Annotated in this window: 119 protein-coding genes, 4 tRNA genes and 1 pseudogene; 54 read left to right on the top strand and 70 right to left on the bottom strand. The window is 63.4% G+C overall.

Features of this window, described 5'->3' with window-relative positions; all coding sequences use genetic code 11:
* Positions 1-78: pseudogene (locus EOD29_RS13920) on the bottom strand (elongation factor Tu); the annotation flags it as partial.
* A 282-nt stretch (positions 79-360) separates the two neighbouring features.
* Between EOD29_RS13920 and EOD29_RS13915 the strand changes: the two are divergent.
* Positions 361-1248: a DMT family transporter gene (locus EOD29_RS13915; RefSeq protein ID WP_127246977.1), complete on the top strand. Its 888-nt coding sequence runs from the start codon at positions 361-363 to the stop codon at positions 1246-1248.
* 26 nt (positions 1249-1274) lie between these two features.
* Here EOD29_RS13915 and EOD29_RS13910 read toward each other — a convergent pair whose 3' ends face one another.
* Positions 1275-2081 carry a sulfotransferase family 2 domain-containing protein gene (locus tag EOD29_RS13910; RefSeq protein ID WP_164763756.1) on the bottom strand — a complete coding sequence of 269 codons (807 nt, stop codon included), beginning with the start codon at positions 2079-2081 and terminating at the stop codon, positions 1275-1277.
* Between the two features lie 121 nt (positions 2082-2202).
* On the bottom strand, positions 2203-2460 hold the full coding sequence (locus EOD29_RS13905) for a GlsB/YeaQ/YmgE family stress response membrane protein (protein ID WP_066989559.1): 258 nt from the start codon (positions 2458-2460) through the stop codon (positions 2203-2205).
* A gap of 126 nt (positions 2461-2586) precedes the next feature.
* Between EOD29_RS13905 and EOD29_RS13900 the strand changes: the two genes are divergently transcribed.
* The gene (locus tag EOD29_RS13900) at positions 2587-3039 is read left to right on the top strand and encodes a YidB family protein (RefSeq protein ID WP_127246975.1); all 453 of its coding nucleotides are present in this window, start codon (positions 2587-2589) and stop codon (positions 3037-3039) included.
* Between the two features lie 73 nt (positions 3040-3112).
* Here EOD29_RS13900 and EOD29_RS13895 read toward each other — a convergent pair.
* Together EOD29_RS13895 and EOD29_RS13890 are read right to left on the bottom strand one after the other, a co-directional pair.
* Positions 3113-3186, bottom strand: a tRNA-Gly gene (locus EOD29_RS13895).
* 68 nt (positions 3187-3254) lie between these two features.
* Positions 3255-3339, bottom strand: a tRNA-Tyr gene (locus tag EOD29_RS13890).
* Between the two features lie 200 nt (positions 3340-3539).
* On the opposite strand from EOD29_RS13890, the gene EOD29_RS13885 reads away from it, so the two are divergent.
* Positions 3540-4403: an RNA methyltransferase gene (locus EOD29_RS13885; protein WP_127246974.1), complete on the top strand. Its 864-nt coding sequence runs from the start codon at positions 3540-3542 to the stop codon at positions 4401-4403.
* Between the two features lie 85 nt (positions 4404-4488).
* Here EOD29_RS13885 and EOD29_RS13880 read toward each other — a convergent pair whose 3' ends face one another.
* The 3 genes from EOD29_RS13880 to gcl form a co-directional block, all read right to left on the bottom strand.
* On the bottom strand, positions 4489-5373 hold the full coding sequence (locus tag EOD29_RS13880) for a 2-hydroxy-3-oxopropionate reductase (protein WP_127246973.1): 885 nt from the start codon (positions 5371-5373) through the stop codon (positions 4489-4491).
* A gap of 195 nt (positions 5374-5568) precedes the next feature.
* Positions 5569-6366, bottom strand: coding sequence for a 2-oxo-tetronate isomerase (otnI, locus tag EOD29_RS13875; RefSeq protein WP_095801328.1), 798 nt, complete (start codon positions 6364-6366; stop codon positions 5569-5571).
* 28 nt (positions 6367-6394) lie between these two features.
* A complete protein-coding gene (gene gcl, locus EOD29_RS13870) occupies positions 6395-8176 on the bottom strand; it encodes a glyoxylate carboligase (protein WP_095801327.1) in 1782 nt (593 codons plus the stop codon).
* 202 nt (positions 8177-8378) lie between these two features.
* Here gcl and bhcR point away from each other — a divergent pair, with 202 nt between their 5' ends.
* The gene (gene bhcR, locus EOD29_RS13865) at positions 8379-9200 is read left to right on the top strand and encodes an HTH-type transcriptional regulator BhcR (RefSeq protein ID WP_066989549.1); all 822 of its coding nucleotides are present in this window, start codon (positions 8379-8381) and stop codon (positions 9198-9200) included.
* Between the two features lie 164 nt (positions 9201-9364).
* Positions 9365-9787, top strand: coding sequence for a hypothetical protein (locus tag EOD29_RS13860; RefSeq protein ID WP_127246972.1), 423 nt, complete (start codon positions 9365-9367; stop codon positions 9785-9787).
* 115 nt (positions 9788-9902) lie between these two features.
* On the opposite strand, the gene EOD29_RS13855 is transcribed toward EOD29_RS13860, so the two are convergent.
* A complete protein-coding gene (locus tag EOD29_RS13855) occupies positions 9903-10214 on the bottom strand; it encodes a BA14K family protein (RefSeq protein WP_066989901.1) in 312 nt (103 codons plus the stop codon).
* A gap of 203 nt (positions 10215-10417) precedes the next feature.
* Entirely contained in the window at positions 10418-10585 is a 168-nt protein-coding gene (locus EOD29_RS13850) for a hypothetical protein (protein WP_082953745.1), read from the bottom strand.
* Between the two features lie 151 nt (positions 10586-10736).
* Here EOD29_RS13850 and EOD29_RS13845 point away from each other — a divergent pair.
* A tRNA-Thr gene (locus EOD29_RS13845) sits at positions 10737-10812 on the top strand.
* Positions 10813-10881: 69 nt separating this feature from the next.
* Positions 10882-11085, top strand: coding sequence for a DUF2905 domain-containing protein (locus tag EOD29_RS13840; protein WP_095828506.1), 204 nt, complete (start codon positions 10882-10884; stop codon positions 11083-11085).
* Positions 11086-11140: 55 nt separating this feature from the next.
* Here the strand turns inward: EOD29_RS13840 and EOD29_RS13835 are convergent, their stop codons facing one another.
* Complete coding sequence (locus EOD29_RS13835; RefSeq protein WP_095801323.1) at positions 11141-11755, bottom strand: TetR/AcrR family transcriptional regulator; 615 nt, start codon at positions 11753-11755, stop codon at positions 11141-11143.
* Positions 11756-11847: 92 nt separating this feature from the next.
* Here EOD29_RS13835 and EOD29_RS13830 point away from each other — a divergent pair, with 92 nt between their 5' ends.
* The 7 genes from EOD29_RS13830 to EOD29_RS13795 all read left to right on the top strand — a co-directional run bounded on the left by EOD29_RS13830 (position 11848) and on the right by EOD29_RS13795 (position 19339).
* On the top strand, positions 11848-12927 hold the full coding sequence (locus EOD29_RS13830) for a spermidine/putrescine ABC transporter substrate-binding protein (protein ID WP_127246971.1): 1080 nt from the start codon (positions 11848-11850) through the stop codon (positions 12925-12927).
* Between the two features lie 7 nt (positions 12928-12934).
* Entirely contained in the window at positions 12935-13780 is an 846-nt protein-coding gene (locus EOD29_RS13825) for an ABC transporter permease (RefSeq protein ID WP_127246970.1), read from the top strand.
* Between the two features lie 2 nt (positions 13781-13782).
* Positions 13783-14565, top strand: a complete 783-nt coding sequence (locus EOD29_RS13820) for an ABC transporter permease (protein WP_095783289.1) — start codon at positions 13783-13785, stop codon at positions 14563-14565.
* The gene (locus EOD29_RS13815; RefSeq protein WP_127246969.1) at positions 14562-15626 is read left to right on the top strand and encodes an ABC transporter ATP-binding protein; all 1065 of its coding nucleotides are present in this window, start codon (positions 14562-14564) and stop codon (positions 15624-15626) included. The genes EOD29_RS13820 and EOD29_RS13815 overlap by 4 nt, the downstream gene beginning before the upstream one ends.
* Positions 15627-15630: 4 nt before the next feature.
* Entirely contained in the window at positions 15631-16392 is a 762-nt protein-coding gene (locus EOD29_RS13810) for an MBL fold metallo-hydrolase (RefSeq protein ID WP_127246968.1), read from the top strand.
* A gap of 422 nt (positions 16393-16814) precedes the next feature.
* Positions 16815-17588 (top strand): NAD kinase, encoded by a 774-nt coding sequence (locus EOD29_RS13800; RefSeq protein WP_067321550.1) that lies wholly within the window; start codon positions 16815-16817, stop codon positions 17586-17588.
* A 191-nt stretch (positions 17589-17779) separates the two neighbouring features.
* Positions 17780-19339, top strand: a complete 1560-nt coding sequence (locus EOD29_RS13795) for a DEAD/DEAH box helicase (protein WP_067321553.1) — start codon at positions 17780-17782, stop codon at positions 19337-19339.
* 104 nt (positions 19340-19443) lie between these two features.
* On the opposite strand, the gene EOD29_RS13790 is transcribed toward EOD29_RS13795, so the two are convergent.
* From EOD29_RS13790 to EOD29_RS13750, 9 genes are all read right to left on the bottom strand, one after another.
* Positions 19444-20052 (bottom strand): hypothetical protein, encoded by a 609-nt coding sequence (locus tag EOD29_RS13790; RefSeq protein ID WP_066989524.1) that lies wholly within the window; start codon positions 20050-20052, stop codon positions 19444-19446.
* Positions 20053-20297: 245 nt separating this feature from the next.
* Positions 20298-20948 carry an OmpA family protein gene (locus EOD29_RS13785; protein ID WP_095783284.1) on the bottom strand — a complete coding sequence of 217 codons (651 nt, stop codon included), beginning with the start codon at positions 20946-20948 and terminating at the stop codon, positions 20298-20300.
* A 100-nt stretch (positions 20949-21048) separates the two neighbouring features.
* Positions 21049-21417 (bottom strand): GFA family protein, encoded by a 369-nt coding sequence (locus tag EOD29_RS13780; RefSeq protein WP_127240099.1) that lies wholly within the window; start codon positions 21415-21417, stop codon positions 21049-21051.
* A gap of 168 nt (positions 21418-21585) precedes the next feature.
* Entirely contained in the window at positions 21586-21963 is a 378-nt protein-coding gene (locus EOD29_RS13775; RefSeq protein ID WP_066989898.1) for a hypothetical protein, read from the bottom strand.
* Positions 21964-22262: 299 nt separating this feature from the next.
* The gene (locus tag EOD29_RS13770) at positions 22263-22688 is read right to left on the bottom strand and encodes a GFA family protein (protein WP_127246967.1); all 426 of its coding nucleotides are present in this window, start codon (positions 22686-22688) and stop codon (positions 22263-22265) included.
* Positions 22689-22736: 48 nt separating this feature from the next.
* Positions 22737-23868, bottom strand: a protein-coding gene (gene prfB, locus EOD29_RS13765) for a peptide chain release factor 2 (protein WP_127246966.1) whose coding sequence is annotated in 2 segments (ribosomal slippage) — positions 22737-23801 and positions 23803-23868 — 1131 coding nt in all. Because the reading frame shifts where the segments join, the coding sequence is not laid out codon by codon here.
* Positions 23869-23995: 127 nt separating this feature from the next.
* Positions 23996-26452, bottom strand: a complete 2457-nt coding sequence (locus tag EOD29_RS13760; RefSeq protein WP_066989516.1) for a penicillin-binding protein 1A — start codon at positions 26450-26452, stop codon at positions 23996-23998.
* 230 nt (positions 26453-26682) lie between these two features.
* Positions 26683-27939, bottom strand: coding sequence for an N-acetylmuramoyl-L-alanine amidase (locus EOD29_RS13755; protein WP_127246965.1), 1257 nt, complete (start codon positions 27937-27939; stop codon positions 26683-26685).
* Between the two features lie 289 nt (positions 27940-28228).
* On the bottom strand, positions 28229-28483 hold the full coding sequence (locus EOD29_RS13750; protein WP_066989511.1) for a hypothetical protein: 255 nt from the start codon (positions 28481-28483) through the stop codon (positions 28229-28231).
* Between the two features lie 92 nt (positions 28484-28575).
* Between EOD29_RS13750 and EOD29_RS13745 the strand changes: the two genes are divergently transcribed.
* A complete protein-coding gene (locus EOD29_RS13745) occupies positions 28576-31530 on the top strand; it encodes an Rne/Rng family ribonuclease (RefSeq protein ID WP_127246964.1) in 2955 nt (984 codons plus the stop codon).
* A 102-nt stretch (positions 31531-31632) separates the two neighbouring features.
* Here the strand turns inward: EOD29_RS13745 and EOD29_RS13740 are convergent, their stop codons facing one another.
* Together EOD29_RS13740 and EOD29_RS13735 are read right to left on the bottom strand one after the other, a co-directional pair.
* Positions 31633-32562: a glutaminase gene (locus EOD29_RS13740; RefSeq protein WP_164763755.1), complete on the bottom strand. Its 930-nt coding sequence runs from the start codon at positions 32560-32562 to the stop codon at positions 31633-31635.
* A gap of 5 nt (positions 32563-32567) precedes the next feature.
* Complete coding sequence (locus tag EOD29_RS13735) at positions 32568-33716, bottom strand: aminotransferase class I/II-fold pyridoxal phosphate-dependent enzyme (protein WP_127246962.1); 1149 nt, start codon at positions 33714-33716, stop codon at positions 32568-32570.
* A gap of 207 nt (positions 33717-33923) precedes the next feature.
* Here EOD29_RS13735 and EOD29_RS13730 point away from each other — a divergent pair, with 207 nt between their 5' ends.
* The 6 genes from EOD29_RS13730 (at position 33924) to aat (ending at position 39309) form a co-directional block, all read left to right on the top strand.
* The gene (locus EOD29_RS13730) at positions 33924-35315 is read left to right on the top strand and encodes a M48 family metalloprotease (protein ID WP_127246961.1); all 1392 of its coding nucleotides are present in this window, start codon (positions 33924-33926) and stop codon (positions 35313-35315) included.
* 57 nt (positions 35316-35372) lie between these two features.
* A complete protein-coding gene (locus tag EOD29_RS13725) occupies positions 35373-36176 on the top strand; it encodes a DsbA family protein (protein ID WP_067321649.1) in 804 nt (267 codons plus the stop codon).
* 200 nt (positions 36177-36376) lie between these two features.
* Entirely contained in the window at positions 36377-36811 is a 435-nt protein-coding gene (gene aroQ / locus EOD29_RS13720) for a type II 3-dehydroquinate dehydratase (RefSeq protein ID WP_066989889.1), read from the top strand.
* Positions 36812-36837: 26 nt separating this feature from the next.
* On the top strand, positions 36838-37305 hold the full coding sequence (gene accB, locus EOD29_RS13715) for an acetyl-CoA carboxylase biotin carboxyl carrier protein (protein ID WP_067321651.1): 468 nt from the start codon (positions 36838-36840) through the stop codon (positions 37303-37305).
* Positions 37306-37324: 19 nt separating this feature from the next.
* Positions 37325-38668 carry an acetyl-CoA carboxylase biotin carboxylase subunit gene (gene accC, locus EOD29_RS13710; RefSeq protein ID WP_066989500.1) on the top strand — a complete coding sequence of 448 codons (1344 nt, stop codon included), beginning with the start codon at positions 37325-37327 and terminating at the stop codon, positions 38666-38668.
* A 23-nt stretch (positions 38669-38691) separates the two neighbouring features.
* Complete coding sequence (gene aat, locus EOD29_RS13705; protein ID WP_066989498.1) at positions 38692-39309, top strand: leucyl/phenylalanyl-tRNA--protein transferase; 618 nt, start codon at positions 38692-38694, stop codon at positions 39307-39309.
* 9 nt (positions 39310-39318) lie between these two features.
* On the opposite strand, the gene EOD29_RS13700 is transcribed toward aat, so the two are convergent.
* From EOD29_RS13700 to EOD29_RS13690, 3 genes are all read right to left on the bottom strand, one after another.
* A complete protein-coding gene (locus tag EOD29_RS13700) occupies positions 39319-39702 on the bottom strand; it encodes a hypothetical protein (RefSeq protein ID WP_066989496.1) in 384 nt (127 codons plus the stop codon).
* Positions 39703-39771: 69 nt separating this feature from the next.
* A complete protein-coding gene (locus EOD29_RS13695; RefSeq protein WP_067321586.1) occupies positions 39772-40353 on the bottom strand; it encodes a DUF2155 domain-containing protein in 582 nt (193 codons plus the stop codon).
* Between the two features lie 116 nt (positions 40354-40469).
* On the bottom strand, positions 40470-40868 hold the full coding sequence (locus tag EOD29_RS13690) for an NADH:ubiquinone oxidoreductase subunit NDUFA12 (protein WP_067321589.1): 399 nt from the start codon (positions 40866-40868) through the stop codon (positions 40470-40472).
* A gap of 225 nt (positions 40869-41093) precedes the next feature.
* Here EOD29_RS13690 and panB point away from each other — a divergent pair, with 225 nt between their 5' ends.
* Together panB and panC are read left to right on the top strand one after the other, a co-directional pair.
* Positions 41094-41933, top strand: coding sequence for a 3-methyl-2-oxobutanoate hydroxymethyltransferase (gene panB, locus EOD29_RS13685; RefSeq protein ID WP_127246960.1), 840 nt, complete (start codon positions 41094-41096; stop codon positions 41931-41933).
* Complete coding sequence (gene panC, locus EOD29_RS13680; protein WP_127246959.1) at positions 41930-42793, top strand: pantoate--beta-alanine ligase; 864 nt, start codon at positions 41930-41932, stop codon at positions 42791-42793. The genes panB and panC overlap by 4 nt, the downstream gene beginning before the upstream one ends.
* On the opposite strand, the gene EOD29_RS13675 is transcribed toward panC, so the two are convergent.
* From EOD29_RS13675 to EOD29_RS13660, 4 genes are all read right to left on the bottom strand, one after another.
* The gene (locus EOD29_RS13675; RefSeq protein ID WP_127246958.1) at positions 42790-43278 is read right to left on the bottom strand and encodes a GNAT family N-acetyltransferase; all 489 of its coding nucleotides are present in this window, start codon (positions 43276-43278) and stop codon (positions 42790-42792) included. The two genes, panC and EOD29_RS13675, sit on opposite strands and share 4 nt — an antisense overlap.
* A gap of 4 nt (positions 43279-43282) precedes the next feature.
* On the bottom strand, positions 43283-44782 hold the full coding sequence (gatB, locus tag EOD29_RS13670) for an Asp-tRNA(Asn)/Glu-tRNA(Gln) amidotransferase subunit GatB (protein ID WP_127246957.1): 1500 nt from the start codon (positions 44780-44782) through the stop codon (positions 43283-43285).
* Between the two features lie 175 nt (positions 44783-44957).
* Positions 44958-45389, bottom strand: coding sequence for a CBS domain-containing protein (locus EOD29_RS13665; protein WP_066989480.1), 432 nt, complete (start codon positions 45387-45389; stop codon positions 44958-44960).
* 104 nt (positions 45390-45493) lie between these two features.
* Positions 45494-46231 carry a rhomboid family intramembrane serine protease gene (locus EOD29_RS13660; RefSeq protein WP_127246956.1) on the bottom strand — a complete coding sequence of 246 codons (738 nt, stop codon included), beginning with the start codon at positions 46229-46231 and terminating at the stop codon, positions 45494-45496.
* A gap of 421 nt (positions 46232-46652) precedes the next feature.
* Here EOD29_RS13660 and EOD29_RS13655 point away from each other — a divergent pair, with 421 nt between their 5' ends.
* From EOD29_RS13655 to EOD29_RS13640, 4 genes are all read left to right on the top strand, one after another.
* A complete protein-coding gene (locus EOD29_RS13655; protein WP_127246955.1) occupies positions 46653-47291 on the top strand; it encodes a PAS domain-containing protein in 639 nt (212 codons plus the stop codon).
* A 171-nt stretch (positions 47292-47462) separates the two neighbouring features.
* Positions 47463-48077 carry a PilZ domain-containing protein gene (locus EOD29_RS13650; protein WP_067321610.1) on the top strand — a complete coding sequence of 205 codons (615 nt, stop codon included), beginning with the start codon at positions 47463-47465 and terminating at the stop codon, positions 48075-48077.
* Positions 48078-48344: 267 nt separating this feature from the next.
* Complete coding sequence (locus EOD29_RS13645; protein WP_127246954.1) at positions 48345-48950, top strand: transglutaminase-like cysteine peptidase; 606 nt, start codon at positions 48345-48347, stop codon at positions 48948-48950.
* A gap of 249 nt (positions 48951-49199) precedes the next feature.
* Complete coding sequence (locus EOD29_RS13640) at positions 49200-49751, top strand: ankyrin repeat domain-containing protein (RefSeq protein ID WP_127246953.1); 552 nt, start codon at positions 49200-49202, stop codon at positions 49749-49751.
* 32 nt (positions 49752-49783) lie between these two features.
* On the opposite strand, the gene EOD29_RS13635 is transcribed toward EOD29_RS13640, so the two are convergent.
* Positions 49784-50311 (bottom strand): gamma carbonic anhydrase family protein, encoded by a 528-nt coding sequence (locus tag EOD29_RS13635; RefSeq protein WP_095801300.1) that lies wholly within the window; start codon positions 50309-50311, stop codon positions 49784-49786.
* Between the two features lie 17 nt (positions 50312-50328).
* Entirely contained in the window at positions 50329-50673 is a 345-nt protein-coding gene (locus EOD29_RS13630; RefSeq protein WP_095801299.1) for a hypothetical protein, read from the bottom strand.
* Between the two features lie 109 nt (positions 50674-50782).
* On the opposite strand from EOD29_RS13630, the gene EOD29_RS13625 reads away from it, so the two are divergent.
* The 3 genes from EOD29_RS13625 to EOD29_RS13615 all read left to right on the top strand — a co-directional run bounded on the left by EOD29_RS13625 (position 50783) and on the right by EOD29_RS13615 (position 53610).
* Positions 50783-51505, top strand: coding sequence for a hypothetical protein (locus EOD29_RS13625; protein ID WP_127246952.1), 723 nt, complete (start codon positions 50783-50785; stop codon positions 51503-51505).
* Between the two features lie 132 nt (positions 51506-51637).
* Positions 51638-52876 (top strand): cytochrome P450, encoded by a 1239-nt coding sequence (locus tag EOD29_RS13620; protein ID WP_127246951.1) that lies wholly within the window; start codon positions 51638-51640, stop codon positions 52874-52876.
* A 26-nt stretch (positions 52877-52902) separates the two neighbouring features.
* Complete coding sequence (locus EOD29_RS13615; protein ID WP_082954116.1) at positions 52903-53610, top strand: transporter substrate-binding domain-containing protein; 708 nt, start codon at positions 52903-52905, stop codon at positions 53608-53610.
* Positions 53611-53627: 17 nt separating this feature from the next.
* Here EOD29_RS13615 and EOD29_RS13610 read toward each other — a convergent pair whose 3' ends face one another.
* The 5 genes from EOD29_RS13610 to EOD29_RS13590 form a co-directional block, all read right to left on the bottom strand.
* On the bottom strand, positions 53628-53972 hold the full coding sequence (locus tag EOD29_RS13610; RefSeq protein WP_067330127.1) for a cupin domain-containing protein: 345 nt from the start codon (positions 53970-53972) through the stop codon (positions 53628-53630).
* Between the two features lie 5 nt (positions 53973-53977).
* The gene (locus tag EOD29_RS13605) at positions 53978-55258 is read right to left on the bottom strand and encodes an O-acetylhomoserine aminocarboxypropyltransferase (RefSeq protein WP_066989881.1); all 1281 of its coding nucleotides are present in this window, start codon (positions 55256-55258) and stop codon (positions 53978-53980) included.
* 158 nt (positions 55259-55416) lie between these two features.
* A complete protein-coding gene (locus EOD29_RS13600; RefSeq protein WP_095801296.1) occupies positions 55417-55938 on the bottom strand; it encodes a CoA-binding protein in 522 nt (173 codons plus the stop codon).
* Complete coding sequence (locus tag EOD29_RS13595) at positions 55935-56711, bottom strand: AAA family ATPase (RefSeq protein ID WP_127215762.1); 777 nt, start codon at positions 56709-56711, stop codon at positions 55935-55937. The genes EOD29_RS13600 and EOD29_RS13595 overlap by 4 nt, the downstream gene beginning before the upstream one ends.
* Positions 56712-56756: 45 nt before the next feature.
* Positions 56757-57578 (bottom strand): enoyl-CoA hydratase, encoded by an 822-nt coding sequence (locus EOD29_RS13590; protein WP_127215763.1) that lies wholly within the window; start codon positions 57576-57578, stop codon positions 56757-56759.
* A 148-nt stretch (positions 57579-57726) separates the two neighbouring features.
* Here EOD29_RS13590 and EOD29_RS13585 point away from each other — a divergent pair, with 148 nt between their 5' ends.
* The 3 genes from EOD29_RS13585 to rpsI all read left to right on the top strand — a co-directional run bounded on the left by EOD29_RS13585 (position 57727) and on the right by rpsI (position 59353).
* Entirely contained in the window at positions 57727-58188 is a 462-nt protein-coding gene (locus EOD29_RS13585) for a PaaI family thioesterase (RefSeq protein WP_127215764.1), read from the top strand.
* A gap of 224 nt (positions 58189-58412) precedes the next feature.
* On the top strand, positions 58413-58877 hold the full coding sequence (rplM, locus tag EOD29_RS13580; RefSeq protein ID WP_127215765.1) for a 50S ribosomal protein L13: 465 nt from the start codon (positions 58413-58415) through the stop codon (positions 58875-58877).
* Positions 58877-59353, top strand: coding sequence for a 30S ribosomal protein S9 (gene rpsI, locus EOD29_RS13575; protein WP_127246950.1), 477 nt, complete (start codon positions 58877-58879; stop codon positions 59351-59353). Before rplM ends, rpsI begins: the two co-directional genes overlap by 1 nt.
* 57 nt (positions 59354-59410) lie before the next feature.
* Here rpsI and EOD29_RS13570 read toward each other — a convergent pair whose 3' ends face one another.
* The gene (locus EOD29_RS13570) at positions 59411-60319 is read right to left on the bottom strand and encodes a LysR family transcriptional regulator (RefSeq protein WP_127215766.1); all 909 of its coding nucleotides are present in this window, start codon (positions 60317-60319) and stop codon (positions 59411-59413) included.
* Positions 60320-60413: 94 nt separating this feature from the next.
* Here EOD29_RS13570 and EOD29_RS13565 point away from each other — a divergent pair, with 94 nt between their 5' ends.
* On the top strand, positions 60414-61286 hold the full coding sequence (locus EOD29_RS13565; protein WP_127246949.1) for an aldo/keto reductase family oxidoreductase: 873 nt from the start codon (positions 60414-60416) through the stop codon (positions 61284-61286).
* Positions 61287-61495: 209 nt separating this feature from the next.
* On the opposite strand, the gene EOD29_RS13560 is transcribed toward EOD29_RS13565, so the two are convergent.
* Positions 61496-62554 (bottom strand): glycerophosphodiester phosphodiesterase family protein, encoded by a 1059-nt coding sequence (locus tag EOD29_RS13560; RefSeq protein WP_127246948.1) that lies wholly within the window; start codon positions 62552-62554, stop codon positions 61496-61498.
* 232 nt (positions 62555-62786) lie between these two features.
* On the opposite strand from EOD29_RS13560, the gene speB reads away from it, so the two are divergent.
* The gene (gene speB / locus EOD29_RS13555) at positions 62787-63788 is read left to right on the top strand and encodes an agmatinase (RefSeq protein WP_067000830.1); all 1002 of its coding nucleotides are present in this window, start codon (positions 62787-62789) and stop codon (positions 63786-63788) included.
* 29 nt (positions 63789-63817) lie between these two features.
* Positions 63818-64750 carry an N-acetyl-gamma-glutamyl-phosphate reductase gene (gene argC, locus EOD29_RS13550; RefSeq protein ID WP_095824727.1) on the top strand — a complete coding sequence of 311 codons (933 nt, stop codon included), beginning with the start codon at positions 63818-63820 and terminating at the stop codon, positions 64748-64750.
* Positions 64751-64772: 22 nt separating this feature from the next.
* Here the strand turns inward: argC and EOD29_RS13545 are convergent, their stop codons facing one another.
* A complete protein-coding gene (locus tag EOD29_RS13545; protein WP_095801288.1) occupies positions 64773-65864 on the bottom strand; it encodes a COX15/CtaA family protein in 1092 nt (363 codons plus the stop codon).
* A gap of 152 nt (positions 65865-66016) precedes the next feature.
* Between EOD29_RS13545 and EOD29_RS13540 the strand changes: the two genes are divergently transcribed.
* Together EOD29_RS13540 and EOD29_RS13535 are read left to right on the top strand one after the other, a co-directional pair.
* Positions 66017-66232, top strand: coding sequence for a DUF2842 domain-containing protein (locus EOD29_RS13540; RefSeq protein ID WP_095801287.1), 216 nt, complete (start codon positions 66017-66019; stop codon positions 66230-66232).
* A 117-nt stretch (positions 66233-66349) separates the two neighbouring features.
* On the top strand, positions 66350-66751 hold the full coding sequence (locus EOD29_RS13535) for a hypothetical protein (protein WP_245466653.1): 402 nt from the start codon (positions 66350-66352) through the stop codon (positions 66749-66751).
* Here the strand turns inward: EOD29_RS13535 and EOD29_RS13530 are convergent.
* Positions 66741-67799, bottom strand: a complete 1059-nt coding sequence (locus EOD29_RS13530) for a polysaccharide deacetylase family protein (RefSeq protein WP_127246947.1) — start codon at positions 67797-67799, stop codon at positions 66741-66743. The genes EOD29_RS13535 and EOD29_RS13530 overlap by 11 nt on opposite strands.
* 81 nt (positions 67800-67880) lie before the next feature.
* On the opposite strand from EOD29_RS13530, the gene EOD29_RS13525 reads away from it, so the two are divergent.
* Complete coding sequence (locus EOD29_RS13525; protein ID WP_127246946.1) at positions 67881-69110, top strand: GNAT family N-acetyltransferase; 1230 nt, start codon at positions 67881-67883, stop codon at positions 69108-69110.
* A gap of 54 nt (positions 69111-69164) precedes the next feature.
* Here EOD29_RS13525 and EOD29_RS13520 read toward each other — a convergent pair whose 3' ends face one another.
* Positions 69165-71369 (bottom strand): exopolysaccharide transport family protein, encoded by a 2205-nt coding sequence (locus EOD29_RS13520; protein WP_127246945.1) that lies wholly within the window; start codon positions 71367-71369, stop codon positions 69165-69167.
* Between the two features lie 262 nt (positions 71370-71631).
* On the opposite strand from EOD29_RS13520, the gene EOD29_RS13515 reads away from it, so the two are divergent.
* From EOD29_RS13515 to EOD29_RS13495, 5 genes are all read left to right on the top strand, one after another.
* Complete coding sequence (locus EOD29_RS13515) at positions 71632-72195, top strand: polysaccharide biosynthesis/export family protein (protein ID WP_067000804.1); 564 nt, start codon at positions 71632-71634, stop codon at positions 72193-72195.
* A gap of 8 nt (positions 72196-72203) precedes the next feature.
* Positions 72204-73334 carry a glycosyltransferase family 4 protein gene (locus EOD29_RS13510; protein WP_127246944.1) on the top strand — a complete coding sequence of 377 codons (1131 nt, stop codon included), beginning with the start codon at positions 72204-72206 and terminating at the stop codon, positions 73332-73334.
* 138 nt (positions 73335-73472) lie between these two features.
* Positions 73473-75005, top strand: a complete 1533-nt coding sequence (locus tag EOD29_RS13505; protein WP_127246943.1) for an undecaprenyl-phosphate glucose phosphotransferase — start codon at positions 73473-73475, stop codon at positions 75003-75005.
* A 65-nt stretch (positions 75006-75070) separates the two neighbouring features.
* A complete protein-coding gene (locus EOD29_RS13500) occupies positions 75071-76318 on the top strand; it encodes an O-antigen ligase family protein (protein WP_127247011.1) in 1248 nt (415 codons plus the stop codon).
* A 54-nt stretch (positions 76319-76372) separates the two neighbouring features.
* Positions 76373-76449 (top strand) — tRNA-Pro (locus EOD29_RS13495).
* A gap of 44 nt (positions 76450-76493) precedes the next feature.
* Here the strand turns inward: EOD29_RS13495 and EOD29_RS13490 are convergent.
* Together EOD29_RS13490 and EOD29_RS13485 are read right to left on the bottom strand one after the other, a co-directional pair.
* Positions 76494-76952 (bottom strand): YbaK/EbsC family protein, encoded by a 459-nt coding sequence (locus EOD29_RS13490; RefSeq protein WP_095778701.1) that lies wholly within the window; start codon positions 76950-76952, stop codon positions 76494-76496.
* 176 nt (positions 76953-77128) lie between these two features.
* A complete protein-coding gene (locus EOD29_RS13485; RefSeq protein ID WP_067330074.1) occupies positions 77129-77395 on the bottom strand; it encodes a helix-turn-helix transcriptional regulator in 267 nt (88 codons plus the stop codon).
* Between the two features lie 303 nt (positions 77396-77698).
* Between EOD29_RS13485 and EOD29_RS13480 the strand changes: the two genes are divergently transcribed.
* The 3 genes from EOD29_RS13480 to EOD29_RS13470 all read left to right on the top strand — a co-directional run bounded on the left by EOD29_RS13480 (position 77699) and on the right by EOD29_RS13470 (position 79387).
* The gene (locus EOD29_RS13480) at positions 77699-78298 is read left to right on the top strand and encodes a hypothetical protein (protein WP_127246942.1); all 600 of its coding nucleotides are present in this window, start codon (positions 77699-77701) and stop codon (positions 78296-78298) included.
* A 228-nt stretch (positions 78299-78526) separates the two neighbouring features.
* Positions 78527-78721: a hypothetical protein gene (locus tag EOD29_RS13475; RefSeq protein ID WP_127246941.1), complete on the top strand. Its 195-nt coding sequence runs from the start codon at positions 78527-78529 to the stop codon at positions 78719-78721.
* 405 nt (positions 78722-79126) lie between these two features.
* Complete coding sequence (locus EOD29_RS13470; protein ID WP_127246940.1) at positions 79127-79387, top strand: hypothetical protein; 261 nt, start codon at positions 79127-79129, stop codon at positions 79385-79387.
* A 105-nt stretch (positions 79388-79492) separates the two neighbouring features.
* On the opposite strand, the gene EOD29_RS13465 is transcribed toward EOD29_RS13470, so the two are convergent.
* The 7 genes from EOD29_RS13465 to EOD29_RS13435 all read right to left on the bottom strand — a co-directional run bounded on the left by EOD29_RS13465 (position 79493) and on the right by EOD29_RS13435 (position 84276).
* Positions 79493-79795 carry a DUF883 family protein gene (locus EOD29_RS13465; protein ID WP_095778647.1) on the bottom strand — a complete coding sequence of 101 codons (303 nt, stop codon included), beginning with the start codon at positions 79793-79795 and terminating at the stop codon, positions 79493-79495.
* A 105-nt stretch (positions 79796-79900) separates the two neighbouring features.
* The gene (locus EOD29_RS13460) at positions 79901-80440 is read right to left on the bottom strand and encodes a MerR family transcriptional regulator (protein WP_067000781.1); all 540 of its coding nucleotides are present in this window, start codon (positions 80438-80440) and stop codon (positions 79901-79903) included.
* Between the two features lie 125 nt (positions 80441-80565).
* Complete coding sequence (locus EOD29_RS13455) at positions 80566-80889, bottom strand: integration host factor subunit alpha (protein ID WP_067000778.1); 324 nt, start codon at positions 80887-80889, stop codon at positions 80566-80568.
* A 102-nt stretch (positions 80890-80991) separates the two neighbouring features.
* Positions 80992-81963, bottom strand: coding sequence for a beta-ketoacyl-ACP synthase III (locus tag EOD29_RS13450; protein ID WP_095778646.1), 972 nt, complete (start codon positions 81961-81963; stop codon positions 80992-80994).
* A 9-nt stretch (positions 81964-81972) separates the two neighbouring features.
* Positions 81973-83043 carry a phosphate acyltransferase PlsX gene (gene plsX, locus EOD29_RS13445; protein ID WP_067000757.1) on the bottom strand — a complete coding sequence of 357 codons (1071 nt, stop codon included), beginning with the start codon at positions 83041-83043 and terminating at the stop codon, positions 81973-81975.
* 130 nt (positions 83044-83173) lie between these two features.
* The gene (locus EOD29_RS13440; RefSeq protein WP_067000755.1) at positions 83174-83722 is read right to left on the bottom strand and encodes a DUF177 domain-containing protein; all 549 of its coding nucleotides are present in this window, start codon (positions 83720-83722) and stop codon (positions 83174-83176) included.
* Between the two features lie 11 nt (positions 83723-83733).
* Complete coding sequence (locus EOD29_RS13435) at positions 83734-84276, bottom strand: ubiquinol-cytochrome C chaperone family protein (protein WP_127246939.1); 543 nt, start codon at positions 84274-84276, stop codon at positions 83734-83736.
* A 117-nt stretch (positions 84277-84393) separates the two neighbouring features.
* On the opposite strand from EOD29_RS13435, the gene EOD29_RS13430 reads away from it, so the two are divergent.
* Positions 84394-84909 (top strand): outer membrane protein assembly factor BamE, encoded by a 516-nt coding sequence (locus EOD29_RS13430; RefSeq protein WP_127246938.1) that lies wholly within the window; start codon positions 84394-84396, stop codon positions 84907-84909.
* Between the two features lie 139 nt (positions 84910-85048).
* Here the strand turns inward: EOD29_RS13430 and EOD29_RS13425 are convergent, their stop codons facing one another.
* The 16 genes from EOD29_RS13425 to EOD29_RS13350 all read right to left on the bottom strand — a co-directional run bounded on the left by EOD29_RS13425 (position 85049) and on the right by EOD29_RS13350 (position 100991).
* The gene (locus EOD29_RS13425) at positions 85049-87190 is read right to left on the bottom strand and encodes a sodium-translocating pyrophosphatase (RefSeq protein ID WP_067330052.1); all 2142 of its coding nucleotides are present in this window, start codon (positions 87188-87190) and stop codon (positions 85049-85051) included.
* 235 nt (positions 87191-87425) lie between these two features.
* The gene (locus EOD29_RS13420) at positions 87426-88646 is read right to left on the bottom strand and encodes an MFS transporter (protein WP_127241758.1); all 1221 of its coding nucleotides are present in this window, start codon (positions 88644-88646) and stop codon (positions 87426-87428) included.
* Complete coding sequence (gene nusB / locus EOD29_RS13415) at positions 88643-89137, bottom strand: transcription antitermination factor NusB (protein WP_095824739.1); 495 nt, start codon at positions 89135-89137, stop codon at positions 88643-88645. The genes EOD29_RS13420 and nusB overlap by 4 nt, the downstream gene beginning before the upstream one ends.
* Positions 89134-89628, bottom strand: a complete 495-nt coding sequence (gene ribH / locus EOD29_RS13410; RefSeq protein ID WP_067000738.1) for a 6,7-dimethyl-8-ribityllumazine synthase — start codon at positions 89626-89628, stop codon at positions 89134-89136. The genes nusB and ribH overlap by 4 nt, the downstream gene beginning before the upstream one ends.
* Positions 89629-89818: 190 nt before the next feature.
* Positions 89819-90055 (bottom strand): methyltransferase, encoded by a 237-nt coding sequence (locus tag EOD29_RS13405; RefSeq protein ID WP_245475334.1) that lies wholly within the window; start codon positions 90053-90055, stop codon positions 89819-89821.
* Positions 90056-90171: 116 nt separating this feature from the next.
* Positions 90172-90789, bottom strand: coding sequence for a riboflavin synthase (locus tag EOD29_RS13400; protein WP_067330046.1), 618 nt, complete (start codon positions 90787-90789; stop codon positions 90172-90174).
* Positions 90790-90850: 61 nt separating this feature from the next.
* Complete coding sequence (ribD, locus tag EOD29_RS13395) at positions 90851-91978, bottom strand: bifunctional diaminohydroxyphosphoribosylaminopyrimidine deaminase/5-amino-6-(5-phosphoribosylamino)uracil reductase RibD (protein WP_164763754.1); 1128 nt, start codon at positions 91976-91978, stop codon at positions 90851-90853.
* A 2-nt stretch (positions 91979-91980) separates the two neighbouring features.
* Positions 91981-92460 carry a transcriptional regulator NrdR gene (gene nrdR, locus EOD29_RS13390; RefSeq protein WP_059184872.1) on the bottom strand — a complete coding sequence of 160 codons (480 nt, stop codon included), beginning with the start codon at positions 92458-92460 and terminating at the stop codon, positions 91981-91983.
* A gap of 217 nt (positions 92461-92677) precedes the next feature.
* The gene (locus tag EOD29_RS13385) at positions 92678-93256 is read right to left on the bottom strand and encodes a hypothetical protein (RefSeq protein ID WP_067330212.1); all 579 of its coding nucleotides are present in this window, start codon (positions 93254-93256) and stop codon (positions 92678-92680) included.
* 79 nt (positions 93257-93335) lie between these two features.
* The gene (glyA, locus tag EOD29_RS13380; protein WP_067330041.1) at positions 93336-94649 is read right to left on the bottom strand and encodes a serine hydroxymethyltransferase; all 1314 of its coding nucleotides are present in this window, start codon (positions 94647-94649) and stop codon (positions 93336-93338) included.
* 126 nt (positions 94650-94775) lie between these two features.
* Positions 94776-96416, bottom strand: coding sequence for a Na+/H+ antiporter (locus tag EOD29_RS13375; protein ID WP_127241353.1), 1641 nt, complete (start codon positions 96414-96416; stop codon positions 94776-94778).
* Positions 96417-96555: 139 nt separating this feature from the next.
* Positions 96556-97809, bottom strand: coding sequence for a L,D-transpeptidase family protein (locus EOD29_RS13370; RefSeq protein ID WP_067000724.1), 1254 nt, complete (start codon positions 97807-97809; stop codon positions 96556-96558).
* Between the two features lie 335 nt (positions 97810-98144).
* Positions 98145-98597, bottom strand: coding sequence for a hypothetical protein (locus tag EOD29_RS13365; RefSeq protein ID WP_127241354.1), 453 nt, complete (start codon positions 98595-98597; stop codon positions 98145-98147).
* Between the two features lie 176 nt (positions 98598-98773).
* Positions 98774-99289 carry a winged helix DNA-binding protein gene (locus EOD29_RS13360; protein ID WP_067001002.1) on the bottom strand — a complete coding sequence of 172 codons (516 nt, stop codon included), beginning with the start codon at positions 99287-99289 and terminating at the stop codon, positions 98774-98776.
* A 239-nt stretch (positions 99290-99528) separates the two neighbouring features.
* On the bottom strand, positions 99529-99951 hold the full coding sequence (locus EOD29_RS13355; RefSeq protein ID WP_067000719.1) for a DUF6163 family protein: 423 nt from the start codon (positions 99949-99951) through the stop codon (positions 99529-99531).
* Positions 99948-100991 (bottom strand): enoyl-CoA hydratase/isomerase family protein, encoded by a 1044-nt coding sequence (locus EOD29_RS13350; RefSeq protein ID WP_067330035.1) that lies wholly within the window; start codon positions 100989-100991, stop codon positions 99948-99950. The genes EOD29_RS13355 and EOD29_RS13350 overlap by 4 nt, the downstream gene beginning before the upstream one ends.
* A gap of 167 nt (positions 100992-101158) precedes the next feature.
* Between EOD29_RS13350 and EOD29_RS13345 the strand changes: the two genes are divergently transcribed.
* The 3 genes from EOD29_RS13345 (at position 101159) to EOD29_RS13335 (ending at position 103979) form a co-directional block, all read left to right on the top strand.
* A complete protein-coding gene (locus EOD29_RS13345; RefSeq protein WP_127246937.1) occupies positions 101159-101974 on the top strand; it encodes a DUF2066 domain-containing protein in 816 nt (271 codons plus the stop codon).
* A gap of 179 nt (positions 101975-102153) precedes the next feature.
* The gene (hemB, locus tag EOD29_RS13340; RefSeq protein WP_067330030.1) at positions 102154-103185 is read left to right on the top strand and encodes a porphobilinogen synthase; all 1032 of its coding nucleotides are present in this window, start codon (positions 102154-102156) and stop codon (positions 103183-103185) included.
* Between the two features lie 146 nt (positions 103186-103331).
* The gene (locus EOD29_RS13335; RefSeq protein ID WP_067330027.1) at positions 103332-103979 is read left to right on the top strand and encodes a dihydrofolate reductase family protein; all 648 of its coding nucleotides are present in this window, start codon (positions 103332-103334) and stop codon (positions 103977-103979) included.
* A gap of 41 nt (positions 103980-104020) precedes the next feature.
* Here the strand turns inward: EOD29_RS13335 and ppk2 are convergent, their stop codons facing one another.
* Positions 104021-104941 (bottom strand): polyphosphate kinase 2, encoded by a 921-nt coding sequence (ppk2, locus tag EOD29_RS13330; RefSeq protein WP_095801266.1) that lies wholly within the window; start codon positions 104939-104941, stop codon positions 104021-104023.
* Positions 104942-105206: 265 nt separating this feature from the next.
* On the opposite strand from ppk2, the gene EOD29_RS13325 reads away from it, so the two are divergent.
* On the top strand, positions 105207-106250 hold the full coding sequence (locus tag EOD29_RS13325) for an aldo/keto reductase (protein WP_067330020.1): 1044 nt from the start codon (positions 105207-105209) through the stop codon (positions 106248-106250).
* A 39-nt stretch (positions 106251-106289) separates the two neighbouring features.
* Here the strand turns inward: EOD29_RS13325 and EOD29_RS13320 are convergent, their stop codons facing one another.
* Both EOD29_RS13320 and EOD29_RS13315 read right to left on the bottom strand, forming a co-directional pair.
* Complete coding sequence (locus EOD29_RS13320; RefSeq protein ID WP_067330017.1) at positions 106290-107261, bottom strand: glycosyl transferase family 90; 972 nt, start codon at positions 107259-107261, stop codon at positions 106290-106292.
* 114 nt (positions 107262-107375) lie between these two features.
* Positions 107376-108041 (bottom strand): GntR family transcriptional regulator, encoded by a 666-nt coding sequence (locus tag EOD29_RS13315; protein WP_067330206.1) that lies wholly within the window; start codon positions 108039-108041, stop codon positions 107376-107378.
* A gap of 118 nt (positions 108042-108159) precedes the next feature.
* Between EOD29_RS13315 and EOD29_RS13310 the strand changes: the two genes are divergently transcribed.
* Positions 108160-109404, top strand: coding sequence for a multidrug efflux MFS transporter (locus tag EOD29_RS13310; RefSeq protein ID WP_127246936.1), 1245 nt, complete (start codon positions 108160-108162; stop codon positions 109402-109404).
* Positions 109405-109434: 30 nt separating this feature from the next.
* Positions 109435-109809, top strand: coding sequence for a DUF423 domain-containing protein (locus tag EOD29_RS13305; protein ID WP_127246935.1), 375 nt, complete (start codon positions 109435-109437; stop codon positions 109807-109809).
* Positions 109810-109853: 44 nt separating this feature from the next.
* Here the strand turns inward: EOD29_RS13305 and EOD29_RS35955 are convergent, their stop codons facing one another.
* On the bottom strand, positions 109854-109991 hold the full coding sequence (locus EOD29_RS35955; RefSeq protein ID WP_095801262.1) for a hypothetical protein: 138 nt from the start codon (positions 109989-109991) through the stop codon (positions 109854-109856).
* Between the last annotated feature and the right edge of the window lie 3 nt (positions 109992-109994).

The following is a 109994-nucleotide window of genomic DNA, read 5'->3' as shown; positions in this document are numbered from 1 at the left end:
CGTCTTGCCATGATCGACGTGGCCGATCGTGCCAATGTTCACATGCGGCTTGGTGCGCTCGAATTTACCTTTTGCCATAGTCTCTTTCCTTGGGCGGCCTTGACCTTCAGTTCAGTCGAATGCGGGGCGATTAGCGACAACGGCCGCAAAACACAAGTGCCTTGTGGTTGAGCGTTGTCTCGCTCGAGCCGAACCAATGATCTGATTTCAGGGTATGGCGCGGATATAGGATCGCGACAGGCGAATTCAAATCCGCGCGTCTTGCCTCGGCTAGCTCATCGACAGTTTCGCACGGGTAGACGCCCGATCGGCCGGAACTGGCCCATTGCCGCCCCGATCCGCCTCTGATTTCTTCAGCCAATGCAATTCCTTCCGGCAAATATCCGCGGCCCGCTGTTCATGATCGTCTCGACGGGATCCTACCTCGTCAATGACACGATGATGAAGCTCGCGACCGCAGGGCTGCCGCCTTATGAGGTGCTGCTGCTGCGTGGCGCGGCCGCCACACTGTGGGGCATGCCGCTTCTGCTGATGCTCGGCTATGGCAGGCAGATCCCGCTGCTGTTCGAACGCAAGGTGCTGCGCCGGAACCTTTGCGAGCTGGCGGCGATCCTTTGCTACGTCGTGGCGTTGGCCAACATGCCGATCGCCGATTCGACGGCGCTCGGGCAGATCACGCCGCTCATCGTGCTGGTCGGGTCCTCGCTCCTTTTCGGCGAGAAGATCGGCGCCGTGCGAATGGCGCTGATTAGCCTAGGCTTTGTCGGCGCCGTCATGGTGGCGCAACCGACGATGCAGGGCATTTCCATCTATGCCTTGCTGGCGCTGGGCAACGCGGCCCTGGCCGCGGCGCGCGACCTCGCCGGACGTAAGGTGGGCGCCGAGGTGCCCGGCATGATCGTCGCCATCTCCGCCGTGGTTGTCGTGCTGCTCGGCTCAGGTGTCGCACACCTTGTCTCGGAACAGTGGGTGATGCCGGAGGGCCGTCATCTCCTTTTGCTTGCCGGCGCCGGCCTGTTCCTGATCTTCGGTCACTTCTTCATCTTCATGGCCTATCGCGTCGGACCGACAAGCGCGGTGGCGCCCTTCTACTATTGCTTCACCGTCTGGGCGGTGATTTCCGGCCTTTTGGTGTTCGGGCAGCTCCCCAACGCGCTCGCCGTCTGCGGCATTCTCCTGGTGATCGGCAGCGGCCTCGCCATCGTCTCGCTCGACGAGCGAAGGAGGCGCTTGAGCGTTGTGGCCTGAGGTCGTCCGGACTGAAAAGCTGAACGCTACAGCCCCACCCTTTTCTTCAACGGACGTTTGGTAAGGAATCCGACGAGGTTGCGCAGCGTGCGCGGATAGACCAGGCGGCCGTTGCGAAAAGCGGTCAGATCGCCGGCGACATGCAGCGAGGACGTCTCATCGGGATCGCCTTGGGGGATGCCTCCCCATCGTTCCGGATCGTAGTAGTCGACAAGGAAACCGTAGTCGTAGCGGCAGAAGCGCATCGCCTTTCTGAACGCCGCGGGGGACAGATCCGAGGGACTGACCTTGCCCCGGGCTGCCTGCAGCCGCGGCATAGAGACTGTCTTGCCGCTGACCGTGGACAGGAAGGCGCCGACCTTGTCCATGTCCTCGAATTTGAAGACGTGCTCGAACAGGAACAGGCTGGAACCGATGAAGCGGCGTGGCGAGGCGACGTGAAAGTGGATGTCCCCTGAGCACGCGCAGTATTTTTCGATGTTGAGGATGAAGGTATCGGGATCCGGGTTGGTCGGCAGCCCAAAGCTCTCGAGCAACTCGAGGTTGGGCGAGCGTGACCGTAGGACATCGGTGTCCAATATCCTGCTGGAATAAGCCGAGAGCAGCCGCTCCAGCGGATCACGAACGATCGTGAATTTACCGCTGAGGCCGTCATAGACCGGCTCGAACGGATCGGCCCAATTGGTTGCAATTTGACTGTGGACGTCGTTGTCCGGGTCAAGCAGAGTGGCTTCCTTGCCGCCGAGCGCCATCAGCGCATATTTGACGCTGCTGGTGCCGCTTTTCGGGATTGGATAATAGGTGACCGGAAGGCCTTGAATCTGGACCGCCATCGCCGTTCCGCCCCACGCCATCCAATGCCAATACGCAGCGCGGTCGCGTTCGACGACCAGCGCTCGGCTGACGATCCCACCACGGCGATCGAGCCGTGGTTTCGCCGATCGTTCGACCGTTCTACAGCGTGCGCCTGCCGGAGAACTGGTGATAAGCCCAGAGCACGACGACCGAGCCGATGACGGCGACAATCAGGCTCCAGATGTTGAGGCCGGTGACGCCCGATGCGCCGAAGGCGCTGAAGATCACGCCACCGACGATAGCGCCGACGATGCCGAGCACGATGTCCATGATCAAGCCCTGACCGGTCTTGTTGACGATCTTGCTGCCGATGAAGCCGGCGATCGCGCCGAGAATGATCCAGCTGATGATGCCCATTTCTTCCCTCCAATCCCCTCGCCGCCAATCATTTTCATATGATCGTCAAAAGCTCAAGACAGCTTGAAAATCCCCCCGGTTGAGCCATTCTGGCGCCGGGTGGACTTGGTTGATAGGAGATCCATGATGGGCCTTTTTGACAACGCCGTTCCCGGCGGCAACATCACCAAACCCCTGATGATCGCGCTCGGCGCGCTGCTGGTCGGCAAGATGCTGAGCGGCAGAAGCGAGGAACAGCCGGCCGAAGCTCAGGCCCCCGCCCCAACTCCCGCCGGAACCTCCGCCGATGGCGGCCTGCTCGGCGGACTGGGCGGGCTGCTCGACAGACTGCGAGACGCCGGCCACGGCGGCGTAGCCGATTCCTGGGTCGGCACCGGCCAGAACCGGCCGATCAACGCCAACGATCTCGGCTCGGCGCTGGGGCCGGCGGTGATCCGCGAGATCGTGCAACGGACCGGCATGAACGAGCAGGAGCTGCTGCAGCAATTGTCCACGGCGCTGCCCGGCGTTGTCGACAAGCTGACGCCGAACGGCCAAGTCCCGCCACAACATCAGGTGACATCGGCTTTCAACAGCTAAGCACAAGACAGATCGAACACGCCGCGCGCCACGGGTGCTCGGCGTTCATTTGAGGCATACGACGAAGAAAATCTGGAGCGGGTAGCGGGAATCGAACCCGCATATTCAGCTTGGAAGGCTGCTGCTCTACCACTGAGCTATACCCGCCTGCGCTAGCATCGGAAAACAGTGGCACACTTCCGGTGCTTGTCGTTTCAGGGCTTCCGGGCCGGCAGTGGTGGAGAGGGTTGGATTCGAACCAACGTAGGCTAAGCCAACGGATTTACAGTCCGTCCCCTTTAACCACTCGGGCACCTCTCCAGTCTGCCGCCGGAGCCATGCAACGAGGCATTTCAGCCGACCCGGAGCCCGAGTAAGGATCTTCTCCGAAATCAGCGATGCGCCTTATGGCGGCAAGGCCGGTGGGTGTCAACCGGCGCGGCCAGGGTTTTTCAAGGATGTTCGGCATTCGTCGCCGCAGCCCGTATCCTTAGCCGGCCGGGACGGTTATAGAGGCCGGCATGAGCGACAACAAAAGCAGCAAACCGGGCACCCCGAAGGATACCCACTACGCCAAGCTGAGGCGCGCGCATCGCGACCAGAAGGCGGGCGGCGCGCCGGCATTCCGGCCGCGCCAACCGGTGCCGCCAGGCGAAGGCCCCGCCGACGGACTGGTGCGGCTTTACGGCCTGCACACGGTGCGGGCCGCACTCGACAATCCGCGACGCAAGATCAAAAGAATGCTGGTGACCCGCAACGCCGCCGAGCGTCTGGCGATCGGCGATCTTGCCGCCCTGCCCTTCAAGGCCGAGTTGGTCGAGCCGAAAGATATCGACAAAATCACCGGCTCGGACGCCGTGCATCAGGGCGTGCTGATCGAGGCGGAACCGCTTAAACCCAATCGCCTTGACACGCTCGGCGACACAAAGCTGGTGCTGGTGCTCGACCAGGTCACCGACCCGCACAATGTCGGCGCTATTCTGCGCTCGGCGGTGGCTTTCGGCGCCGGCGCGCTGATCACGACGGCCCGCCACAGCCCGCAAGAATCGGGCGTGCTGGCGAAATCGGCCTCGGGCGCGCTGGAGCACATCGACCAGATCGAGGTGAAAAACCTCGCCGACGCGCTGGGTCAACTGCACGATGCCGGCTTCCAGACGATCGGGCTCGATTCCGAGGGATCGGCGGAGCTGGAAAAGAGCTTCGCCGGAGGAAAAATTGCGCTGGTTATGGGCGCCGAGGGCAAGGGCTTGCGCCAGAAGACGCGCGAGACGGTGACGGCGCTTGCCCGCCTGGACATGCCCGGCGCCATCCGCTCGCTCAACGTGTCCAACGCAGCGGCGGTGAGCCTTTATGCGGCCAGGAAATTCATAGCGAATAGCGAATAGCGAATAGCGAATAGCGAATAGCCGAAACACGGCGGCCCGTCGGCCTGCAAATCCCTATTCGCTACTCCCTATTCGCTATTCGCTTCTAGGCCACTTCGTGGCCCGCCATCCGCTCCAGCGCCCTGACCAGCGCCGAGTGATCCTCCTTCGCCCCACCATTGGCGGCGCAGGACTTGAACAGTTGCTGCGTCGTCGAGGTGTTGGGGAGCGCAACGCCGAGCGCCTTGGCGCCTTCCAGCGCGAGGTTGAGGTCCTTCTGGTGCAGTTCGATGCGGAAACCGGGCGCGAAGGTGCGCTTGATCATGCGCTCGCCATGCACTTCGAGGATGCGCGAGGCGGCGAGACCGCCCATCAGGGCTTGGCGAACCCTTGCAGGATCGGCGCCGGCCTTCGAGGCGAAAACCAGGGCTTCGCCGATCGCCTCGATGGTGAGCGCCACGACGATCTGGTTGGCGACCTTGGTGGTCTGGCCGACGCCGTTCGGCCCGACCAGCGTGATGTTCTTGCCCATCTTCTCGAACACCGGCCTGGCGCGCTCGAACGCCTCTTCCTCGCCGCCAACCATGATGGTAAGCGAGGCTGCCTTGGCGCCGACCTCGCCGCCGGATACCGGCGCGTCGAGATAGTCGCAGCCGAGATCGTTGATCTTCTTGGCGAAGTCCTTGGTGGCGATCGGCGAGATCGAGCTCATGTCGATGACGAGCTTGCCTTTCGACAGAGCTGAAGCGACGCCGTTTTCGCCGAACAGCACATCCGCCACCTGCGGCGTGTCGGGCACCATGGTGATGATGATGCCGGCGGCGCTGGCCACCGCATCATGGCCGGTGACGGTCTTCAGCCCCTTGGCCGCGAGAGCGGCCGGCGGCTTCGAGCGATGGTCGCTGGCGATGACCGGGTAGCCGGCGTCGAGCAGATGCCCCGCCATCGGCGCGCCCATGATGCCGAGGCCAATGAAGCCGATGGTTTCCATTTTGCGGTCTCCTGAAGATCTTTGTCCGAATGGATCGAAGGCTGGCGCCGCCCCTCATCCGCCTGCCGGCACCTTCTCCCCGTGAAGGATGGGGAGACGGGGGACAAGCTCCAGCGCTGGCGACCCCCCTCTCCCCCGTTTTTCACGGGGAGAGGGTAAGGGTGAGGGGCAGCGCCGAGGCTGGTTGAGAAGCGCCTAAGCCGCCGCACTCCCCTGCCCGGCGAACTGCCGGAACCAGCCGAGTCCCACCTCCGTGCCGGCCTTCGGTTTGTATTCGGCGCCGATCCAGCCGGAATAGCCGAGCCGGTCGATATGGTCGTAGAGGAAGGGATAATTGATCTCGCCCGTCCCCGGCTCGTGACGGCCGGGATTGTCCGCAAGCTGGATATGCGCGATGCGGCCAAGGTTTGCCTCGATGGTACGGGCGAGATCCCCCTCCATGATCTGCATGTGATAAATGTCGTATTGCAGGAACAGGTTCTTCGAGCCGATGCGGTCGATCAGCGCCAGCGCCTGATCGGTGTAATTCAGGAAGAAGCCCGGAATGTCGCGAGTGTTGATCGGCTCGATCAGCAGCTTGATGCTGGCCTGCTCCAGCTTTTCGGCCGCGAAAGCGAGATTTTCGGCAAAGACGTTTTCCAAAGTAGTGCGATCGGCACCCTGCGGCGCGATGCCGGCGAGGCAGTTGACCTGCTCGCACCCAACCGCGTGCGCATAAGTGATCGCCTTGGCGACGCCCTGGCGAAATTCAGGCACGCGGTCGGGCAGCACGGCAATGCCGCGCTCGCCCTTTGCCCAGTCGCCGGCCGGCAGGTTGAAGAGAACCTGCGTCAGGCCGTTCTTCTTGAGGCGAGCGGCAACAACGTCCGGCGCATGGTCGTACGGCCCGATATATTCGACGCCCTTGAAGCCGGCGCGGGCAGCGGCATCGAAACGATCTAGGAATTCGTGCTCCCCGAAGAGCATCGAAAGATTGGCTGAAAAACGCGGCATTCTTTTTGCTCCTTCTTTCCGCCGGACCTCAATCGAGCATCACGATCGCCGTCGGCGCATCCTCGTGGCTTTCGGCAAGCTCCTCGAATTCGGTGATCTTGTCGATTTCGGTGCCCATGGAAATGTTGGTGACACGTTCAAGGATGAATTCGAGAACGACCGGGACCTGGTGGTCCTTCATCAGCCGCTCAGCCTCTTTGAAGGCGCCGGCGAACTCTTCCGGCTTGCGCACGCGAACCGCCTTGCAGCCCATCGCCTCGGCGACCGCGACATGGTCGACGCCGTAGCCGGCCTCGGGATCGTTTGCCCGGTTGACGTTCTCGAAGGCGAGGCTCACCTCGTAGTCCATCGAGAAGCCGCGCTGCGCCTGGCGGATCAGCCCGAGATAGGCGTTGTTCACGACGACGTGGATGTAAGGCAGGTTGTGCTGCGCGCCGACCGCCAGCTCCTCGATCATGAACTGGAAGTCGTAGTCGCCGGAGAGCGCGACGATGGCGCGATCGGGATCCGCGGCGCGCACGCCGAGCGCGGCCGGCAGCGTCCAGCCGAGCGGGCCGGCCTGGCCGCAGTTGATCCAGTTGCGCGGCTTGTAGACATGCAGGAATTGCGCGCCGGCGATCTGCGACAGGCCGATCGTGGTCACGTAAGTCGTGTCCCGGGCAAACGCCTTGTTCATCTCCTCGTAGACGCGCTGCGGCTTCAGCGGCACCTGCTCGAAATGCGTCTTGCGCTTCATGGTCTTCTTGCGCTGCTGGCATTCCTTCGCCCAGCCCGACCAGTCGCGCAGCTTGCCGGCCGTGCGCCACTCGGTGGCGACGTCGAGCAGCATCTTCAGCGCCGCGCCCGCATCCGAGACGATGCCGAGATCCGGCGCGAAGACGCGGCCGATCTGAGTGGGCTCGATGTCGACATGGATGAATTTCTTGCCCTTGGTGTAGACGTCGACCGACCCGGTGTGGCGATTGGCCCAGCGGTTGCCGATGCCAAAGACGAAGTCGGCTTCAAGCATTGTCGCGTTGCCGTAACGGTGCGAGGTCTGCAGGCCGCACATGCCGGCCATCAGCCGGTGATCGTCGGGGATCGCGCCCCAGCCCATCAACGTCGGAATGACCGGCACGCCGGTGACTTCGGCGAACTCGATCAGCAAATCGGAAGCATCGGCGTTGATGATGCCGCCGCCGGCGACGATCAGCGGCTTTTGCGCCTGGTTGAGCATTGCCAAAGCCTTTTCGGCCTGGGCGCGCGTCATTGCCGGCCTGAAGGGAACCAGCGGCTCATAGGCCTCGATGTCGAATTCGATCTCGGCAAGCTGCACATCGAGCGGCAGGTCGATCAGCACCGGGCCCGGTCGCGAGGAGCGCATCAGGTGGAACGCCTTCTGCAGCGCCATCGGCACCAGATAGGGTTCCATGACGGTGACGGCCCATTTGGCGACGGGTGCTGCGATCGAAGCGATGTCGACGGCCTGGAAATCCTCCTTGTTGAGGCGAGCGCGCGGCGCCTGCCCGGTGATGCAGAGGATGGGAATGGAATCCGCCGAGGCGGAATACAGCCCGGTGATCATATCGGTGCCGGCCGGACCCGAGGTGCCGATGCAGAGCCCGATATTGCCGGGCTTGGCGCGGGTAAAACCTTCAGCCATGTGCGAGGCGCCCTCGACATGGCGCGCGAGAACGTGGCGGATGGTGCCGCGCGCCTTCAGCGCCGAATAGAGCGGGTTGATCGCCGCGCCCGGCACGCCGAAGGCATTGGTGATGCCTTCCTTTTCTAGAACGAGAACCGCCGCGTCGACAGCGCGCATCCTGGCCATGTTCAGCCTCCACTTCGTTGGTTGGCGTCAGAATGCCAGCGCATTCTCGATTTTTCAATTTTTTCAGAATATTTTTTCATTTCTAGAACACTGCTGTACAGTGCTGAATTCACTGATCTTTTCCTTTTCCAGAAAATCGCCACGGCGGGCCAGTGAAAAACTTTTTCATTGTGCTCCGCACGAAATTGCGGAGAATGCGTGCATGGAAACCACGGAAAAACGCCAACGCGGCCGGCCGCGTGCCTTCAACGGCCCGCAGGAAGCGGCTTCAGTGCAGTCGCTCGACCGCGCGCTGCGCATCCTGGCGATCGTCGCGGACGCCAGCGGCTTGTCCTTGAGCGAGATCGCGGCGCGCAGCGGCATCGCCGCCTCAACGGCCTACCGCATGCTGACGACGCTGGAGAACCACGGCATGGTCGAGTTCGACTCGACCGACCAGCTCTGGTCGATCGGCGTCGAGACCTACCGCATGGGCGCCGCCTTCCTGCGCCGCCGCAAGCTGGTCGACCGCGCCCGCATCGTCATGCAGGAACTGATGGAAAAGACCGGCGAGACCGCCAATCTGGGCGTCGCCGAAGACGATTGCGTGGTTTTCGTAAGTCAGGTCGAGACGCATCAGGCGATCCGGGCCTTCTTCCGGCCGGGCACGCGCAGTTCCTTCCATGCGTCGGGCATAGGCAAGGCGGTGCTGGCGCATCTCGAGCCGGAGCGGGTCGCCGCCATCCTGCGCAAGGCCGGCCTGCAACGCTACACCGACAAGACGCTCTCCGACATCTCGGCGCTGGCTCATGATCTGGCGACCATCAAGCATCGCGGCTGGTCGGTCGACGACGAGGAACGCCATCCCGGCATGCGCTGTGTCGCCGCCGCCATCTTCAACGAGTTCGGCGAGCCGATCGGCGGCGTTTCCGTGTCCGGCCCGACGGTGCGGGTGACGCCCGAGCGCCTGGCCGAGATCGGTCCGCTGGTGCGCGAGGCCGCGGCCGAGGTGACGAAGATGATCGGCGGCGTGAAAGCCTACTGACTGCGACAGCTTTTGTTTGCGCATGACCCCGGCGTCATGCGCCGGGCAGCGCGCTCTTGGCCGCTATGTCGAAGCGGGCCAGACTAAACGTATCGCTGTACACCGTCGGCTGCATAGGCCCTGCCGTCTTGCCGCGGCGTTCGAATGCATGCGAAAGGGCGTGGATGCGGAAAACGGTTCAACTCTTGCTCGCCGCTTCACTTTGCGGATGCGCCGCCACGACACCGGTGCCGGACTCGAACCGGCAGCGCGTCGATTCCATACCGATCTCGCTTGCCCTCGAGGAGATCATTACCGCCGGCGTCCGCCAGCACTTGAAGGATCCAGTCTCGGCGAAGTTCGGGACGATGCTTGCCGGTGAGCGGACGTTGAACGGCCGCCATGAGATCGTGGTTTGCGGCTTTGTCGACGACAAGCGCTCGTCGGGCGGCTCCAGCGACGACAAAGCCTTCGTTGCCAAGGTCTACCCGGATGCTGGAAACAGCTTCGAACTTGTCGCGATGAGCGGTGAATCGCCGAATGCCGGGCTTGCCATTGCCGGCGCCTGCCGCAGCGCGGGATTGGCGATCGAGGCCAAGACCTCCTAGCCACCAAACGAAAAAGGGGCCGCGAAGCCCCCTTTCCGGTTGCCGAGACGGTGGCTCTCCTCTGTTTACGCAATTCCGGACGGAAAACCGCTATGCGCTTTTCCTGGAATTGCTCTCAGAGGCGGCAGTAATGCGGATAGCCGTCATAGCCGATGTAGGTGTTCGAGCCCGGATCGTAGCTGGCATAGCGGGCCATGCAGCGGCGAACATGCCAGGAACCGTGGTAGCCATCCTCGACATAGACCGTCCGCGGCTGCTGAGCGAGCAGGTTGCCCAGGACGAAGCCGCCAACGCCGGCGGCGATGCCGATGCCGAGCTCGCGGCGGTGATGATGGTCGTGAGCGGCCGAAGGCTGGACGGTGCCGGCCAGCGTGCCGGCGGCGACAGAGGTGGCGATAAGGGTCGAAACGAGCGTGCGCTTGAACATGATGATCTCCTTGGTTCCTGACCGAGGCGATCCATCCGCCTCTTGATCATCTGTCGTTGCAGCGCGGAAAAGGTTCGAAGTTTTTTTCTGATTTTTTTGAGCGCCCGGAAGCGGCTCAAATCTTTCGGGACTGCTCCTATCTCTGATCGAGGCGACCATTCGCCTCTGGTGATCAGTTGTCACCATTAACCATTCACTCCCCTTCACCCCATTCCCGTCACGTGCCGCAGCCAGAAGGCCAGCACGATGAAGCCGATGATCGTGGTGACGCCCGTCCAGTCGATGTTGGCCTTCTTCAGATCGCTGACGGCCTTCATCAGGAGAAGCCAAGTCACGACGATGAGCGGTAGGATGATGACGAATCTGATCATGCGACACCCCGTTCGACGCGATTGCACCCGACAGAGATGTAGGAAGCGGCGCGCCTCTTTTCAGCATGCCGGCTAAGCCAAGCGGTCCATTAGCAACCCAAAACGGAGTTTTGTCTTTACTGGCGCACGAAATGTGCTACCGGAGCGCCGTGCCCTTGTAGCTCAGCTGGTAGAGCAGCGGTTTTGTAAACCGAAGGTCGCGGGTTCGATCCCTGCCGGGGGCACCATCCTTCGCTCTGCCAGCTTTCGAAGCATCACTATATTCTGGCAATGCGCTATTTCCGGCAGGTGCTGCCATGTCGCGAACTCTGATCGTCATTGGCCTCAGCATAGTTGCCGCTGGCCTGCTGTGGCCATGGGTGACCAGGATCGGCCTCGGCAGGTTGCCCGGTGATATCGTGATCGAGCGCGAGAATTTCAGGCTCTACTTTCCCATCACCACGGGAATTCTGATCAGTGTCGTTCTCTCGACCATTCTGTGGCTGATCAACCGTCACTGAGTAGTTCGGCCGCAGCGCTTTGCTGAAAGCCCTCTACCCGCTCGCTCTTGATCTTCTATACGCCGATCGCAGCCACCAAGATCCGGTTCTGCCGCTTTATCGCCGCGCGCAGCTCCGGGATTTTCGCCTCGTCGCGCTTCACGAACTCGATGAACATCATGTTCATGTTGTTGAAGATCAACTCGCCCACCGCTGGGCCGTCGATGTCTGACCGCACCAGGCCGATCTCCTGCAGGCGGGCGATCAGCGCCCGGATCTGTTCGGTCAAGGCGCGGTCGAGCGCGGTATAGGCCTGGCCGAAAGGGCTGTCGGGCAATTGGGTCGAGATTGCCATCGCCTGCCGCCACATCTCCTTGCTCAGGTAATTGAGCGAGTGCTCGATATAGATGCCGATCAGCCTGTCGAGCGCGTCGCCGACATCGGCCGGCGGGCTGCCGACCACGCCTTGCCCGGCATTCAGCACCTCGTTGACCTCCATAGCGACGATGGCGCCGAGGATGTCACCCTTATTCTGGTAGTAATTGTAGATCGTGCCGATCGAGACCTCTGCCTGCGCAGCTATGGCCTCGATCTTGGCGCCTTCATAGCCGGCCTCACGGAAAAGCTCCGTCGCCGCATCGATGATGCGGCGGTGCCTGTCCGCCTTCTGCCGTGCGCGCAATCCGCTCATATCGGCCTCTCTGCCACAAAATCATAATTGACTCAATTTTAGAATTGGTTCAACTTTTCTTCAACAAGCCAGCAAGGCAGGGAGAACACTCGATGACCGTCAATGTCCGGAATCCGCTTTCCAGCCTGAAGTTCCGTCTCGGAGCCGCCTGCGCTGCTGTGGCGCTGCTCGCCGCGGGCGGCGGTCAGGCCGCCGATCTCAACGCGCTGATCTGGTGCGACCACTCCGATCCGGCGCTGCTGCAGCCCTTCGAGGAGGCCAACAACGTCAAGGTCAACGTCAAGGAATTCGAGGGCACAGGCGCAGGGCTCGCGATCGTCGATCAGTCGCAGCCGGGCGATTGGGACGTGATGGTGATCGATTCCATCGACGTACCGCGCGGTGTCGAGAAAGGCCTGTTCGAGCCGCTGCCGGAGGTCAAGCTGCCTTTCGCCGACCTCTTTCCGGAAGTGAAGATGGACAAGTCGACCGTAGTCGACGGCAAGCGCTACGGCATCACCGAAAAGTTCGGCTACAACACGATCGGCTTCAACAAGACCAAGGTCGATCCGGCCGACATGCAGTCGCTGGCTTCGCTGACCAGCGACAAATACAAGGGCAAGATCGCGATCTACGACTATTACCTGCCGGTCATCGGCATGGCGGCTCTGGCCATCGGCAAGAAGACGGCCGACCTCACCGAGGCAGACCTGCCCGCTCTTAAGGCCGAGCTGCTCAAGATGAAGGCCAACGCCAAGCTGGTCGGCGAAGTCACCGCCAGCCAGACCGCGCTTGCGACCGGCGAAGTGGACGTCCTTGTCGGCGGCGGCGAGTGGGTGACGGCGGGGCTCGCCAAGGAAAACCCGGCGCTCGACTTCTCGATCCCCAAGGAAGGCGCGGTGCTGTGGTCGCAGTCGCTCGCCATGTTCAAGGATTCCAAGAACAAGGACATGGCGCTAAAATTCATTCAGTACATTCTGAGCCCGGAAGGCCAGGCGCGCCTTGCCACCTCCTCCTGCTACTGGGGCATGCCGTCCAACAAGAAGGCAGCGCTCACCGACGAGCAGAAGAAGATCCTGCGCTTCGACGAGCAGCCCGGCTTTCTCGCCCGCGCCCAGGCCTATCCGGCGCCGAACGCCGATCTCGACAAGAAGATGCAGGACATGTGGACCGAAATGCTGCAGGCACAGTAATCGGCCGATGAGCGGTTCCGGAGGTAGCCCGCGTGCCCTGCCCTGGGCGCTGGTCACGCCGGCGCTGGCTTGGACGCTTCTGTTCTTCGTGCTGCCCTTCGTCGCCATGGGATTGTCGAGCCTGACGGCGCATGAAGGCGGCGGCTTCACTTTGGCCAATTACAGCCAGTTCTTCACCGATCCATCCTACTGGCGGGCGATGGTGAACTCGCTGGAGGTGACCGCAATCGTCACCGTGATTTCGATCGTGCTCGCCTATCCATTCGCCTGGATCCTTGCCGAAAAAGTGCCGGAGCGCTGGCAGCGATTGGCACTGATGCTCGCCGTGCTGCCGTTCTGGACGTCTTACGTCGTGCGCTCCTATTCCTGGCTGCTCGTGCTGGCGCAGAACGGCGTCATCAATCGGGCGCTCACCGGCATCGGCTTGGTCGCGGAGCCGCTGCAGCTTGCGAACACTCGGTTCGCTACCGTCACCGGCTTCATCCACTTCTTCGTCATGCTGCTGACGCTCACCATCTTCGCCAATCTGAAACAACTCAGCCCGAGCTATCGCAAGGCGGCCGCCGACCTCGGTGCCGGGCCGGTGCGGACCTTCCTGCATGTCGTGCTGCCGCTGACCCTGCCCGGTATCATGGTCGGGGCTTTCCTCACCTTCGTACTCTGCATCGGCGACTACATCACGCCGCAGATCCTCGGCGGCAACAACGAGCTGGTCATGCCGCAGCTGGTCATGATGCAGATCGGCCGGCGCGGCGATTTTCCGCTGGCCTCGGCGCTTTCGATCATCCTGATGGCCGTCGTCACCGTCGCCTATCTCGCCTGCGCCCGCTGGCTGAAGATCGAGCGGGCTTGACCATGCGTGCTGCCGTCCGCCTCGCCGCCTGGCTCTACGCGATCGCCGTCTACGGCTTCATCTTCCTGCCGGTGGTCGTGCTGATACTGTTCTCGCTGCAGGCGACCTCTTTCCCCATCCCGCCTTTCACCGGCCCGTCGCTGCGCTGGTACCAGGCGGTGCTGTCCGATGCACGCCTCACCTCCGCGCTGGTCAATTCGCTGCTGGTGGCGGTGCTGTCCTCGCTCGCATCCGTCACGCTCGGCTTCCTTTCCGCCTGGGGTTTCGCGCGCTTCGTGCTGCCGGGCTCGGCCCTGCTGCGCGGGCTGATCACGCTGCCGCTCACCGTCAGCTATCTGATCATCGGCATGGGGCTGCTGGTGCTGTTCAACTGGGCCGGCGTGCCGAAATCGCTCATCGCCGCCGGCATCGGTCATGTGGTGATCAACCTGCCGCTCTGCTTCGCCATCATCTACAGCCAGATGGGCGACCACCAGATCAACATCGAGCGCGCCGCGCGCGACCTCGGCGCTCCCGAATGGAAGGTGCTGCTGATGATCACGGTGCCGGTCATGGCGCCGGCGATCTTCGCCGGCTTCTTCCTGTCGATGACCTTCTCCTGGGACGAGTTCGTCATCTCCTTCCTGCTCACCCGATTCGAGACGACGCTCCCGGTCGAGATCTGGAACCTCTTGCGCTCCGGCCTCAATCCCAAGACCAATGCCGTCGGTTCGCTGGTCTTTGCGGTTTCCATTGTGCTCGTGGTGCTGTTCGAATTGACCCTGCTGCGGAGAAAGCCGGCATGAGCGCCCCATTGGTCGACATCCGCAACGTCTCGCATCGTTTCGGCCTCCTCGCCGTTTTGAAGAACGTCTCGCTCGCGATCGAGCCCGGCAGCTACACGATCCTCCTCGGCCCGTCCGGCTCCGGCAAGACGACGCTGCTTTCGATCCTTGGCGGCTTCGTCACCCCCAGCGAAGGCGAGGTGTTCATCCGCGGCGCGGATTGCACCGCCGTGCCGCCGGCCAAGCGCCCGACGACGACCGTCTTCCAGGACTACGCGCTGTTCCCGCATATGAGCGTCGGTAAGAATGTCGGCTTCGGGCTGCGCATGCAGGGCGTCGATGGCGCGACGCGGACGGCAAAGGCACGCGAAGCGCTCGCCCTCGTCGGGCTTGCAGACTCCTTCGACAAGAAGCCGCACCAGCTCTCCGGTGGCCAGCGCCAGCGCGTTGCGCTGGCGCGCGCGCTGGTCATCGAGCCGGCGGTGCTGTTGCTCGACGAGCCGCTCGGCGCGCTGGATCTTAAGCTGCGCCGGCAGATGCAGGACGAGTTGAAAGCGATCCAGAAGCGGGTCGGCACCGCTTTCGTCCATGTCACGCACGACCAGGAAGAAGCGATGGCGCTGGCCGACCATTGCGTGGTGATGAATGACGGGCGCATCGAGGACGAAGGCGCGCCCGAGCGGGTCTATGCGCGGCCGAAGACTCGCTTCTCGGCGACCTTCATGGGCGAAAGCACGATTCTCGCAGGCAAAGCCGGCGAAACGCAGGATGGACGCGTCGAAGTCGCGACCAGGCTCGGGCCGATCTCGCTGCCCGGCACTGCGCCGGGTGGCGCGGCTGTGGCGCTTGCCATCCGGCCCGAGCACCTCATCCTTGCGGGAGCGAAAGGCGACGTCGCGCTCGGCACCGCCAAAGTGAGCGACGTCGTTTTCCAAGGGAGCTTCAAGCGGGTGCTCGCCACCTCGGCGCAGGATCCTGCATTGCAGTTCATCGCCAAGGCACCAGCTCCCGCGACCGTCCAGGCCGGCGACACGGTCGCGGTTTCATGCAATGCTCAAGACATCATCCTGCTGGCGGACTGATCCAATGAGCATGCTTCCGGTCATCGAGGCTCCGGACTGGTACGAGGCCATCCGCATGGGCGACGACGTCACGCTCATCCATGAGCCATGGATAAAGCCGTTCTTCCGCTGCAACATCTGGCATGTGCGCGGCCGCGACCGCGATCTTTTGTTCGATACCGGCCTCGGCCATGTCAGCCTGCGGCGCCATGTGCCGCTGGTCACCGAACGCAAGCTTGTCTGCGTCGCCAGCCACACGCATTTCGACCACATCGGCTGCCACCACGAATTTCCGGATCGCTGCGTGCATTCGGCTGAAGCCAAAATCCTCGCGGATCCGCGCAACGAGTGGACGGTCGCCGACCGCTACGCGACAGACGAGATGTTCGACGGCATGCCCGACGGATGGGATACGGCCAGCTACCGCATCTCGCCTGCGCCGGCCAACCGGCTGCTTGAGCAGGGCGACGTTGTCGATCTCGGCGATCGTGCCTTCGAGGTCATCCACACGCCTGGCCACTCACCCGGCGGCATCGCGCTCTACGAGCGAAAGACCCGCATCCTCTTGTCCGGCGACATCGTCTATGACGGGCCGCTGATCGACGACGTCTACCACTCCGATATCGGCGACTATGTCGAGACGCTGCTTGCCATGCGCGACCTCGACGTCTCGGTCGTGCATGGCGGCCATTTCCCGAGCTTCGGCAAGGTGCGCTACCGCCAGGTGATCGACGAGTATCTCGCGCAGAAGCGGCAGGCGGGCTGTCACCTGCTGCAGAACCGCTAGCGCTTTAAAGCGCCCTTTGCGGACAGGGCATCCCGGCGGCGTCGCCGCAGCGGGAGGCCGTCGGATGCGGCCGCTGGCTCATCTCCTCCGAGTGGCGCACAAGCTCGGCGAACATGAGGGCGAAACTTCCCATCATCAGGAAGACTATGATCAGACGCGTCACCGGCAATAGACAGGTCTCTCGACTGGCCAGCCCCCGCCAACCCATCCACTGCCGGCTAACATGATCGATCCGGCTTTACGAGTGTTTAAGCCTGGTCTTAACCATTACAGCCATCACATTCGTTGCATGGCTGTCACGAAGCGCGAGCGCCAACGCCTATCCGCATGGCGGGGCGCACCGCCCTTTGCAGATGCGGTCGGCGCATGCTACGCCGTCGCCTGCGCGACCGGCAGGCGGTAGCGGTCGCCGTTCGGGATCCATGAGCAAAGAAACCAGCCGTTTCGCCTTCGTCTCTTCCGACACCGACGACGCCCGCGCGGCGCTGGAAACCTTGTCGGCGCGCTATGGGCAAATACCTGTCGCCGAGGCGGAGATCATCATCGCGCTCGGCGGTGACGGCTTCCTGCTGCAGACGCTGCGCGACACGATGAGCACGGGCAAGAAGGTCTACGGGATGAACCGTGGCACCATCGGCTTCCTGATGAACGAATATCGCGCCGGCGGTCTCGATGAACGCATTTCGAAAGCGGTATCCGAGACGATCCGCCCACTCGAAATGCAGGCGGTGACTCACGAGGGCGAAACGATCTCGGCGCTGGCGATCAACGAAGTGGCGCTTTGGCGCCAATCCTATCAGACCGCGAAAATACGCATCACCGTCGACGAGCAGGTGCGGCTGGAGGAATTGAACTGCGACGGCGTCATGATCGCGACACCCGCTGGTTCGACAGCCTACAATCTGTCGGCGCACGGGCCGATCCTACCGCTCGACGCGCCGCTTTTGGCGCTGACGCCGGTCAGCCCCTTCCGGCCCCGGCGCTGGCGCGGCGCGCTGCTCTCCAACAAAGCGATCGTGCGCTTCGACATATTGGAGTCGGAAAAGCGCCCGGTGAACGCCGCCGCCGACCACACCGAGGTCAAGGCGATCGCCTCTGTCACGGTGCGGGAATCGCCGACCGCGACGGCGACGTTGCTGTTCGATCCCAATCATTCATGGAACGAGCGTATTCTTGCCGAGCAATTCCGCTATTGAGCCGGTAGAAGACAATAACCCCGATTAAGCATCGCAATTAAGGTTACGTGTTCACAATCCGCCGGATTCCCGGCCGTTTCTGTTGACAAATCGCGGACTTGCGCCTAACTGCAACCCGATCTTGCAGGCGCGCGGCGCCCGCCGCAACGTGTGTTGCGATTTTTCCCGAACCAGCCAAAGACAGCCACAACTTGTCCGCAGACACTCAGACCGCTCAAGAAGCGTTGACGTTCACAGACCTCGGCCTGTCGCCGAAGGTCCTCTCCGCAGTCACCGATGCCGGCTACACCAAGCCTACCCCGATCCAGTCCGGCGCCATTCCGCATGCGCTGCTCGGGAAGGATGTGTTGGGCATTGCGCAGACAGGCACCGGCAAGACCGCTTCCTTCGTGCTGCCGATGCTGACCCGGCTGGAAAAGGGCCGTGCGCGTGCCCGGATGCCGCGCACGCTGATCCTCGAGCCGACACGCGAGCTCGCCGCCCAGGTTGAGGAAAACTTCGTCAAATACGGCAAGAACCACAAGCTCAACATCGCGCTGCTGATCGGCGGCGTCTCCTTCGAGGAGCAGGACAAGAAGCTGGAGCGCGGCGCCGATGTGCTGATCGCCACGCCCGGCCGGCTGCTCGACCACCGCGAGCGCGGCAAGCTCTTGCTCAACGGCGTCGAGATCCTCGTCATCGACGAGGCCGACCGTATGCTCGATATGGGCTTCATCCCGGATATCGAGCGCATCTGCGAGATGATCCCGTTCACGCGCCAGACCTTGTTCTTCTCGGCGACCATGCCGCCGGAAATCACCAAGCTCACCGAGAAATTCCTGCATGCGCCGGTGCGCGTCGAGGTATCCAGAGCCGCTTCCACCGCGACCAGCATCACGCAGCGCCTGGTGAAGTCAGGCTCCAAGCCGTGGGACAAGCGCGAGACGCTTCGCAATCTCATGCGGGCCGAAGAGTCCGATCTGAAGAACGCCATCATCTTCTGCAACCGCAAGGTCGAAGTGTCGGAGCTTTTCCGCTCGCTGCTGAAGCATGATTTCGACGCCGGCGCGCTGCATGGCGACATGGATCAGCGCGCCCGCATGCAGATGCTTGCCAATTTCCGCGATGGCAAGCTCCGTTACCTCGTCGCCTCGGACGTCGCCGCCCGCGGCCTCGATATTCCAGACGTCAGCCACGTCTTCAACTACGACGTGCCGATCCATGCAGAGGATTATGTCCACCGTATCGGGCGCACCGGCCGGGCCGGCCGCTCCGGAAAATCCTTCACCATCGCGACGCGCTCCGACACCAAATATGTCGACGCCATCGAAAAGCTGATTGGCACCAAGATCGAATGGCATGACGGCGACCTGTCAACGGTCGCCGAGAGCGAAGGCGAAGAAGCGCCTCGCCGTGGCCGCGGCGCGCCGCGGCGCGCCGGTCGCAAGGATGAGGACCGCAAGAGCCGTGGCGAGCGCAAGAAAAGCGCGGACCGCCACGCCAGGCACAGCGACGACGAGACGCCGGAGACACCACGCGAAGAGCAGCCGGTGGCCGAGATTGCCGATATTGCCGAGCGCCGCGCCCGCAAGGATGCGATCCGTTCCGAGAACGACCGCAAGGGTTCCGACAACCGCAACGAGCAGCGCGGGGCTTCCCGTCCTCAGCGCGACCACAGCCGCCCTGGCCGCCACCGCCATGAAGAGGACGACGCGACCGTCGGCTTCGGCGATGACGTGCCCGCCTTCATGCGCATCGTCGCGAAGGTCTGACCTCAATACCGCGTCGGCAACAACGAGGCGGCCCCGAATGGGGCCGTTCCTCTACTGCCGTTTCGAAGGATACAAGCGCTTTGCCGGGATTGTCCTGCTGCCGCTTACATCGGGCCGGGCATCATCTTGGTCGGCTTCTCCAGCATCGGAAACTCGGCGTCGCTGCATTTCACCTTCGGATTCGTCGGGCTGAACATGCCGTTCGGATTGTCCCTGAACAGCCAGGCGTGAAGATCGTAATGGACGAACTCCTTCGGGATGAGCGGATAATGCCCCTCCATCGGACCCATGAATTTCTGGCCGAATAGGCTCGGTGGTTCCTTGACATCCGGCGTCAAGGGCACCAGCCATTCTACGGCGACCAGCTTCAAGCCTTTCTTGGTCGGTTCGTAAATGAGCACGTTGGGCTTCATCGGGTCGAGCTTCTGGCCGACGCTCGGAACGTTGACGAAATGGATGCCCATGGCGCCCTTCGGATATTCCATCGTGCCCGGAATCTTCTCGCCCGAGTAATAGACGCAGCCGACGGTCGACAGATAGAGGTCGCGAACGGCGGCCGTGTAGTCCTCATATTTGGCCAGCGATTTTTTCAGAGCTTCGATGTCGGCCTTGTTGGCGTCTTCGGCTCGGGCCGTGGCGGCTCCAACCCATGCGCCCAAGAGGCCAGTTAAAACGAGGACGCCGCAGCGCCCAAGGCGAGTCGTTCTTGTCATGCATTCCTCCCAGATTCTTGAACTGGCCGTGCAAGACCGAGGCGGAAAAATGCTGATTGCGCGGCCGGTTGTACCGCCTCGTCCCCGCTGGACAGCGTCGATGCTAGTCCTTTCCAAGGCGATGGAAAGGCATCAATTAGAACTAGCTGAGGCCCCGACGCCTTTTCCCATCTCGAGGTCAAAAACAAAACGGCCCTCGCGGGGCCGTTTGCATAGTAGAGTAGTTCTCCTGGCAGCAGCTTCTATCAGGTCAGCGGCGACAGCTGGATCTCGACGCGACGGTTCTGGGCGCGACCGGCGGCCGTCGCGTTGGAAGCAACCGGACGTGTCTTGCCGAAGCCGGTGACGGCGAAGCGGCGGGAATCGACGCCCTGGCCCGACAGGTAGTTGGCGACGGCGAGCGCACGGCGCTGCGACAGGTCGAAATTGTGCTCGTCGCCGCCGGTCGAGTCGGTGTGGCCGAAGACGTCGACGGTCGTCTGGCGGAACTTGTTCAGCACCAGCGCCACCGAGTTCAGCACCGGGTAGAAGCCCGGCTTCACCGCGTCCTGGTCGACGTTGAAGGTGATGTCGGACGGCATGTTGAGAATGATCTGGTCGCCGCTGCGGGTGACGCTGACGCCGGTGCCCTGCAGCTGACGGCGAAGCTCGGCCTCGTTCTGGTCCATCGTCGCGCCGATCGCGCCGCCGGCAAGGGCGCCGATGCCCGCACCGATCAGCGCGTTGCGGCGGTCGTTGCCGCCGGCCAGCAGACCAAGGCTGGCACCCGCCAACGCGCCGAGGCCGGCGCCGGCCGCGGTGTTGGAGATCTTCTGGTCGCCGGTATACGGATCGGTGGTGGTGCAGGCGCTCACGAGCACAGCCGTCGCCACGGCGACGAGCACGGTCTTCTTCATAAGATTGTCCCTCTCCAAATCGCGGCCGTTGCAGCCGCGCCAAATCAGCCCTTCCGCACGCGTTGTACCATGAATTGCGGCAAAAAGCGGAACGGCAAAGCTACCAGAGGTTCTTGCCGTCGATCACCACCACTTCGACCCTGTCCAGGTCGAAGTCGTCGAACAGGCGAGAGTTGACGCTGATCCTCGGGTTGTCGAAGTCGGGCTGGCCCGTCGACCAGTCCGGCGTTTCGGTGAAGGTGCCGCAGCCGCAGGTCGAGCAGAAACCATGCTTTATGGTTTTCGAGCCCCAGCGGTAGAAGGAGACGTTCTCAGGCGGGCAGGTGAGCTTGAATTGCGACGGGACGTAATAGGCCCAGAGCGACCCGCGCTTGGAGCAGAATGAGCACGTGCATTGCGTCACCGTCTGCGGCGCCTCGGAGACTTCGAAAGTCGTGGCCTTGCAGTGGCAGCTTCCCTTGATGATCATGGATCTCTCCGTTGTCCGCCGCCCGCCCCGCACAGTTCCGTGCGGAAGACGCGGCGGAACTTCTGTGGCAGCAAGGCAACATAAAGACGTCGTCCTGACAACCGTTCGTCAGCAGGCGCGGCAGCGCCCGGTCGAGAGCTCACATGGCACTGCCTGGCCGCGGCAATCCTAGTAAGAGGGCGGCGGCACGAACAGGCAGATGGTCTTGCCGGCGTCCAATCCGGCCTGGTGCGCGCACCAGTGATATTCGCCATCAGGCGAATCCTTGACCCGCTTGTCGCTGTAGGCGACCACCTCGCCCGTGCCTTTTATCACATAGCCTTCCGGCCGCTCGCCGATCGATGTCTGTGGCACCTCCTTGCAGTCGTAGTTGGCGCAGCAGGCAAAGGGATAGCTCCAGGCTTGCGGAAGCACCGCCGTAGGTTTGGCGTCGTGCGCGACGGCAGTAGCGGTCAGCATCATGGTCCCGAAGGTGGCGAACAGGGAAAACAGGAGCCGGCCGGCCGGGCGAACGGCTCGGGCCGATCTTGACTTGGCAGCAGACATCGAAGCGTTCCTTTCGAGCATCAAGCGTTTTGTCGCTTGCCCGTTCCCGGAACGTGTCTTCCCAGTGGCCGGATCGTCAGTCGCAGATATGCCGCGTCCGGCCATACATGCTTCTATACCCAGCCCGAATGCTGGGCTGATTCCTTGGCCGGCGCAAGAACTGGGCGTGCCCTCGGAATCGCACCGGGGTTCAGCAGCGGCCGCAGAAAAGGGTGCGCCGACTTGGTTAACAATAACTACGACAAGCCTGCGACCAGGGGTGCCTAAGAACGAAATTCTGCCGACGGAAGTTCCGACCGTCAGCCGGTGACATGTTCACGATATTGCGGCAGGTCGTCCGTAATCGTGAACCATGGCGCCTTGGAACCGACGAAGATATGTGCACTTGGGCGAATGCTCGGATCGCCCGTCAGGGTTCCCATGGCAACATGGACGTAGGCACCCTCCCGCACCAAGGAGTAGAGCAAGGAGCCGCACTGCCCGCAATGCGCGTCGTGGCCGCCGGCATTGCCATAGATCAGCAGCCTGTCGTCGCCCGCGGTGAGATGAAACTTGTCGCGCGCGATGCCGGCAATGGGCTTGAAAGCCGACCCTGTGGTACGGCGGCAGTTCGAGCAATGGCAATTCACCGCGTAGGCGAATTCATCGGTCACCTCGTTGCGGACAGTGCCGCAGAAGCATTGCCCGGCAAGCGTACGAGCACTTGCCTTTTCCGGATTTGCCAAGGTCTCACCCCCTGCCAGCCGCCACCCTGCGGAAGTTTTTCGAAATACCTAGTCGAGGTCCGCCACCGCCTCACCTGCACCGCCCTCGATGCGATGCGACAGCGAGGCCTCCATGAATTCGTCGAGATCGCCGTCGAGCACGCTTGACGGGCTGGTGTTTTCGACGCCGGTGCGCAGATCCTTCACCAGCTGATAGGGCTGGAGGACGTAAGAACGGATCTGGTGGCCCCAGCCGATATCGCTCTTCGAGGCCTCGGTGGCGTTCGCCACGGCTTCGCGCTTCTTCAGCTCTTCCTCGTAGAGCCGCGAGCGCAGCATCTCCCAGGCCTTGGCCCGGTTCTTGTGCTGCGAGCGTTCGGCTTGGCAGGCAACTGCGATGCCGGTAGCGAGGTGGGTGATACGCACCGCCGAGTCGGTGGTGTTGACGTGCTGGCCGCCCGACCCGGATGAACGGTAGGTGTCGATGCGCACGTCGGATTCCGAAACGTTGATCTCGATCGTGTCGTCGATGACGGGATAGACCCAGACGCTGGCGAAGGAGGTGTGGCGGCGCGCATTGCTGTCGTAGGGCGAGATGCGCACCAGGCGGTGAACGCCAGATTCCGTCTTCAGCCAGCCATAGGCGTTGTGCCCCTTGATGAGCACAGTGGCCGACTTGATGCCGGCCTCTTCGCCTTCATGGACTTCCAGCACCTCGACTTTGAAGCGGCGCCGCTCGGCCCAGCGCGTGTACATGCGCAAGAGCATCGAGGCCCAGTCCTGGCTCTCGGTGCCGCCGGCGCCGGCATGGATTTCAAGATAGGTGTCGTTGGCGTCCGCCTCGCCCGACAACAGGGTCTCCACCTGACGGGCCTTGGCCTCGCCCTGCATCGAACGCAGCGCCGCTTCGGCTTCGGCGACGACGCCCTCGTCGCCCTCTTCCTCGCCGAGTTCGATCAGGCCGATATTGTCCTCGAGCGCCTGGGTCAGGCCTTTGACCGCCGCGATCCCCTCATCGAGGCTCTGGCGCTCCCGCATTAGCTTCTGCGCTTCCGCAGGGTCGTTCCAGAGGCTGGAATCCTCCGCGCGCGAGTTCAGATATTCAAGCCGCTTGAGGGCCGGATCCCAGTCAAAGATGCCTCCTCAGCAGGGTTATCGCCTGCCTGATCTCGTCGACAATGTTCTGCGTTTCCGCGCGCATGGCTCTTCGTTCTGTCCTGTTCTTGTCGTTCTTTTCGGAATCGGCGCGATACATAGGCACGGCACCGCCGCCTGTAAAGCGAAATGGGCCGGCGTTAAGCTGCCGGCCCATTCGAAACCTGGGGAAGTCAGTAAAGGCCGCCGCCGCCGTCCTGGATGGCCTGATTGGCCTGCGGCGACAGCGCGCCGCCGGCACCATTGGAGCCGTCCGCGCCCATGCCGATGACCCAATAGCTGTCGGCCGGGCCGGTGCCGGGCTTGAACGCCTCGATGATGGTGTTGGGGTCGCCTTCGGCCGCGCGCATGCCGGTCTTGCGGTTGATGGCGATCAGCTTCATGCCTTCCGGAACCTGGAAGTCGACATTGGGCGTGCCGTCGAGCGCGACGCGCATGAAGTCCTTGAAGATCGGCGCGGCGAGGCCACCCCCCGTGGCGCCCTTGCCCAGGCCGCGCGGCGTATCGTAACCCATATAGAGGCCGACGACGAGGTTCGGCGTGAAGCCGATGAACCAGGCGTCCTTCTCGTCATTGGTGGTTCCGGTCTTGCCGGCGATATGGCGGCCGAGCTCGGCGATGGTGGCGCCGGTGCCGCGCTGCACCACGCCCTCCATCATGGAGGTGATCTGGTAGGCGGTCATCGGATCGAGCACCTGCTCGGAATTGTCGACCAGTTCCGGCTCGGGTTGGTTCTTCCATTCGGCGGCGTTGCAGCCCTCGCAGCCGCGTTCGTCCTGCTTGAACACGGTCTTGCCGTAGCGATCCTGGATGCGGTCGATCAGCGACGGTTTGATCGACTTGCCGCCATTGGCCATGATCGAATAGGCCGACACCATGCGCATGACCGTCGTCTCGCCGGAGCCCAGAGCCATCGGCAGATAGGGCGCAAGATGATCGTAAACGCCGAAACGCTCGGCATATTCGACGACCAGCTTCATGCCCATGTCGTTGGCCAGCCGCACCGTCATCAGGTTGCGCGACTTCTCGATGCCCGAGCGCAAGGTGGCCGGGCCGGCGGCCGTGCCGTCATAGTTCTTCGGCGTCCAGGTCGTGTTGCCGCTCTGGATGGTGATCGGCCCGTCCATGATCACGGAAGCCGGCGTGTAGCCGTTGTCGAGCGCCGCCGAATAGACGATCGGCTTGAACGAGGAGCCCGGCTGGCGCATCGCCTGGGTAGCGCGGTTGAACTCCGACTGCGCGTAGGAGAAGCCGCCGACCATGGCCAACACACGCCCGGTATGCGGATCCATGGCAACCAGGCCGCCTTCGACCTCGGGCACCTGGCGCAGGCTATAGGCGTTGTCGGAGCCCTCGTTCTTCTGCACGAAGATGACGTCGCCGGGTTCAAGCACTTCCGCCGGAGATTTCGCCCTGACGGACTTGCCGTTGACGAAATGGCGCATGGCAAAGCCCATGTCGTCCTTGCTGACGGTGCCCTCGACGCGGTCCTTGACGAGGTCGCCGGAGACCTGGCGCGCCGGCTGAATGCCGATCGTCAGCCCGTCGGCAGAACTGTCAAGCACGACGGCGAGCGTCCACTCCGGCACGTCCTCCAGCCCCTTGACCGCGCCGAGCGGCACGCCCCAGTCGCCGGAAACGTCGATATGGGTCACCGGTCCGCGATAGCCGCGCAGCGTATCGTATTTCAGCAATCCGTTCTGCATCGCCTTGCGGGCGATGAGCTGGATTTTCGGATCGAGCGTGGTGCGCACCGACAGGCCGCCCTCATAGAGCGCATTCTCGCCGTAGCGGGCGATGATCTGGCGGCGCACCTCCTCGGTGAAATACTCGCCCGCGAACAGGTAGGAGCCGTTGCGGCGCGGCTTCACGCCGAGCGGCTCGGCCTTGGCCTTGTCGCCCTCCTCGCGCGTGACGTAGCCGTTCTCGACCATCTGATCGATGACCCAATTGCGGCGCTCGATCGCCCGGTCGGCATGCTTGAAGGGATGATAGTTGTTGGGGCCCTTGGGCAGCGAAGCAAGGTAAGCGGCTTCAGCGACGGTGAGTTCGTTGACCGACTTGTCGAAATAGGTCAGCGCGGCGCCGGCCACGCCATAGGCGCCGAAGCCGAAGAAGATCTCGTTGAGATAGAGCTCGAGGATGCGGTCCTTCGAATAGGCCTGTTCGATGCGGAAGGCCAGGATCATCTCTTTGATCTTGCGCTCGTAGGTCTGGTCGGAGGTCAGCAGGAAGTTCTTTGCAACCTGCTGCGTGATCGTCGAGGCGCCGACCTGACGCCTGCCGGAGCCGAAATTCTGCAGATTGACGATGATGGCGCGGCCGAGGCCGGTGATGTCGATGCCCGGATGGTTATAGAAGTTCTTGTCCTCGGCCGACATGAAGGCTGCCTTGACGCGGTCCGGGATCGCCTGGATCGGCAGATAAAGGCGCCGCTCGCGAGCATATTCGGCCATCAGCGAGCCATCCGAGGCATGGATGCGCGTCGTCACCGGCGGCTCATATTTGGCCAGAACCTCGTAGTCGGGCAGATCTTTCGTCAGATGGCCGATGTAGATGGCAAGGCCCGCAGCGACCAGCAGCGCCAGCGTCGTGCCGATGCCGAAGAAATAGCCGATGAGACGAATCATGCCCGCTCCAGTCCGAGGTTCGGGATTTCCTAAACGAAGCCGACAGTCGCGCAAGCTTCAGGGGCGGTCCCAATCCGCAATGGAAACCCATTGTCGCGACCATGTGGACAAAATACGGCAGCACGAAGTTTCAGGAACTCAGTCCGCCAAATAATAACGCCACGTGTTGTCGTCGCGCAACGCTGCTTGCGGTTGTAGGACGGCTCAAGGTTGTGGGCAGGTGGGTCCCGTCAGCCCCCGGCCCTGGCTCCCGCTTTCGCTGCGGCAAACAGGGCAACGGCATTGGTTATGCTCTGAGCCGCCTTGCCGCGCCAGTCGGCGCTGAGCAATTGCGCCTCGTCCTTGCTGTTGGAGAGGTAACCAAGCTCGACCAGAACCGAGGGCACGTCGGGAGCCTTCAGCACCTTGAAGCCGGCCGAGCGCTGCGGATTGTTGATCAGACCGACGCTGGTCGACAACTGGCCGACCAGCGTGTGCGCAAAGCTCATCGAAAATCCGTGGGTCTCGCGGCGGATCAGTTCGATCAGGATGTCGGTGACCTCCTTATTGTCGTCCTCGATCTTTAGGCCGGCGAACTGGTCGGAGAGGTTTTCACGATCGGCGAGCGCCTGAGCCTCGGGATCGGAAGCCTTGTCCGAGAGCGTGTAGACCGTGGCGCCGCGGAGACCTCTGACGGCGATCGTATCGGCATGGATGGAGATCAAGAGATCGGCTTCGTGCTGGCGGGCGATGCGCACGCGCTCGTCGAGCGGCAGGTACACGTCACTGTCCCGTGTCATATAGACATCATAGCTGCCGACCGCGGCCAGCTTGTCACGTAGTTCGGTCGCAAAAGCGAGCGTGACGTTCTTCTCGACCGTGCCGCCGGCGCTCTCCGCGCCGCCGTCGACGCCGCCATGACCCGGATCGATGACCACTGTGAAGCGGTGCCCAGGCGCCGAAATCGGCCCTGTGCCGACACGGCCGCCCTTGTCGGTAGAAACGGTCGAGCCGGTCGTCAGCGCTTGGTTGGCCAAAGCCTCGTCGAATTCTCTTTCGGATGCGGCCGACATGTCGATGGCGACGCGATAGCCGCTGCCATCGTCATTCTTCAGCACCTCTAGCTTGTCGACGGCAAACGGTCCTTTGCCGGTGAGGATCAGCCGCGAGCCTTTGCCCTGATCGCCGTAGCGAACGGCGCGCACCAGCCCGCGCGGCTTCACGTCCTTGGCGTTGAGGGCGAATCGCGTGCGCGGCAGATCGACCACAAGGCGGCTGGGACCGCGCAGCAGGAACCACTTCACGTCCGGTTCTCTGTCGAAGGTCACGACGATGCGCATCTTGGTGGCGTCGCCGGCCATCTTGTAGCCGGTGGCGCCAAGCAACCCGTCGGCCCGCGAGGCGGCGGTCACGCCAAGCAGGATCACCAGCAGGAAAACAGCCCTTGCCATGAGCCGCAGATGCCCGGCGGCGCCACGCTCCTTGTCTGCGGTGCCTGCCAGTCCCATCTCTATTCTAGTCGCTCCCGTTAGGCGCCTCGCGCCGGCCTGTTTGGCAGAACGGCCTGTCTGGCGGCCAACCCGATTAACGATTGGTATCCAGAGAAGGTTAACCAAGCCTTTCATGCGGTAGGTGGAGCGCCACCTTCCCCTGCGGAAGCGCTTTTTGCCGGCATCCGAAATCGGGGTTGCCTTCCAACCCGCCAAATCATAAAAGCGACATTGGATCACTGCAATCCTGGAACCGCCCGCCCTGCAGCTTCCCGCCAGGGTAAGATGTGCAAGGCGCTTCCGGGTTTCAGATGATCGCGACGATTTTCGCAGGCGTGCTCCCGTGGCGGGGGAATCGCTTGCGCGATGAAAACGGCCGGGATCTCCCGCGCCGGCTCTGTGCGAGCAAACAAGCTGGTCCGGCCAAGCCCGGGCTTTGGTTCAAAAGGTTCTGCTGGGTGCCGATGGCTTCAAGCGCAATCATGGAAAGGTCCGCATCGAACCGCGCCATTGTGGCTGCGGGCGGCACCGCCATCGCGCTCAAGCTCCGGCCGGCGGACATTCAATTATCCGGCAGCCACACAAATCCAGGCACACAGCGGCGGGGTCTGCCTCGCCAGCTGCGGCTGATGGCTGCCGGGAGGAAACGAAATAATGCCCAACAAGATGCTGATAGACGCCTCCCACCCGGAGGAAACACGCGTTGTTGTCGTTCGCGGTAACCGCATCGAAGAATTCGACTTTGAATCTCAGGACAAGAAGCAGCTCAAAGGAAACATCTATCTCGCCCGCGTAACCCGCGTCGAACCTTCCCTTCAGGCAGCCTTTGTCGAATATGGCGGCAACCGTCACGGTTTTCTCGCCTTCAGTGAAATTCACCCCGACTATTACCAGATCCCGGTCGCCGACCGTCAGGCCCTGCTGCGCGCCGAAGCGCAGGAGGCGGACGACGAAGAGGACGAGGAGGCCGAGACCGGCGAGGAACAGCAGGCGCGCGATCGCGGCGGCCGCCGCAACCGCCGGCGCGGCGGCAAGAACCGCGACCGGGCCGAGCAAAAGCGCGGTTCCGATGCTGCCGGTGCCGACGAAGGCGGCGAAAGCGCCGATGAGGTCGCAGCTTCCAGCGCTTCCGCTGATGAGCCCGGCGATGCGGCCGATACCTCGACCGAAGCCACCGAAGGCTCCGAAACCGTTGAGACCGTAGCCGAGGCAGCCGGCGAAGAGGAGAACAAGGCCCCCGAAGCCGGCAGCGACACCGAAGACGCCGATGCGACCGACAGCGAGAATCGCCAGCCTTCCGAGAGCGGCCCCACTTCGATCGCCGCGAGCATCGATGCGGATGTGATTTCGGAACCGGTGCAGGCCGAATCGACCAGCGAGGTCGCTCCGGCCGAGGAAGCCGCTCCCAGCGACGATGATCGCGGCATGCTCGAAGAAGTTTCGTCCGCACATTCGGACGAACACGAAATCGAATCGGTCGGCGCCGAGGATGCGCTTGAAGAGGTTCGCAACCGCCGCAAGCCGGTGCGCCGCCAGTACAAGATCCAGGAAGTCATCAAGCGCCGCCAGATCCTACTGGTCCAGGTCGTCAAGGAAGAGCGCGGCAACAAGGGCGCGGCGCTGACCACCTATCTGTCGCTCGCCGGCCGCTATTCGGTCTTGATGCCGAACACCGCGCGTGGCGGCGGCATATCGCGCAAGATCACCAATGCCCAGGACCGCAAGCGGCTGAAGGAGGTCGTCGCCGATCTCGAGGTGCCGCAGGGCATGGGAGTCATCCTGCGCACCGCCGGCGAAAGCCGCACCAAGGCCGAGATCAAGCGCGACTATGAATATTTGATGCGGCTTTGGGAGAATGTCCGCAATCTCACGCTGCAGTCCACGGCCCCTGCCCTGGTCTATGAGGAAGGCAGCCTGATCAAGCGCTCGGTCCGCGACCTGTACAACAAGGATATCGACGAGATCCTGGTCTCCGGCGAGGACGGCTACCGCGAGGCCAAGGACTTCATGCGGATGCTGATGCCGAGCCATGCCAAGGTGGTTCAGCCCTACCGCGACACCACGCCGATCTTCGTGCGCAACGGCATCGAGGCGCAGCTCGACCGGATGCTGCAGCCGCAAGTGACGCTGAAGAGCGGCGGCTACATCATCATCAACCAGACCGAGGCGCTGGTCTCGATCGACGTCAACTCCGGCCGCTCCACCAAGGAGCATTCGATCGAAGACACCGCGCTCCACACCAATCTGGAGGCCGCCGAGGAAGTCGCGCGGCAGCTCAGGCTGCGCGACCTTGCCGGCCTGATCGTCATCGACTTCATCGACATGGAGGAGAACCGCAACAACCGCGCGGTCGAGAAGCGGCTGAAGGATCACCTCAAGAACGATCGCGCCCGCATCCAGGTCGGTCGCATCTCGCATTTCGGCCTGATGGAGATGTCGCGCCAGCGCATCCGTGCCAGCGTGCTGGAATCGACGATGAAGCCCTGCCCGCATTGCGGCGGCACAGGCCATGTGAGATCGGACTCCTCGGTGGCGCTGATGGTGGTGCGGGCAATCGAGGAATTCCTGCTCAAGGATTCGCGCAGCCACATCACAGTGCGCACGCCGGCGGCGACCGCGCTTTATGTGCTCAACCACAAGCGCGCCAATCTGGTCGAGCTCGAGGCCCGGTTCGGCCTGAGCATCACGCTCGAAGCCGACGAGACGCTGGGCGCGCAACACTACGCGATCTTCCGCGGCGCGGTGGCTGAGAAGCCGGAAGGCTTCGTCGAGGTGCGCAGCCTGCCGACCTATGTCGAGCCGGAAGAGCCCGAGGACGAGATCGTCGTCGAGGAGGAAGAAGAGGTATCGGTTCAGGCCGAACAGCCGCGCCATCCACAGCAGGGACAGCATCCGCATCGGTCCGAGGACGGCGAAGGCGGCCGCAAGCGCCGCAAACGCCGTCGGCGGCGCGGCGGCAAGGATCGCGACCGCGAGCATCAAGGCCATGGCGATGCCGTCTCGGCCCCCGCACCTGCGGACGCCGGCACGATTGCTGGCGAAGCGACAGCCGAGGTAACGGCTGAAGCACCGGCCGGGGCGGAAGCAGCCGAAGAGGGGCAGGGCAAGAAGCGCCGTCGCGGCAAGCGCGGCGGCAAGCGCAATCGCCGCGAGGAAGGCGAAATCCCTGCCGATGCCGATGCCGGCGATGGTTTCGAAGGCGAAGAAGCGGAAGTCGAAGCTCCCGAAGGCGCGCCGCCGGTCGCTGCAGCCGAAGAGCAGGCCGCGCCCTCGCCCGCCAATGACGATGTCGCGGAAACGGAGAAGCCGAAGAAGCCTCGCCGTGCACCGCGATCGAAGAAGGCTGTCGAGGAAACCGTCTCCGAGAAAGCGCCCGAGCGGGCGGCGGAACTTCCCGCTGAACCTGCGGCCGCCGAACCGGAGCTGACAGCGGCCGCTGCTGCTCCGACCGAGGCCGAAGCGCAGGTCAATGCCCATCCGACGCGGCGCAAACCGCAGTCGATCGACACGCCGGCTGTCCCCGTCGTTTCGTCCAACGTCAGCGAGGAAGCCAAGACCGAAGAAAAGCCGAAGCGTGCCGGCTGGTGGCAGCGGAAGGGCTTTTTCTAAGCTCTGTCAGCTCATTAGGCTTAGTTGTTAAACAGAAGATCCCGTGCCGCCCGGCGCGGGATTTTCGTTTTCTGGCCTTCCAATCTTGCGCCCCAGCACCTGCTAAGGCGCGAAGATCGACCAGTTCATCATCCTGGCGAGCTTCTCAAGCGCTATGGAGCCGAGCTTTGAATTGCCGTTCTCGTTGAGGCCGGGGGACCAGACGGCGAGCGAGGCGACGCCCGGCACGATGCCAAGAATACCGCCACCGACGCCACTCTTACCCGGAATGCCGACACGGAAGGCGAAATCGCCGGAGCCGTCATAGTGGCCGCAGGTCAGCATCAGCGCGCCGATGCGGCGCGCACGCTCGGTCGACACTACCGACAGCCCGGTCGCCGGGTTCCGACCGCCATTGGCGAGGAAGCGGCCGGCCATGGCGAGCTGCCGGCAGCTCATGGCGATGGCGCAATGATGGAAGTAGACGCCCAGCGCCAGCTCCGGCTCATGGTCGAGATTGCCAAAGGACTTCATGTAATTGGCCAGAGCGAAGTTGCGGTAGCCGGTAGCGCGTTCCGAGGCCGCGACCTCGCGGTCGATGATGATCGTGTTGTCGTCGGCCAGGAATTGGACGAAGCGCAGGATCTCGCCGATCGCCTCGCGCGGCTGGTGGCCGGCAAGCAGGATGTCGGATACGACGATGGCGCCGGCGTTGATGAACGGATTGCGCGGAATGCCGCTCTCATGCTCGAGCTGGACGATCGAGTTGAACGGATTGCCCGACGGCTCGCGGCCGACACGCTGCCACAACGCATCGCCGACCTTGCCCAGCGCCAGGGTCAGCGTGAACACCTTCGAGACGCTCTGGATAGAAAAGGGCTGATCGGCATCGCCGGCAAGGATGATGCGCCCGTCATTGGTCACGGCGGCAATGCCGAATTTCTTCGGATCGACCTTGCCGAGCTGCGGGATATAGGTGGCGACATCGCCGCGATCGCTGCGCTCGGTCATTTCGGCGGCCACTTCCGCCAGCGCCTGTTCAAGCTCGGGCATAGCGTCTATTTCAGCCAACTTTCGATGCGCGCCAGCGCCTCGACCATGTCGTCATGGCTGCCGGCATAGGAAAAGCGCATGGTGCGATGGCCCTGGAGCGGATCGAAATCACGGCCGGGCGTGGCCGCCACATGCGCCTCGGCCAGCATCTTGCGCGCGAAGGCCATGCTGTCATTGGTGTGCCGCGTGACATCGCAGAAGGCGTAGAACGCGCCGTCCATGGGCGCCGCGAGCAGGAAGCCCAGCTCCGGCAGACGCTTCATCAGCAGGTCGCGGTTCCAGGCATAGCGCGCCTTCACCGCTTCCAGCTCTTGCGTGGCATTGAAGGCCTCGACCGCCGCGACCTGCGACAGTTCCGGCGGCGAGATGTAGAGGCTCTGCGCGATGCGCTCGACCGGCCGCACCAGTTCGTCCGGCAGCACCATCCAGCCGATGCGCCAGCCGGTCATGCAATAGTATTTCGAGAAGGAGTTGATCACCGTCACGCCGGCGCCACAGGCAAGTGCAGTGACGTCGGGCGCGGCATAGGCCAGCCGGTGATAGATTTCGTCCGAGATCACCGCGATGCCAAGCTCGTCCGCGGTCTTCACCAACGCGGAAAGCTCGTCGGCTGGAATGACCGCGCCGGTCGGATTGGCTGGACTGGCAAACAGCACGCCTTTCAACGGCTTCTCGCGATGTGCGCTCTTCAGGTGGTCGGCATGCAGATAGGCGTCCGAGCCAAGCTCGATCTCGACGATTTCGATGCCAAGCGCGGCCATGATGTTGCGGTAGGCCGGATAGCCGGGCGCGGCGATGGCGACGCGGTCGCCGGGATCGAACATCGCCAGGAAAGCCAGGTTGAAGGCGGCCGACGAGCCGGTAGTGACGGCGATACGGGCGGGCGCGACATCGATTCCGTAATGCTCGCCATAGTGCGCGGCGATCGCCTTGCGCAGCTCCGCCAGGCCAAGAGCATCGGTGTAGCCGATGCGGCCGTGCTTCAGCGCGAGAGCGGCGGCTTCGCGGACGCCGACCGGCGCCGGGTCCGACGGCTGGCCGACCGCCATCGACACCACGGGAATCCCGGTCGCCTTCAGCCGGTTGGCCTCGGCCAGAATATCCATGGCGTGGAACGGCTCGACCTCGCCGCGGCGTGAAAGCGAAACGACCATCTGACTCTTCAGCCTGCCTTTGGTTGGCAAATCCACAGGCAAACCATCGCTCGCTTGCCCTGGAACTGCCGGGAGTTCGACGGCAGCGCCGCACAAATGCCCGATTGGTGTGGGGATCACAAGCGCGCAGGAAGTTATCGGCGCCGACTTTTCATCCTTCGCCCGCTCGTCTACCAGTGGACCTGTCATGTTGAGCCGACCCGAACGATGATCGATAGATCGACCGCAATAGGGCGAACCGCGCGCGGGTTCGCGACGCTCCTGCTTGCCGCCGCCGTCGCGGTGTCCACTTCGCTGAGCGCCTTCGCGCAAGGCGTGCCGGTGGTGCGCGACGCCGAGATCGAGGCGCTGGTGCGCGACTATGCCCGACCGATCTTCAAGGCGGCGGGCCTTGCCAATGACGGGATCGACATCGTTCTGGTCAACGACCAGAGCTTCAATGCGTTCGTGACCGGCCGCCGCCTGTTCATCAACACCGGCGCGCTAGTGACGGCCGAGACGCCGAACGAGATCATCGGCGTCATCGCGCACGAGGCCGGCCATATTGCCGGCGGCCACCAGCAGAAGCTGCGCGATCAACTCGATCGCGCCAAGACCATGGCCATCATCGCCACGCTGCTCGGGGCGGGCGCGATCGTGGCCGGCGCCACTACCAACAGCCGCGGCCTTGCCGGCGCCGGCATGGGCGTCGCCGCCGGCGGCGGCGAGATGGCGCAGCGCAGCATCCTTGCTTATCAGCGCGGCGAAGAAATCACCGCCGACCGCTCGGCGATCACCTACCTCAATGCCACCGGCCAGTCCGGCATGGGCATGCTGAAGACCTTCGGGCGCTTCCAGAGCGCGCTTTCGCTGTCGGGCACCCAGCTCGATCCTTACCGGATCAGCCATCCGATGCCCCGGGAGCGCATCGCCAATCTCGAGGTGCTGGTCAAGGCGAGCCCATATGTCAGCCAGGTCGACGCGCCGGCGCTGCAGCAGCGGCATGACATGATGCGCATCAAGATCGCGGCCTATATGCAAGGCCAGGCGGCCGTGGCGCGGCTGATGCGCAAGAACCCGACCAGCCTTGCCTCGCGCTATGGCGACGCGCAGCAGACCTATCTCTACGGCAATCCTGGCGCCGCGCTGACGAAAACCGCGGCCCTGATCAAGGAACAGCCGAAGAACCCCTATTTCCAGGAACTGCGCGGCGACATCCTGATGAAGGCCAACAGGCCCAAGGACGCCGCGGATGCCTATGCCAAAGCGGCGAGCCTCGACGCGGCGCGGTCCGGCTTGCTGCTGGTCTCGCTCGGCCAGGCGCTGATGGCGGTCGGCACGCCGGACTCAATCAACAAAGCGGTGGCGCAGCTCAACAGCGGGATCGGGCGCGACAAGGAAAACGCCGTAGCCTACCGCTATCTGGCTCAAGCCTATGGCGAATTGGGGCAAATCCCGGCCGCCGACCTTGCGACAGCGGAGGGCCATTTCTATTCGGCCGACTATAAGAACGCGAAGATCTTCGCCATGCGCGCTCAACAGAAATTGAAGCGCGGCGAGCCCCGCTGGCTTCGCGCGCAGGATATCATAAACTACACGCCATCTAACAAACTCAAGTGAACCTCCCGGCCGCGCACGGCGACCAGGTTGGACCGGGACAGGCAGAAGGAACTGATCATGAACAAGGCAATCCTGCTCGGCAGCGCCGGCGTGGCGGTGGCGCTCGGCATGCTGGCATTCGGCTTCGTGGCAGGAAGCCCGCAGGCCGCTAGGGCCGACACGACGCAAGCCATCCAGGTGGCCTCGGCGGACAGCAAGATCGACCGCAAGGAGGTCGAAGGCATCATCCGCGACTATCTGCTGAAAAACCCCGAGGTCCTGCTCGAGGTTCAGGACGCGCTCGAGGCCAAGCAGAAGGAAGAGCAGCGGCTCGCCGCACTCGGCGTCATCAAGGATGCGAAGGACGAGATCTTCAACTCCACCTTCGACGGCGTGGTCGGCAACCCGAAGGGCAAAGTCACCATCGTCGAGTTCTACGACTACAATTGCGGCTTCTGCAAACGCGCCATTGAGGACATGAAGGCGCTGACCAAAGCCGATCCGGACCTGCGCTTCGTGCTCAAGGAGTTTCCAATCCTCAGCCCGGATTCGCAAAAGGCCAGCGTGGTCTCGATGGCCTTCCATCTGATGATGCCGGAGAAGTACAGCGAGTTCCACACTGCGCTGCTCGGCAGCCAGGGCCGTGCCACCGAATCCACCGCCATGAAGGTCGCTGTTTCGCTCGGTGCCGACGAGGCGAAGCTGCGCGAGAAGATGAAGGATCCGAGCATCAACGAAGCGCTCTCGCGCACCTACGATCTCGCCACCAAGCTGTCGATCACCGGCACGCCGTCCTATGTGGTCGGCAATGAGGTGGTGTTCGGCGCGCTCGGACAGCAGGTTCTGGCGGAGAAGATCGAGCAGGCCAAGAGCGCGCTCTAGGTTTGGGCATGGTCTTTTCCGAAAACCGCTGCACAGTTTTCGGGATCATGCTCTAAGCGATTGCGAGTCGCGATAACAGGCGGTTTTCCGCCTGTTGTGGACAGCGAAAGAACGTACTTGCGCTCTTTTCGCGGGCGGATATGCCCATTATAGAGGTCCGGCGCGCCGGCTTGAGGCCGGCGCCGAAGAGGTCGGCATATTTGAAAACGATTTTCGTCCTGAACGGTCCCAATCTCAATGCACTCGGCAAGCGCGAGCCGGGGATCTATGGCGGCAAGACGCTTGCCGCCATCGCCGAGGATTGCAAGGCCGCCGGCACGGCGCTCGGGCTCGAGATCGATTTTCGTCAGTCCAATCACGAAGGTGATCTCGTCGACTGGATCCAGGAAGCCGGTGAAAAGGCCGCAGGCATCGTCATCAATCCCGGGGCCTACAGCCATACCTCGATTGCCATTCACGACGCCATCCGCGCCATCGCGCCGCTGCCCGTCGCTGAAGTCCATCTTTCCAATATCCACGCGCGGGAGCCTTTCCGCCACGTCTCCATGGTCGCGCCGGTCGCTGTCGGCATGATCTGCGGGTTCGGGCCACTCGGCTATACGCTTGCGCTGCAGGCTCTGGCGGCGCGCCTGTGACCGGCTCCCAAACAGAAGGCTCGAAAATGTCGATAAAGAAGAACGGTGTTGACCAGCAGCTGATCCGCGACTTGGCGGGCATACTGAACGACACCAACCTGACCGAGATCGAGGTCGAGCTCGGCGATCTGAAAGTGCGCGTGTCGCGTCAGTCTCAGGCCGTCCACGCGGTCGCTGCTCCGCTTCCTATGCCGTCCGCGGCGGTTGCCGGGCCGGCTCAGGCGGTAGCGGCCGCGCCCGCGACGGCAGCCGATCCTTCCAAGAACGCCGTGCCCTCGCCGATGGTCGGCACCGCCTATCTCGCGCCCTCGCCCGACGCCAAGGCGTTCATCGAGATCGGCCAGAAGGTGAAGGAAGGCCAGACGCTGCTCATCATCGAAGCGATGAAGACGATGAACCAGATTCCCTCGCCGCGCGCCGGAACGGTGACGGCGATCCTGATCGAGGACGCCCAGCCGGTCGAATACGGCATGCCGCTCGTGGTCATCGAGTAGAGCCGGGAACAGCGGGCAGATGTTCCAAAAAATCCTCATCGCCAATCGCGGCGAAATCGCGCTTCGGGTGCTGCGCGCCTGCAAGGAGCTCGGCATCCAGACGGTGGTGGTCCATTCGACGGCCGATTCCGACGCCATGCATGTGCGGCTTGCCGACGAAAGCGTCTGCATCGGCCCGCCGCCGTCACGCGAAAGCTATCTCAACATTCACCAGATCGTCGCCGCTTGCGAGATCACCGGCGCCGATGCCGTGCACCCGGGCTACGGCTTCCTGTCAGAAAACGCCAAGTTCGCCGATATCCTCGCCGCCCATAACATCACCTTCATCGGCCCTTCGGGCGACCATATCCGCATCATGGGCGACAAGATCGAAGCCAAGCGCACGGCAAAGCGCCTCGGCATCCCGGTGGTGCCTGGTTCGGACGGCGCGATCAGCGACGAGAAGGAAGCAAAGCGCATTGCCGCCGCGATCGGCTATCCGGTGATCATCAAGGCTTCGGCCGGCGGCGGCGGCCGCGGCATGAAGGTCGCCCGCACCGAAGCCGACCTCGAAGTGGCGCTGCAGACCGCCAGATCAGAAGCCGGCGCTGCCTTCGGCGACGACGCCGTTTACATCGAGAAATATCTGGAAAAGCCGCGCCATATCGAATTGCAGGTGTTCGGCGACGGCGCCGGACGCGGCGTGCATTTCGGCGAGCGCGACTGCTCGCTGCAACGCCGCCACCAGAAGGTGTGGGAGGAAGCGAACTCACCGGCCCTCAACGCCGAGGAACGTGCGCGCATCGGCGGCATCTGCGCCAAGGCGATCGCCGATCTTGGCTATTCCGGCGCCGGCACGATCGAATTCCTCTACGAGAACGGTGAATTCTATTTCATCGAGATGAACACACGCCTGCAGGTCGAGCATCCGGTGACCGAAGCGATCACCGGCATCGACCTCGTGCATGAACAGATCCGTGTCGCCTCCGGCGGCGGACTGTCGGTCAAGCAGGAAGACATCAAGTTCAACGGCCACGCCATCGAGTGCCGCATCAACGCCGAGGATCCGCGCACGTTCACGCCGTCGCCCGGTACGATCACGCATTTCCACACGCCGGGCGGCCTCGGCATCCGCGTCGATTCCGGCGTCTATTCCGGCTACCGGATCCCGCCCTATTACGACAGCCTGATCGGTAAGCTGATCGTGCATGGGCGCAACCGCGTCGAATGCATGATGCGGCTGCGCCGGGCGCTCGACGAATTCGTCGTCGACGGCATCAAGACGACGCTGCCGCTGTTCCGCGACCTCGTCGGAAATCCGGATATCGCCAACGGCGATTACGACATCCACTGGCTTGAGAAATATTTGGCCAAGGAGGAATAGGATCTTGCGGTTATAATGGCGCAATGACTCGTCCCTACGCGCCCGGCTACCGCATCCCGACCGACCTGCTGCTGAAAGCCTATGCCTCGGGCGTGTTCCCGATGGCAGAGAGCGCCACCGACCCGGAAGTGTTCTGGGTGCGGCCGGAGACGCGCGGCATTATCCCGCTCGACGGATTCCACACGCCGCGCAGTCTGAAGAAGACGATCCGCAGGCACCCTTTCGACATCCGCTACGATTTCGACTTCGAGGCGACGATCGACGGCTGCGCGGAAAGGCGCGACGAGCGCCGCTCGACCTGGATCAACGCGCCGATCCGCGAAGCCTATGTCGAGCTCTATCGGCTGGGCCACTGCCATTCCGTCGAGGCGTGGCGCGAGGGCCGGCTGGCCGGCGGTCTCTATGGGGTGTCACTCGGGCGCGTCTTCTTCGGCGAAAGCATGTTCGCCCGGGAAACCGACGCCTCGAAGACCTGCCTCTATTATCTCGTCGAGCGGCTGAACGAACGCCGCTTCGCGCTCCTCGACACGCAGTTCACCACCGAGCACCTGAAGCGCTTCGGCGCCATCGACGTGCCGCGCAGCCGCTACGAAAAAATGCTGGCCGAGGCCCTGAAGGGCGACGCGGTCTTTTATCCCTGAGATAAGCGGTCACCCGCTCGCAGTTTCAATTGGCGTCTGGGAATGAAACATCATCTTCCAGCCATCGGCGCGATGAACATAGCCGGTGCTGACGAGAGCGGCATAGGGCTCGCCGTTTTCCCGCGTCGCGCGCGCCTCGTAGGTTAGCATGACGATATCGCTGCCGGGTTCGACCATGCCTTTCAGCCGAATGTCGAGATCGCGCCAGCGATTGGGCTTGGTGGCGGTCTTGGCCAGATCGGCATTGGTCATCGCCTGCGCCATCTCCGGAAAGGCGACGAGGCAATCCACATCGGCGTGGGCCGCGAAATATGCGGAATCGCCGGTCCAGAAGCCTTTCTCGATATCGAGAAGCTCTTTCTTGCTGGCAGTGATCGGCCTGATCGTTGCCATGGAAATCTCCCGTCGCCATCACCGTTTATCCAACGGATTGCGAAAAAGAGGGTTCCGAGAGTTCCGAGATCAGTTCGTGTCTGTGGTGTCGGCGCCATCCGGCGCGGGCGCCGCGTCCGACGGCTCAGGCGCTGCCTCGGCAGGCGGCTCCTGCACGGGCGGCTTCGGCTTGGCGGCATTCGTCTTCGGCTTGCCCGTATCGGCTTTGGCGGCGGTCGGCGGCGGCACGTCCGATTTTTGCTTGCAGCCCTTCAGCCAGACGTCATAGACGGCGTGCTCGACCGCGTTGAGACCGGGGCTTTCGGCGAACATCCAGCCGGTAAAGATACGGCGGATCTTGCGATCGAGCGTGATCTCGTCGACCTCGACGAAGGAATCGGTCTTCGGCTGTTCGGTCTCAGGCCGAGAGTAGCAGACGCGCGGCGTCACCTGCAGGGCGCCGAACTGCACCGTCTCGTCGATATAGACGTCGAAGGTGATGATGCGGCCGGTGATCTTGTCGATGCCGGCGAATTCGGCGACCGGATTGGTGATGCGGTCGGAGACCGCCGGCGCCGCCGGTGTCTGCGCGGCGGCGAACCCTGCCGTCGAGGCAGCCAGAACGGACGCTGCCGCGAACAGTCCCGTCGAGAGTCGGCCGAAAGAGTTCATGCAGGGATACCGGTGGTTGCGCCCGGGTGATTCTCTAAATCGCCCAAGGCTAGTCAGGGCTGCGCTATCAGCAAGCAGCTAAACGCCAATTGTGGCGACAAAAGACCGAAACGCGTTTACGAACCGGGCGTCCAAGCGTCGTAGTCGCCGGTGACTTGCGGGCGATGCTGGTTGGTCAGAATGGAACCTTGCGGGCGATAGGCGCCCGGCGTTCCTGTGAGGTTGGGACGGTGCGGCTTCTGCCAATCACGAGCCTTATAGCTTTCGCTCGACGGAGGCGTGTCGACGCGATGATGCATCCAGCCATGCCATCCCGGAGGGATCTTCGAGGCTTCGGAATAGTCACGATAGATGACCCAGCGGCGGGTGCGACCTTCCGAATCGATGCCGCCCTCGTAATAGACGTTGCCGACCTCGTCCTCGCCGACCTTGTTGCCGAAGCGCCAGGTGTGGAAGCGCGTGCCAAGCGTCTGGCTGTTCCACCAGGTGAAAAACTGCAGCAGGAAAGTCTTCATCCAGATCCTCGTTGCGGCAGCGGCCGCGCCGTTTCCTGCTTATGGCGTCAGGTCAACGCGAAGGCAAGGGTTTTGCCCAGCCTGCGATGTAAATGCTTCGTGCGCTAAATCGATACACGCGTGGAGATATCGCCACCTCGGCTTGCCAAGCGTTTGCGCAGTTTCTAAAGCTCGCACGCCCGGCAAAGCTGGCGGCCGGCCCGCGCCGGTTGAGGGAGGTGACGATTGGCCCCAGAACGGTCCACCGGCAATCGGATCGGCGCCGAAGACATTCGCCGCCGCAAGGGCGGCGTGCCGATCGTCTGTCTCACCGCCTATACCTATCCGATAGCCCGCATGCTCGATCCGCATGTTGACCTGCTTCTGGTCGGCGACAGCGTCGCCATGGTGCTGCATGGCCATGCCACGACGCTCGGCGCTTCGCTGGAGATGATGATCGCGCATGGACAAGCGGTGATGCGCGGCTCGGCGAAGGCCTGTGTGGTGGTCGACATGCCGGCAGGCAGCTACGAGGCCTCAGTGGCGCAAGCCGTTGCCTCGGCAAGGCGCATCATCGGCGAGACGGCCTGCCAGGCGGTCAAGCTCGAGGGCGGGGTCGACATGGCCGCGCAGATCGCGGCAATCGTCGCGGAAGGCATCCCGGTCATGGGCCATATCGGCCTGCAGCCGCAGTCGGTGGACAAGGACGGCGGCTACAAGATCAAGGGCAGGAGCAGGGAAAACATCGCCGCCCTTTTTCGCGACGCCGAAGCGGTTGAAAAGGCCGGCGCCTTCTCGGTCGTCATCGAGGGCACGGTCGAGGCGGTGGCTTCGGACCTCACCGGTCATATCGCGATCCCGACCATCGGCATCGGCGCCAGCGGCGACTGCGACGGCCAGATCCTGGTCGTAGACGACATGATCGGTATGACCGTCGACCGCGTGCCGAAATTCGTCAAGGAATACGCAATGCTGCGCGACACCATTGCGGATGCGGCGGCGCGTTACGCCGACGAGGTGCGCAGCCGCGCATTTCCCGGACCTGACCACGTTTTTTCGGCGGCATCGGGCAAGGACCAGGCATGAGCGGGCCAATCGTCGTCGAGAGCGTTGCGGCCCTTCGCGCGCAGATCCGGGATTGGCGCCGGGCTGGCCTCAAGATCGCGATGGTGCCGACCATGGGCGCGCTGCATGACGGCCACATCTCGCTGGTCAGGATCGCGCTCGAAAAGGCGGAGCGCTGCGTCGTCTCCGTCTTCGTCAATCCGACCCAGTTCGCGCCGACCGAGGACCTGGACAAATATCCGCGCCAATTGGCCCGCGATCTCGACCAACTGCGGGAAGCAGGCGTGCATCTGGCCTTCACGCCAGGCGTGGCGGAAATGTACCCGGCCGGCTTCGCCACCAAAATCTCGGTCGGAGGCCCCTCCTCCGGCCTGGAGACGGATTTTCGGCCTGCCTTCTTCGACGGCGTCGCCACTGTCGTGGCCAAGCTTTTCCTGCAGGCAGCGCCCGACTGTGCCGTGTTCGGTGAGAAGGACTACCAGCAGCTTTGCGTTGTCAGGCAGTTGTGCCGTGATCTCGATCTGCCGGTCGAGATCGTCGGCGCGCCGACCGTGCGTGATTCCCACGGCCTCGCCATGTCGTCGCGCAACGCCTATCTCGGCGCGGCCGAGCTCGAGATCGCGCGCAAATTCAACGTGGTTCTGCGTCAGACCGCGGCCGAACTCGCGTCCGGCGCGGATGAGGCACGTGCGGTGAATGCGGCTGCCGAAGCGCTCGTCAGGGCGGGCTTTCGGAAGGTCGACTACGTCGCCGCGCGGGAGGCCGCAACGCTCGCGCCCTGGCGACGAGACCGCGACGGCCGCCTGCTCGCGGCGGCCTGGCTCGGCACCACCAGGCTGATCGACAATGTGGAAATCCCTGCCGCTCCGCCGGCGCTTTAGCCGAGCCGCTTCTCCAGGATGAGCGCGGGCCATCCCGAACTGCCGCCGCAATCCGCTGTCCTGCCTGCCGTCCGAAATCCGTTCGCCTCGTAGAAGGCGATCGCCGCCGCATTCGCCTGCTCGACCTCCAGACGCAGCGTCCGCATCTGCGGAAAACTGGCCTCGACTTCGTCGAGCAGCGCCTGGCCGATCCCTTGCCGCTGACAATCCGGAGATACGTGGAGCTGGTTCAGAAGGACGATCTTCGGGTCGGTGGTGGCGGTCGCGAAAGTCATGCCGCCAAGCCGCTTGCCATCGTCAGCGACCAGGAATTCGGAATTCGGCCGGGCCAGCTGCGCCTTGAGCGAAGCAAGAGAATGCCAGTCGTCGGTGATCGCCGTTACATGCTCGGCGCCGTAGATGGCGTCATAGATCGCATACCACGTCTCGACCAGCAGCGCGCGGATCGCAACAAGATCGTGCTCGCTGGCGGTGCGGACGAACATCGCTCTATTCGATGCCGAGCTTGGCCTTGACCAGCTCGTTGACCGCCTGCGGGTTCGCCTTGCCGCCGGTCGCCTTCATCACCTGGCCGACGAACCAGCCGGCCATGGTCGGCTTGGCGCGCGCCTGCTCGGCCTTGTCCGGATTGGCGGCGATGACCTCGTCGACCGCCTTCTCGATGGCGCCGGTGTCTGTCACCTGCTTCATGCCGCGGCTTTCGACCAGTTGGCGCGGATCACCGCCCTCGTTCCAGACGATCTCGAACAGGTCCTTGGCGATTTTGCCGGAGATCGTGCCCTCCTTGATCAGGTCGACGACGGTACCGAGCTGCTCAGGCGAAAGCGGAGCGTTTTCAATATCTTTGCCAGCCTTGTTGAGAGCGCCCAGCAGGTCGTTGATGACCCAGTTGGCGGCAAGCTTGCCGTCGCGCCCCGAGGCCACCTTCTCGAAATAGTCGGCAATCGGCTTTTCCGAGACCAGCACCGAGGCGTCGTAGGGCGATAGGCCTAGCGAGCCGATCAGCCGCGCCTTCTTCTCGTCCGGGAGTTCCGGCAGATGCTGTGCCAGATCATCGACATAGGCCTGGTCGAACTCCAGCGGCAGAAGGTCGGGGTCGGGGAAATAGCGGTAGTCATGCGCCTCTTCCTTGGAGCGCATCGAGCGCGTCTCGCCCTTGTTGGGGTCGAATAGGCGCGTCTCCTGCTCGATCGAGCCGCCGTCTTCGAGGATGGCGATCTGACGGCGCGCTTCGGACTCGATGGCCTGGCCGATGAAGCGGATCGAGTTGACGTTCTTGATCTCGCAGCGCGTGCCGAACGCGCCACCCGGGCGGCGCACCGAGACATTGACGTCGGCGCGCAGCGAACCCTCGTCCATGTTGCCGTCGCAGGTACCGAGATAGCGCATTATGGTGCGCAGCTTGCTGACATAGGCCTTGGCCTCGTCGGCAGAGCGCATGTCCGGCTTGGAGACGATCTCCATCAGCGCAACGCCGGACCGGTTGAGGTCGACATAGGACATTGTCGGATGCTGGTCGTGCATAGACTTGCCGGCATCCTGCTCCAGATGCAGGCGCTCGATGCCGACCTCGATGTCCTCGAACTCGCCCTGCCGGTCCGGTCCGACCGAGACGATCACCTTGCCTTCGCCGACGATCGGCTGCTTGTACTGCGAGATCTGATAGCCCTGCGGCAGGTCTGGGTAGAAATAGTTCTTCCGATCGAAGACCGACTTGTGGTTGATCGCGGCCTTCAAGCCCAGCCCGGTGCGGATCGCCTGCTTGACGCATTCCTCGTTGATCACCGGCAGCATGCCGGGCATCGCCGCGTCGACCAGGCTGACATTGGCGTTGGGCGCCGCGCCGAAAGAGGTCGAGGCGCCGGAGAACAGCTTTGCCTCGGACGTCACTTGCGCATGCACTTCGAGCCCGATGATGATTTCCCAGTCGCCGGTGGCGCCGGAGATCAGGCGTTTCGGGTCGGACGTGCGGGTATCGATGATGCTCATGGAGGCCTATGGGTCGCATTCGTGGCTGGCGCGATTTTGCTTATCGCGTTGCGATAATCGCATCACTCGCTAGTGCAAACCGTTCCTTGAGACAAGTCCAAAGCCGCGCGCAGGCCTCCAGGCAGCTTGCGCTTGTAAGCCCACGGGCTGTGCTGGCGGCACCTTCCCGCCTGTATCAGGCGGTGGCGATGTAGGCCCGGATCTCCTCGGCCTCGCGCTCGACATCCTCGATCCGGCGCTTGACCACATCGCCGATCGACACGATGCCGTCGAGCATCCCGTCCTTCTCCACCGGCAGGTGGCGGAAGCGACCCTTCGTCATGATCTCCATGACCTCGTTGACCGTGTGGTTCTCGTTGCAGATCTTGACCTTCGGCGTCATGGCCGATCGGACCGGAATATCGAGCGCGGCCGCGCCCTCCCTGGCCAGCACTCGCACGATGTCACGTTCGGAAAGGATGCCGACGATCTTGCGGTCGCCATTGGTGATGACCAGCGCGCCGATCCTATGCTCGGTCAGGATGCGAATGGCTTCGCTCAGCTTTTCATTAGGCCCGAGTGTGAACACGTCATGGCCTTTTTGCTCAAGAATTGCCTTCACAGTCATGGCGTCCTCCTGTGCCTTGCCCGCCGGCTCCTGCCCTGACCGGCATTCACGTTCCGGTGAACATGGTGCGCCGTGATTGGTTGCATTTCAAGTGCGCCGCAGCGCTACTCGGACGGCTGGGGCCGATCGAAAAAACGCACGCCGAAAAAGCCTGCGACAAAGCCGCCGATATGGGCTTCCCAGGCGATCTGTCCTTCGATCCCCGGCGCAAAGCCGAGAAGGCCGGTGGCGAGGTTGATCACCATCCAGACGCCGAGGAAGGTCATGACGCCGCGCGAACGCAGCACGATTGCGATCGGCAACGGCTCGCCGGCGAAGGCCGCCTGGCCTGACGAGCGATCGATCCGGAAGCCGTAGCGCGCCGCCGCTCCCATCATGCCCGAGATCGCGCCCGAAGCGCCGACCAGCGGCATCTCGCCATAAGGGTGCATGGCCCAGAACAGCGCTACCGAAGCCAGCCCGGTCACGGCGTAGAACACCGCAAACCGGGCCGCGCCGAAACGATTGGCGAGCGGTGAGCCGAAAGCGGCAAGCCAGACCATGTTGACGGCAATGTGAGCGAGGCCCCCATGCATGAAGGCATAGGTGAAGGGGCGCGTGAACAGGAACCAGTCGAAGCCGTATTGACCGGTGTAGAGCGCCGGAATGAAGGCTCCGTCGTAGAGCAGCGTCATTTGCTGGTCGTCGTTCAGCACATATCGCTCTAGCAGGAAGACGATCGCGCAGATCCCCATCACCGCCAGCACAACCGGCGGCAAGTTGAACACCGGCTCGCGGCGCGGCTCCGGCGCTTCGTCATCTGGTTGCAATTCGGATTCGGTCGGTGTTACCGGCTCGCTCATGGCCTCTTCGCAGCTGGCTGGAGACTCGATTTCGGCCGAGCATGTAGTTCACGCCTGATCGAATCACAAATCGCGAATCGCCCCAAGCTGAATCGGATAGGGCCTGGATCGGCGACGCGAATCAAAAGAAAGCCGTCCAGGTTTCCCTGAACGGCCGGTCGAGTCCCCTGCTCCCCGAAAACTGACTGAAGTGCTGCCGATCGCTGCTGAAACGACCGTTTTGGAGTGCTTTTTGATGTGCCACAGGCCCCGTCGGCGTGCAACGTAAACCACTTGTTAACCTTAACGGCCCCGAGACGTGAACAAACGTTAACGATGCTGGCACGCATCCTGCTCCGCACCGCATGAAGGTCATCGGAGGGCGCCCTGTCTGTTCGCCGATGGGACAACAAGAAAGACAGATTGCCGGAGCGGAATGGAAATGAATCAGAACGGATCAATCGCGCTGTTCCAATATTGGAACCGGCTGCGTGATGGCCGCCCGGCTCCGAAACGCTCGGAAGTGGAGCCGGCGGACATCAAGACGCTCCTGGCCGATACATTCATCCTGGAGCGCGACACACGCGCCGAAGCCGTGTTCCGGCTGGCCGGCACCAGGCTCTGCGCCTATTACGGCCGCGAGCTCAAAGGGTTTTCCTTCCCCTCGCTCTGGCGCGAGAAGGACCAGCGGCTTATGTCGCGTCTCATCCACGGCGTCTTCGACCAGAAATCGGTGCTGCTTCTGACGTATGAAGGATTCAGCCGAAACGGTCGTTCCAGCAAGTTCGAGCTGCTGGCGCTGCCGCTCGATGGCGGCGTCGAGAGCCCTCGCTGCCTCGGCATCGTCAGCGCCGCGGATCGGCCGTTCTGGCTTGGTGCCGACCCGCTCGCCGACGCCCTGATCGACGCGATCCGGGTCATCGATCCCGACAAGGACCCGATGTTCCTGAAGAACCGGCCGGCGATCGATGTTCCGTCGCTCGTGCCGACGGAGTTCGACGCGCCCGAGATCATTTCGGCGCTCGGCCGCGTACGCCGGATACGGCATCTCGTCGTCTTCGACGGCGGGCGCAACGAGTAGAGCGGAGCGCGAGATTTTGCCCCGATCTGGTCCAGGCCTTTGCCTTGCGTGGGCGTCCGCCCCCAACCCATTTGGGCCGGCTTTTTCCCGTTTGTTAACCTGCTTTGCTGTAGCTTTTTCCGGTGAAATTCCTCGCACGTCGCGCGGAATGCCAACGGGGTGTAGGCAGTCATGAGGTCAGCGGCGGAATTTGCGCCGTCCCGTGTGGAGCGGCGCAATTTTCAGCGTGTCCGGGTGAAAATCTACGGACGCTTCATGCTGGAGGACCGCACGGAACACGCGTGCCAGGTGATAGACATGTCGCCAGGCAATGTCGCCTTGCGCACCGATCGCGTCGGCATGCCGGGGGAAAAGGTCATTGCCTATATCGATCACATCGGTCGCATCGAAGGCATCGTGACGCGCACCTCGCAGGACGGTTTCGCGATGACCGTCATCGCTTCGGACCGCAAGAAGGACAAGCTCGCCGCGCAGCTCACCTGGCTTGCGAACAAGCATGAGCTCGACCTGCCGGAAGACCGCCGCCACGAGCGCGTCGCGCCGCGCAATCCGATGAGCGTGCTGCAGCTCACCGACGGGCGACAGTATCAGTGCCGCATCATCGACCTGTCGCTCTCGGGCGCGGCGATCGAGATCGACGTCAAACCAGCAATCGGCGTGCAGGTCATGCTGGGAACGATGCGCGGCCAGGTCGTGCGTCACTTCGAGGACGGCGTCGCCATTGAGTTTGCCGTCATCCAGCGGCCGGAAACCTTGGATTCGGAATTCAACGCGCCGCGGTCCTGACCGCTTAGAATGCGGACATGCATCCAACCGGCCTCCAGCGGCCGGTTTTTTGTTGGCCGGATCAGGGCCTTCTAGCAGCCGGGCGGCATGTCGAGAAGCCACGTGATCCGGGTGCGGCGGCCGGTTTAGATTCTCAACAATCCGCAGTCGAGATAGTTCAAATTTTATATTTAATCTACGGGCGTTTTACTCAATCTCTACTTCCGGTTTTTGCGTCAAATAAATCCCAACGTGGCACAGTCTCTCTCAAACGGGGAGACTACCATAATGAAAATGACGAGGGGCAAGCTGTTGCTCTTGGCAATGGCGATGCAGCTTTCCGCCTGGGGCACGGCAAGCGCGGGACCGCTGTTTATGCATACGGGTGGCCGCACCGCCCAGCCCGTCGGCCATTATGAACTCTGCCAGCGTATCCCCATCGAATGCAATGAGAGGACGCCGAATGGGTCTCCTGTCGAGCTGACCCGCAAGCTGTGGGCGACGATGATCAAGGTCAACAATTCGGTCAACATCCGCGTCAAGCCACGTACCGATATGGAGATCTACGGGGTCGAGGAATACTGGGCCTATCCCGACAACGGTTTCGGCGACTGCGAGGACTTCGCGTTGGAGAAGCGCCGCGAATTAATGGCCGCCGGTGTCCCCGCCGGCGACCTTTTGATGACGGTCGTGCGCCAGCCGAACGGCGACGGCCACGCGGTGCTGACGGTGCGCACCAGCCTCGGCGAGTTCATCCTCGACAATCTCGAGCCGAAAGTGCTCGCCTGGAACGACACGGTCTACACCTACCTCAAACGTCAATCGACAGAGAATTCAGGCGTTTGGGTTTCGATCAACGACGGCCGCGAGGACGCGGTCGCCAGCGTCCGCTAGGATCCCAATGCATGCTGCCCCAAGATGCGCAGGGCTTTTGGGGCAACACGAAGAGATTAAGCACGCCGCATTCATACGGCGTGCCTGGAAAAAGCCCGGTCGAGTCCCCACCCTCCCCGTCCCCAACGACCGGGTTTTAGGAGCCGGCCCTGTCCCCGGGCCGGCTCCGCTTTTTTTGCCGCCGCCTGCGGGCCTTTCTCGTAACGGCAGACCGGAGCACTATGGCCGTTTATTTTTGGATGGACGGCGATGCTGGAAATCCCTGACGACCGCTGCGAGCGCGCCAAGCTGTTCAAGGCGATAGACGACGCCTTCAAGGCGGGCGATTTCGATGGGCTTGGCAAGGCGCTCGGCGGCTCCGCGCAATGGTACGACGAGAGGATGCCGTTCGAGCTCGGCCTCGGCCATCCCTTGGAATACGCGATCTATTGGAGCCCGGCCGGCTTCATCGTCACGCTGCTTGATGCAGGCTCGAATCCGAATTACGAGGATCCCGCCGGCTTCCCGTCGATCATCGCCGCGCTATCCACCGAGCGGCCGGACAGGCTGCAGCTTATCCAGATCCTGCTCGAGCAGGGCGCCGACCCGAACATGCGCGGGGTCAACGACTGGATGCCTCTGCATTACGCCGTGGCGCAGCGCGACGCCGAGGCAATCCGCCTGCTGCTGGCGTCGGGCGCGGATCCGTCGCTCAGGACGCGCATCGATGATTGTGAAACCGCCCTGGAAGGTGCAGACCGCGCCGGTTTCGAAGCGGGGGCGTCGCTGCTGCGTCAGGCAATGTCCCGACGCAGTGAATAAGGTCGCGGGCGAAGCGGCGGACTGAACCGCTGTCACAGCTCCTTCAATCCGGTCTTGAAGCGCCTGCCGTTGGCGACATAGTGCGCGGCCGAGACCCGCAGCCTCTCGATTGCCGCGTCATCCAGCACCCTTATCGCCTTGGCGGGCGAGCCGACGATCAGCGAATTGTCCGGGAAAACCTTGTTTTCCGTCACCAAAGCGCCGGCGCCGACCAGCGAATTCTTGCCGATCCTCGCGCCGTTGAGCACGATGGCGCCCATGCCGATCAGGCTGCTGTCGCCGACCGTGCAGCCATGCAGCAGGGCGCGATGACCGATCGTGCAGCCCTGCCCGATGGTGAGCGGATAGCCCGGATCGGTGTGCATGACCGTATGTTCCTGCACATTGGTGTCGGCGCCGATGGTGATCGTTTCACCGTCGCCGCGGATGACGACGCCGAACCAGAAGCCGGCATTGCGGCCTATCGCGATATCGCCGATCAGCGTGGCGTCGGGCGCCACCCAATTGGTTTCGGCGTCCTCGAACCGGGGCGCCTTCCCGTCGATCGCATAGATCGGCATCTTTTCTCCGATTCGTCTCAAGCCGAGAATTCGGCGGAGCTTAGGAGACCCGTTGCCCAGGAAGCAATGGTGATCAGCACGATGCCGAGCGCCAGTGCCCAGGCAATCGCCGTGCAGCCGCAGGAAAGCAGCGCCAGCGTGCCGATGCGTCCCTCGCGCCGCGCAGCCAGAGCATCATTGGTGAGCATGAACGGGCCGGCGCAGGCGGTCACCGCGAGCGAGCGCACAATATGGGCAGGCGTGACATAGGGTTCGGCGAAGGCCAGCCGGCCACCGCAGACGATTTCCATCGCCGAGCCGGCGAGGCCGCAAGCCGTCAGGCCGACCGCAAAAGCGTAGAGAGGGAGCAGCATGAGATCCATCTTTACCAACCGTTTACCATGAGACCGCACAGTCGTGCCGACGCGCTGCAAGAGCCATGCCGCGCCAGTTGTGCCACCTGAGGACAGGTGAGCGGATCGGGGAATTGGGATGAGAGAGGCAGCCGCCGCGGAGGAATTCGAGGTTGTCGACTCGACCTTGATGAAGCGGGTCTTCTATGTCTTCGCGGCGCTCGCCCTGCTTTCGGTGGCTATCAGTCTCGGCGGCAAATGGCTCGGCCGGTCGATCGCCATGGCCGGCTACACCGACGACACGACCGTGCGCCAGGTCGTCATGGGCAATAATGTGATCAGTGTGCCGGCCAACTTCATCCGCTTCGACCAGGCCAGGCGCGACGGAAACGCCTCGCGCCTCGACCTTTATCTGCGCTATCCTGAAATGGACGGCTACAGCACCGCCGCGCGCGGCGACTTCAACCACACCACGACCAGGAAGATCATCTTCCTGTCATTCGAGCCGCGGATGATCTCGCGCGACATGAGCGGCCGTTTCGCGCCGATCTACAGCGCCCTGATCGTCAAGCCGGGCACACCCGGCCCGGGCGGGACGACGCTCTACGGCTTCGCCGAGAAATCGGGCTATCTCAACGAGGTCCTGGCGGTCGCCGACCGCCCCGGCAAGGACCCGTTCGTCGCCCGCTGCCTGAGCGGCCCAAGTGCCGAGGAATCGCTGGCCCCCTGCGAGCGCGACATCCAGGTCGGCGACGATCTCAGCCTCACCTACCGCTTCCCGCGCGAGTTGCTCGGGAACTGGCAGGTGCTCGATGCCGCGATCGCCACCAAGGTGGCCGGTATCCTGAAAACGGGACGCTGAAGCGCTGCGCCGGAGCCATGGGCGCGCCACCCGCTCTTCCTCTCCAGCGGCCAGCCTGGCTCAATATATCGGCACGACCGGCTCGGCGATGCGGTCTGGCATCGGGCCGGCAAGGCGCGCTATTGGTCGAACATGATGCCACCCTATCTCACGTTCGACCCCGTCAGCCGCCGCCTGCGCCTCGACCCGCATGAACCGGCCTTTGTGCAGAACCCGTATCAGGGCTACGCCTTCTTGCACGGCGCTTCGAACGCCTTCTTCTGGGAGAATTATGGTTTTTGGTGTTTCGGCGGCTTCGACGACGTCAACCGCCTGCTTCGCGATCGTCGCTTCGGCCGCCAGAACCCGGCCGGCATTCCCGACAGCCGCGGGGTTGGCGGCGACCGTTCGCACCTGACCGCCTTCGACGCCATCGAAGCCAATTCGATGCTTGAGCTCGAGCCGCCGGTGCACACGAGGTTGCGGACACTGGTCAATCGGGCCTTCGTCTCGCGCCAGGTCGAGCGGCTGCGGCCGCGCATCGAGGCTCTGGCCAATGAGCTGATCGACCGCTTCGAGCCGGGCTCCGTCGATCTTCTGCCCGCTTACGCCTCGCCCTTGCCGATCACCATCATCGCCGAGATGCTCGGCGTTCCGGTCGAGATGGGGCCGCAACTGCTCGACTGGTCGCATCAGATGGTCGCCATGTACATGCACGGCCGCACGCGCGAGACCGAGGGGACGGCCAACCGCGCCGCGCACGATTTCGCGGCTTTCCTGCGCGGCTATGTCGCCGAGCGGCGCAAGAGACCCGACGACGATCTGCTTTCGCTGCTGATCGAGGCCCAGGACAACGGCCAGAAGCTCTCGGAGGAGGAGCTGGTTTCCTCAGCTATCCTTCTGCTCAACGCAGGGCACGAAGCGACTGTGCACCAGACCGGAAATGCCGTGAGAACGATCCTCGCGCAGGGCGGCGATGGGCGCCGCTTCTTTGCAACACCGGAGGCCAATGCCGCCACGGTCGAGGAATGCCTGCGCTACGATGCGCCGCTGCACATGTTCCTGCGCTATGCCTATGAAGAGATGGAAGCTGCTCCGGGCATTTTGCTCAAGCCCGGAGAGACGGTGGCGCTGCTGCTCGGCATGGCCAATCACGACCCGCTGGCTTTCGCCGGACCGGCCACATTCAACCCGGCGCGGACGGACCAGAAGAACGTGTCGTTCGGCGCCGGCATCCACTTCTGCATCGGCGCGCCGCTGGCCAGGCTGGAGTTGCAGGTGTCGCTGAAGACGCTGTTCGACCGGCTGCCGGATCTAGGCCTGACGGAAGAGCCGCGCTTCCGCGACACCTATCATTTTCATGGATTGGAAGCGCTCTCGGTGCGCTTCTGAGCCGCAAAAATCCGAAGGCCTGGAAAATGAGATTCGCCTTTCTGCAGGAACCTCCCTTCTGCTTCACCGATGCATCCGGGAAAGTCGGCGGCTGCGACGCTATGCTGGCCGAGAAGATCTTCGCGATGTCCGAAACGATGGCTTTCACGCCCGTCGAGACTGAATTCGCCGAGTTGCTGCCGGGACTGGCCGACGGTCGCTGGGACATGACCACCGGTCTGTTCATCTCAGAAGAGCGCAGCAAGCTGGTGGACTTCAGTCGCCCGATCTGGTCGCTGCCGGACGGCTTGATGGTCGCCAAGGGCAACCCGCTCGACCTTGAGGGCTATCGCTCTCTTGCAGGCCACCCTTCCGCGGGGCTTGGAGTGATATCGAATCAGATCCAGCATCGGACGGCACTTGAGAATGGCGTGCCGCCGGAGCGGATCAGTGTGTTCGCCACGCAGGCCGAGGCAGCGGAGGCGGTGGCTACCGGCATGGTGCAGGCCTATGCCAGCGTTGCCATGGCGCATCGCGGCTACATCGCGCGGCGACCGGCTGCGCTGGCCGATGTCATTGACGTTCCCGCGTCCGAACGGTTGCCCGCCGCCGGCGCGTTTGCGGTCGCCAAAGGCAACGACGCGTTGAGGCGGCGTGTCGATGACGGTCTGGGCGACCTGCTTGGAAGCCGCTGGCACCGCGACCTGATGGCCGGATTCGGTTTCTCCGATGCGGATGTCGACCGGCTGCTCTAACCGCCGGCAAGCGCGCTTCACAGCTTGATCACATATTCCTTACGCGTCGTCTCGAGCACTTCCCAGGTGCCATTGAAACCCGGCCGCAGCACAAAACTGTCGCCGGCCTTGACCGTGCGCGCGTCGCCGCCGTCTTCGGCGATCACCGAGACGCCGGACAGGATGTGGCAGAACTCCCATTCGTCATAGACGATGCGCCACTTGCCCGGCGTCGCTTCCCAGATGCCGGCATAAAGGCTGCCGTCCCGCTCCTCGACATTCCAGGTGCGGAATTTCGGATCGCCGGAGATCAAGCGTTCCGGGGTCGGCGCGCCGGCCTCCGGCTCGACAGTTTCGGGATCAAGCGCGAGAAAGGCGGACATCGCGCTCAGACCTTGCTCAGCGCCTGTTCGAGGTCGGCGACGATGTCGTTGACGTCCTCGATGCCGATCGACAGGCGGACCGTGTCCGGGCCGGCACCGGCCTTTACCTTCTGCTCGTCGGACAGTTGCCGGTGCGTGGTCGAGGCCGGGTGAATGACCAGCGACTTGGTGTCGCCAACATTGGCGAGGTGCGAGAACAGTTCCAGCGCCTCGACGAACTTGACGCCGGCCTCGTAGCCGGCCTTGAGGCCAAAGGTGAAAACGGCGCCGGCACCCTGCGGCGAGTATTTCTTCTGCAGCGCATTGTTCTTGTCGCTCGGCAGTCCGGGATAGTTCACCCAGGCGACTTTCGGATGGTTGGAAAGCCAGGCGGCGACGCTCGCTGCGTTGTCGCAATGACGCTGCATCCTGAGCGGCAAGGTTTCCAGGCCGGTCAGGATCAGGAAGGCGTTGAAGGGCGAGATCGCCGGGCCGAGGTCGCGCAGGCCGAGCACGCGCGCGGCAATGGCAAAGGCGAAGTTGCCGAAAGTCTCGTGCAGGACGAGGCCGCCATATTCAGGGCGAGGCTCCGACAGCATCGGGTATTTGCCCGACTTCGACCAATCGAAGGTGCCGCCGTCGACGATGGCGCCGCCGATCGAATTGCCGTGGCCGCCGATGAACTTGGTGAGCGAATGCACCACGATATCGGCGCCATGCTCGATCGGCCGCACGAGATAGGGCGAGGCCAGCGTGTTGTCGACGATCAGCGGCAGGCCGTGCCTGCGAGCGATGTCGCCGATCTTCTCGATGTCGACGAAGATGCCGCCCGGATTGGCGAGACTTTCGATGAAGATCGCCCTGGTGTTGTCGTCGATTTGGCTCTCAAAGGTCGATGGATCGTTGGTATCGGCCCAGCGGACCTCCCAGCCATAATTCTTGAAGGCGTGGCCGAATTGGTTGATGGAGCCGCCATAAAGCTTTGTGGCAGATACGAAATTGTCACCCGGCCGCATCAGATTGTGGAAGACGATGACCTGGGCGGCGTGGCCGGAGGCGACGGCCAGCGCGGCAGTGCCACCTTCGAGCGCGGCGAGACGCTCCTCGAGAACCGCCTGCGTGGGGTTCATGATGCGGGTATAGATGTTGCCGAAGGCCTTCAGCCCGAACAGCGAGGCGGCGTGGTCGGCGTCATCGAAGACGTAGGAGGTGGTCTGATAGATCGGCGTGGCGCGCGCGCCGGTCGCCGGGTCCGGCTTGGCGCCGGCATGGACGGCGAGCGTGTTGAAACCGGGCGTACGGGTCATCGAAGCCTCCCTCTCAAACTTGCGAAAATCGCCGGGCATTCTTGGCCAAGCGCGGTCGTGAATGCAAAGAACAAAATACCTTTCGGCGTGCGATCTGCGGCGAACGCCCGGGAAAATCCATTTCTTCCCGGAATAATTTTGCGCGCCTGGTTGTCCGTCTATTTCTGGCGCACGCCAAAACTCTGGAAACCCTTGCGCATCAATGGCTTCTTCGACGACAGCACGCCGGAGTTGACGCCGGTCCAGCCGATCTCGCCCGACAGCTTGCCATATTCGATCTTGGGACAGCGGTTCATGACCACCTTGATGCCGGCTGCCTCGGCGCGCGCGGCGGCCTGGTCATGGCGAACACCTAGCTGCATCCAAACGACCTTCGGCAGCGGATCGAGCTTCAGTACCTGCTCGACGATGCCAGGGACAGCGGCCGAGCCGCGAAAAATGTCGATCATGTCGACCGGGTGCGGCAGGTCGGCCAGGCTGGCATAGACCGTCTGTCCAAGGATCTGCTTGCCGGCATGACCGGGATTGATCGGCAACACCGAAAAACCCTTGGCCAGCAGATATTTCAGCACGAAATAGCTCGGCCGCACGTCGTTGGGCGAGGCGCCGACCATGGCAATGGTCTTCACCGAGTTCAGAATGCCGGCAATGTAGCTGTTGTCGTAGGCGTCGTGATTCATGGCTCGTCCTCATACAGCGCATCGGCGAGAAAGGCAGCCGGATCGCTGCAGAAGTCACGCATCATGCGAAAATGATCGGTGTCCTGAAAATCAATCAGATCGAGGCCGATGCGGCTGATGCGGAAGAGCCGCGCGTTCGGGCAGGCCATCAGCAACGGAGAGTGCGTCGCCATGATCACCTGCGCGGTGCCGGACCGCTCCATGCGCTGAAGCAGCTTCAGCAACTCGATCTGGCGCGTCGGCGAGAGCGCGCTTTCGGGCTCGTCGAGGATGTAGATGCCCTGTCGTCGGCAGCGTTCCTCGAAGAAGCGGATGAACCCTTCGCCATGCGACCATGACAGGAAATCCGGCGGCGCTCCGCCAGACTCCAGCGCCGCCTGGTCAAGATAACGAGCCACGGAGTAAAAGGACTCCGCCCGGAAGAACCAGCCCGCGGTGACCTTCGGCAGCCAATGGCAGCGCAGCGCAGCGGCAAGTGCCCCGCCACTCTTGTCGATGGCGCCTGAGTGGTCGACGGGCATATAGCCTTTGCCGCCGCCGGCCTCGTCATAGCCGGCCAGCGCGCCGATGGCTTCGAGCAGCGTCGATTTGCCGGTGCCGTTCTCGCCAACGATGATGGTGATGGCCGACGTGAATTCGAATTCGAACTCGCGATCCCGGAAGATCGGCAGGCTCCATGGATATCCGTCCCAATCCGCGACGCGCGAAGGCTCAAGCAGAATGCGCTTGAGATAGGGCGCTTTCAGCCGCGTCAGTTGCTTGCGGGCAGCCACGTCGGACCTTCAATCATAAAAAAGCGCGCTGCATTCTCGGGTCAATTATTCGTCGGCCCATTCCGGCTTGCGCTTGCCGATGAAGGCGCCGATGCCCTCCTCGGCGTCGCGCGCCAGCATGTTTTCCACCATCACACGGCCGGTATAGGCGTAGGCGTCGGCCAGCCCCATTTCGGCCTGGGCGTAGAACGCCTCCTTGCCGGTCTTGACCACCAATGACGATTTTGAAGCAATGGTTTGCGCGTATTTGTTGACAACCTGATTCAGATATTCGCGCGGCACGATCCGGTTGACGAGACCGAACTCCTTGGCCGTCGCCGCATCGATCGTCTCGCCGGTGAGAAGCATTTCCATCGCCTGCTTGCGCGAGACGTTGCGCGACAGCGCAACCATCGGCGTCGAGCAGAACAGGCCGATATTGACGCCGGGCGTGCAGAAGGTCGCTTCGTGCGAGGCGATGGCGAGGTCGCAGCTCGCGACAAGCTGCAGTCCGGCCGCGGTAGCCAGACCGTCGACCTCGGCGATCACCGGCCTCGGATGGCGCACGATGGTCTGCATCAGCTTTGCGCAGGCGACAAAGGTCTTTTCGAAGAAGGCGCGGCCGCGATCCGGTTCGGCGCGGCGCGCCGTCATTTCCTTGAGGTCGTGGCCCGCGCAAAACACTTTGCCTGACGCTGCCAGGATGATGACGCGTACGGATTTGTCGTCCTTCACGCGGTCGAACTCGGCCTGCAGCGCCGCCATCGTCGCCAGCGACAGCGCGTTGGCCGGCGGGCTTGCAAGAGTGAGGCGCAGCTCGCCCTTATCTTGGCTGACAAGAACCGGGCCGTCGGCGACGGCGGGCTTGATGGCAACGACTTCGGCCATTTTTGAACCTCTCGATCAGCGGTCCCGGGTTATGGAGCAACAGAACTAACATGCTGCCGATTGAAGAACAGCCGCGAGACGTGTTTTCTCCGTGGCACCGTTTGGTCCAGGCGCGCCGCCTGGAAGTTCCCGTATATAGGAATCGCGCATGCCCGCTCAAAGCAATCTCAAGCCGGTGCTGACCGCGGCCGAAGTCAACGCGGTGATGGCAAACGTCTATCCGCAGCTCAACGACCAGTTCTCCTTCTATGAGGCGCTGGAAGTGTTTCCGGGCGGCTGCACGGTGCGGCTCAATGCCGACCAGCGCCATCTGCGCCCCGGCGGCACCGTCTCGGGTCCGGCGCTGTTCACGCTTGCCGACATTGGCGGCTATGTGTGCGTGCTCAGCCATGCCGGGCCGGATGCGCTTTCGGTGACGACCAATCTCAACATCAACTTCATGCGCAAGGCAGAGGCCGGACCGATCGACGGCCATTGCCGTATCCTCAAGCTCGGAAAGAGCCTGATGGTCTTCGACATCGACATCGTCGCCGGGGCCGACCGGCACACGGTGGCCCACGCCACCGGGACCTATTCGATCCCGCCGAAGCGAATGGATGAGGTAAAATAATACCGTTTCGCCAATTGATTGTTTTTGCTTTATTTTCAGCGCCAGTAGAGTTTCCGCTTGGCTTGACGCATCCGGCGCCCTCGCCTATAAGCCGTCACGAAACAGCGGCCGCAAGGGCCGCCGTTTTGTTATTGCCGGACGGCTTGGCCTCTCCGTCAATTCAAGCAACAAAAAACGCCTGTTCCTGCCGTTCGCGGACAGGACGGTCAACCTGAGAGCAAAACATGGCTACCTTTTCGCAGAAGCCTGCGGATGTGGTGAAGAAGTGGGTGCTGATCGACGCCGAGGGTCTCGTCGTCGGCCGCCTTGCAACTGTCATCGCCAACCATCTGCGCGGCAAGCACAAGCCCACTTTCACCCCGCATGTCGATGATGGCGACAATGTCATCGTCATCAATGCCGACAAGGTGGTGTTCACCGGCAAGAAGTACACCGACAAGATCTATTACTGGCACACCGGCCATCCCGGCGGCGTCAAGGAGCGCACCGCGCGCCAGCTGCTCGAGGGCCGCTTCCCCGAGCGCGTCGTCGAGAAGGCTGTGGAGCGCATGATCCCGCGCGGCCCGCTTGGCCGCCGCCAGATGAAGAATCTCCGCGTCTATGCAGGCACTGAGCATCCGCACGCGGCCCAGCAGCCCGTCACGCTCGACGTGGCCAAGCTGAACTCCAAGAACAAGAGGGCCTCGTAATGGCTGAGCTTTCCTCGCTCGCAGAACTCGGGACTGTCACGACCGCCGCGCAGCCGGCCGCGCCTGTCCACGTCCAGAAGCTCGACAAGTCGGGCCGCGCCTATGCCACTGGCAAGCGCAAGAACGCGATCGCGCGCGTCTGGGTGAAGCCGGGCTCCGGCAAGATCATCGTCAACGACAAGGAATTCGCGACCTATTTCGCGCGTCCCGTGCTGCAGATGATCCTCAACCAGCCGATCGTCGCCGCCAACCGCGCCGGCCAGTACGACATCGTCGTCACCGTCATCGGCGGCGGTCTCTCCGGCCAGGCGGGCGCCGTGCGTCACGGCATCTCCAAGGCGCTGACCTATTACGAGCCGGGCCTGCGTTCGGTGCTCAAGAAGGGCGGCTTTCTCACCCGCGACAGCCGCGTGGTCGAGCGCAAGAAATACGGCAAGGCCAAGGCGCGCCGCAGCTTCCAGTTCTCGAAGCGCTAAGCGCTACGGGTCCCCAGCTTTCGAAAAGGCCGCCTCCGGGCGGCTTTTTTGTTTCCGTCACCAGTGCCCGGCCGGCGTTTTTATGTAGTCGATGAACGCGCGCAGCGGGGCCGGCACCAAGCGCCGGCCAGGGTAATAAAGAAACGGCCCCGAGAAGCTTTGCCACCAGGGCTGGAGCACAGGTTCCAGAACGCCGCTGTCGAAATACGGGCGCACCCAGTCCTCGAAGAGCCAAAGGATGCCGACGCCGGCGATCGCCGCATCGACAGCGAGATCGACGCCACCACCGATGCTGACGACCAATGGCCCCGTGGGATCGACCCGCACCACCTCGCCGTCCCGCTCGAACTCCCAGGGCGTCATGACCCCGCTCGGGAAGCGGCCGCGCACGCAGGCATGGCCAAGCAGGTCGCGCGGGTGCTGCGGCCGACCGTGCCGGTCAAGGTAGGACGGCGCGGCGGAGGTCGTGAAGCGCTGCGCGCGCGGTCCGATCGGCACCGCGATCATGTCCTGCTCCAGCCGCTCGTCATAGCGGATTCCGGCGTCGCAGCCGGCCACCAGCACATCGACAAAGTTCTCCTCGGCGATCACCTCCAGGCGAATGGCGGGATAGGCCGCGAGAAATCGCGGAACGATCTTGGGCAGCACCAGCCGCGAGGCGCTTATCGGCACGTTGAGACGCAAGGTTCCGGCGGGCCGGTCGCGAAAGCCGTTCACCACATCGAGCGCAGCTTCTACCTCGCCCAATGCGGGGCCGAGCCGCGCCAGCAGGCTGGCACCAGCTTCGGTCAAAGCAACGCTGCGCGTGGTGCGGTTGAAGAGCCTAACACCGAGTTGGGTTTCCAGACGGCGGATGGCTTCGCTGAGCGCTGACGCGCTGCCGGCCGTGGCGCGAGCTGCTTCGCGAAAGCCGCCGGCGCGGGCCACGGCCATGAATGCCTGGAGATCGTTGAGTTCGGCCGCCATTGTCCTAAATTTCGTACAAGCTGTGCCGAATATAGCTGATTATCGGGACAGCGGCTATGTCTTATCTCCCTCGCCGACAATGAAGGAGAACCCGATGTCCAGCGTAAACAAATCCGGCACCTATAAACTCGGCGACCGCTCGGTCCGCCGCCTCGGCTACGGCGCCATGCAGCTCGCAGGCAAAGGAGTGTTCGGTCCGCCAAAGAACCATGACGCGGCCATCGCCGTGCTGCGCGAAGCGATAGCGCAAGGCGTGAACCATATCGACACCAGCGATTATTATGGTCCGCACGTCACCAACAAGCTGATCCGCGAGGCGCTATCGCCCTACCCCGACGACCTCACCATCGTCACAAAGATCGGCGCCCGTCGTGGCGAAGACGCCTCCTGGCTGCCGGCCTTCACAGCCGATGAACTCGAACAGGCCGTACACGACAATCTTCGCAATCTTGGCCTCGAGGTGATGGACGTCGTCAATCTGCGCATCATGTTCGGGATGCATGGTCCAGCGGAGGGCTCCATCGAGGCGCAGGTCACCAAGCTCGCCGAGCTTCAGCGCAAGGGCCTGGTGCGCAATATCGGCTTGAGCAACGTCACCCGAGCGCAAATCCAGGAAGGCCGCAAGATTTGCGACATCGTCTGCGTGCAGAACCAGTACAATCTGGCGCATCGCGAGGACGACGCGCTGATCGATGAACTGGCGCGCCACGGCATCGCCTATGTGCCGTTTTTTCCGCTTGGCGGCTTCAGCCCGTTGCAATCGTCGACGCTGTCCGGCGTGGCCGAGCGGCTCGGCGCGAAGCCGATGCAGGTTGCGCTGGCATGGTTGTTGCGACGCTCACCGAACATCCTGCTGATCCCCGGCACCTCATCGGTCGGGCATCTGCGGGAGAATCTTGCGGCTGCGGAGCTGGAATTGTCGGACGAAGTGCTGGCCGAGTTGGAGGGCGTGGCGAAAGCCGCCTAGGTCAAGCGCCGTCATCCCACCCGCGCCAGCGGCGCCACTTCCCCATCAAGAGGAGGTACCGCGCCTATCTTTCGGCGTCCCATTTGCAGCGTCCCGCAGCCGTTGTAGCACTCGACCGCCGGCGAGCTTGGCGCAACTTCGACCTCCCCGCGATGGCCCCTCGATGGGCAGGTCGGCGCGAAGCTCCCGGTGGGGAGCACCGACGCCAGCTAATTGATGCTCGCCGTGCGCGCCGGCTCAGCCGGGCGCGCCTCGTCCATATAAGGCACGCGATAGCCATTGGCAGCCAGCCATTCGATCGCCGCTTTTGGCTCGTCGGTCTGGATGATGGTGGCGCCGCGATCGACCCAAAAACCCCAAGCCTCGCGCGGCAGGCCGGCAGCGACCGCCAGCTCGTCGCCACGGCCGCCGGCAAGGAAGCCGCCCGGCTTGTTGACGATGGCATAAGTATCGGCCCAGAGGTGCCAGTCACCGCGGACGGCTGTAGCCCGCATGCGCGTGCTGAACAGCGGGCCGCCGTTTGCGGTCAACGTCTCGGCGCCGTTGCGCCAGTTGATCAGCTCGATAGCGCGTGGCGCGAACGCCTTGTCGACCTCGCCGGCAAAGGCAGCATCGTGCACGGCGTCATCGGCAAGGATCGGCATGAACTGGAAGCCGCCGCCCGCCTGGGCGAGCGCGGCCTTCGCGGCTTCAATGCGCGCCTGGTTCCACAGGTTCTCCTTGACGATCACCTGATCGGCCATGCCGAGATCGCGGGCGACCGCGATCATGCCTGGCAGGTCCGTCACCTCCAGCTTGTTGTCGAGATTGATGAGGATCCTGTCCTTGGTCGTCAGCAGCATCTCGCGCAGCGTCAACACCGGCTCGCTGGTGACGGCGCCGGTGCCCTCGATCACCAGCCGGCACTTCTTCAGCTCCGCCAGCGTATATTCCACCACCTCGCCCTTGCAGTTCGTGGTGCGGTCGAGCCAGCTGTCATGCATGATGACGAACGCGCCGTCCTTCGAGCGCCTCACATCGACCTCGACGATCTCGGCGCCGATCGCGATCGAGCCCTCGACCGCGGCAAGCGAATTCTCGGCATAAAGCGTCTTGCCGGCCTGCATGCTGCCGGCCCGATGCGCCGCGATCATCACATGATCGCGCCACTGGTTGGCGTGTTCGAAGCGGTCGAGGATTTGGGCGGCGCGCGTCTCACCGGCTAAGGTTTGACTCGAGGCAGTCGCAAGCGCGGCGGACAGAAGAAGGTTCAGCCAGAGTGTTCGCATCGGGGAATCGCTCCGTTCCGGGTCGGGACCCGGTTAGGCGATGCCCATGACAGGGAGGTGAACGAAGCCGGCTAGCTGTTTGCTCAAATCCGTTTGGCGAGGCGTCATGGCGAGACAAATCCTGTGCTGCCGTGGCACTCCTCGAGCGCCGCTCGATATCGGCAAGCTGTGACTGGCAAGTTGCGTGCCGGTTCTGTAGTTGTGGCTCCCCGATGACAACCGAGGACCCGTAATGGCGAACCAAGAGATCGACCACGCCTTCACCGCCCGTTCCAAAACGGGGGCGTCGCTCGAGCCGACCTATGCCGGCGCGCTGTCGTTCATGCGGCGCAAATATACGAAGGATGCGAAGGGCGCGGATGCCGTCGTGTGGGGCATTCCCTTCGACGCCGCGGTCACCAATCGTCCCGGCGCGCGCTTCGGGCCGCAGGCGATTCGCCGCGCCTCGGCGATCCTCGACAACGATCCGCAATATCCGTTCTCGCGCGACCTGTTTGAACAGCTCGCCGTGGTCGACTACGGCGATTGCCTGCTCGACAGCGGCAACCACCAGAAGACGCCCGGTACGATCGAGCGAGAGGCGGCCAAGATCCTGAGCTCAGGCGCATTTCTTTTGACGCTCGGCGGCGATCATTTCGTCACCTGGCCGCTGTTGAAGGCGCATGCAGCGATCCATGGGCCGCTGGCCCTGGTGCAGTTCGACGCGCATCAGGACACCTGGCCGGACGACGGCAGGCGAATCGATCACGGCTCCTTCGTCGCCCGCGCGGTCAAAGAAGGCGTCATCGATCCAGACCGCTCGATCCAGATCGGCATCCGCACCCATGCGCCGGACACGTTCGGGATCAAGATCATCTACGGCCATGAAGTCGAGGAGATGCGCGCCTCCGACATCGCCTACGCGATCGTGGAGCGCACAGGCGGCAGGAAGACCTATCTTACCTTCGACATCGATTGCCTTGACCCGGCGTTCGCGCCGGGTACCGGCACGCCCGTGGCCGGCGGCCCGTCTTCGGCCAAGATGCTTTCGACGCTGCGCCAACTCGGCCAGATCGATATCGTCGGTGCCGACGTCGTCGAGGTTGCGCCGGCCTATGATCATGCCGATATTACGGCGATCGCCGGATCGATCATCGCCATGCACTATCTCGGCCTGGTGGCCGAAAGGAAGGCGCGGCTCGACGACCTGAACAACGGCACTCATGCCGTGCTACATAACGCTCAAGGCATATAGCTCTGGAATCGCAGGGATTTTGGCAACCGATGAAACCGAAAATCTTCATTGACGGCGAACATGGCACGACAGGCCTGCAGATCAGGGCGCTGCTGGCCGACCGCGGCGATCTGGAGATCATCTCCATTCCCGCCGACCGCCGCAAGGAAGCCGCCGCCAGGGCCGAATTCCTCAACGCCGCAGATGTCGCGATCCTCTGCCTGCCGGATGCCGCGGCCAAGGAAAGCGTATCGCTGATCGAGAACGATACGACCAAAGTCATCGACGCTTCGACCGCGCATCGTGTGGCCGAAGGCTGGGAATACGGCTTTGCCGAGATGGACAAGGATCAGGCCAACAAGATCGCCAGCGCAAAACGCATCGCCAATCCCGGCTGCTGGCCGCAGGGCCCTATCGCGACGCTGCGTCCGCTGGTCTCGGCCGGCCTGCTGCCTGCCGATTTCCCCGTCACCGTCAACGGCATCTCCGGCTATTCCGGCGGCGGCCGGCCGATGATCGAGGACTATGTCGGCAAGGGCGAGGACGCGCCTGAATTCCTACCCTATGGGCTCACGTTGCAGCACAAGCATGTGCCGGAGCTAAGGACCTACGCGAAGCTGTCGCACGATCCGATCATGCAGCCCGCCGTCGGCAATTTCGCGCAAGGCATGATCACGGTGGTGCCGCTGCAGTTGGGCGGCCTCGACCGTGTACCGAGCGGCGCCGAGCTTCATGCGGCGATCGCCGATCACTATGCGTCGGTCGGCGGCGGCGTGGTCGAGGTTGCGCCCTATACGCATATGGAGCGCATGCCGGAGATCGATCCGGAGGCCTATAACGGCACCAACCGGATGAAGGTCTATGTGTTTGCCAATGACGAGCGGGCGCAGGCGCTGCTCTTGGCCGTCTACGACAATCTCGGCAAGGGTGCTTCCGGCGCTGCCGTGCAGAATCTCGACCTGATGCTCGGCATCAAGCATTGAGCGACGATGCGCAAGGCGCGCCTCAGCCTCCGACAGCGATCTCGGTCGGCAGCGAATAGGCACCCTTGGTGCCGCGCCAGTGCGCGGCGGCGAAGCCGAGCACGATCAGCGCGACGCCTTGATGGGTGAGCGCCATATGCAGCGGCACCTGCATCAAAAGCGTGCCGATGCCGATCGAGGCCTGCGCCAGCACCAGCAGGAACAGCAGCGTGGCGCGGCGGGCATGCGTGGTGCCGGGCTGACGCCGCCAGGTGGCGATCATGTGCCAGAGCGCCACCGCAAAGAGCGTGTAAGCGCCGAGCCGGTGCACGAACTGCACCGTCTTCGGGTTCTCGAAGAAATTCAGCCATGCGGGTTTCAAGAGCAGGAGATCGGCCGGGATCACCTTGCCGTCCATCAGCGGCCAGGTGTTGTAGGAGAGGCCGGCGTGGAGGCCGGCAACCAGGCCGCCGAGATAGATCTGGATCAGTGCCAAGAGCACGATCGCGCCGGCAAGCCGCTGGGTCGAGCGGTCGGCGGCGCGCTCGGAGTGCGGCGCCAATCCTCGCGCGACAACCATGGTGGCGGTGAAGATTAGCGCCGCGAGCGTCAGATGCGTCGCCAGCCGGTACTGGCTGACCGAGACACGGTCGACTAGACCCGAGGCCACCATCCACCAGCCGATGGCCCCCTGCAGGCCGCCGAGCAGAAGTATACCTAGAAGCTTCGGCCCGAGGCCGCGTTCGATGCGGCGCGTCGCCCAGAAGAACAGCAGCGGCAATGCGAAAACCGCGCCGGCGCTGCGGGCGAGGATGCGGTGCACCCATTCCCACCAGAAGAGCGACTTGAAAGCTTCTAAGCTCATGCCCTTGTTGAGCTCTGTATATTGGGGGATCTGCTGGTAGCGCTGGAACTCTTCCTGCCATTCGGCATCGTTGAGCGGCGGGATCACGCCGTGGATCGGCTGCCATTCGGTGATCGACAGGCCGGAACCGGTGAGCCTTGTGGCGCCGCCGACCAGCACCAGCGCGGCCAGCACGACCAGCACGAAATAGAGCCAGCCGCGCACCAGCGCGCGGTTGTGCAGATCGCGGTCGCGGGCGGCGTATGGGGCCGTGGTGGTTATAGCGGCCATGGGAGTTTCCCGGCAGTTGAAATCGCGGGATTGGTGGACCATGGCCGCCCGGCTGGCAAGACCGGACAGCGCGGCACGCCGTCGCGCCGGCCCGCGGCGGTTGCGCCCGCTCCCCAATCGGCCTAAGCGAGGCGGGTCAACGGGACCGCGACATGCCCATTCGCCTGAAAAAGCTGATCGGAACCATTCTGCTGGTGGCGCTCGTCGTCATCTACGCGCTGATCGCCTCGGCCATCGCGGTCACAAGGCTCGCCGAATACGGCTCCTTGGCGCATTTCCTGTTCTTCCTGCTCAGCGGCCTGCTCTGGGTGCTGCCGGCGATGGGCATCATCAAATGGCTGATCATGGAGCCGCCTCAGAAGGGCTGAGCGCGGCCGCGCCAACGCTAACGTGATTCATACGTGATTGCGCATTGGGACTAACTTGCCTGGCTTGACCGCATGGCAGGGAGGGCTTGCGCCATGCCAAAAGCCTCGTTCGCGGGATTGATCCTGATCATCGCCTGCATGGCGGCCTCGATGGCAGCCGCCGAAACCATCAACGTGTCGGACGATCATGGCGGCAGCGTCGCCGCGTACAGCCAGCGCTGGAAGGGGCTCGCCGCGCGCGGCGTCAATGTCCGCATCGTCGGCAAATGCCAGTCGGCCTGCACGGTGCTGCTCGGCTATATTCCCGGCAGCCGCATCTGCGTGATGCCTGGGGCAAGCTTCGGCTTCCATCTGGCGCACCGCACCGACATGACCGCCGTCTTGTGGAATGCCTACTGCCGACATCAGAGGCTGGATCAACGCGCATGGCGGGCTTGCGTCACAGCTCAAATGGATGAACGCGCCGGACACCTACCGCTATTTCCACAGATGCTGACGCCCCTTCGGGCTAAATGGTGACGACCATCTTGCCGGCGTTGGCAAGCGGCGTGGTCACACCCGACAGCATCGTGCGGATGTGGGCGACGCTCTGGTAGCGGCCGTTGACGGAAATGCGCGGCAGCGCATGCAGGAAGCCGGCATGCTCGGCTCTCAGGACGGCATGCCGGGTTGTCACCGCCGAGACATAGCCGGCATCACGAGCGAAGCCGACCTCGCGGCAGCCAACCGCGCTGGGATAACCGTAGGGGTAAGCGAAGTGGCGCGGCTCTGCGCCCAGCCGTTCCATGAGAATACGGCGGACGTCGCCGATCTCGTGACGCGCTTCCGCCTCGGACAACCGCTTGAGGTTGCGGTGGTTGATGGTGTGCGCGCCGATCGTCACCAGCGGATGGGCGGCCACCCTGCGAATCTCATCCCAGCTCATCAGGGTGCCGGGGCGGCCGGTGCCGAGCTCGATGCCGTTGGAGCGCGCCAGTTCACGCAGCGCGGCGCCCTGTTCTTCCTCGGGGACCTCTAGGGTCAACCATGCGTTCAGCCTTGCAATGGTCTGGATCTTTCGGCCGGGTGTCGAGCAATCGACGACCGTCGATCCTCTCGCAGTCTTCAGCGTCAGGTGCGAGCCGGTGTCGACGATATCCTCGATGACTTCCCACCACAGGTCGACGGCACCGTCGATCAGGCCGGGCGCGACATAGATGGTGATCGGCGCACCGTGCTTCTCCAATACCGGCAGCGCCTCCGTCATGTTATCGCGATAGGCATCGTCGGCGGTGATGGTGGCGAACTGGCCGTGTTTGCCGCCCGCCCCGATGCGTTCGATCGCTTCATCAAGGGCAACAAAGGCATAGCCCCTTTCCTTCATGTCGGCGATCACCTTGTCGAGGAAGGCAGGGGCGATGTTCAGATGTCGATTGACGCTGTTCGGCTTCTCGGGCGCCGCGGTCACGCGATGCAACATCAAGATGGCACCGATGCCGCCGACAAACGGCCTCGCCAGCGGAGCGAGACCGGTGTAGCGGGCAACGTTCAACGCCAGCTTCCGGATTGCCTCGGCCCCGTCGATCATTCCTTCACCTTTTGCGCCTAGGCTCATCCAAGGACCTACGCGAACCCCAGGTTGCAACCAATACGTCTTAAGGATTGAGGGATGGTTGACGCCGCCGCGTCATTTGACGGCAATCGCGTCGCTGCCAACGAAGCGCCGGCGCGTGCGCCTGCCTCGAGCCGAGGCAGACTGACGGCGGCGGTGACCGATGGCACGGGTCTTGCGGGCTATGCAGAATTCTGCGCTTCGGCGCTGTTTGCTCCGGCGCAGAGCGCGTCCTGGGCGAGCAACTGGGCGGCCAAGACCAAAGCCGATATGGCGGTCGCCACGCTAAGCATCGAGGGTCGACCGGCTCTTTCGCTGGCGCTGGAAGTGGTCCGAAACGGCCCGTTCCGCGTCGCTCGTCTCGCCGGCGGACGTCATGCCAACGGCAATTTCCCCGCAACCGACCCGCGGCTTTTGCCTGCTGTAAACGGTCCTGCGATCCGCTCCCTGCTCTCGTCGATCGCCACGGCACGGCCCGACATCGACCTCGTTTCGCTGGAGCGGCTGCTGCCCGATCTCGACGGCACCGCCAACCCGCTCGCCGCGTTGCCCAATTTTGCGAGCCCTAACCTTGCGCTGGCCGTCGACCTCGATGGCGGCTTCGAGGCGCTGCTCAGCCGCGCGAGCGGCAAGCGGAAGCGCAAGAAGCACCGCTCGCAGACGCGCAAGTTCGAGGCCGTCGGCAGCTTCCGCCGTATCGAGGGGCGAAGCCGCAAGGAGGTCGACAGGTTGCTCGACGCTTTCTTCGACATGAAGCAGGCGCGCTTCGCCAAGATGGGCATCGCCAACGTGTTCGGCGATGAAGGCGTGCGCGCCTTCTTCCGGGCGCTGTTTGCCGATGCGCTTGCCGAGCAGGAGCCATCCTTCCTGCTGCACGGGCTGGAGGTAGCGGGAAAACTTCGCGCCGTTACCGGCTCCAGCCGCTCAGGCAAGCGCCTGATCTGCGAGTTCGGCGCGATCGCCGAGGATGATCTCGCCTTCACCAGCCCCGGCGACTTCCTGTTCTTCGACAACATCCAGGAAGCCTGCGAGCAAGGCTTCGACCTCTATGATTTCTCGGTCGGCGACGAGCCCTACAAGCGGCTCTGGTGCGACATCGAGGTCCAGCATTTCGAGGTGCTGATGCCGCTGACGCTGAAAGGTCGCGTGCTAGCCACGGGGCTGCGGCAAGGCGCGCGGGCGAAGGCCTTCATCAAGAACAATCCGACGGTGTGGACACTGACCAAAAGCTTGCGCCGGAAGGCTGCCGGACAGGCCGCCCCTATTGTTGCCGAGGACGACGCCTGACCGTCGACCGTCAGCCCGAGACTCAAATCCGACCACTTCGCGGGCGATATCTGCTCAGGCCGCCGACCGGCGTCCGGGCAACGGATCTCCCGGTTCATAGCCAACCGGCGTGACCAGCGTGACGTCCGGATAGCCGTTCTCGATCAGCTTGACCGCCGCCTGCGTGACCTCGTCATCGGCTTCGAGCATCGACAGGAAGACTTCCGTGCCATCGCCAACCAGGCGGCCGATGCCTTGTGCGTCGGCAGGGCCGCATTCGACGACGACGAGGTCGTAAGCCGTGGTCAGCGACTGCATGATGATCGGCAGCCGGTCGGCGGCGCGCATGGCGCGGATAGGATCGGCGGTACCGACCGGAATCACATGCGCGTCCGAATAGAGATCGGGATGGATGACGTCGCTGAACTGCGCCTCGGAGGCCAGCAGATTGGTGATGCCGGGAAGCAGTCCGCTGTCCAGCATCGGGCGCGAGGCGGCGCCCGAGGCGGTGAGATCGAGCAGGAGCACCCGCAGGCCCGCATCCGACACTTCGCGCGCCACCAGCACGGCGGTGGCGGCGGCCTCGTCACCTTCCGGGGAGACAAAGATGGCGCGCGCGGCACCCGAGGCAATCAGCTTTTCCGCCGCCTTCTCGACATCGATCTCGCCAAGTCTCGGCTGCCACGACCGGCGCGCTTCGGGCTGTGCCGGGTCTGGTGGATCTACCGGCTCGGCAGGCGTTGCCTCCATGACGGTGCCCTGCCCGATCCGCTCGTCAGCGACCGAATCGTCGCTAGCTTCATCCTCGGCATCGGCGAGCGCCGGTTCGGTGCGCGCCACCGGCATCGCCACCTGTTCGATCGGCTCGAATCGGGCTCCGGCGGCCGGACGCATGGCACGGCCGGAGAACAATTCCCTCAGAAGCGTGCTAATCGCCATCAGCAGCAGCGACGCGGCGGCGGCGGCACCAGTGATCGGGCCGATCTTCGGGAAATACGGTTCGGTCGGCACCTGTGCTTTCGAAAGCAGACGGGCGTCGACCGGCAGATAGTTGCGGTCCGCGCGCGAGGCCGCCTCGCGGTAGCTTGCCATATAGGATTCGAGCTGCTGGCGCTGGGCATTGGCGTCGCGCTGCAGCGCATCGAGCTCCACCTGCTGCTCGCCGGCGCGGGCCGAAGCGGCTTTCAGCGTGTTGACCTCCTGGACCAGCTGGTCCTCGCGAGCCTTGGCGGTCTGTGCCTGAGTCGCCAATCCCTTGAGGATCTTCTGCGCCTCGTTGCGGATCTGGCCGTTGAGATCGGCAAGCTGCGACTTCAGCGCCCGGATGCGAGGATGGTTGTCGAGCAGCGTCGTCGACAGATCGGCAATATTGGTCCTGAGCTCTACCTGCCGCTCGAGCAGGCGCTGGATCAGCTCGGAAGACAGAACTTCCGGCACGCTGTCGAGCGTGCCGCCATTCTGCAGCGCCTTGCGCACGCTGTCGGCGGTCGCCTCTGCGGCGGCGCGATTGGCGCGCACCCGGGAAAGCTCGCTCGACAGTTCCGAGAGCTGCTGCGTCGCGAGCACCGAATTGTTGCCGCCCATCAACAGGTCGGATTGCGCGCGATAGGCGGCAACCTTGGCTTCGGCATCCTTCACCCGGTTCTGCAGATCGGTGATTTCCGGGCCGAGGAAGCCTGTGGCGGCGGTGTTCGATTCCATCTTCGCACTGCCTTTTGAGGCAAGGTAGGCCTGCGCAATGGCGTCCGCGACCTGGGCGGCGAGCTTTGGATCGTTCGAGGAGAACTCAACGGCAATTACGCGGGATTTTTCAACGCCGTAGACGTTGAGCTTATCGTGCATTGCCTTGAGCACGCGCTCTTCCGGCGGGATGTCGAAGGGATCGCTCTTCAGGCCGACAAGCACAAGCGCGCGACTGAGCGCCGACATCTTCAACGCTTCGTCGAATTCCGGCAACTTTTCCAGGTTGAGGTCCGAGGCAACCTTCTTGAGGATATCGGGCGAGGACATGATCTGGACTTCGGTGGCTACAGCCTCCTCATCGGTCGCCGGCTTGTCGTCGCTGGTTGTGCCGGCCGGCCGAGTGAAGACCGATTCGCGCGACCCGATCTCCAGCTTGGCCACTGCCTTATATTGCGGCGTCGCCAGCCAGGCGAAGGCAAACGCCAGCCCGGTCACGACAAGCGTGACGAGAACAATGCGCAGCCAATTCCTCGCCAGGCTGGCGAAGAGCTGTCTCAGGTCGACATCGACATCTGCGGCCGCGGACTGAACGGACATGCATCCTGCTCCGAACTTTGAGTCGAGGATGGACCGTAAACAACTATGGTAACTCAGCCGTTAAGATCAGGATGCGTACTTATTAGAACCCACTCAAAGAACGTCCTGCGAAAGCAATAGAACAATTGGGTTTTTTGCCAGCAGCCGATGAGTCTAAGGCCCATCCTTTACCGACCATTAACCCTAACAGGATGATAACGGGCGCACTCCTGGGGTTGGCCGCCTCACCGGTGGCGAGAGCGACGAAGGTTCGTGTCCGATCATGAAAAGCACTGCTCATCTCTTTCGCGCCATGCTCGCCTTGTCGCTGCTTACCGGCTGTTCCAGCTACCGGCCGGCGCCCGCCGCCTTTCATGAAGTGCTCGACCAGCCATACAGACTCGGCGCCGGCGACCGCATCCGCGTCACGGTGTTCGAGCAGGACGGGCTGACCAACACGTACAGCGTCGACCAATCCGGCTACATCTCCTTCCCGCTCGTCGGCGCCGTGCCGGCGCGCGGCCACACCGCCCAGCAGCTCGAAAAGGAAATCGCCGATAAATTGCGCCAGGGATATCTGCGCGATCCCGACGTCTCGGTCGAGATCGACCGCTACCGGCCGATCTTCGTGATGGGGGAAGTCGGCGCCGCAGGGCAATATTCCTATGTGCCCGGATTGACGGTGCAGAAGGCGATCGCGATCGCCGGCGGCTTCACGCCGCGCGCCAACCAGGAAAGCGTCGACATCACCCGCGATATCAACGGCAAGGTGATGACCGGCAGGGTGCAGACATCCGATCCGCTCCTGCCCGGCGACACCGTCTACGTCCGCGAACGCCTGTTCTGAAAATCAACGTGGCGGCTCACCTTCGGATCGTCCACTGCTTCCGCTCACCTGTCGGGGGAATCTTCCGGCATGTGAGCGACCTGACCGAGGCGCAGGCCGCCGCCGGCCATTCCGTGGGCATCGTCTGCGATTCGACCACGGGCGGGGACTATGAGGAGCGGCTGTTCGGAGCGATGAAGGAGCGCCTGGCGCTCGGCATCCATCGCACGCCCATGCAGCGCCATATCGGACCGGGCGACATCGCCGCGGCCTGGCGCACCTATCAAATCATCAAGGAATTGCGGCCGGACGTGCTGCACGGGCATGGCGCCAAGGGTGGCGCCTATGCCCGTCTGTTCGGCTCACTGTTGCGGGTTTCAAGGTCTCGCGTGGCCCGCCTTTATTCGCCGCATGGCGGCTCGCTGCACTATGACGAAACGACGGCGACCGGAAAGCTGTTCTTCGCGCTGGAGCGTTTCATGGCCCGCTTCAGCGACTGCCTTCTGTTCGTTTCCGACTACGAGCGGACAACTTATCGACGGAAGGTCGGCGAGCCGCCCATCCCCAACAGGCTGGTCTATAACGGCCTGCGGGCCGTCGAGTTCGAACCGGTGGCGCCGGCGGCTGATGCGGCCGATCTCATATACATCGGCATGATGCGCGATCTCAAAGGCCCGGACATCTTCATCGATGCGCTGGCGCGCGCCGGCAGGGAGCTCGGACGCCGGCTAAGCGCGGTGATGGTCGGTGCCGGCGACGACCTGCCACGCTACCACGCTCAGGTGGAGCGACTCGGACTGAAGGGCCACGTCCGCTTCCTGCCGCCGATGCCGGCCAGAGAAGCCTTCGCCCTGGCCGAGCTGATCGTCGTCCCGTCCCGCGCGGAAGCAATGCCCTATATCGTGCTCGAGGCGCTGGCAGCCGGCATGCCGATGATTGCCACCGCCGTGGGCGGCATTCCCGAGATCTTCGGCGAAGACTCCCCTGCCCTGATCCGACCCGATGCCCGCCAACTTGCCGACAGGCTCAGAACGGCTCTCGACGATCGCGGCGCCTACCGCAAGCTGATGCCGCAAAACCCCGAGTTGAAGGCGCGATTCGGGGCCGACGTGATGGCGGCCGAGATCGAGAAGGCTTACTTCGCGGCGCTAAAGCTTTAGAATTTACTAATTTGCAATAGGCGTGAAAAAACCGCCAGTCGTCGCAAGCAACAATACGCATTCAAAGCCACCTGTTGTTTCAAGGCTTTCTTAGCTCTCTTTTGCTATTCACTCGCGCGAAGCTCGCGGACAATCCCCATGAACGAGATCGACCCCGCGCACCGCTTTTCGATGGAGGCGGTGCGCAAATTCGACGGCCCGGCCGAAGCTCAAGTGCCCGGCATCAATGACGTGGCGCGACAGGTCGCCTCGCAGTACCGGCGCGATACGATGTCGCCGATCATGGTCAGCGGCGTGCTGCGCATGGTCGAATTCGCCGTGCTCTTCCTGTCAGGCATGTGCCTCTATTTCTACTATGTCGGGTTCTTCAACTATCTCGCCTGGCAATATCCGCTGACGATCGCGGCAGCTTCGTTCCTGGCGGTGGTGCTGCTTGACGTCAGCGACAGCTACCAGATCGCGGCGCTGATGCGCCCCCTCGCCAATTTCGGCCGCGTGCTCCTCGTCTGGGCTGGCACCTTCGCGCTGATGGCTCTCACGGCCTTCGCCATGAAGGCTTCGGAGGACTATTCGCGTCTTCTGTTCGGCAGTTGGTTCGTGGTCGGCTTCGTGCTGATCTTCGGGCTCAGACTGGTGATGTCCAGGCTGATCAGGCGCTGGGCGCGCGATGGGCGCATGGAGCGCCGCGCGCTCATCGTCGGCGGCGGCAAGTCGGCCGAAATGCTGATCCGCTCGGTCGAGAAGCAGCCCTATAACGATATTCGCATCTGCGGCATCTTCGACGATCGCGGCGACAAGCGCTCGCCGCCGATCGTCGCGGGCTATCCGAAGCTCGGCACCATTTCCGAGCTGATCGAGTTCGCCCGCATCGCCCGCATCGACATGCTGATCGTCTCGCTGCCGCTGACGGCGGAATCGCGCGTGCTGCAGCTTTTGAAGAAGCTCTGGGTTCTGCCGGTCGACATCCGGCTCTCGGCGCATTCCAACGCGCTGCAGTTCCGCCCGCGCGCCTATTCCTACATCGGCTCGGTGCCGATGCTCGACATCTTCGACAAGCCGATCAACGACTGGGACTCTGTCGCCAAGCGCAGCTTCGACATCATCTTCTCGCTTGTCGGCATCATCGTCTTCTCGCCAGTGATGCTCGCCACCGCGATCGCCATCAAGCTCGACAGCAAGGGGCCGGTGCTGTTCAAGCAGAAGCGCCACGGCTTCAACAACGAGGTCATCGAGGTCTACAAGTTCCGGTCGATGTATATCGACAGGTCGGACCCAACCGCCAAGCAGACGGTGACCAAGAACGACCCGCGCGTCACCCGCGTCGGCCGCTTCATCCGCAAGACCTCGATCGACGAGCTGCCGCAGTTCTTCAACTCGCTGTTCGGCTCGCTGTCGCTGGTCGGGCCGCGCCCGCATGCGATCGCCGCCCAGTCGCACAACCTGCTCTATAACGAGGTGGTCGACGGCTATTTCGCCCGCCACAAGGTCAAGCCCGGCGTCACCGGATGGGCGCAGATCAACGGCTGGCGCGGCGAGATGGACACCAATGAAAAGATCCGCATGCGCACCGAATACGATCTCTACTACATCGAGAACTGGTCGATGCTGTTCGACCTGCGCATCCTGTTCCTGACGCCCGTCCGCCTGCTCAACACGGAAAACGCCTATTGAGCGCGCTCGCGCAGGAGTTGCCGGCGGACGCGGTCAGCAAGTTGCCGCCCCAGGCGGTCAACCAGTTGCCGCCACAGGCGGTCAACGCCAAGCTGATCGCGCTGATCTCGTCGGCCGCTATCGTCGTCGGCATCCTGCTTTCCGGCTTCGTCATCAGCGAGCCGGCACCCTACGAGCTCTACATGGCCGGGCTGATCGCCGTCTGGGCGCTGTTCGGCCTCAAAATATCGCGAGCGATATTGCCGCTGCTGGTGCTGTTGGTGGCGATGAACATCGGCGGCATGATCGCGATGACGCAGATGGCGGACCTCGCCAACACGCCGCTCTATCTGGCGGTCTCGCTGTTTCTCGCCTTCAGCGCGGTCTTCTTCGCCTCGGTGACATCGGTCCAGCCTGACCTCTACCGGCTGATCTTCATCGCCTATGTGGTCTCGGCTGTGGCGACCTCGCTGCTGGGAATAGCCGGCTATTTCCATGCCTTTCCGGGCGCGGAGATGTTCACCAAATACGACCGCGCCGCCGGCGCCTTTCAGGACCCGAACGTGTTCGGTCCGTTCCTGGTGCTGCCCGGCACCTACCTGCTTTATCTGCTCTTGACCGGCCCGGTATCGCGCATGCCGCTTCTGGCGGTGCCGCTATTGATCATCACCGCCGGCATCTTCTTCTCCTTCTCGCGCGGCGCCTGGGGCATGTTCGCGGTTTCGGCGGTGCTGCTCACCGCTTGCCTCTTCCTGCAGAGCGCCAGCGGCATGTTCCGCCTGCGGGTCGTGGTGATGACGATCGCCGCGCTCGCGCTGCTGATCATCGCCATCCTCGTCATCCTGCAGTTGCCCGGCGTGTCGGACATGTTCACCCAGCGCGCGCATCTCGAGCAAAGCTACGATACCGCGCGGCTCGGCCGCTTCGCACGCTATACGATCGGCTTCCAGCTGGCACTGGAACGCCCGTTCGGCATCGGCCCGCTGGTCTTCGGCACGATCTACGGCGAGGACACGCACGACATCTGGCTGAAGGCGCTGATGGACTATGGCTGGCTGGGCTTCGTCTCGTTCCTGACCCTAACCCTGTGGACGATCTGCGCCGGGTTCCGCATCCTCCTGCGCGCTCGTCCCTGGCAGCCCTATCTGCTTTGCGCCTATGTCGCCTATCTCGGCAATATCGGGCTCGGCACCTTCATCGACATCGATCACTGGCGCCATCTCTATCTGCTGCTCGGGCTGATCTGGGGCGCGATCGCGCTGGAATACCGGCACCAGAAGCAATCGCGGTTGGCGCGCGCCCTCCCTGCTGCGGCACTGTCATCGGCGAATTAGCCGCCGAATTCGGTTGACCCGCACGGGGTTATCACGATACATCGCCACCCGGTCCGGAGTGTAGCGCAGCCCGGTAGCGCACTTGACTGGGGGTCAAGGGGTCGTCGGTTCGAATCCGGCCACTCCGACCATTTTTCAAGCCTGAGACTTGTCCCCCAGAAGTCCTCTCCAATCCCTACTGGCACACGTCGACCCATTTGGCGTCGACAAGTTCGGCCATCCGCTGCGGCGAAATCCGCACGGCGGCATTCGTCGCGCCGGCGGCGGGAACGACCTCGTCGAAGGCCCGCAGCGTCACATCGCAAAAGACCGGCAGCGGCGCCGGCAGACCGAAGGGGCAGACGCCGCCCGGCGGGTGGCTGGTCGCGGCAAGCACCTGTTCGCCGTCGAGCATGCGCGGCTTGCCGCCGAGCGTGTCCTTGCATTTGCGGTTGTCGAGCCTGGCAGTGCCGCTGGTCACGACCAGCATGGTCTCCTCGCCGACGCGCAGGCAGATGGTCTTGGCGATCTGCGCCGGCAGCACGCCATGGGCGTCGGCCGCCAGTGCCACGGTCGCCGAGCTCGCTTCGGTGACCAGCACCTCGATGTCGGGAGCATGTTCGGCAAAGAAGGCGCGGACCGATTCCAAGCTCATGAGCGAAACCTCAATCAGGCATGTTGGCCACTCGATGCCGCCGAATCGTGGCAGCGGCCGGGATTGCCGCATGGCGCGCTGGCAGTTGGCAAGGGCCAGGGGACCATCTGTGGAAGGCGCAAAAAGCCCGCCAGGGCGGGCCATGGCGGGCTTTTTTCGCGGACGCTTCGCCGTCTCTATTGCTGTGTGGGCCGATTCTCTTCGGTCGGCATCATGATCAATTCCTCTTCCGGCACTTGCAGCGCGGAAGCGATACGCCTGAGCTTGGCGGGGTCGGCATCCTTGCCGTCCTCGATGTCGACGATCTCGCCCACGGCCAGGCCGCAGGTCAAGGAAAGCTCCTCAATCGTATATCCCCTCGTTTCGCGGACGGCTTTCAGCGGATTGAGGCCGGACGCGGCAATGATGTTGTTGGAAACAGCGTTTCTTGCGGTGTTGGGCATGGCAACTCCTTGGGATGAAACAACACAGATGAAATGTGGCGTTGCCTGAGACGGGCGGGAGAATGGCCGTTAATGGATGATTTGCCAAGAGGCCGTTTTGGCCGTCACGCCATCGTGACCGTGGTCATCGGCTGGGAGCCGCGGCCGCAGGCCACCGACATGTAAGGTGGCGCGAAGCCCAATCAAGATCTTTTGAAGCGCCGAAGGCCGCACCCGCCGGCATTTTGCCCACTCCGATTCGTTAGCTCTCGTCGCTTGCCGGAAGGCGGGCGACGCCAGCCCCTTTGAAGAGGATCGGATTCCATGAAACTGAAGCTATTCGCTATCGTACTCGGCATGATCTCAGGCTTTGCGGGCGCCGCTCAGGCGGACACCGTGCGCTTGCGCGGCACGGTGGTCGACCTCGCCGGTACGACGCTGAAGGTGAAAGCCCGCGACGGCAAGACCGATACGATCACCCTTTCCCCCGACTGGATGATCTCCGGTGTCGCCAAGGCGTCGGCCGCCGATATCAAACAGGGCGATTTCCTCGGCATCGCATCGGTGTCCAAGGCCGACGGCGGCAGCGGCGCGCTGGAAGTCGTGATCTTCCCGGCGGCGTCAAAGGGAACCGGAGAAGGCGACCGCGATTGGGATTTGCAGCCCAACAGCCGAATGACCAACGGCACTGTCGCCGACGTGACCGAGGTCAACGGCAGGACCGTGACGCTGACCTACAGCAATGGCCAGAAGAAAGAGATCGCCATCCCGCAATCGACGCCGATCGTGAAATTCGCGCCCGCTGCGCCTGCGGATCTCAAGCCAGGCATGACCGTGTTCGTCAGCGCCGAGCGCGGCAGCGGCGGCAAGCTCGTTTCGCGCCGGGTGGTGGTCGGCAATCATGGCGTGGCGCCGCCGATGTGAGGCGCGCAGCTGACGCATCAGGCTCGAAAAGCATGATGTCGAGCCGTCCATGCGCGCCCGTAAAGGCGCGCGGCGCGATCGTGGTTCGCCAGAAACAATCCAGAAACAAAAATCTACAGTCCGGAAAAAGTGTCGAAAAAATCCAGGAGGATAGTGCCGATCGCGGGGCTTGGGTCACCGATTTGGTCCGGTGAACTCCGGAACGCCCGCGTAAAAGGAAACGAAATCATGAAGAAGTCCCTCCTCTCCGCGCTCGGGCTGGCTCTGGCCCTGGCATTCACCATGCCGATCCTCGGCACGACCAGCGCCGATGCGGCCCCGGTGGTAAAGCACCACCATCACAAGCATCATCGCCGGCACCATCATCATCATCACCACCACCATCATCACCACCATAAGAAGGTGGTTGAGAAGAAGGCCTGATCCTCCCACCTGCCGATGGGAAGACAGGCCTTCATTGTATTGGTCGCGCAAGTCTTCCCATCGGAATTATTCGCTTCGTGGGACAAGCCTCTCCTTCGAACACCCGCTGTCCCCTGATGAGCGCGCAGCCGGGTTCGATCGCTTGTCAAGCGGTCCCGACCTCTTGCCGCATCAAGCCGCCACTGCCCAACGAGCGCTTAGCGCTGCTGGCAGATCCGGCACCTACGGTAAACGCTGAACCCTGACACCTTCACAGCAATGCTCGCCAGGCGACAAAAATCGCGCGAGCCATGAACCTTTCCATTGGAGGCCGCACCAAGCGGTCATGGACGCCACGAAGGCGTTCCTCAACCCGACCGGGACGCCAGAAAGCGCTCCCAGCAACCAATGGAAGGAAATGCTCAAATGACCAACTTCAAGCGTATCTCGCTCGCCGCCGCCTTCGTCGTCTCGGCTTTCGGCTCGGTTTCCGCGCCGGCCTTTGCCGGCACGCATCCGACCGGCGACGGCGGCGCGGTCTGCAAAGGCTCCGGCTCCTGTCTGGTGCTGCAGCTCGACTGTAAGGGCACCTACACCGACGCCACCGATAAGAACGGCACCGTCTACGGCAAATGCAGCCAGGTCATGAAGGTCGATCCTATGAGCCGGATCAAGCTCGCGAACTGATCGAAGCCGGAGCCCACTCCATCCCGATTTCATCCGGTTGGGCTCTCGTGCTGACGGAATGGCGGCCGGCGCGAACGGTCGCCATTTCTGTTTCGCAGCCCGGAGTCAGCGCCGGCTGATCAGAAGGCCGGCAAGCAGGCCGACCACGACCAGTCCGACGGCGGCCACGGTGGCCGGATGCTCGCGCGCGGTGTGCTCGAGCGCCCTGCCCCGGCGCCTGATTGCCGGCAGCGCCTCGTGAAAGCGGTCGGCGAGCTGCGAATAATAATCGGACGCCGCCTCGCGGCCGTCCTCGTAATAGGTGTCGCCGCGTTTGGCCAAGGCTTTCCTGACATCGTCAAGTTGACGCGAGAGCGCCGCGACCTGCCTGTCCAGATCAAGATCGGAAAGGGTCGAAAACCACGCCATGCCTGATGTCCTTCTCTTGCAGAGAAGGGCTAACGCATGGATGCCACAGCAGTTCCGGCTGTCAGAGACGTCGGCCGTCCAAGCCGCCGGAGCGGCACCCGAAGCTCAACGCACCTGGTCGAGCAGGCGCTTGCACTCCAGGAGGTCGAAGAGCGCCTCCTGCAGCAAGGCCCGGTTGTCGCGCGACAATTTCGAGGAGTCCGGCTGCACGGGACCTTCGTCGTCTCCCTTGCCAAGGCCGAAGAAACGGCGGCTGGGCTTCACCTTGGGCTGACCGACCAGCGCATCCTCGTCGCCGCGCGGCTGGGCAGCCGCGGTCAGCGGCACCTGCTCGGCCTGGCGGCGCTGCGCGATCGCCTCGACGGCTGCCATGTCGCCATTGCCGATCGCGACCAGGAAATGGTTGCCGTTCTCGCGCAACAGCTTCTGCACGCCTTTGATCGTATAGCCCTGATCATAAAGCATGTGCCGGATGCCCTTGATCAGTTCGACATCCTGCGGCCGGTAGTAACGGCGGCCGCCACCACGCTTCATCGGCTTGATCTGGTTGAAACGGGTTTCCCAGAAACGCAGCACGTGCTGCGGCAGGTCGAGATCTTCCGCAACCTCGCTGATGGTACGGAAAGCATCGGGGCTCTTGTCCATGGGCGAATCCTCACGCTGGACCGCAATCCGGAGTTGATCCGAATCGCACCTTATTTCAGCGGTTTATGAAGCGATATTCAAGCCCGGCGTCAAAGGGGCCGCGGTTTTCAACCGGCATTCGAGGGTTACTTGACGCCCTTGGCCTTGCTGTTCTGGTGCGAACGCAAGATGCGGTTCTTCAGCACGTTCGAGGATTTGAAGGTCATCACGCGGCGCGGCAGGATCGGCACTTCTTCGCCGGTTTTGGGATTGCGGCCGATGCGCTCATTCTTGGAGCGGACATGGAAAGTCGCGAAGGAAGACAGCTTCACCGTCTCGCCGCGAACGATGGCTTCGCAAATCTCATCCAGGACGGCCTCGACCAGCTCGGCCGATTCAGTTCGCGACAAACCAACCTTGCGGTAAACGGCTTCGGCTAGGTCGGCACGCGTCAGTGTCTTTCCCCCCATGCGACCGTCCCATCAGCTCAAAAACATAAATCGATACAGGCAGCGGCAGAGCGTAAGTAATTGATCCGGCAAGGTCAAGGACCGAACCCACGCGCTCGGCACTTACCAGCGCAGCAACACCGCGCCCCAGGTAAAACCCCCGCCCATCGCCTCAAGCAGAACAAGGTCGCCCTTCTTGATGCGGCCGTCGGCGACGGCCACCGACAAAGCGAGCGGCACGGAGGCAGCCGAGGTATTACCGTGCAAATCGACGGTGACCACGACTTTCTCTTCGGCTATCCCGAGCTTCTTGGCGGAAGCGTCAATGATCCGTTTATTGGCCTGATGCGGCACGAACCAGTCGAGGTCTTCCGCCGTGATGCCGGCCTCGGCGAAAGTGGCCTCGATCACGTCGGTGATCATGCCGACCGCGTGCTTGAACACCTCGCGGCCTTCCATCCTGAGATGGCCGACCGTTCCCGTGGTGGACGGGCCGCCGTCGACGAAGAGTTTTTCCTTGTGGACGCCATCCGAGCGCAGGCTGGCGGCCAGCACGCCGCGATCGGCGATGTTGCCAGCCCCTTTCGCCGCTTCGAGCACCACGGCGCCGGCGCCATCGCCAAACAGCACGCAGGTCGAGCGGTCGCTCCAGTCTAGGATGCGCGAGAAGGTTTCGGAGCCGATCACCAGGACGCGTTTTGCCAGCCCGCCGCGGATATAGAGATCGGCGGTGGCGACCGCATAGACGAAGCCGGAACACACGGCCTGCATGTCGAAGGCAAAGCCGTGATGCATGCCGAGGCGGTTCTGGATTTCGACAGCCGTCGCCGGGAACGTGTTATTAGGCGTCGAGGTCGCCAGCACGATCAGGTCGATATCCGCTGGCGTCAGGCCGGCGCTGTCGAGCGCGGCGCGCGCCGCCGCCTCGCCCAGCGAGGCCGTCGTCTCGTCATCGGCCGCGACGTGGCGCTGGCGAATGCCGGTGCGCTGGACGATCCACTCGTCGGAGGTCTCGACCATGCCTTCGAAATCGGCATTCTTCATGATGCGGCGGGGCAGCGCGGCACCGTTGCCGCGCACAACTGATCTGATCAAGGTTCGTTCCTATTCCTCGGCCTCGACGGCGACGCCGGATTTCCTGTTTGCCTGGGCAGTCGGATTGCGCGCATGGAACAGATCGAGATCGGCCTCGATCCGGTCAAGCAGATTGTTGCGCACCATGTCGTAGCCGAGCTCGATCGCCGCGGCAAAGCCATCCGAATCGGCACCGCCATGGCTCTTCACCACAATGCCGTTCAGGCCCAGAAAGACGCCGCCATTGGAGCGGCCGACATCCATCTTTTCGCGCAGCCGGTCGAAGGCACCTTTGGCAAACACGTAGCCGATCCTGGCCATCAGCGTGCGGCTCATGGCGGCCCGCAAATAGCCGGCGATCTGCCTTGCCGTGCCCTCGGCGGTCTTAAGTGCGATGTTGCCGGCAAAGCCCTCGGTGACGACCACGTCGACCGTGCCCTTGCCGATGTCGTCGCCCTCGACGAAGCCGCGATAGTTCATCGAGGCCATGTTGGCCTCGCGCAGCATGCGCCCGGCCTCCTTGACTTCCTCCTGGCCCTTGATCTCCTCGACGCCGACATTGAGCAGGCCGACGCTCGGCCGCTCGATACCGAACACCGAGCGCGCCATTCCGGTGCCCAAGATGGCGAAATCGACGAGCTGATGCGCATCCGCACCGATGGTGGCGCCGACATCGAGCACCACGCTCTCGCCGCGCGTCGTCGGCCAAAGCGCCGCGATCGCCGGGCGGTCGATGGTGGCCATGGTGCGCAGGCAGAATTTCGACATCGCCATCAACGCGCCGGTGTTGCCGGCCGAGATGCAGGCCTGCGCGGCGCCGTTCTTCACCGCCTCGACCGCTTTCCACATCGACGATTTCCAGCGGCCGTGGCGCAGCGCCTGGCTCGGTTTGTCGTCCATCCTGACAGCGATCTCGCAATGGACGAACTCGCTCACCTCGGCGAGCTTGGGAAACTTGGCCAGTTCGGGACGCACAGCGTCCTCGCGGCCATAGATGACGAAACGGATGTCAGGGCGGCGGATAGCAACCGTCATCAGCGCGGGGATGACGACGCCTGGTCCGTGATCCCCGCCCATGGCATCGATGGAAATCCTGATCACGCGGTGTTTTTCTCACGGTTTGCCTGGCTAGCGGCGGGCGCCTGCCGAGGTAAGGGGGCTCGCGAAGGTTCGGCGAAAATAGCGGTTTTGGGCTGCCGCACAACCAACTTTTCCAAAATCCAGGCCGCCTTCAGGATTTTCCGAGCAGCGAACGCAGCTTTTTCTGGAATTCGCTTTCCTCGGGCTGATCGTCACCCGCGCCCTCGAGCGAGGCGCCGGGCTTGCGCGGATAAGGGTCGATCGCCAGGCCGAAAAACTGCTCGGCGAGCGCCCCGACATCGATGGTGTCGCCGGAAAAAGTTTCCGGGCTGTCGGGCCCGTCGGCGTCGAGGACGATCTCGCCGCCGCCGTCGAAGCCTTCGCGTCCGAGTTTCGACTGCTCCGGCAAGAACAGCGCCTCGACGGGCTCGTCGATGTGAGCCGCGACCGGATCGAGTGTGACGATGCAGGCCTGGGTGATGTCGGCTTCGACGCGGCCGCTGACCTTAACGCCGTTGCGTTTCCAGGACGCCACCAAGAGCTCGGCGCGATAGCTCTCGACGGAAAGCAGGTCATGTTCGGCGGCAAGCGCAGTGCGCTGCCTTTCGTCGGCCTCGATTGCAACCGGCAAGCCCTTTTGCGGGAGGCGGGCGACATTGGCGACAAAGGATACGGGGCTCTGCGGTTCGGCGTGCTTCATTCTCGCCTCCTTCAGGTGGCTCCGGCGGCCGGGAACGCGACGGCGCCAGCCATGATTGATTCGGTCGGCTGAGCGGCAAGCTGCCCGGTCGCCGCGCTAACATAATTCGCCAGCAGCGACGCCTCAGGCCATTCGCCGGCCTCGGGCCTGACATTGCGGGCGAGCGCCACGGCAAGCGCCGCGCCGTCGTCGTCCCGCAAGGCTTCGTCGTAGGCCGCAGTGCGGCCATAGAACATCTTTGCCAGCTTCTTCATGCGCTTCGGCACGCCGACATCGCTGATGCCGAGTTCCCTCAGCGAATGGTCGACATCGAGGAAGAACTCGTCGATCAGCACCTGAGCGACCTCGGCCGCGGCTCCGCCCTCGCCGCGCAGCCGGTGCTGGATCAGGTACATATGGAGCGACAGCATCTCGAAGCGGCCGAGCGGCGTATCCGACACATTCCAGTCGGAATAAAACACCGTTTGCCGCGCCGCCGCCACGATTTGTGCGTAGAGCGCCTCGGTGATGGCGCGGTTGGCGTGACGTTCGCGACCAAAAAGGCGCTGGAACATTGAGGGTGGTCTCCCGGGGACCTTTTGTTTGATTTGGCCTTGTTGCATCGGCATGCAAGCTGGTTTACCGGTTTTGCGGCCCAGCGCAAGCTGCGGGGATGTGATGGAGAATTGTTGTTGAGTGCGCTGAAATTCAAGTCGTTTTTCATGCCTGTGCGGGCGGGCGTGGCCACTCTGCTGGTGGCGGTATCCGCGCTTTCCGCCTGCAATTCGTCCAAGATGTTCGGTGATCTGCGTCCGAGCGAGACGCTGACGAAAGGCTACGTCATCGACCAGGCGGCGATCGACTCGGTGCCGGTCGGATCGAGTCGCGAGCAGGTTCTTCTTGCGCTGGGCACGCCGTCGACGACGGCGACCTTCGACAACGAGGCGTTCTATTATATCTCACAGACGCGCAAGCGCTACGTCGCCTTCGACAACCCGCGCATCGTCGACCAGCACGTGCTGGCGGTCTATTTCGGCGCCGACGGCCGCGTCACCCAGATCGCCAATTACGGCCTGAAGGACGGCAAGGTCTTCGACTTCATCTCGAGGACGACGCCGACGGGCGGCAAGGACCAGAACTTCCTCAGCCAGATCATCAACGGCGCCAGCAAGCTGGCGCCCGGGATCCCGGGCGGCGGCACGCCCTGAGTTCGCTGTCAGCGACGTCCACGGACCGAGACCCGCCGAATCCACATCGGCGGGTTTTTTGTTTCGCCGAAACGGCTTGGCCGTAAACAAAACCCGCGGGATCGCTCCCGCGGGTCACTTGGTGCAGAAAGAATGTGGCTCAGCCGTGCGCGAGCACGGCCAGGAGCAGCAGCGCCACGATATTGGTGATCTTGATCGCCGGATTGACCGCCGGGCCGGCGGTGTCCTTGTAGGGATCGCCGACGGTGTCGCCGGTGACCGAGGCCTTATGCGCCTCGGAGCCCTTCAGGTGCTTGACGCCATTCTTGTCGGTAAAGCCGTCCTCGAACGACTTCTTGGCGTTGTCCCAGGCGCCGCCGCCGGAGGTCATCGAGACGGCGACGAAGAGGCCGTTGACGATGACGCCGAGCAGCGAGGCGCCAAGGGCCGCGAAGGCCGAGGCCTTCGAGCCCGAGATCAGGAGCACGCCGAAATAGACGACGAGCGGCGCCAGCACCGGCAGCAGCGACGGGATGATCATTTCCCGGATCGCTGCCCGGGTCAGCAGGTCGACGGCGCGCGCGTAGTTCGGTTTCGAGGTCCCGGCCATGATGCCCTTGTCCTCGCGGAACTGCTTGCGCACTTCCTCGACGATCGAGCCCGCCGCGCGGCCGACGGCGGTCATGGCGATGCCGCCGAACAGATACGGAATGAGGCCGCCGAAGATCAGGCCGGCAACGACATACGGGTTGGAAAGGTCGAAGGAGATCTCGCCCATGCCCTGGAAGTACGGGTACTTGTCGCCATTGGCGGCAAAGAACCTGAGGTCGTTCGAATAGGCGGCGAACAACACCAGCGCGCCGAGGCCGGCGGAGCCGATGGCATAGCCCTTGGTCACGGCCTTGGTGGTGTTGCCGACCGCGTCGAGCGCGTCGGTGGAGTGGCGCACTTCCTTGGGCAGGCCCGACATTTCGGCGATGCCGCCGGCATTGTCGGTGACCGGGCCGAAGGCGTCGAGCGCCACGATCATGCCGGCGAGACCGAGCATGGTGGTGACGGCGATCGCAGTTCCGAACAGGCCGCCAAGCTGGTAGGTGGCGATGATGCCGCCGACGATGACGATGGCCGGCAGCGCCGTCGATTCCAAGGAGACCGCGAGGCCCTGGATGACGTTGGTGCCGTGGCCGGTCACCGAGGCCTGGGCGATCGAATTCACCGGGCGCTTGTTGGTGCCGGTGTAGTATTCGGTGATCACCACGATGAGGCCGGTCACCAGAAGACCGATCAGGCCGCAGATGAACAGGTTCTTGCCGGTGATGACGATGCCGGCGACGGTGCCGACCTCACCCCAACCGAGCGTCGCCGAAGTGGCGACGGCCAGGCCGACGATCGACAGCAGGCCGGTGACGATCAGGCCCTTGTAGAGCGCGCCCATGATCGAGCCGTTGGAGCCGAGCTTGACGAAGAAGGTGCCGACGATCGAGGTCAGGATGCAGGCGCCGCAAATGGCGAGCGGGTAGAGCATGGCGGCGCCCAGCACCGCCGTGCCGCCGAAGAAGATTGCGGCCAGAACCATGGTGGCGACGACCGTCACCGCATAGGTCTCGAACAGGTCGGCGGCCATGCCGGCGCAGTCGCCGACATTGTCGCCGACGTTGTCGGCGATGGTGGCCGGGTTGCGCGGATCGTCCTCCGGAATGCCGGCTTCCACCTTGCCGACGAGGTCGCCGCCGACGTCGGCGCCCTTGGTGAAGATGCCGCCGCCGAGACGGGCGAAGATCGAGATCAGCGAGGCCCCGAAGCCGAGCGAGACCAGCGCGTCGATGACGATGCGGTCGTTTGGCTGCAGGCCCATTGGGCCGGTCAGGATGAGGTAATAGATGGAGACGCCGAGCAGCGCCAGGCCCGCCACCAGCAGGCCGGTGATGGCGCCCGACTTGAAGGCGATGTCGAGGCCGGCGGCCAGGCTGTTGGAAGCGGCCTGCGCGGTGCGGACATTGGCACGCACCGAGACATGCATGCCGATGAAGCCGGCAGCGCCCGAAAGCACGGCGCCGATCAGGAAGCCGATCGCGGAGGTGATGGAGAGCAGCCACCAGGCGAGAAGAAGCACGACGATGCCGACGACGGCGATGGTGGTGTACTGGCGCGCCAGATAGGCTTGAGCACCTTCGCGAATGGCGGCGGAGATTTCCTGCATGCGCTGGTTGCCCTGATCGGACGCCAGGACCGATCGTGTCGCCCAGATGGCGTACAGGACTGACAGCAAGCCGCAGGCGATGACGGCGGTAATGATGGTCATTGCCGAATTTTCCTCGATTGATGGCCCAGAAGAACCCCTCCCTGGGCCGTTGGGACGGAGATGAACGCCGCACACGGAATCCACCCCTTGACTAAGGTGTATGCGAAACAGGGCTGGGAACGTCAAGATATTGTTCGGTTTTTGCCCGGCTTTCGCCGGAAAGACGAACGCCGCGACTCACCGGCAGGGGCCGCCGTGCATTTAGATCGATTGCGCGCCGGCAAACGGCGCAATGTCAGTCGGCGCGGCGCAAGCCCGGCAGCTTCAGGGTGCCGAGCGCCAGGAAGCAGAGCACAACGACCGGGAACACGATCCAGTTCAGCATGGTCCAGCCCCAGGCATTGTAGACCGCGCCCGACATCAGCGAGGCGAAGGCGACGGAGCCGAACAGGACGAAGTCGTGGAAGCCCTGCACCTTGCCTTTTTCGGATGGATGGTAGCTCGCGGCGACCATGGCGGTCGCGCCGATGAAACCGAAATTCCAGCCGAGGCCGAGCAGGATCAGCGCGGTCCAGAACTGCCATAGCGCAAGGCCTGAGAGCGCCACCACTGCGCAGGCGATGAGCAGCACCAACCCAATGGCGACGATGCGCTCGGCGCCGAAGCGGTGGATCAGCGAACCGGTGAAGAAGCTCGGCCCGAACATCGCCATAACGTGCCAGGAGATGCCAAGCGTGGCATCGTCGGTCGAAAGACCGCAGCCGACCATGGCGAGCGGCGCGCCGGTCATGACGAAGCTCATCAGCGCATAGCTGCCTACGGCGCAGAACAGCGCCGCGACGAAACGGGGTTGGGTGGCGATCTCGACCAGCGGACGTGCGTCGCTTGCGGCGGCTTCGGCGGCGCTGCTCGTCCGCCTGGACGTATGCAGGAAGGAAAGGATAATCGCGCCTATGGCGGCCAGCACCAGGATGGAGGCGAAGGATCCGGCAAACATCACCGGGGCCAGAAGGTCGCCGGTGTAGATGACGATCTGAGGCCCGAGGATGGCGGTGACGATGCCGCCAGCCAGCACGAAGGAGATGGCGCGCGCCTTGAATTGCGGCGGCGCGTTGTCGGCGGCGGCGAAGCGGAACTGCTGCACGAAGGCGCCGCCGACACCGATCACGCCTAGGCCAAAGGCGAACAGCCAGAAGCTCGCCTGAAAGAGCGCGAGCGTCGCGATCAGCCCGCCGAGGGCGGTGACGATGGTGCCGGTCATGAAGCCGCCGCGATGGCCGAGCCGGCGGATGATGGCGGCCGCCGGCAGGGCGCCGAGCGCAACTCCAAGGTTGAAGCCGGTGACCGGCGCCGTCGCCAGAGACTTGTCGGGGCCGAGCAGATATTGGCCGGCAAGCGCGCCGATGGAAATGGCGATCGGCGCGGCGGAACCGACGATCGCCTGCGCGGCCGCGAGGAGCACTGCCGTGCGGCGCGCTTCCCTGCCGGCGTCAGCGACGACTGCCGTGGCGGTCACGATGCGTCCTTGCCGCGACCCTCGCCCCGTACCCGGCGCGAGACACGGTCGAGCAGGGCGTTGACCAGCTTCGGCTCGTCTTCCTCGTAGAAGGCCTTGGCGATGTCGACATATTCCGACACGATCACGGCCACGGGCACGTCCTCGCGCTTCATCAGCTCATAGACGCCGGCGCGCAGGATGGCGCGCAGCGTCGAGTCCAGCCGCGACAGCGGCCAGTCGTCAGTCAGCGCCTGGCGGATGATCGGATCGATGGTCTTCTGGTTCTCGACGACGCCGGTCAGGATGGCGCGGAACCACTGCGGGTCGGCCTCGCGATAAAGTGCGCCGTCGACTTCCTTGCCGAGGCGGAAGGCCTCGTATTCGGCGGTGATCTCGAAAACACCGCTGCCGGCCACGTCCATCTGGTAGAGCGCCTGGACGGCGGCAAGACGGGCGGCACCGCGCTTGTTGGCGTGGCGCGCCGCACCGGTCTGGGCAGGATCGCTCACGATTGGGCTCCGAATTTCTCTTTGAGCGCGATCATGGTCAGCGCCGCGCGGGCGGCAAAGCCGCCCTTGTCGCCTTCGGTGCGCTTGGCCCGCGTCCAGGCCTGCGCATCGTTTTCGGTGGTCAGGATGCCGTTGCCGATCGCGACCGCTTCCTGCACGGAAAGATCCATCAGCGCACGGCTCGATTCATTGGCGACGATGTCGAAATGATAGGTGTCGCCACGGATGATGGTGCCGAGCGCGACGAAGCCGTCATAGTGTACGCCGCCCTCGCCGGCACCGTCCAGCGCGAAGGTGATGACGGCCGGAATTTCGAGCGAGCCAGGAACAGTCACGACGTCATAAGTGGCGCCGGCCTCGTCCAGCGCGCTGGTCGCGCCTTCGAGCAGCGCGTCGGCGAGGTCGTCGTGGAAACGCGCCTCGACGATAAGCAGATGCGCCTTCGCCTGCGGACGAATGAACGCTTTGCCGTGTTGGGATATGCCTGCCATAAACGTCTCCGGGGGTTGCCGGTGACTTAGGCCGAAGCCGGATCGATCGCAAGCACAAGATTGCCGCCCGACACAGGTCCAGCATCTTCCGACAGGTCCGGATCCCAAGCATCGCGATCTTCCGGGCTTTCTTCAGCTAGCAGGCGAAGGCTCGAGGATCGAGATCGATGCTCGAGGGCCCATCACCCGCTCAAGCTTCAGTCCGGCGCCTTCGAACAGGCGGGCATATTGTGCCTGCGTCCGCTCGAGGCAGCCTGTAACCGCGAGCATGGACATCGATAGGTTTGATCTGGGCAGGCTCGTCGCCCGGAGGCACGAGCGTGTCGATCACGAGCATCCTGCCCTGCCTTGGCATGGCCCCGCGGCAATGTCGCAAGATCAGCCCGGCAGGTTCGTCGTCCCAGCCGTGGATGACGTTCTTGATCACTTAGACGTTGCCAGCCGGGGCGCCGCAGATCGCGTGAGCAGAAGGGAAGCTGAGGCGCCGGCGCGACGTGGCGCCTCAGCGATCCGCGCCGCCTCCCCGGAACCGGTCGGTTTCGCTCAAAGCCCCTGTTTCGCCGCCTCGGCGAGGCGCGCGGCATACCGGGCCATGGTATCGATCTCGATGTTGACGCGATCGCCAGCCTGGCGCTCGCCCCAGGTAGTGACGCTCAGCGAGTGCTGGATCAGAAGCACATCGAAGCGCGTAGCTTCGACCTTGTTGACGGTAAGCGAGGTGCCGTCGAGCGCGACGGAGCCTTTCGGCGCGATGAACTTCGCCAGGTGACGCGGCGCCTCCAGCGTGAAGCGCACGGCATCGCCCTCTTCCTTGCGCTCCACGATTTCCGCCGTGCCGTCGACATGGCCGGAGACGATATGGCCACCGAGCTCGTCGCCGATCTTCAACGCCCGTTCGAGATTGATCCTGGTGCCCGATTTCCAACCGGATGCAGTCGTCAGCCTGAGCGCCTCTTCCCAGGCTTCGACCTCAAACCAGCGCGCGTTCGAGCCGTTCTCGGGCAGCGCCGTCACGGTCAGGCAGACGCCGCCGCAGGAAATCGAAGCGCCGATCGCGATCGTTTCCGGGTCATAGGCCGTGTCGATGCGCAGGCCGACGCCTTCGCTGAGCGGCTTCACCGAAGCGATACTGCCGACATCCGTAACGATTCCCGTAAACATCAGATCGTGTCTTCCAGTTTGACCATGCTCTTATCCGAAAACCATTTCCCACTTTTTGGGATCATGGTCTTACCCACTCGGCATAGCTGTCCTCGCCGAAGCGCATCTCACGCAATTTGCGGAAACCCGGCGGGATATGCGCAGCGTCGATCGGCGAGGCGATACCATCCTCGCCGATCGCCTCCGGTCCCTGGAACAAGACGATGCGGTCAACGAGGTCTTCCGCCAGGAAGGCCTCGGCTACCTTGGCGCCGCCTTCGACCACCACGCTCGCCATGCCGAGGGCTGCAATATCCTCGAGCAGTTCCGGCAGGGCTACTTCGCTCTCGTAAGTTTCAGTGCCGATGAAGTGCACGCCCGCGCGTTCGAGCGCAGCCCGCCGCTGCGGGTCGGCCTCGGCGCATGCCGCGACATAGAGCGGGACACGATCCACCCCGGAAACGAGCTTCGACGACTCCGGCAGCCGGATCTGGCGATCGAGGATGATGCGAGCCGGGGAGCGGTTCTCCAACCCCGGCAGGCGCACGGTCAGCGCCGGGTCGTCCTCCAGCGCAGTGCCGATGCCGACGAGGATAGCGTCGGCCTCCGCGCGCATAAGATAGACTTCGCGCCTGGCGATCTCACCCGTGATGGCGACCTGGCCGGCGCCTTTCCGGCCGATCTTGCCGTCGCTCGAAAGCGCAAGCTTCAGCGTCACTTCGGGACGTTTCTTCAAAGATCGAATCAGATAGCCGGCCATCTGCTCGGCGGCCTCTGTGGCGAGCACCTTCTCCACGACCTCGATGCCGGCGGCGCGCAGCATGGCGTAACCCTTGCCGGAAACGCGCGGATCGGGATCGCTTGCCGCGCCGACGACGCGCGCAATGCCGGCATTGACCAGCGCGGTGGCGCAAGGCGGCGTGCGGCCGTGATGGGCGCAGGGCTCAAGCGTCACATAGGCGGTGGCGCCGCGGGCCAGTTCGCCGGCCTCGGCCAGCGCCTCGGTCTCGGCGTGCGGCCGGCCGCCGACAGCAGTGACGCCGGTGCCGACGATCATCGGGCCGGCGCCGTCGTCGCGCACGATGATGGTGCCGACGGAAGGGTTGGTCGCGGTGCGGCCGGCATTGCGGCGCGACAGTCTGATGGCCGCCGCCATGAAACGGCGATCAAGGGCTGCTTGCTCGGCCTCGCCCAATTGAGCTTTCGCCATGATCAGCCGGCGTCCTCTTCGGTCTTTTCTTCGTCGCCCTTCAGTTCGCCCAGCAATTCGTGGAAATCCTTGGCTTCACGGAAATTGCGATAGACCGAAGCGAAGCGCACATAGGCGACGTCGTCGAGGGATTTCAGCGCCTCCATGACGAGCCGACCGACCTCGCCGGAGGCCACTTCCGTCTCGCCGGAGCTTTCGAGCTGGCGCACGATGCCGGTCACGGCGCGATCGATCCGCTCGGGGTCGACATTGCGCTTGCGCACGGCGATCTCGACCGAGCGCAGCAGCTTGTCGCGGTCGAACGGCACCTTGCGGCCGGACTTCTTGATGACGACGAGATCGCGCAGTTGCACGCGCTCGAAGGTGGTGAAGCGGCCGCCGCAGTCCGGACAGACGCGGCGCCTGCGGATCGCCGCGCCATCCTCGGCGGGACGCGAATCCTTCACCTGCGTATCTTCGGACTGGCAATAGGGGCAGCGCATGGAGAGCCTTGGGTTTGCGATTCAGAGCATGATCCCGAAAAGTTGCAGACTCTTCGGAGAAGATCATGCTTCAAAAACAAAATCTTAGAGCGAGATGGCGATTCAAGGAAGCGTCATCTCGCTCTGGTGAGCGGAAGGCTTAGAGCCTTTCATTTCTCAGAGATAGCGAGGCGCGAGAAAGATTGCCAGCGCCCTGCCCCTGTTGTGCCCGGTCGGTTCAGGGCGCGACGTCCTTGGTCGGGAATCCGCAGGACGTGCCGAGGTTGCGGTAGGCCTTGGTGAAGCCGTCCATCGGAATGCTGGCGACGGTCTGCTTGCCAAAAACAACATCGAGCGAGGTGACTTTGCGCATGGCGCGCAGCAGAGCGAGACTTGTCTTCGCCTGGTTGTCGACCGTCCAGCTGGGACGACCGCCGACGGCATTCGAATAGACTTTCGCGGAAACCTTGATGCCGGGGTCGCCGAAGGTCGCCGCGATGTCCTTACCGGTAGGCAGGTCCTTGTTGTCGACGGCGATCATGATGGCGGGATAGGCATCCGGCGGCAGCGCGTCGCCGGTCGAGATCGACAGCGTTAGCGTGCCAGCATTGCCGATGCCGTCGACGAAAGCTGCGGAGGCCGCGCAGGTCTTGTGCGCATCCTGCCCGGTGTCGAGCGTGTCGATGATCGTGGTCCATCTGCCGAAGGTGTTTGTGGCCGGTTCTGGCTGCGCCTGCTCCTGCCCGGCCGCGCCGGACACGGCGAAACCGGCCAGCGAGCCGACCAGGGCCAAGGCGGCAAGATGGAAAATGCGCATCATCAAGTCTCCAGTTCGCGACGCCGCCCAATCAGGACGGCGCACTGCCGGCGGATAAAAGATGACGCGCGGCTTCCGGTCAACCGAGATAAGGATAGAGCGGGAAGCGATCCGTCAACGCCGTGACTTTGGCCTTGACCGCAGCCTCGACTGCCGCATTGCCCTCGTCGGAATTCGCCGCCTTCAGCCCGTCCAGCACCTCGGCGATCAGCTTGCCGATCTCGCGGAACTCGGCCTGGCCGAAGCCGCGCGTGGTGCCGGCCGGTGTGCCGAGGCGAACGCCGGAGGTGACGAACGGCTTTTCGGGGTCGAAGGGGATGCCGTTCTTGTTGCAGGTGATGTTGGCGCGGCCGAGAGCCGCCTCGGCGCGCTTGCCGGTGGCGTTTTTCGGGCGCAGGTCGACCAGCATCAGATGGTTGTCGGTGCCGCCCGACACGATGTCGAGGCCGGTTTCCTGCAGGCTCGAAGCCAGCGCCTTGGCGTTGGCGACGATGCTCTCTGCATAGGCTTTGAAGCTCGGCTTCAGCGCCTCGCCGAGCGCCACCGCCTTGGCCGCGACGACATGCATCAGCGGGCCGCCCTGGAGGCCTGGGAACACCGCCGAGTTCATCTTCTTGGCGATCTCCTCGTCGTTGCACAGGATCATGCCGCCGCGGGGCCCGCGCAGCGACTTGTGCGTCGTCGTGGTCACGACATGCGCATAAGGCAGCGGCGACGGGTGCATACCGCCGGCGACTAGCCCGGCGATATGCGCCATGTCGACCATCAGATAGGCGCCGATCGAATCGGCAATCTCGCGGAAACGCTTCCAGTCCCAGATGCGCGAATAGGCCGTGCCGCCGGCCAGGATCAGCTTCGGCTTCGTCTCATGCGCGGTCTTCTCGATCGCGTCCATGTCGAGCAGGTGGTCGTCCTTGCGCACCCCGTAGGAAACGACCTTGAACCATTTGCCGCTCATGTTGACCGGCGAGCCATGCGTGAGATGGCCGCCGGAGTTCAAATCGAGGCCCATGAACGTGTCGCCGGGCTGCAGAAGCGCCAGGAAGACGGCCTGGTTCATCTGGCTGCCCGAGTTCGGCTGGACATTGGCGAAGTTGCAGCCGAAAAGCTTCTTGGCGCGCTCGATGGCCAGTTCCTCGGCCACGTCGACGAACTGGCAGCCGCCGTAATAGCGCTTGCCCGGATAACCCTCGGCATATTTGTTGGTCATGATCGACCCCTGCGCCTCGAGCACGGCGCGGGACACGATGTTTTCGGAGGCGATCAGTTCGATCTCATGGCGCTGGCGGCCAAGCTCGTTTCGGATAGCGCCGAAAATTTCCGGATCGGCGTCGGCAAGCGTGGTCTCGAAGAAGGATTCGAATTTGTTGGCGGCTGCCGCGGCATTTGACATGGCTTGCTTTCCCTTGGGGCCGGAGGTCTGCGAGGTCGCCGCGCCATTAACACAGTTGTTTGGAGCCCGCCACGTTTGCGGCGCGAAATTTGCTGGCCGGATTGCGCCAAGCAAATCGGCTGAACGCTATTTCCGGTCGCGCCGGCTTTTGAGCAGCGCTTCTGTCAAAGTGATCTCGGAAAGCAGCGCCCGCATCGTGTGGTCGTTGATCTGGCGGGTGCGGAACATGGCGCGCACGGCGGCGCGCTCCGCCTCTATGCCGGCGTGCCTGAGCTCAAGCTCCAGCCGCCCGGATTCGCGCGCCTCGGCGCGCGCCTCTTCGGCCTCGTCGGAAGCCGCGATGCGGCGCCGGTAGCCGGCAACGATGCTGTCGGCGACCGCGAGCCGGGCCTCGGCCGCCTCGCCTTCGCCGCCCTCGCTGGCGAGGCTCTCGATCTTGGCGATGGCGGCCTTGGCAGCGCCCGCACGCGCCCGCCGCTCCTCGGCCGCACCCGGATCCTCGCCTGGCTCGACCAGCCCGCGGGCGATCCTCGGCAAAGCAAGGCTGGCGATGACCAGCGAGCAGATGATGACGCCGGCGGCGAGGAAGATCACCACGTCTCGCGCTGGAAAGGGCGAGCCATCCTGCAGCGCGAGCGGCAGCGACAGGATGCCGGCAAGCGTGATCGCGCCGCGCACGCCGGCCACCGATCCGGCAAGCCGGACGCGGAAACCAAAGGGCTCTGCCTTGCGCTTGCCGAGCCGCGCGGCGATCATCGATGCCATGTCGCCGATCCAGATCCAGAGGAAGCGCAGGCCGATCACGCAGAGCGTCAAAATGAGCACGGTCAGCACCGGCTCGAACAGCCAGTGCCGGCTGGTGAGCTCCGGCGGGACCCTGCGGATGATGTCAGGAAGCTGCAGGCCGAGCAGGATGAAGAGAGCGCCGTTGAAGACGAAGGTCAGCATCGACCATAGCGACATCGCCTGAATCCGCGCCGAGACCGAGAGATGGCGGAAAATGCCGGAGGTGCCCGTAACCAGGCCGGCGGTGACCGCGGCCAGAATGCCGGAAGCGCCGACATGCTCGGCAATGAGATAGGCGACGAAGGGCAGCAGAACCATCACCAGCACCTGCGCCCCCGCCGGCGTGCCGCCGATGCGGCCAAGCACCTGCAGCGCCTTGGCGGCGACGAACAACGCCGCAATGCCCGCGAGGATGCCGGCCGCCACGGCGTAAAGAAAGCTCAACGAGGCGGCAGCGAACGAAAAGCTGCCGGTCAGCGCCGCCGCAACGGCAAAGCGGAACATGACTAGGCCGGAGGCATCATTGAGCAGGGATTCGCCTTCCAATATGTGCATCAGCCGAGCCGGAACGACATTGCGGTCGACGATCGAGGACACGGCAACGGCATCGGTCGGTGACAGCACGGCGGCCAAAGCGAACGCAACCGCCAGCGGGATGCTTGGCACCAGCCAGTGCAGAGCATACCCGAAGCCGACGATGGTGAAGAAGACAAGCCCGACGGCGAGATCGAGGATCGGCCGGCGCAGCTCGATCAGCTCCCGTTTCGGCGCCGCGAAGGCATCGCCGAACAGAAGCGGCGGAATGAACACCAGCAGGAAGAGTTCCGGATCGATCTCGACATGCAGTCCCTTGGCCGGCCAGGCAAGCGCGGCGCCGATCACAATCTGCAGCACGGGGAGCGGCACCCGCACCAGCCGCACGAGAGCGCCGGAAAGCGCCACGAAAGCAAGCACGACGAGAATGAAGACGGCGACGTCCATGATGCTATTCCAGCTGTTCGCGCTGTATGTCTCACTTTTCGACGCATGTCGCTCTGCCAAAACCGCTGCGCACTGTTTGGCGACATGCAAACAAAAAAGCCGCTCCAAGAGCGGCCTTTTCGTGATTTATATCAATCGGTTACAGCGCAGAAGTAATTTGCAGCTCGCTGTTGCCGTCGAGGCCGTAAATGTCGTCGCGGAACTGCACGACGCCGGGTCCGGTCGACCATGCCGACAGATACAGGAAGTGGACCGGCACCGGGTTGACCACCTGAACCGGCGTATTCTCGCCAGTCTTGATCGCCGCCTCGAAATGCTGGCGATCCCAGCCGGGCGTATCACGCAGGATCCAGGTGACGAGGTCGCGCACATTCTGGACGCGCACGCAGCCGGAAGAGTCGAAGCGCATCAGCTTGCCGAACAGGCTCTGCTGCGGCGTGTCGTGCATGTAGACGCCGTCCGGGCTCGGGAAGTTGATCTTGACCGAGGCCATGGCGTTGCCGGCGCCGGGATCCTGGCGGAAGCGGTACTTGGCGGCATCGTCCGTCGACCAGTCGACGGTCATCGGATCGACCTCGCTTCCGTCAGGCGCGAACAGCCGGATGTGGCTGTCCTTGAGGTAGTTCGGGTCCTTCCGCATCAGCGGAATGATGTCCTTGCGCACGATCGAGACCGGCGCGTTCCAGTAAGGATTGACGATGATCTCGTTGATCTTGGAATTCACGATCGGCGTCTGGCGGTCGATCTTGCCGACGATCGCGGTGTGGCGCAGCACGACGCGGTCGTTTTCGACGGCTTCCACCTGCGCGGCCGGAATATCGACCAGCACATAGCGGTCGCCGAGCGTGCCCGCCTTCTCGCGCAGCCGCTGCAGATTGGTCTGCAGCTGGCCAAGCCGGATCGGCGCCGGCACGTTCATCGCCGAATAAGTGTATTTGCCCATGGAGCCGTCGGCCGGCAAGCCGTGACGGAGCTGGAAGCGCTTGACCGCCGAGTCGACATAGGAATCGAACGCCGTCGAAATGCCGGCGCTCTGCGACAGGTCGCCCGAGACCATCAGCCGCTTGCGCAGCGGCACGACATCCGGATCGTCGACGCCGAGCTGCAATTTCTTGGTTGCCGGAACCTGCTCCCAGCCGCCCTGGCCGACAATGCCCTGGTACTGCGCCACCGCCTGCTCGGTGAAGGCTACGGTCTGCAGGCTGAAGATCGGCAGCGTCGAGGCAACCTTGCCGGTCTCGCTTGCACGGGCGTCGAACTGGTCGTCCCAATTACCGCGGGTCGAGGATTTCAGAATGTCGCCGATCACATCCTGCGCGCTGGCATGGCCGGCGACGACGGCGGCGGCGAGCGCAGAGGCTCCGGTCAGGAAGAAACGGCGGCTGGTTCTCATGGATGTTCCAGACATTTTAGCTATATCTAATCTCGCTCAGTTCGCTCTACTGGCGGGTTGCCCGCACTCTAGGGTCGGCAATCTTAACAATTAGCCAACCATGACTTGCGTCAGCAGGGCGTGAAAACGTAGGACCACGACACCTGCTCCAGGAAGCGCAGGGCCTCGGCCCGCAGCATCACCCGCATTCTCGCTTTCACTGCGATTATGGCGGCAACGTGACCTTGGCCCGCGATTTGCATCCGGCAAGATGATCAAAAAATGGGACCGAGGCATTTTGGCATCGCCGATAGCGGCGGGTTCACCAGATGCCCGCCGTCGTCCTCGGTTTGCCCCTATTTCACCCGGTTCGGGCAGAGGGCTTTGAACTGCTCCAGCGTGTAGTCGTAGCCCGCGGCCCCCGAGCCATCGAGCACCACGTTCTCGTCGGTGTCGGTGATCTGATAATCCGTCTCGCTTCCGGCGGGGCTGCGCCCCTGAAACAGCATGTTGGCGCCGTAAAAGGTGGTGAATTTTCCGCTCTTGCAGTCCGCTGTGACCTCCAGATGCAAGGGCGTTTTCATTTCCTTAGCGATGCAATCCTCGGTCACCTTACCGACATAGTCGCGGCAGTAACCGATGGCGTTCTGCCTCGTATGTTTGGTCAGGATGCTGGCATGCGAGGTGTTGATGCCGGATTTCTTGACGACCGTAACCTCCATTCCGGCCTTGGAGCCATAACCGAGAGTCCGGGCAGCGGCCGGTGAAACAAGGATCACAGCGCAAATCGCAAGCAGGATATGACGCATGAGGCCCTCCTCTTTTGCCTGCAGAGCTTCCACGCGCGCTGCTCGGCGGTCAAGCGCCCTGCTGCAGCGCGCTTTCGCAAAAGAAAAGAACCGGCACCTGTCGGCACCGGCCCTGATTGCTTCCTCCGGCCGCGCTTCTTCGGCGCGACTTCGATCGTCTCAGATTTCGAATCCGCTTACATCCGGTAAGCGATCGTGTCGTTCCAGAAGCGATCCAGACGCTGGAGCGCGCGGTTCATCTGCTTGAACTCGTCGGTGTTGATGCCGCCCACGGCCTCGATCGAGCCGACATGGCGCTCGTAAAGGCCGGCGACGACCTCGGCCACCTCGTTGCCCTTCGGCGTCAGCGAGACGCGGACCGAGCGGCGGTCGATGCGCGAGCGCTGGTGGTTGATGAAGCCGAGGTCGACCAGCTTCTTCAGATTGTAGGAGACGTTCGAGCCGAGATAATAACCGCGCGAGCGCAGCTCGCCGGCGGTCAGCTCCGAATTGCCGATGTTGAAGAGCAAAAGCGCCTGGATGGCGTTGATGTCGGAGCGGCCGTTGCGGTCGAACTCGTCCTTGATCACGTCAAGCAGACGGCGATGCAGACGCTCCACCAGCTGCAGCGATTCCATGTACAGCGAACGGATCGCCTCGCGGCGATCGTCGGAAACGTTGGCGGTCTTCGCCGCCGGACGCGAATTGATCATTGTCTTTGCCTCTCGTTTGTCGCCCGGTGATTTTTTGTTCTTCACCTTGATCGCGACACTATCGAATACTCATAAAATTCGACTTAAACGCCAGGGCTAACAAGAGCTTACCGGTAAGAGGTTTGGAAAGAGGCTTAACGAACGGTCATACGAGCAAGAACAATTAACCTAAAGATTTAGCCAAGGGTTTTGGGGCAGTCGCCGACCCCGTATCTAGGTTCCTTACGCCGCCCGGCAAGCTATTGCCTGAGCTGGCGCTTCTGCAGCCAGATGACCACGCGGAAGACGATGTAGAGCAGCGCCACGCAGGCATGTGAGACGACGATCAGGATCCGATGTCCGAAGAGATTGGGAAAGCCGGCATACATGACGGTCTCGGTCGCCGCGCAGATGAACCAGATCACCGGCCCCCAAGAGGCAAGCATCCAAAGGCCCGCGGCGGCGAAAGGAAAGAAGACGGCAAGCGTGGCCGCAGCCACCTGCCAGTGCACCGGCATCAGGTCGAAGCGCCAGAGCTCGCCCGGATAGATGCCGATCAGCCGGACCCAGTAGAGGACACCGAACAGCAGGCAGTAGCCGGCAATGACCCGCTGGAACCAGGCGAAGATGATCTCGGTGGTCGAGGGCTGCAGCACCACGCGCCTGGAGGTGACCTCGCTCACAGCTCCAGCTCCCCGGCCCCGAGCGGCGCGAAATACGCGTCGACATCGGCCGCGCTCACCGCATCGAGGCTGGCGGGCCGCCATTCCGGCTTCGAACCCTTGTCGATGATGGCGGCGCGGATGCCTTCATAAAAGTCGTGGCCGGCCAGCATGCGGTTGAGGATGCGGAACTCCATCTTCATGCACTCGTCCATCGACAGCGTCGACCCGGCGCTGATCTCGCGCCAGGCGACGTTGAGGCTGGTCGGCGAACGCGTCCTGATCGTCGCCAGCGTCTTGGCGGCGAAAGCGTCGGTGGCGGATGCTCGTTCCAGGCTGGCGACGATAGCGGCGAGCGAGGGTTGCGAAAAATGGCGGGCGATCGATTCCAGATCCTGCCGCTCGGTCTCGCGTCTTGCGGGTGTGAAGAAATCGCGCAACTCCGCGTTCGCGTCGCCGCTTGTCGCCAGCTCGTCAAGAAGCCCCGCCTGGTCCTCGGCCTTGATCGTGTGGGTGGCGAGGCCCGACCACAGGGCATCACCATAGCGGATGCGGTTTCCCGTCAGCCCCAGATACATGCCGAAGCTGCCGCCGAGATCGGGCAGCAAATGGCTGGCGCCAACATCGGGGAAGAAGCCGATGCCGACTTCCGGCATGGCGAATTGCGCGTTCTCGGTCAGCACGCGGTGCGAGCCGTGGAAGGAAATGCCGACCCCGCCGCCCATGACGATGCCGTCGATCAGCGCGACATAGGGTTTCCTGAAGCGGGCGATGCGGGCATTGAGACGATACTCGTCGGCGAAGAAGTCGACCGGCGGCTTGCCGGCGCGGCCCGCCTCGTAAATGTGCAGAATATCGCCACCGGCGGAAAACGCCCTGCCCTCAGCCTTGACGACGACGACGGCGACGCCGGCATCGCCCTCCCAGGCGTCAAGCGCCTTGCCAAGCGCCTTGACCATGCGATGGGTGACGGCATTGAGCGCCTGCGGCCGCGTCAGTGTGACGACGCCCGCCTTGCCTAGACGCTCGAAGCGAATCTCGTCGCCTCCGCCAAAATCCATCGCCAGAGAATCCTCCTCTCCGCCCTTCCAGGGGGATTGAAGTGCTAAAGGCGGCATAAGGATGCGTCAATGGCGGCAACGCCGCGCTGGCGGCCAGCCGCTTCCGGTGTTAGGTAACCGGCAAAGTGTCGCGCGTAGGCGGCGCGACAGATTTCGAGCTAATCGACATGGCTGGGGTTTCTCGTCTCGTTGCTGGATTGGCAGGTCTCCTCTTTCTGGGAGTTGCGCTGGCCGCCGCCGAGGCAGCCTCTGAACTCTACCTGGCGCAGACGATCGTCACCGGCACCGGCGAGGCTAATCGCGAGATCGGCTTCAAGGATTGTCTGGACAAGGTGCTGGTCAAGGTTTCAGGCGATCAGCGGCTGACGCAGAAGCCGGAGATGCTGGCGCTGCGCAATAAGGCGGCCGACTTTGTCCAATCCTTCCGCTACCGCGACCGGCTGGAAGGCGTTCCGATCCATGACGAGCAAGGCACGCATGACCGGCCGCACGATCTCACCTGCCTCTACAAGCCCACCGTCGTCGACAAGCTCCTGGCGCAGCTCGGCAGCAAGCCATGGCACGGCGAGCGGCCGCTGATTGCCGTCTTCATAACGGCCGAGCAAGGGGCGCAACATTTCGTGCTGACGGCCGACGAGGATCGCGGCCAGTCAATGCGCGAATCCTTTGCCAACGCGACGGCGCCGCTCTCGGTGTATGTCAGCTTTCCAAAGGCTGACCAGCTCGCCGGCCTCGACGACAAGGCGCTGCGCACTGCCGATATGGCAAAGCTCGACCAGCTCGCCCGGCAGGCGGGTGCCGACCGGGCGCTCGCCGGCAGCATCGTGTGGAACGACAAGGAATTGGGCTGGATCGCCGACTGGCGGCTGGCCGAACACGGCAAGACCTATCAATGGCAGGTGCGCGGCGTCAGCTTCGACGAGGCTTTTCGCGTGGCTGTGAAGGGCGCGGCACAGATTCTGTCGGGGAATGGACAGCCGTAAACGTCGGCTGCCCTTCATCCGCCTGCCGGCACCTTCTCCCCGTCAAGGGAGAAGGGAAGTGCTCCAGCGCCGGCGATCCCCTCTCCTCGTTCTTCGCGGAAGCAACTGGCACAATCGTGTCGCATTGGTCAGCGGCAGGGGCGCATGGTAAAAGCCGGGACGACAACAGAGTTCTGGCGATGAACAAGTTTACCCCCGCAAAGCCTGCCGGCGCCCGCAGCGTCGACGAGATCACAGGCAGCCGCAGGCTGCGGCGCATGCGCAAGGCCGACTGGTCGCGCCGGCTGGTGCAGGAAAACCAGCTCTCGGTGAACGATCTGATCTGGCCGATCTTCGTCGTCGACGGCAAAAATGTGCGCGAGCCGATCGCCGCCATGCCGGACGTCTACCGCCTGTCGGTCGACCTCGCGGTGAAGGAAGCGGAGCGCGCCGCCAAGCTCGGCATCCCGGCGATCGCGACTTTCCCCAACATCGAGCTTTCGCTGCGCGACCAGACGGGCTCGCATATCCTCGATCCCGACAATGTCATCAACCGAGCCACCCGCGCCATCAAGGATGCGGTGCCGGAGATCGGCATCATTACCGACGCAGCGCTCGATCCGTTCACCAGCCATGGCCATGACGGCATCCTGCGCGACGGCATCATCGTCAATGACGAAACCGTCGAGCAGGTCACGGCCGCGGCCGTCATCCAGGCAGCCGCCGGCGCGGACATCATCGCGCCGTCCGACATGATGGACGGCCGTATCGGCGCGATCCGCGACGCGCTGGACGCCAACGGCTTCCAGGACGTGGCGATCATGTCCTATGCGACGAAATTCGCCTCGGCCTTCTACGGCCCCTATCGCGAGGCTGTCGGCACCGCCGGCCTGCTCAAAGGCGACAAGAAGACCTATTATATCGACCACGCGAATTCCGATGAAGCCGTGCGCGAGGCCGAGCAGGATCTGGCCGAAGGCGCCGACATGCTGATGGTGAAGCCTGGGCTGCCCTATCTCGACATCATCCGCCGGCTGAAGGACGAGTTCCAGATGCCGACCTTCGCCTACCAGGTGTCGGGCGAATATTCGATGATCAAGGCGGCCAGCGCCAATGGCTGGATCGACGGCGAAAAGGCGATGCTGGAATCGCTTCTCGCGCTCAAGCGAGCCGGCTGCGACGGTGTCCTCACCTATTTCGCGCCGACCGTTGCGGAGATGCTGAGGGGCTAGGCCCAGGCGCAATTTTAAATTCTCGCCGCGTCACCTGGGCGCCGCCCGACGAGTTGATCGCTCGCCGGAAAATTCCGCTTGCATAATGCAATCAGTTAAGCTACTCCATGACTGCTTGCAAAATGCAACTAGTTCACGAGGCGATCATGTCAAAGCTGCGCGTCAACGCTTTCACCCTGTCGCTGGACGGTTACGGCGCCGGCCCCGATCAGACTCTCGAAAGCCCGCTCGGCGTCGGCGGCGAAGGACTGCATAAATGGATGATCGGCACGCGCACCTTTCGTGAGATGGTGATCGGCAAAGACGGCGGCACCACCGGCAGCGACGACAGCTTCGCCGCGCGCAGTTTTGAGAATGTCGGCGCCTGGATCCTTGGCCGCAACATGTTCGGGCCGGTCCGCGGCGAATGGCCGGACGAGAGCTGGAAAGGCTGGTGGGGCGACAACCCGCCCTATCACGTGCCGGTCTTCGTGCTCACCCATCACAAGCGGGCGCCGATCTTAATGGAAGGCGGCACGACGTTTTACTTCGTCACCGACGGCATCCATTCGGCGCTCGAACAGGCGAAGACGGCCGCCAAGGACAAGGATGTGCGGGTCGGCGGCGGCGTCGCCACGATCCGGCAATATCTGAAGGAAAGCCTGATCGACGAGATGCATCTCGCGATCTCGCCGATCCTGCTCGGCTCCGGCGAGCATCTTTTCGCCGGGCTGGACATGCCGAAGCTCGGCTACCGCTGCACCAGCCAGGTCGCGACCGCCGACGCGACGCATGTGATGATCGGGCGCGCGTAAGCTAGGCTCCCCCTTCTCCCCTGTGGGAGATGCGGAAGTGCTCAATACTTTTCCGGCACATAAAGCGCGCGCGGCAGCACCTGGCGCTCGTAGGCCGGGTTGAAGACGCGCTCCGGCAGCGTGATCTCCTCATGCGGCACGTCTTCGTAAGGCATTTGCTGCAGCAGGTGATCGATGCAGTTCAGTCGGGCCCGCTTCTTGTCGTTGCCTTCGACAATGAACCACGGCGCTTCCTTGATGTTGGTACGGGCGAAGGTCTCTTCCTTGGCTTTGGTGTATTGTTCCCAGCGCACGCGCGACTGCAGGTCCATCGGCGACAGCTTCCACTGCTTCATCGGATCGTGGATGCGCATCAAAAAGCGCATCTGCTGCTCCTCGTCGGTAATCGAGAACCAGTATTTCACCAGCGTGATGCCGGAGCGCACCAGCATGCGTTCGAATTCCGGCACGTCGCGGAAAAACTCTTCGACCTGATCCGCATTGGCAAAGCCCATCACCTGCTCGACGCCCGATCGGTTGTACCAGGAGCGGTCGAACAGCACGATCTCGCCGCCCGCCGGCAGATGCGGCACGTAGCGCTGGAAATACCATTGCGATCTTTCACGCTCGGTCGGCGCCGGCAGCGCGACGACGCGGCAGATGCGCGGATTGAGGCGCTGGGTGATGCGCTTGATGACGCCGCCCTTGCCGGCCGAGTCGCGTCCCTCGAAGATCACCACCAGCTTCTTCTTGTGGTAGGCAACCCAGGACTGCAGCTTGATGAGCTCCGACTGCAGACGCAGCAGCTCGCGGAAATAGGTCGTCCGCTCGATGGAGGGCGGATGCGACTTCTTGTAGATCCTGGCGATCTCAAGCGAGAGCGCGGGCTCGGAAATCTCCAGCTCATAGTCCTCGTCGAGCGTGTCCTCGAGTTCGGCTTCCAGCCAGTCCTTGGCTCCGGAATTCGTCTTGACCTCGTTCATTGCGCAGCTCCTGCCTGTCAGCCACTTTCGCCTCGGATGCGCTCCGGCCGCGGCCGGAAACACAACTCCGTAAGCCGACTGAGATACAGACGCGCAATGACGGTTTTATTGCGAGCAGGAGCCGGCAACGCTGGACCAGCCGATATGTGATCGGCCCGTATCGATGGCGGGGCGACAAGCCGCCCGAATTGTCCTACAAATACTTTCGCCTCTTCCCGGCGCCCGCGACGGCGCGCCTCTTCAAAACAAATCGCAAGGACCTGACATGGAATACCGCACGCTTGGCCGTTCCGGCCTGAAGGTTTCGACATTGACCCTTGGCACGATGACCTTCGGCGGGACGGGCCCGTTCGCCGCCGTCGGCAAATCCGATCTCTCGGAGGCGAGCCGCATCATCGATACCTGCATCGATGCCGGCATCAATCTCATCGACACCGCCAACGTGTATTCGAACGGCCTGTCGGAGGAGATCGTCGGCGAGGCGCTCGGCGGCAAGCGCAAGAACGATGTGCTCATCGCCTCCAAGGCGCGCATGCGGATCGGAAACGGCCCCAACGACGAAGGCCTGTCGCGCCATCACCTGATCCGGGAATGCGAGCGGAGCCTGAAGCGGCTCAAGACCGACGTCATCGACATCTATTTCCTGCATGAGTGGGATGGGGTCACGCCGCTGGAGGAAACGATCGCTGCGCTCGACACTTTGGTCAGCCAGGGCAAGATCCGTTATGTCGGCTGTTCCAATTATTCGGGCTGGCAGGTGATGAAGGCGCTCTCGATCAGCGACAGCCATCATCAGCCGCGCTTCGTCACGCAGCAGATCCACTACACGCTGGAAGCGCGCGAGGCGGAGTACGAGTTGCTGCCGATCTCGGTCGACCAGGGTCTTGGCGTGCTGGTGTGGAGCCCGCTGGCCGGCGGCCTGCTGTCGGGCAAATACCGTCGCGACAGCCCGACGGCCCGCCAGCTTGGCGGCTGGTCCGAACCGCCGATCCGGGACGAGGGAAGGTTGTGGCGGATCGTCGACGTTCTGGTCGAAATCGGCAAGGCGCGCGGCGTTTCGGCGGCACAGGTGGCGCTTGCCTGGCTGCTCGGCCGCCCGGCCGTTTCTTCGCTGGTGATCGGCGCCCGCAACGAAGCCCAACTCAAGGACAACCTCGCCGCGGCCAGCCTGACGCTGTCCCTGGACGAGCGCCTGCGCCTCGACGACGTCAGCCGCCCGCCGGTGCTTTATCCCTACTGGCACCAGCAGCTCACCGCCAAGAACCGGTTCGGCCCCGCCGACCTGGTGCTCGACCGCAGCGATATCTAAGAATCCGCGCCGTGCTCCGCACCCGAAAACGCGCGGAGGTCAGCCGGCGATAAAACGCCAGACCTCCGGGTCGGGTTCGATCTGGCCGCTGAGCACGAAATATTTGTAGAGGACGAGCAGCGATACCGCCCGCTCGTCCTTTTCGTTGCTGAACCGGCGGCAATAGGCGTTGGCTGCCGTTATGATGCGTTGGGCTTCCGCCGGGTGTTTTTCGAAATAGGCGATCTTGTCGGCGACGTCCGAAAAATCCGACGCCAGAGGCACGTAGTGGACATCGGCCTCGAGCTCAGCCTCGGCGAACCAGGTTTCGTAGGTCGGCGGCGGCATCAGGCAGAGCGAATTCGAGCTCATGATCCACTTGAGGTTCGTCGCCACGTCATTGCCTTCCAGCGAGACGATGTAGCGGAACTGCCGCTGCTGCGCGATCGTGAGATACGGCTTGCGATAGTTCTCCGGGGCGCTTGGCTTGGGCGAGCCGGCATCGCAAGACGGCAGGTCGCGCACGGCATCGACGAACCGTTTGCGGATCGGATTGTTGAAATGACCGCGCCAGACCGCCATCGGGCGCTTGTCGGCGAAGGACAGATTGTCCTTTGGCATGTTGAAATGGCGGAACTTGTCGAGCTTCATGATCACGGCGTTGCCGTTGTCGTTGCGGATCGGGCGATCCTTGACGATTGATGGCACCGCCGGAACGTCGACGACGTCGCCGAACTCGAGATCGATGAGCAGGTGGCGATCGAAGTAGCGGGCGAACTCCTTCAGGTCGTAATAGTACATGCTCCCGAACTTGGGTATTTGACTGGCGGGCACCGCCGCCGCGCTCGGCACGAAGCTATGGTCGAGCCGGTTGTAGTAGTTGACCCGATCACGGACCGTTTTGCTGGAGAGCCGTGCCTGCTCCAGCCGGCGCGCAAGCCGCTGGCGAAAGAGAGCCTGCGGCGCCACATCGCGGGTGATGTTGCGTATGAAATAAAATACCCGCGCTGCGGTGCGTAAGGGCGAGGCCATGCGTCCGTCGTTTAAAGATGTCCGTCGCCTCCTACAGCATTGTGCCGAACATCTTGCAAGCCCGCCCAAGCTGACGAACTTGTTGAAGTTCTAATATTCGACGATGGCCGAAGATCAGCCACCGACGACAGCAAAGCCCCTGGCGCGCAGGCCGCGCCGCTCGTCATGCAGCGAAGTCACCAGGCGGTCGCGGCTGCCGGCAATGTGGGCCGAGAGCAGCCGTGCCGCCTTTTCGGCGTCACCCTTTCGCACGGCAGCCAGGATGGCGTGGTGCTCGGCCCAGGCGCGGCCAAGCGCCGCCTCGTCGCGCACTTCCAGCCAACGCGCGCGGGAGAGCCTGGTCATTGCATCGCGGACTCCCCTAAGCAGGAATTCATTGCCGGAAAGCCTGGCCAGCTCGATGTGAAAATCCAGACCAACGCGGTGCCATTCCTCGCGCGGCGTACCGGCGTCGCAGGAATCGAGCATCGCCGCGATCACCTCGATCCCGCTGCGATCTTCCAGCGACGCCGTCAACCGCACCGCCGCCACCTCGACCGCCTCGCGGTAGACGGCGATCTGGCCGAGCTCGGCGAGATTGATCGGCGCCACCGTCCAGCCGCGGCCGTCACGAGCGATCAGCCCTTCGGTCTCGAGGCGCAGCAGCGCCGCCCTGACCGGGGTGCGGGAGGCGCCGAAGCGGCTTTCGATCCAACGCTCGGTCAGCCGCTCGCCCGGGCCGATCTCGAGCCCGAGGATCATTTCGCGAAGCTGCCTTTCGACATTCTGCATTTGCGACATTGTCGTTCCGCTCTTCGGCACCGCATTGACAGCGGCGGGGTTGAGGTTCATGACGGATACCGATTTGGTATCCCAAAATGGTATCCGGAACAATCCCGGATAACCAAGCAGGCATGACATGGCAGAAAATAGCACCCAGAGCGGCTACAATATCCATTGGCGAGGCAATCTCGCCGTCTGCTTCGCCGGCTCGTTCAGCACGCTGATTGCCATGACGCTGCTGTTGCCGTTCCTGCCGCTTTATGTCGAACAGCTGGGTGCCGAAGGGCACGCGGCAATCGTGCAATGGTCAGGAGTTGCTTACGGTGCCACCTTCTTTGCCGCGGCGCTGGTCGCCCCTCTGTGGGGGCGGCTCGGCGACCGTTACGGCCGCAAGCTGATGCTGGTGCGCGCCTCGTTCGGCATGGCGATCTGCATGTCGCTGACCGGTATGGTCGAAAGCGTCTGGCAATTGGTGTTGCTGAGGCTCCTGATCGGCTTTGCCGGCGGCTACTCCTCGGGCTCGACGATATTGGTGGCGATGCAGACGCCAAAGGAGCGCTCCGGCTGGGCGCTCGGCGTGCTGTCGGCCGGCATCACGGCCGGCTCGCTGGTCGGACCGCTGCTCGGTGGCATGCTGCCGCCGCTGATCGGCATCCGCGCCACCTTCCTGTTGTCGGGCGCTGTCATCTTTCTCGCTTTTCTGGCCACGACTTTCCTGATCAAGGAAAACCCGCCGGCTCCCAAGCCTGTCTCGTCGGCAAAGCCGAAGAGCGGCTGGGCACAGATCCCCGACAAGCGTCCGGTCGTCGCGATGCTGACGACCGGCTTGCTGCTCGCCTTTGCAACCATGTCGATCGAGCCGATCATCACGGTCTATGTGCAGCAGCTCGTCGAGGACCAGAGCAAGGTGACGATGGTCGCGGGCGTGGTGATGTCGGCGGCCGCGCTTGGAACCATCCTGTCCTCGTCGTGGCTGGGCAAGCTTGCCGATCGGGTCGGCCACTGGAACGTGGTCGTCGGCGCGCTCGCGATTTCTGCGCTGCTGCTTGTCCCGCAAGCTTTCGTCACCGACGGCTGGCAGCTGATCGGGTTGCGCTTCCTGATGGGGCTGGCGCTGGGCGGCCTCCTGCCCTGCATCACCAGCGTCATCCGTCACAACATCCCCGACGGCGTCGGCGGCAATGTGCTCGGACTATCGATCTCGGCGCAGTATGTCGGCCAGGTCGCGGGACCGCTCGCCGGAGGCTTCATCGGCGGCCATTTCGGCATGCGGGCGGTGTTCTTGGGCACATCGGTGCTGATGGCGCTGGGGGCGGTCTATAACTGGATTGTCCAGACGCGGCGCGCACGGCATATGCTGCTCGAGGCCGGCGAATCCTGAGCCGCGCGCGATCGAAGACGGAGCATCGAAATGAGTCTTGCCGGGCAACCATCAGACGGCGGCAGCCGCATCCTCGTGCTGGCAGGCGGTCTCGTCGGCGCGGCAGGGGTGGCGCTGTCGGCGGCGGCCGCGCATCGCGGCGGCGCCTTCACCGGCACGGCCGCATCCTTCCTGCTGATGCATGCGCCGGTCTTCCTCGCCATCGGTCTTATCGGCGGCAGCCGGTATCTCAGGATCGCAAGCCTGGCGCTGCTTGTCGGCCTGCTGCTGTTCTCGGGCGATCTTCTCGCCCGGGATTTCCTCGGTTCGCGGCTGTTTCCGATGTCGGCGCCGATCGGCGGCACGCTGCTTATCGTCGGCTGGCTGGCGATTGCGATCTCGGCGCAGTGGCGCCCAGGGTCCTAGATCCGCCTTGCCATTGCTGAGGCTCGTCGGAAAATGGGCCGCGACTACCGCCCTCCCCGACGCAGCCGCCGCTTGCGCGACGCCGGCTCCGCCGCGCGCCGCCGTTCCGGCCGGTCGGTTGGCCGCGAGATGCCCCAGTAGTTGCGATAGATGTCCTCGAAGAGATGGCTGATGGGATGCATGAC

It is taken from the genome of Mesorhizobium sp. M1A.T.Ca.IN.004.03.1.1, assembly GCF_003997555.1.
Classification (GTDB): domain Bacteria; phylum Pseudomonadota; class Alphaproteobacteria; order Rhizobiales; family Rhizobiaceae; genus Mesorhizobium.
The sequence above is the reverse complement of the archived record's forward strand: the minus strand, read 5'-3'. Positions and strand labels throughout refer to the sequence as shown.

What these genes read in the sequence shown, in the direction of transcription:
- EOD29_RS13915 (WP_127246977.1), top strand. Translation starts at nt 361, where the DNA reads ATGCAATTCCTTCCGGCAAATATCCGCGGCCCGCTGTTCATGATCGTC.
- EOD29_RS13910 (WP_164763756.1), bottom strand. Translation starts at nt 2,081, where the DNA reads ATGGCGGTCCAGATTCAAGGCCTTCCGGTCACCTATTATCCAATCCCG.
- EOD29_RS13905 (WP_066989559.1), bottom strand. Translation starts at nt 2,460, where the DNA reads ATGGGCATCATCAGCTGGATCATTCTCGGCGCGATCGCCGGCTTCATC.
- EOD29_RS13900 (WP_127246975.1), top strand. Translation starts at nt 2,587, where the DNA reads ATGGGCCTTTTTGACAACGCCGTTCCCGGCGGCAACATCACCAAACCC.
- EOD29_RS13885 (WP_127246974.1), top strand. Translation starts at nt 3,540, where the DNA reads ATGAGCGACAACAAAAGCAGCAAACCGGGCACCCCGAAGGATACCCAC.
- EOD29_RS13880 (WP_127246973.1), bottom strand. Translation starts at nt 5,373, where the DNA reads ATGGAAACCATCGGCTTCATTGGCCTCGGCATCATGGGCGCGCCGATG.
- otnI (WP_095801328.1), bottom strand. Translation starts at nt 6,366, where the DNA reads ATGCCGCGTTTTTCAGCCAATCTTTCGATGCTCTTCGGGGAGCACGAA.
- gcl (WP_095801327.1), bottom strand. Translation starts at nt 8,176, where the DNA reads ATGGCCAGGATGCGCGCTGTCGACGCGGCGGTTCTCGTTCTAGAAAAG.
- bhcR (WP_066989549.1), top strand. Translation starts at nt 8,379, where the DNA reads ATGGAAACCACGGAAAAACGCCAACGCGGCCGGCCGCGTGCCTTCAAC.
- EOD29_RS13860 (WP_127246972.1), top strand. Translation starts at nt 9,365, where the DNA reads ATGCGGAAAACGGTTCAACTCTTGCTCGCCGCTTCACTTTGCGGATGC.
- EOD29_RS13855 (WP_066989901.1), bottom strand. Translation starts at nt 10,214, where the DNA reads ATGTTCAAGCGCACGCTCGTTTCGACCCTTATCGCCACCTCTGTCGCC.
- EOD29_RS13850 (WP_082953745.1), bottom strand. Translation starts at nt 10,585, where the DNA reads ATGATCAGATTCGTCATCATCCTACCGCTCATCGTCGTGACTTGGCTT.
- EOD29_RS13840 (WP_095828506.1), top strand. Translation starts at nt 10,882, where the DNA reads ATGTCGCGAACTCTGATCGTCATTGGCCTCAGCATAGTTGCCGCTGGC.
- EOD29_RS13835 (WP_095801323.1), bottom strand. Translation starts at nt 11,755, where the DNA reads ATGAGCGGATTGCGCGCACGGCAGAAGGCGGACAGGCACCGCCGCATC.
- EOD29_RS13830 (WP_127246971.1), top strand. Translation starts at nt 11,848, where the DNA reads ATGACCGTCAATGTCCGGAATCCGCTTTCCAGCCTGAAGTTCCGTCTC.
- EOD29_RS13825 (WP_127246970.1), top strand. Translation starts at nt 12,935, where the DNA reads ATGAGCGGTTCCGGAGGTAGCCCGCGTGCCCTGCCCTGGGCGCTGGTC.
- EOD29_RS13820 (WP_095783289.1), top strand. Translation starts at nt 13,783, where the DNA reads ATGCGTGCTGCCGTCCGCCTCGCCGCCTGGCTCTACGCGATCGCCGTC.
- EOD29_RS13815 (WP_127246969.1), top strand. Translation starts at nt 14,562, where the DNA reads ATGAGCGCCCCATTGGTCGACATCCGCAACGTCTCGCATCGTTTCGGC.
- EOD29_RS13810 (WP_127246968.1), top strand. Translation starts at nt 15,631, where the DNA reads ATGAGCATGCTTCCGGTCATCGAGGCTCCGGACTGGTACGAGGCCATC.
- EOD29_RS13800 (WP_067321550.1), top strand. Translation starts at nt 16,815, where the DNA reads ATGAGCAAAGAAACCAGCCGTTTCGCCTTCGTCTCTTCCGACACCGAC.
- EOD29_RS13790 (WP_066989524.1), bottom strand. Translation starts at nt 20,052, where the DNA reads ATGACAAGAACGACTCGCCTTGGGCGCTGCGGCGTCCTCGTTTTAACT.
- EOD29_RS13785 (WP_095783284.1), bottom strand. Translation starts at nt 20,948, where the DNA reads ATGAAGAAGACCGTGCTCGTCGCCGTGGCGACGGCTGTGCTCGTGAGC.
- EOD29_RS13780 (WP_127240099.1), bottom strand. Translation starts at nt 21,417, where the DNA reads ATGATCATCAAGGGAAGCTGCCACTGCAAGGCCACGACTTTCGAAGTC.
- EOD29_RS13775 (WP_066989898.1), bottom strand. Translation starts at nt 21,963, where the DNA reads ATGTCTGCTGCCAAGTCAAGATCGGCCCGAGCCGTTCGCCCGGCCGGC.
- EOD29_RS13760 (WP_066989516.1), bottom strand. Translation starts at nt 26,452, where the DNA reads ATGATTCGTCTCATCGGCTATTTCTTCGGCATCGGCACGACGCTGGCG.
- EOD29_RS13755 (WP_127246965.1), bottom strand. Translation starts at nt 27,939, where the DNA reads ATGGGACTGGCAGGCACCGCAGACAAGGAGCGTGGCGCCGCCGGGCAT.
- EOD29_RS13750 (WP_066989511.1), bottom strand. Translation starts at nt 28,483, where the DNA reads ATGTCCGCCGGCCGGAGCTTGAGCGCGATGGCGGTGCCGCCCGCAGCC.
- EOD29_RS13745 (WP_127246964.1), top strand. Translation starts at nt 28,576, where the DNA reads ATGCCCAACAAGATGCTGATAGACGCCTCCCACCCGGAGGAAACACGC.
- EOD29_RS13740 (WP_164763755.1), bottom strand. Translation starts at nt 32,562, where the DNA reads ATGCCCGAGCTTGAACAGGCGCTGGCGGAAGTGGCCGCCGAAATGACC.
- EOD29_RS13735 (WP_127246962.1), bottom strand. Translation starts at nt 33,716, where the DNA reads ATGGTCGTTTCGCTTTCACGCCGCGGCGAGGTCGAGCCGTTCCACGCC.
- EOD29_RS13730 (WP_127246961.1), top strand. Translation starts at nt 33,924, where the DNA reads ATGATCGATAGATCGACCGCAATAGGGCGAACCGCGCGCGGGTTCGCG.
- EOD29_RS13725 (WP_067321649.1), top strand. Translation starts at nt 35,373, where the DNA reads ATGAACAAGGCAATCCTGCTCGGCAGCGCCGGCGTGGCGGTGGCGCTC.
- accB (WP_067321651.1), top strand. Translation starts at nt 36,838, where the DNA reads ATGTCGATAAAGAAGAACGGTGTTGACCAGCAGCTGATCCGCGACTTG.
- accC (WP_066989500.1), top strand. Translation starts at nt 37,325, where the DNA reads ATGTTCCAAAAAATCCTCATCGCCAATCGCGGCGAAATCGCGCTTCGG.
- aat (WP_066989498.1), top strand. Translation starts at nt 38,692, where the DNA reads ATGACTCGTCCCTACGCGCCCGGCTACCGCATCCCGACCGACCTGCTG.
- EOD29_RS13700 (WP_066989496.1), bottom strand. Translation starts at nt 39,702, where the DNA reads ATGGCAACGATCAGGCCGATCACTGCCAGCAAGAAAGAGCTTCTCGAT.
- EOD29_RS13695 (WP_067321586.1), bottom strand. Translation starts at nt 40,353, where the DNA reads ATGAACTCTTTCGGCCGACTCTCGACGGGACTGTTCGCGGCAGCGTCC.
- EOD29_RS13690 (WP_067321589.1), bottom strand. Translation starts at nt 40,868, where the DNA reads ATGAAGACTTTCCTGCTGCAGTTTTTCACCTGGTGGAACAGCCAGACG.
- panC (WP_127246959.1), top strand. Translation starts at nt 41,930, where the DNA reads ATGAGCGGGCCAATCGTCGTCGAGAGCGTTGCGGCCCTTCGCGCGCAG.
- EOD29_RS13675 (WP_127246958.1), bottom strand. Translation starts at nt 43,278, where the DNA reads ATGTTCGTCCGCACCGCCAGCGAGCACGATCTTGTTGCGATCCGCGCG.
- gatB (WP_127246957.1), bottom strand. Translation starts at nt 44,782, where the DNA reads ATGAGCATCATCGATACCCGCACGTCCGACCCGAAACGCCTGATCTCC.
- EOD29_RS13665 (WP_066989480.1), bottom strand. Translation starts at nt 45,389, where the DNA reads ATGACTGTGAAGGCAATTCTTGAGCAAAAAGGCCATGACGTGTTCACA.
- EOD29_RS13660 (WP_127246956.1), bottom strand. Translation starts at nt 46,231, where the DNA reads ATGAGCGAGCCGGTAACACCGACCGAATCCGAATTGCAACCAGATGAC.
- EOD29_RS13655 (WP_127246955.1), top strand. Translation starts at nt 46,653, where the DNA reads ATGAATCAGAACGGATCAATCGCGCTGTTCCAATATTGGAACCGGCTG.
- EOD29_RS13650 (WP_067321610.1), top strand. Translation starts at nt 47,463, where the DNA reads ATGAGGTCAGCGGCGGAATTTGCGCCGTCCCGTGTGGAGCGGCGCAAT.
- EOD29_RS13645 (WP_127246954.1), top strand. Translation starts at nt 48,345, where the DNA reads ATGAAAATGACGAGGGGCAAGCTGTTGCTCTTGGCAATGGCGATGCAG.
- EOD29_RS13640 (WP_127246953.1), top strand. Translation starts at nt 49,200, where the DNA reads ATGCTGGAAATCCCTGACGACCGCTGCGAGCGCGCCAAGCTGTTCAAG.
- EOD29_RS13635 (WP_095801300.1), bottom strand. Translation starts at nt 50,311, where the DNA reads ATGCCGATCTATGCGATCGACGGGAAGGCGCCCCGGTTCGAGGACGCC.
- EOD29_RS13630 (WP_095801299.1), bottom strand. Translation starts at nt 50,673, where the DNA reads ATGGATCTCATGCTGCTCCCTCTCTACGCTTTTGCGGTCGGCCTGACG.
- EOD29_RS13625 (WP_127246952.1), top strand. Translation starts at nt 50,783, where the DNA reads ATGAGAGAGGCAGCCGCCGCGGAGGAATTCGAGGTTGTCGACTCGACC.
- EOD29_RS13620 (WP_127246951.1), top strand. Translation starts at nt 51,638, where the DNA reads ATGATGCCACCCTATCTCACGTTCGACCCCGTCAGCCGCCGCCTGCGC.
- EOD29_RS13615 (WP_082954116.1), top strand. Translation starts at nt 52,903, where the DNA reads ATGAGATTCGCCTTTCTGCAGGAACCTCCCTTCTGCTTCACCGATGCA.
- EOD29_RS13610 (WP_067330127.1), bottom strand. Translation starts at nt 53,972, where the DNA reads ATGTCCGCCTTTCTCGCGCTTGATCCCGAAACTGTCGAGCCGGAGGCC.
- EOD29_RS13605 (WP_066989881.1), bottom strand. Translation starts at nt 55,258, where the DNA reads ATGACCCGTACGCCCGGTTTCAACACGCTCGCCGTCCATGCCGGCGCC.
- EOD29_RS13600 (WP_095801296.1), bottom strand. Translation starts at nt 55,938, where the DNA reads ATGAATCACGACGCCTACGACAACAGCTACATTGCCGGCATTCTGAAC.
- EOD29_RS13590 (WP_127215763.1), bottom strand. Translation starts at nt 57,578, where the DNA reads ATGGCCGAAGTCGTTGCCATCAAGCCCGCCGTCGCCGACGGCCCGGTT.
- EOD29_RS13585 (WP_127215764.1), top strand. Translation starts at nt 57,727, where the DNA reads ATGCCCGCTCAAAGCAATCTCAAGCCGGTGCTGACCGCGGCCGAAGTC.
- rplM (WP_127215765.1), top strand. Translation starts at nt 58,413, where the DNA reads ATGGCTACCTTTTCGCAGAAGCCTGCGGATGTGGTGAAGAAGTGGGTG.
- rpsI (WP_127246950.1), top strand. Translation starts at nt 58,877, where the DNA reads ATGGCTGAGCTTTCCTCGCTCGCAGAACTCGGGACTGTCACGACCGCC.
- EOD29_RS13570 (WP_127215766.1), bottom strand. Translation starts at nt 60,319, where the DNA reads ATGGCGGCCGAACTCAACGATCTCCAGGCATTCATGGCCGTGGCCCGC.
- EOD29_RS13565 (WP_127246949.1), top strand. Translation starts at nt 60,414, where the DNA reads ATGTCCAGCGTAAACAAATCCGGCACCTATAAACTCGGCGACCGCTCG.
- EOD29_RS13560 (WP_127246948.1), bottom strand. Translation starts at nt 62,554, where the DNA reads ATGCGAACACTCTGGCTGAACCTTCTTCTGTCCGCCGCGCTTGCGACT.
- speB (WP_067000830.1), top strand. Translation starts at nt 62,787, where the DNA reads ATGGCGAACCAAGAGATCGACCACGCCTTCACCGCCCGTTCCAAAACG.
- argC (WP_095824727.1), top strand. Translation starts at nt 63,818, where the DNA reads ATGAAACCGAAAATCTTCATTGACGGCGAACATGGCACGACAGGCCTG.
- EOD29_RS13545 (WP_095801288.1), bottom strand. Translation starts at nt 65,864, where the DNA reads ATGGCCGCTATAACCACCACGGCCCCATACGCCGCCCGCGACCGCGAT.
- EOD29_RS13540 (WP_095801287.1), top strand. Translation starts at nt 66,017, where the DNA reads ATGCCCATTCGCCTGAAAAAGCTGATCGGAACCATTCTGCTGGTGGCG.
- EOD29_RS13530 (WP_127246947.1), bottom strand. Translation starts at nt 67,799, where the DNA reads ATGATCGACGGGGCCGAGGCAATCCGGAAGCTGGCGTTGAACGTTGCC.
- EOD29_RS13525 (WP_127246946.1), top strand. Translation starts at nt 67,881, where the DNA reads ATGGTTGACGCCGCCGCGTCATTTGACGGCAATCGCGTCGCTGCCAAC.
- EOD29_RS13520 (WP_127246945.1), bottom strand. Translation starts at nt 71,369, where the DNA reads ATGTCCGTTCAGTCCGCGGCCGCAGATGTCGATGTCGACCTGAGACAG.
- EOD29_RS13515 (WP_067000804.1), top strand. Translation starts at nt 71,632, where the DNA reads ATGAAAAGCACTGCTCATCTCTTTCGCGCCATGCTCGCCTTGTCGCTG.
- EOD29_RS13505 (WP_127246943.1), top strand. Translation starts at nt 73,473, where the DNA reads ATGAACGAGATCGACCCCGCGCACCGCTTTTCGATGGAGGCGGTGCGC.
- EOD29_RS13490 (WP_095778701.1), bottom strand. Translation starts at nt 76,952, where the DNA reads ATGAGCTTGGAATCGGTCCGCGCCTTCTTTGCCGAACATGCTCCCGAC.
- EOD29_RS13485 (WP_067330074.1), bottom strand. Translation starts at nt 77,395, where the DNA reads ATGCCCAACACCGCAAGAAACGCTGTTTCCAACAACATCATTGCCGCG.
- EOD29_RS13480 (WP_127246942.1), top strand. Translation starts at nt 77,699, where the DNA reads ATGAAACTGAAGCTATTCGCTATCGTACTCGGCATGATCTCAGGCTTT.
- EOD29_RS13475 (WP_127246941.1), top strand. Translation starts at nt 78,527, where the DNA reads ATGAAGAAGTCCCTCCTCTCCGCGCTCGGGCTGGCTCTGGCCCTGGCA.
- EOD29_RS13470 (WP_127246940.1), top strand. Translation starts at nt 79,127, where the DNA reads ATGACCAACTTCAAGCGTATCTCGCTCGCCGCCGCCTTCGTCGTCTCG.
- EOD29_RS13465 (WP_095778647.1), bottom strand. Translation starts at nt 79,795, where the DNA reads ATGGCGTGGTTTTCGACCCTTTCCGATCTTGATCTGGACAGGCAGGTC.
- EOD29_RS13460 (WP_067000781.1), bottom strand. Translation starts at nt 80,440, where the DNA reads ATGGACAAGAGCCCCGATGCTTTCCGTACCATCAGCGAGGTTGCGGAA.
- EOD29_RS13455 (WP_067000778.1), bottom strand. Translation starts at nt 80,889, where the DNA reads ATGGGGGGAAAGACACTGACGCGTGCCGACCTAGCCGAAGCCGTTTAC.
- EOD29_RS13440 (WP_067000755.1), bottom strand. Translation starts at nt 83,722, where the DNA reads ATGAAGCACGCCGAACCGCAGAGCCCCGTATCCTTTGTCGCCAATGTC.
- EOD29_RS13435 (WP_127246939.1), bottom strand. Translation starts at nt 84,276, where the DNA reads ATGTTCCAGCGCCTTTTTGGTCGCGAACGTCACGCCAACCGCGCCATC.
- EOD29_RS13425 (WP_067330052.1), bottom strand. Translation starts at nt 87,190, where the DNA reads ATGACCATCATTACCGCCGTCATCGCCTGCGGCTTGCTGTCAGTCCTG.
- ribH (WP_067000738.1), bottom strand. Translation starts at nt 89,628, where the DNA reads ATGGCAGGCATATCCCAACACGGCAAAGCGTTCATTCGTCCGCAGGCG.
- EOD29_RS13400 (WP_067330046.1), bottom strand. Translation starts at nt 90,789, where the DNA reads ATGTTTACGGGAATCGTTACGGATGTCGGCAGTATCGCTTCGGTGAAG.
- ribD (WP_164763754.1), bottom strand. Translation starts at nt 91,978, where the DNA reads ATGGCGAAAGCTCAATTGGGCGAGGCCGAGCAAGCAGCCCTTGATCGC.
- nrdR (WP_059184872.1), bottom strand. Translation starts at nt 92,460, where the DNA reads ATGCGCTGCCCCTATTGCCAGTCCGAAGATACGCAGGTGAAGGATTCG.
- EOD29_RS13385 (WP_067330212.1), bottom strand. Translation starts at nt 93,256, where the DNA reads ATGCGCATTTTCCATCTTGCCGCCTTGGCCCTGGTCGGCTCGCTGGCC.
- glyA (WP_067330041.1), bottom strand. Translation starts at nt 94,649, where the DNA reads ATGTCAAATGCCGCGGCAGCCGCCAACAAATTCGAATCCTTCTTCGAG.
- EOD29_RS13375 (WP_127241353.1), bottom strand. Translation starts at nt 96,416, where the DNA reads ATGGACGTCGCCGTCTTCATTCTCGTCGTGCTTGCTTTCGTGGCGCTT.
- EOD29_RS13370 (WP_067000724.1), bottom strand. Translation starts at nt 97,809, where the DNA reads ATGAGAACCAGCCGCCGTTTCTTCCTGACCGGAGCCTCTGCGCTCGCC.
- EOD29_RS13365 (WP_127241354.1), bottom strand. Translation starts at nt 98,597, where the DNA reads ATGCGTCATATCCTGCTTGCGATTTGCGCTGTGATCCTTGTTTCACCG.
- EOD29_RS13360 (WP_067001002.1), bottom strand. Translation starts at nt 99,289, where the DNA reads ATGATCAATTCGCGTCCGGCGGCGAAGACCGCCAACGTTTCCGACGAT.
- EOD29_RS13350 (WP_067330035.1), bottom strand. Translation starts at nt 100,991, where the DNA reads ATGGATTTTGGCGGAGGCGACGAGATTCGCTTCGAGCGTCTAGGCAAG.
- EOD29_RS13345 (WP_127246937.1), top strand. Translation starts at nt 101,159, where the DNA reads ATGGCTGGGGTTTCTCGTCTCGTTGCTGGATTGGCAGGTCTCCTCTTT.
- hemB (WP_067330030.1), top strand. Translation starts at nt 102,154, where the DNA reads ATGAACAAGTTTACCCCCGCAAAGCCTGCCGGCGCCCGCAGCGTCGAC.
- EOD29_RS13335 (WP_067330027.1), top strand. Translation starts at nt 103,332, where the DNA reads ATGTCAAAGCTGCGCGTCAACGCTTTCACCCTGTCGCTGGACGGTTAC.
- ppk2 (WP_095801266.1), bottom strand. Translation starts at nt 104,941, where the DNA reads ATGAACGAGGTCAAGACGAATTCCGGAGCCAAGGACTGGCTGGAAGCC.
- EOD29_RS13325 (WP_067330020.1), top strand. Translation starts at nt 105,207, where the DNA reads ATGGAATACCGCACGCTTGGCCGTTCCGGCCTGAAGGTTTCGACATTG.
- EOD29_RS13320 (WP_067330017.1), bottom strand. Translation starts at nt 107,261, where the DNA reads ATGGCCTCGCCCTTACGCACCGCAGCGCGGGTATTTTATTTCATACGC.
- EOD29_RS13315 (WP_067330206.1), bottom strand. Translation starts at nt 108,041, where the DNA reads ATGTCGCAAATGCAGAATGTCGAAAGGCAGCTTCGCGAAATGATCCTC.
- EOD29_RS13310 (WP_127246936.1), top strand. Translation starts at nt 108,160, where the DNA reads ATGGCAGAAAATAGCACCCAGAGCGGCTACAATATCCATTGGCGAGGC.
- EOD29_RS13305 (WP_127246935.1), top strand. Translation starts at nt 109,435, where the DNA reads ATGAGTCTTGCCGGGCAACCATCAGACGGCGGCAGCCGCATCCTCGTG.
- EOD29_RS35955 (WP_095801262.1), bottom strand. Translation starts at nt 109,991, where the DNA reads ATGCATCCCATCAGCCATCTCTTCGAGGACATCTATCGCAACTACTGG.